The organism is Pseudomonas sp. BF-RE-21 (assembly GCF_019947305.1).
GTDB lineage: Bacteria > Pseudomonadota > Gammaproteobacteria > Pseudomonadales > Pseudomonadaceae > Aquipseudomonas > Aquipseudomonas migulae.
Genome location: NZ_JAGYGF010000004.1, coordinates 1 through 114,991, shown reverse-complemented (window position 1 = coordinate 114,991; position 114,991 = coordinate 1). Strand labels below are relative to the sequence as shown.

Here is a 114,991-nt window from a genome sequence, read left to right as displayed (position 1 = left end):
ATTTGCCGGGGTGAAAGCTACTTCTGCATTGGCATGAGCGAACCCAATTCCGGCTCGGACCTGGCTTCGATCAAAAGCACTGCGGTGCGTGATGGCGATAGCTGGCTAGTCAATGGCCAGAAGGTCTGGACCACCAACGCGCACCATTCGCAGTACATGATTGCTCTGGTGCGTACCGGTGAGAAGCAAGCGGCCCGGCATGAGGGCATGTCGCAATTTATCGTCGACCTGAGCCTGCCCGGCATCACCATCCGCCCGATTCGCGACCTGGCCGGTGGCGAGCACTTCAACGAAGTGTTTTTCGACAATGTGCGGCTGCCCGCCGACGCCTTGATTGGCACTGAGGGCAAGGGTTGGGATCAGGTGACCGCCGAACTGGCCTTCGAGCGCAGCGGCCCTGAACGGTTCCTCAGTTGCATGGCGCTGTTGAAAACACTGATCGACGCGGTGGGCAAGACCCCTGACGCACTACAAGCGCGGGAGATCGGGCGACTGTCAGCCAAGCTGCTGACGCTGCGCAATATGTCGTTGTCGGTCACGGCACAGTTGGCAGCGGGTGAACATCCCGCCTGGGCGGCGTCCTGCGTCAAAGACCTTGGTAATGCCTTCGAGCAGGAAATCCCCGAGGTTGCCCAGCTGTTGCTGGAAACCGAGCCACGGCAGGACGGCGGCAGCGAGCATGCACGCGTGCTGGCTTACCTGACACAGATGGCGCCCTCATTCTCACTGCGCGGGGGCACTCGTGAAATTCTGCGCGGCATCATTGCCCGCGGCCTGGGGTTGCGATAATGCGCGAGATATTCGAAGCGACGATTGAACGCCTGTTTGCCGATCTGGCGACGCCGGCTTACGTGATGGGTTGTGAAGGCGGCGAATGGCCGGCCGAGTTATGGGCCGCGCTGGACGAGTCGGGCTTCACCCAGGCGGGTGTATCCGAAGCGCTGGGCGGCGCTGAAGCCAGTTGGGCCGATATGTATGTGTTGGTCCGTGCCGCTGGGCGCTTTTCAGTTCCGGCACCTTTGGGTGAAGCCCTGCTCGGTAACTGGCTGCTGAGCAAGGCCGGCCTGGAGGGAAGGGCGGGTGCCATCAGCGTGGCCGCCAATTCCGATCTGGTGCTTGATGGCGAGCGCGTTTATGGCACCGCCTGTTCGGTCCCTTGGGGGCGCAACGTTGAAGCGGTCGTCGCCATCGCCAATAGCCCAACCGGCGTTGCGCATGTGGTGCTGCTGCCGCGCAGCGCCGCGAGCGAGCTGACGTTGAGTCTGAATGTGGCGGGCGAACCGCGCGATGATTTGGGTTTCACCAGCGCTCAGGTACTGGCGCAAGCGCCGCTACCCGGCGGGCTGGACGCCAATGTTCTGGAGTTGGGCGGCGCAATGTTGCGCGCGGCACAGTCCGCCGGGGCATTGCACGCGCTATTGGACATGACCGCCAACTACGCCGGTGAACGCAAGCAGTTCGGCAAGCCGATCGGTTCTTTCCAGGCCATTCAACAACAGCTCGCAGTATTCGCTGAGCAGGCTGCCGCCGCCGGCATCGCGGCCGAGGCAGCTTTCACGGAATCCAGTTCGGGGCTCGCAGCGCTGACCATTGCCGCGGCAAAAATCAGCACAGCCGAAGCCGCCAGCATCGGTGCCGGCATCGCCCATTCGGTGCATGGCGCCATCGGCTTTACCGAGGAATATCCGCTGCATCTGCTCACCCGTCGGTTGTGGGCGTGGCGCAGTGAATTCGGCTCGGCCAGCCTTTGGAGTCAGCGCCTGGGTACTCAAATATGCCAAGGCGGCAGCGATGGATACTGGCCGTTGCTCACCAGCCATGGCCAACAACCCTTAACCCGTCTCGCGAGTAATCCGGTATGAGCCCGTTTCTACAGATTGAGCGCGAGGGCGGCATCGTCACCGTGCGCATGAACCATCCCGATACCCGCAATGCTCTGACGACGCGCGAGCAGATTCAGGAGTTTGTCGATCTCTGCGCTGAACTGCGCCGTGACATGTCGGTACGGGTCATGGTGCTCACCGGCAATGGCAGCGCATTTTGTGCTGGTGGTAACGTCAAGGACATGCACGAGCGCGGCGGCATTTTCGCCGGCTCGCCGTATGAACTGCGCAATACCTACCGGGACGGCATTCAACGTATTCCCCTGGCGATTTATGAGCTGGATATCCCGGTGATCGCCGCGGTTAACGGCCCGGCAATCGGTGCGGGTCTCGATCTTGCCTGTATGTGCGATATCCGGCTGGCGGCGCCCAAGGCGATCTTCGCCGAGAGTTTCGTGCGCCTGGGCATCGTTCCGGGTGACGGCGGCGCCTGGCTGTTGCCGCGCATCATTGGTATCCCTAAAGCCAGTCTTATGGCCTTTACCGGTGACGCTATCGATGCAGCCAAGGCGCTGGAATGGGGTCTGGTCGAGCAAGTCTGCACCCACGAAACGCTGCAATCGGAAGCGCAGGCGCTCGCGCGACGAATCGCCAGTAATCCCGGTCATGCGTTACGCCTGTGCAAGCGTCTGCTGCGTGAAGGCCAACATATGCGCCTCGATTCGCTGCTGGAATTGTCGGCGGCGTATCAGGCGTTGGCGCATCACACCGAAGACCATCATGAAGCGGTGGCGGCTTTTGTCGACAAGCGCGATCCCAATTACCAGGACCGCTGATTACTCATCGCCTAATACAAGCATCGATCTGGAGTAAGCAAAATGCGTGGCGTATTTCGAGAAGACCACAACATGTTCCGTGATCAGGCCCGCCGTTTCGTCGACCGCGAAATCGTGCCCTACCTGCATGAGTGGGAAAAGAACGGCATCGTTCCCAAGGAAGTCTGGCTCAAGGCCGGTGAGAACGGCTTGTTATGCTCCACGGTGCCCGAAGAATACGGTGGCCCCGGAGGCGACTTCGGTCACTCGGCAGTGATGATCGAAGAGCTGGCGCGGGCCAACGCCACCGCCGTGGGTTTTACCACGCACTCGGAAATCGTCACCCCTTACATCGTTGCCTATGGCAGTGAAGAGCAGAAGCAGCAATGGCTGCCACGCATGGTCAGCGGTGAATTGATTGGCGTGATTGCCATGAGCGAACCGGGCATTGGCAGCGACCTGCGAGCCATGCGTACTTCGGCGCGGCGTGACGGTGACGACTACATCGTCAACGGTCAGAAGACTTTCATCACTAACGGCGGAAATGCTGGCCTGGTGGTCACCGCCACCAAGATTGATCCAGCGGCCAAAGAACTGACCCTGATCTGTGTTGAGGAAGACCGAGCTGGCTTCGCCAAGGGGCGCCTGCTGGAAAAGATCGGTCTGAAAGGGCAAGACACCGCCGAATTGTTTTTTGATGAAGTCCGAGTACCCGTCGGCAATCGATTGGGTGAGGAGGGCATGGGGTTCAAATACCTGACTCATCAATTGGCTTGGGAACGCCTGATCATCGCGATCCGTGCTGCGCAATCCATCGACACGCTGCTGGAAGAAACCATCGGCTACACCCGAGAGCGCAAGGTCTTCGGAAAACCGGTACTCGACTTCCAGAACACCCGCTTCAAACTCGCAGAAGCCAAGGCCCAAGCCACCATGTTGCGGGTGTTCGTCGACGACTGCCTGGCCAAAGTGATGCGCGGTGAGCTGACGCCGGAAATCGCGGCCATGGCCAAACTGCTGGGATCGGAAATGCAGGGCAAGCTGCTCGACGAGTTCCTGCAATTACACGGCGGCTACGGCTTCATGAGCGAATACAAGATCAGCCGTGCCTGGGTCGACGCCCGGGTCGCGCGTATCTATGGCGGCACCTCGGAAATCATGAAAGAAATCATCGGCCGTACCCTTTGAAGCACAACTGCATGAGGCAAACAGATGAGTAACTCCCTTTACGACATTTCGCTGAAGCAGATCGATGGAAGCATCCGTACCCTTGGCGACTATCGGGGCAAAGTCCTGTTGGTGGTCAACGTCGCTTCAAAATGCGGGCTGACCCCGCAATACGAAGGCCTTGAGAAGCTCTACCAAAGCAAAAAATCTCAGGGCTTGGAGGTGCTGGGTTTTCCAGCCAACGATTTCAGGGAGCAAGAGCCCGGCAGTGACGCGGAAATCGTCGAGTTTTGTTCTGTGAACTACGACGTTCATTTCCCGCTGTTCTCGAAAATTTCGGTTGTCGGTTCCGACCAGCACCCTCTGTATTCGAAGCTCACTGAAGCGCAGCCTGAGACTACGGGTGAGGGCCCTTTCCGGGAGCGTCTGAAGGGGTATGGCATTGAGTCCGCAAACACGACGGACGTGCTGTGGAATTTCGAGAAGTTCCTGATTGATCGTCAGGGCACTGTCGTTGCTCGTTTCGCCTCGGATGTCGCAGCTGATGATCCTCGGCTGCTTGCGGCAATCGAAGCTCAATTATCCCAAGGGGTGTGAACCGGTGCTGACAGTCGAAACAGTCAGCGCGCTTCGTGCCCTCGTGACCCGTGCACGAGGTGAAAACAGGAGAGTCGCCCTGGTGCCTACCATGGGCAACTTGCATGACGGTCATATCGCCTTGATTCATTGCGCGAAGCAGCGTGCTGACTTTGTCGTCGCGAGCATCTTTGTCAATCCACTCCAGTTTGGAGCAAATGAAGATCTGGCCAACTATCCCCGGACGCCCGACGCCGATCGGGAGAAATTGGTCAACGCTGGCTGTGATGTGCTGTTTGCCCCCACTGTCGAACAGATCTATCCGGATGGCATGCTCAGCCAGACCGTCGTCAGTGTGCCGAACATGTCTGAAGGTCTTTGCGGTGCGGCACGCCCTGGTCACTTTGACGGAATGGCGACGGTCGTTGCCAAGCTGCTGAACATCGTTCAGCCAGACGTGGCGGTTTTCGGTGAAAAGGATTATCAGCAACTGGCCGTCATTCGTTCGCTGGTAAAGGACCTCAATATGGTCACTGACATCGTCGGCGCACCAACGATCCGCGCGGCGGATGGCTTGGCATTATCGTCCCGCAACGGCTATCTGAATGCGGACGAACGCTCGTCCGCTCCCCTTCTTTACGCGTGTCTGAAGCAAATGGCTGCGTCAATTCGGAGGGAGAAGCGGGTAGACGAGGGCCAGTTACTGGCCTGTAGCCAACGCATGACAGCTGCCGGCATTGAGTTGGATTATTTTGAAGTCCGAAATGCGCAGAATTTGAATCCGGTGACGAGTCGCGATGTTCATCTAGTCATTCTGGTGGCGGCCCGCGTCGGTAAGACGCGGCTTATCGATAACTTGATGGTGGACCTTCGGTGACGCGAATCAACCTTCACGGGTCATCGCGACATCAGAAAAATCATCAGAGGAATAACAACAATGAGCCTGTATCGAGCTTTCGCCGCGCTTGGCCTGTGTCTTGTCTCCCTTGTCGTCGGCGCTCAACAAGCACCAGTGGATGCCTATGATGCAGACACCCAGCGTGCCAACGCCTTGCTGGTAAAAGCTGTCGCCGAATACAAAGCCAAGGGCGACACCGCTCTTGCCGAGTTCAGCCGGCAGGGAGCCTATGTCGATGGTGAACTGTACATTTACGTGGTCGATACCTCCGGTGTGATGCTTGCCAGCGGAGGGCCTTCGGTTTCACTGGTCGGAAAACCGGTGGTCAGCGTTCTGGACGACGACCTCAAGGTTGCATTCCAGCAAGCCATTTCGCAGCCAGACGACGGCATTGTGCGTAGTGCCGAGTATCGGTGGTGGAACTGGCAACATGGCAAGGTCGAGCGTAAACGTGTGTATTACCAACGTGTGAAAGACCGGGTGATCTCCGTGGGTTATTACATGCCACGGTCAAGCCCTGAACAGGCACAACAGCTGCTGCGCCAGATTTCGTCGCAAGTTGCCAGCGACGCGAAAACCACCGTCGGGCTCATTAATCAGCACGATAAGCAGCTTACCCAGGATGATCTCTACGCCTTTGTGGTGGACCTGAAAACCAAGCGGTTCGTCGCTCACGGCTTTTCGCCCCGGCTGATCGGCACCGACTTCAAGTCATTGCGCTCAACCGACGGCAAGCCGATTGGCGAGGACATTCTCAAGCAAATGAATACGCATGAAGCAGGTGAGATCACCTATCAATGGCGCAACCCTATGACCGGGCAGAACGAATACAAGAGGACTTTTCTGCAGCGTGTGAACGGGTACGTCGTCGCCGTGGGCTGCTATGCAATCAAGTGATCAGAACAGGGACCACCGGCGCCCGCAGCAAGGAGTGTGCGCATGACCGATTTAGTGTTGCTGCATGGCGGCAATCATGGCTCGTGGTGTTGGGGGCCTTTTGTGGAGGCGTTAAACCAGCAACCCGGATGTTTCGAACGAGTAATCACTCTGGATATGCCTGGGTGCGGCAAGAAGCGTGGTAGGGATGTTGCATCCCTGCGGCTGGACAATGTGGTCAACGAACTCAATGAAGACCTGCATGCATTGGGTGTGAACCAGGCCATGTTGCTTGGGCATTCCATCGCTGGGGCCGTGCTGCCGATGATGGTGCTGGCCGCTCCTCAGCTGTATTCGCAGCTGGTGTACCTGGCCTGCGCATTGCCCAGTGAAAGCCAATCCATTCTGGAGTTGCTTGGCACTACGCTGCACGGCGAGAGCCCGGAACATGTCGGTTGGCCGCTGGACCCCGCGCAAACCACTCCTCAAGCGCTGGCTGTGGCCATGTTCGGTCAAGACCTGGATGAGCAAACCCTGGGTTGGCTGTTAGGCGAAGTGAGCCAGGACACAACGCCACTCTGTGTGGCGACAGACTCCATCAGCCGTGAGGGATACTCGGGAATGATTCCGGCGAGTTACATCATCACACTGCGCGACAACATTTTGCCCGTGGACTGGCAGCGCCGTTTTGCGCAACGTGCAGGTGCTGGCGTGGTTATAGAGATAGATACCGCGCACGAGCCGTTCGTATCACACCCGCAGCTGCTGGCGGATGTCGTACGGGGTATAGAGCGGGATGAGTGATGAGCGAGTTCGTTGTTTTAAGTCATGGCAACGGTAAGACAATCCGCAGCAACCGGTTGATCCTTTCCATTATCGTCTTCAACTTTATCTCCTACGTCTGCAGTGGCTTGCCGCTTGCGGTGTTGCCGGGCTACGTCCTCAATGACTTGGGCCTGACCTCAGTTTTCGCTGGTGTAATGATCAGCTCGCAGTACTTGGCAACACTCCTGGCTCGTCCGTTGGCCGGCGGTGTAGCAGATCGACTGGGAGCCAAATACGCGGTGGTGTGTGGGTTCGGTGGCCTGATGGTGAGCGGCAGCCTGACGACACTCGCCATCATGCTTCCCACCCACCTCTGGTTGACCCTGACTCTGTTACTGCTGGGCAGGCTGGTGCTGGGTGCGTCCACGGCCATGATCTCCACGCCTTGCTGCACCTGGGCCATCGGGTTATGTGGTGCCCCTCGGGCAGCACAGGTCATGTCGTGGAATGGGATCGCGGCCTACGGCGGTACGGCGGTCGGCGCGCCATTGGGTGTGTTGCTTCGCCATTCACTGGGCCTCGCCAGTGTTGGGTTGTGCACGGTATTGTTCGGATTGGTGTTCCTGGTTTTGGCACTGGGCAAGCGTCCGGCGCCGTTGGTGGCAGGTGCCCGTCTGGCCTTTCATCGAGTGCTGTTCGCCGTCATGCCCAATGGCCTCGTTCTGGTCTGTAGCTCGGTAGGGTTTGGCGGACTGACCGCTTTCGTCGCACTGTATTTCGACAGCCTGAGCTGGGATCACGCGGCTTACTGCCTGAGTGGTTTCGGGGCGGGTTTTATCGTTGCGCGCTTGTCGTCGCCGGGGATACTGCAGCGATACAGGGGGTACCGCGTGGTGGGGGGGTGCCTACTTGTACAGACTTTGGGCATGCTGCTGATATGGCTCGCGCCGTCTCCTGCTCTGGCCATTGCCGGTGGAGTGCTGACCGGAATAGGGGTGTCATGGATTTATCCGGGGCTAGGCGTGGAGACATTGGCGAGCACTCCTCCCGCGAACCGAAATTCGGCGCTCAGTGCTCTCTCGTTGTTCTTTGATATTGCAGTGGGGATGGCCGGGCCGGTCATGGGGCTTATTGCTTCAGGATTTGGCTATGCCGCGATTTTTCTCTGTGCGGCGCTGATGTCGATAGGCGGGTTTTTGGTGGTGCTCTGCCTATGTTGGCGAAGTGATCATCTGGGTAACTGATAATGACTTGTTAGCCAGATCTGAACGCGACTTGCAGTACCGCTTCAAAGTACGACACGTCGAAAGGTTCCCCATGGGCTAGTCTCGGACTCGCAGCTTGGTTAAGTCCCAGGCACGTAGTTTGCTGTCGATGGTCAAGTTGAAGAGCGCCAAATCACGTGTCTTCTTCGCAAGCTGGAGTCTGACCCGGATTGCCGAGAGTCCGCTACTGGCCGATTTCTGCCCGTTAGCAAGGGTTGTAATCGATCAAGAGCAGCTTCTGCAATGGTAGCTTCAGTCAAAGTAAATGTCGTTGAAGGTAGGGCTCCTGCGGGCCGATTCAGCTTTTAATGACCCTGGTTCAAAATCTAATGAATCTCTACGCCAGAGAGTCCAGTTGCTGACACATCAGCAAGCGATTGGCCGGGTGATCGTCGACCACCAGAACGTTCAACGGTGTTGAGGTGGGCTGAATAGGCGCTTCGGCGGTTTCGGAAGGTGTGTTGACTGGACGCTTACGCAGGATCCACTGTTTTCCAGAACTCACGCCATCGGTTTTTGCCAAATGGGGTAGGGCAATCCGTCCGCCTTTTTGTCTGCTACTACGAAACCAAAGCTGTACCGTGCCCGGGTGATGGCCACATAAAACTTGTTTTGGGTGACCTCTGAATCCTTGCCCCCAAAAGGATTCTCTAGGCCATACACGAAGTTCAGTTGGTTCTCAGAAGGTATGATGAGCACTCTATCAAAACTTAGTCCTTTGCTACCGCCGAAGTTGTGACACCGAGTCTCAGGAGGAAGGTATTTTGCTCCTGACCTCACGTTAGAGCGAAGCACCATTGGGCTGAAGGACGCAATGTAATCCGATACCTCAGATTGCCTAACTACAAAAGCTCCTAGATGGTGACTGTAAACCAAAAGTTTACAGTGACAACTATGGAAACCATAGGGTGGATCGAATGCTTTGCTTCGCCAATAGCGCTTGATGCTTGAGCGATACTAACTGCGGGGAAAGAGTTTTGCCAAGCTGGAGGTGTGCTTCGGAGTGCGGCTGTTCAGCGCCACACCGCGGAAATTCTTCTAGCAATGGTCCGACTTCGCAACATAAAACTTTTCACAAGCGGCACCCATGTTGGCGTTTAAGGTTTTCGCGACACGGCTGGCTATCGTTGGCTGGTTCCATTCTTAATGAAAGGAATTCCAATCGTAGTGAAAACTCATGGGTACCTGTCGGTGCTTGCGAAGAGATGCTGCTCACTTAGATCGATAGGTTGTCAGTTATGGTCATTTAGCGAACCTCGAAGTGCTCATTTTTTGGTCACGCAGACTTAGGGAAGGTCAAGCGTAAGCGGTCATTAGATTTGAGGCCATAGGCGATTTAACTACACGGCCCTAATCGCCTTCATCCATTCAGCTCGGTCGGCTTAGTCTGACCCGATTCTGTCAGTAGTCTCTATTTAGCTCGATCTAGGGTAATAGTAGAACTGGTACTTGCCGGGTCATTTCGCAGTAGAAAGCGTGCGGCGGCGTTGATGAATTTTATCCAGTTAGCCGAGCTCAATGGGCATGTGGCGTATGCCTATTTTAAGGTTGTTCTCGCTCGCTCGCTCGCTCGCTCGCCTGCCTGCCGACGCGGCGGGCGAATTAAATCGAGGAGTTGTAGCTCCATCGTTGACAATCATCTTAGTTGCGCAAATCGGGATGCCCGGACTCTTACGATCGAGACGTCGTTGCGTAGCAGCCGCAAAAGGAGGTGGACCAAGTTAGGTTTTGCAGAGCCGAAATAGGGGACGAGTTATGGGGTATTTGAGTAAGACGTTACGCCCTCAAAAGTTCACGATCCATAGCCGCCATCAGAACCTCTTCGCGCTCTATGTATTGTTCCTTGCTGAGTTTCCCAGTTTTGAGGTCTTGAAGCAGGCGCTTTCTCCGTCGCTCGTATCGTTCATAGCAGTTGACAACATCGACGTTATGGATGACCTGTTCAAATTTGGATTTGATTCGGAAGGCTGCATCTACGTAGTCGAGCAGGCTTTCCAGAGTTGCGTGTCCGGTCCTGGACATAGCATGCTCTGCCAACATCTTGTTGGTCATCAGTGTTTGTCTGAATGAGTCCGGACTGAGAGCTTTCGTCTCAGCGATGAGATCGGCGACGACATTGGTGCAGTAAGCATGTCTGAACAGATGCGCACAGGCTTGCTCTTCGATTCCTGCCGCACGTCGGATCAATGAAAACTCTGTCGTGAAGGTATCGGTCTTGAGCGCTCGTCCGCCTCGCTCGGTGACAAATAGAAAACCATGGTCAGGAAAGCCTTTGAATCGCTTCATGATGTCACGCCTATCACCCCGGATGTGACGTAAAAGGTCATCAATTAAGGGAGGGCTTAGCCTTAGTTCACGCGTCAATCCAATTCCTCCTCGCTTTAGTGTAGTGACGAGGATTTTTGGTTTCTTCAATGTGCTGACAGCTAATATTTGGGCAACAGTGATAGGCTGGATCTCTCCCCGTCGAGCACCCAATTCCTCAAACAAGGAAATCATCAGGTGCCGACGATTACATAAAAACTCTGACCTCGACATCTCATCAATCGCCTCGCGTAACTTTGCGATGGTTGCGTCGGCAATAGGCCTACGAGTTTTTTTTGCGCTAGCCGTCCTGAAGGACCTGTGGTGAACGCTTGAATGTTTGAATGCCTTGCCATTCCGGTAGGTGATAGAATCGACCATTACGATTGAGATTGTTCCGCCGACGCCAACAAAATTATGGATTTGATTCATTTCCCCAACATGTGCCAAGAAGTTCAAACATCGTTTGCCTATGTTGATAATAGTACGTTCATTTCTTTTTAGCTGCTGAGGGTTGTTTGGTTTGGTTTCAACTCGTAGCCCATCAATGAACTCGCAAAAATCGTCGTCCGAAAGTGATATAAAGTTTAGTTTGTTATAGTAGCAGAATCTGATTAGATGGCTTACCTTGCCTGCATAGTCTCCAAAGGTGCCACATTTGCTACCCACTCTTGATGGACCATTCCCGCCGCGTCCGGATTGCATACGCACTTTTATCATGTAGGCATTCGCCTGAAGGCAGGGAGATCCATCAGGCCATGTTATAAATGGCATGTTATTGCCATCAAGCGTCTGGAGCTTACCTTGGCTCAAATAATCATAGAGTTTTAAGCTTGGGATAGGTGTAAAAAGCTGAGGTGATTTTGGATAGTCAACGATTCGCTTTTTCATTCGATACCAGCTCTAAATGTTTTTTCATAGACAGAACGGTTACGTCATCGAACGGGGCAGGGTTTAACCCTAATATTTTGATGATCCGATTGATTGCATCTTTGATTCTCTTTTGCCTCAGTCCTGTACTGGGGGTGTCAGAAATTGTGATAAGGTCTCTGCGACAAATTTCTAGTGCCTGTACCAGTACCATGTTCACTGCGTGTAGGGTTGCAATGGAACACCTAAGCTCCCCAACTTGATCCTCAAGCGCTGATCGGGTTCTCTTTTTTGGGGCGGCGATTTCTTCGGCAAAGCTCTTAATGGCACTTAGGGCATGCATCCGGAGCTTGTCTAAGTGATGAAAGTCTCTATCGAGTCCATTCTCAGCAAGCCTTTGCTTCAAGGTGTTGAGGCTTATAGGGCGTATTGTGAGCTGTTCATAACCTATAGTGAACTCGATATTTAGTGAGCAAAGGCTTCCCTGGTTCTTCAAGGCGTTCAGGATTTCCTCCGCATCGACGTAGTTGCCCGGAGAGCTTCCCACCTCTATAAGTAATCTAAAGATGTTTTCAATGGATTGATCAATCAGTTCCCGCTTGGACAAAGTGCTCATCTTTATTCTCAGCTGACAATGAATAGAACTTTCATGGACTTGCCGTTCTCGTCGTTAAAAAATTTCGGCTCAATCCGGATTTTCCCTTCTTCCAGCATTCCCATGAGGTAGTCCTCGATCCGGTTTTCGTCCACCATTGAAAAACTGGTGGTACCGAACTCGCCAAACAGCAATTCCTGGAAGTTCTGATAGTTCTCAAGACGCTTGTGTATGGCAAGGTCCGTGAGGTAACGGGCGCCTGCCATGCGGATGTCCTTAGGCTCCAGGCACTCTGAGAGGTAACGCCAGACGTGTTCCACGTCACTTTGGCCGAGCATCCAGCGCAGGGTATCCAACTCTCCGAAGCTGTTTGTATAAAAAAACATGATTGCGAAGAAACGCCGGAGTTGGTGCTGGCGCACGTAGTAGCGCTCTCCGGCGGCAGTAACATCGCTCTCGAAATAGTCGCAGACAAAGTTCAGGTGGCGGTTGTATGAATGGAGTGAGCAGTCGAGCAGTCCATTGTGTCCATGGGGCGAAGGTGTCGCGAAAAGGTCGGTTATACCATCGATAACACCCAGACGCTTGAGTAGCTTCTGGAATCGACGCAGCTCTTCGATCATTTCGACGGCAATTGCATCGATTGGTCGTGACTCACGCTGTCTAAGCCCTAAGGCTCTCCGAGTTGATTTGGCGCGGCTGAACACTAGCCATGATTTGGTTTTGTCCAAACACTTTTCAGTTTTCAAAGTAACCAATTCGTCTACGCGTCGGGCCATCAGTATTCCAACGACCAGTTGGACACAGCCCAAGTAAACGTGTACGAGCTCAAGTAACCCATGGTTGGCCCTCAAGCGTTGGTAGTATTCTTTCCGAGTGCCTTTACGAGGAGTTTTAATTTTGTTTTTACTCAGACTCGAAAGCCCTAATTTTTTGACGCCGAATCTGGCAAGCTCTGGGCCAATAATTTTCAAAAAAATCGCATCGGGCAACCGGCACATTTTGATGTCATGGTCATGGCAATGTACTGCTACCTTGATGAAGCCATTTAGAATTTTCCTACCATGCTCAACATGGAAAGCCAGACTGCTTCTGAATAACTTCAAAAGATTATTTGAAGGAACGCTCCTGAATCGAGAGGATTCGGTGACCTCCGGAGTATACTCTTTTATGGTGTCAGTATCTGCGGGGGAGGGAAGACCTAGTGTCGCAAGTGTGCCGCTGTTTACGAGTGTGTATCGGTAGTAATAGTACAAAGTATCCTGGAGTGTCTCCGAATCGCCGGTGGTGACTTTGACTCCCGGAAATTCCCGTTTATAGGGAGCCTCGGATGGATAGAAGCTCAGCGCCTCCAATATGGATTTTGGTGTTTGTCGCCCGCGTAAGGTATCTGGATAGAGATGTTCAGAAAGTCTCTTTGTGTTGACTTTGAATCCTTGATTGCGACTCCCGTAATACATGCCAGCCTTCATGAGTGCGGCGCGGATTTTTGCAATATCTGCAGCCGCGATATCAAGTTTTAGATCCTCATATTGATCGTCACTGATTAACTCTATAGATGGATGCTCGGAAAAAATCCGCTGTACTTCTATTTCTGTAATACAGCTCAACTGGCCACTGCAATATGCCGATACACGCTTGTGCCATGCATAAATGGAATCTTCCGACAACGAAGATGAGGCGAGATTGTTGAGTATTCCTTTCAGATCATCTACATCCATGGCCGCTAGGCCAAATTGAAGGAGCTGAAGACTGGCAGAATTTATCAAAAGGTAGTCAATGAGCCGCAAAGTCGATGCTAGACGCATGTTTTGGGAAACAGGAGCTAAAGTGGTGAATTCTTCGTTAACGCCGTTCGTACCAATGATTAGCAGATGTTTCAATGACCGAAGTAAAATCTCATTTTCACCGTCGGTCAAGAGGCTTCCATTCCAAAGACGTACGCCCCAATCTAGCTCGTTTGCATTTTTTTGATTGGTCTGAGTTTTCCAGACGTTTTCTTGGAAGTCGCTGAGTAGCCAAGGAGCTGACGTATGTGCCGATTCATTGAATGGTCCGAAATCGTCAAGAAACTCATATCCAGTGCGTAGAAACATAGATCAATGGTTCCATTTTTTTAGCGTCCACCAGCTTCACCGCAGCATCCAGGTGTTTTTTCAGTAGCCGGTTATAGCCATTGTTGATTTCGGATATAATTTTGTCTGCAAACGACGACCAGTACTCGGCTTTTCCGCATACACGATCGCGATTAGGTGAAGCCTTCACAGCTGCTTCAAGCGAGAGCAAAGAAGCAAGAAAGGGTACTCCGATAGACAACACGGCCTCACTGCCATTCACTGATTCGCGGCTCTCTGAACGCTCAGGATCAGCTGCTTCGGCCGGGATCTCTTTGATGCGATGATTCTCCAAGAAGATGTCCAATTCTTCCATATTTGTGAATCGGGTTACTCTCAGCAGATGCGGGCTGTCTTTCATTGCTTCACAGACCATCGCCTTTTGGAAGATGCGGATCCAGCGTGCTTTTATGAAAGCCATGATTGAATCTGGGAGATAGTGACTCAGCAAATCAGGATAGTAATGTTCATGGCCAAGAGCTCTGGACATTGCTTCTGAGCTTTTGGTCTGGATGAAAATTTCCACGGCTCTAGAGTCGCGAATACGCGTCAGGCGGATACGTTTGATGAATTCAACCAGCTCACCTTCCGATAGGTCGCTATGGGGGGAGAACTGAGCGATCAGTTCGCCACGCAGGCCTGAATGATTTGTAAACACATCCTCATTCCAAATAGTGACTCTTGCCAGCTTGAAAGGAGCGACTGCTTTATGAGATGTCAAGAAAAGATACCGGTAATTGTCACAGTCTTGGGCGCGTAGTTTGCTCCTGCCAAGACTAGTGATGTCAATGATGTCTTGAACGATTTTAAACGATATATCGTTTAGCTCAATAATCTGCTCTCTGGTATCAGACTGTTTCCGGTCTTTGAAACCAATAAGCAAACGTTTCTCTATATCGAAGCCAGACATATGGTCGTTCTGATTGTAAAGTTCAAACCTTTTAAGAAACCCAGTGGTAATGGCAGGGTGTTCTAGTACTAGCAAGCACTGAAGCGGGAATAGGCTGCCAGCGACAGGGAATCCATAGATTTTCGCAAGTTTGGGGGCTTTGCAAGGTTCACCAGTAAGATGCCTATAGACTTTACAGAGAAAGCCCACAGGCACTTTGGAGTCAGCCGACTCTAGCGTCGCGCAGACGTCGGCCAAGCTGTATCGCTTACAGAAATTTCGGCCTTGATATTCAATTATCGGAGTGCCTTGAGCAGCCAGCGCAACGCGATGGTCGTGACGCTTTTTCAGATCTTCGGCTTGATAGGTGGCCCATTTTCGAACCGTGGATAGGTCATTCTTTATGTGAAAAAAAAGTAGATCAATTGCCTGTGAGTCAGTGACGTGCAAGGGAACGGTAGTCAGCAGTTTTTCCTGAACAAGAATGCCATCGTCGCGCTCATATATCTTGGTTTCCGACCCGTGTTTCGTCGAAGGAGGTGGCCTCTTGATTGGGGACGTCAATTTTGCCCAGATTTCACCGTTGCACAGGCACTCCTCAACCGCGTTCAGAAATCTGTTCCAGTTCTTGATCTGTGATTGAGCGTCGCTCTCCGACTCCTTTGAATAGGTGAAATGAGAGATGGTGAAAGCAAGCATGAATTGTTTCACGCCGACCTCTGTAGAAAATGTGCTCTTCGGCCAAGTGCTGTTGTTTGCTCCCAGGTAGTCAAACATATGGTTCCACTCGGTTCGAAACGCCCCGGCTCTATTGCGGTAATACCTCTCAAGTGAATCGAAGATATTTTCAACAAAGCCCCGTCCGTAAGGTGGCACGAGCTGTGCCAATCGAAGGTAGGTTCCGGGATGGTTTGGACGCAGAATCGACCACCCCTTCCAGTACCAACGCTGAAAGTCGCTAGCTGCCGCCATCCTTGCACATTCGGTTGCATCGGGGGTGAACATGGCGAAGTCCCATGCAATGGTATGGGACCCAGGGAGGTGAGTAAGGGCGACAGCGAATGCCTGAAAGAGGTGTCGGCAGCACATAACGGGATATTTGTCTGACAGCTCCACAAACTCTTGACCGGCCATTGCAGCGGTAAAGCCTCGTAAAATTTCCTCGATGACAGGGGTCGTAAGCGTGGCCATGTTGATCCGCTGACCAGTGATGTCGCAATAGGCTTCAAGAAGTTGCAAAGGAACGTGGATTAAGTAGCTCGAGAGGCTTTGGGCGAACTGATACTCAGCGGCGCCTTGGATGATTAGGGCGCCCACCTCTACATCAATCACTGTGAGGGGGTGGTAGCGGATAGAGTGGGTTATTTTGATAATTGTCATTTTTCCTCACGCTTTTCAGTTCGTCGAAACGCTTGGCATATGGCTAATTCAATGATAATGACAATAGTCGCTAAATAGTAAAACGAAAGAGCTGGGTTTCGAGCTGAACCTGGATTTCAAAGAAGATTTGGCTGATGAAGCCATTGATGCTTTCCTCGACGCGTTCCTGAAAGAAGCCATGGAAGCCAACGGTCTGGGCTATGTTGGCGGCGACGACTTCGGTCTGGTTTGCCTGCAGAAACGTGGCTCGGTGTCCGAAGAGCAGCGTGCAGCTGTTGAAGCCTGGCTCAAAGGCCGCAGCGAACTGACTGAAGTCACCGTCAGCCCGCTGATCGACGTCTGGTACCCGGAAAAGCCGATCAATCCGGTAGCTTGATGTCATAAAAGAAGCGGCGACCCAAGGGTCGCCGTTTTTTTATGCCTGTCAGAAACCACCGCCCGCTCCCCTGTGGGAGCGAGCCTGCTCGCGATGGACTTCAGAGCACTGCGGGGTATCAGATTCCCCGCGTAATCGTTAACGTCCATCGCGAGCAGGCTCGCTCCTACAGGGGACGGTGTGTATCAAGCAGCCTTACGCCAATTCAGAATCACCAGCGTCAACACCCCCGCGACAATCCCCCAGAACGCCGAACCCACGGAAAACAGCGTCAACCCCGACGCCGTGACCATAAAGGTGATCAGCGCCGCTTCGCGTTCCTTCACTTCGGCCATGGCAATGCTCAAGCCATTGATGATCGAGCCGAACAACGCCAGCGCCGCAATCGACAGCACCAGTTCTTTGGGCAGCGCGGCAAACAGCGCCGCCAGCGTCGCGCCGAACACCCCGGCAATCCCGTAGAAAACCCCGCACCACACGGCGGCCGTGTAACGCTTGTTGCTGTCTTCGTGGGCATGCGGCCCGGTGCAGATCGCTGCGCTGATGGCGGCCAGGTTGATCCCGTGGGAACCGAACGGCGCCAGCAGCAGCGAGGCGATGCCCGTCGTAGTAATCAGCGGCGAGGCCGGCACGGTGTAGCCGTCGGCGCGCAGCACCGCAATGCCTGGCATGTTCTGCGAGGTCATCGCCACCACGAACAATGGAATGCCGATGCTGATGGTCGCGGCCAGGGAGAAGTGCGGCGTGGTCCAGACCGGCGTCGCCACTTCCAGGTGAAACGCGCTGAAATCCAGCAGCCCCATGAACCCTGACAGCGCTGTACCGATCAGCAGCGCAGCGAGTACCGCGTAGCGCGGCGACAGGCGCTTGACCACTAGGTAGGTGAAAAACATCCCCAGTACCAGCGCGGTGCGATGTTGGGCCGCGACGAAGATTTCGCTGCCGATCTTGAACAGAATCCCGGCCAGCAACGCGGCGGCCAATGAGGCTGGAATCTTCTTCACCAGGCGTTCGAAGCTGCCGGTCAAGCCACAGATGGTGACCAGCACGGCGCAGGTCATGTAGGCACCAATGGCTTCGCCGTAGCTCACGCCGCCCAGGCTGGTGATCAGTAACGCCGCGCCGGGTGTCGACCACGCGATGGTGATCGGCGTGCGATAACGCAGGGACAGGCCAATCGAACACACCGCCATGCCAATGGAAATCGCCCAGATCCACGACGAAATCTGCCCGCTGCTCAGGCCTGCCGCTTGCCCGGCCTGGAACATCAACACCAGGGAGCTGGTGTAGCCGGTCATCATCGCGATGAACCCGGCGACGATGGCGGAAGGGGACGTGTCCGCCAATGGGCGGAGCTGCGTGTGCGTGGCGTCGTTCATGACAACGGTGTTCCTTAATACGTACGAAAATACCCAAAACCAACTCAAACCCCTTGTAGGAGCGCATTGGGCTGCGGATTCTGCGGATAAGCCTAAACTCAAACGTAAGCAATCGTTGCAATACAGCAAAGGCGACAAACAGCCGTACAGTCGTGTTGCCACCATCCATTGTGTACAATCGCGGTGTTTTTTACGCGATACTTGCCAGCGACCCACTGTGCCGTATTACAGTCACGGTCAATTCGCCGCAGTTCTCCCGACTCGAGTGCCCATGAACGAACAGTTGCAACCCCTCAAGAAACAACCGCGAGCAGGCAAAGCCGGCCGCAGCGGTACCCAGGACGATATTGTCTACGCGCATATCTTCGAGGCCATCCTCGAACAGCGCCTGGCGCCCGGCACCAAGTTGAGCGAAGAAGCGCTGGGGGAAATTTTCGGGGTCAGTCGCACCATCATTCGCCGCGCGCTGTCGCGCCTGGCCCATGAAGGCGTCGTGCTGTTGCGGCCGAATCGCGGCGCCGTGGTTGCCAGCCCGAGTGTCGAGGAAGCGCGCCAGGTGTTCCTCGCCCGCCGTCTGGTCGAGCGTGCGATCACTGAACTGGCCGTGCAGCACGCCACCGCCGAGCAAATCGCCGAGTTGCGGCAGATGGTCAACGACGAGCGCGACAGCTTTTCCCGTGGCGATCGCGGTGCCGGCATTCGTCTGTCGGGCGAATTCCACCTGAAACTGGCCGAAGCAGCGAAGAATGCACCGCTGATCAGCTTCCAGCGCAGCCTGGTGTCCCAGACTTCGTTGATCATCGCGCAATACGAAAGCGGCAACCGTTCGCACTGTTCCTACGACGAACACACCCAACTGATCGACGCGATCGAAGCGCGCAACGGTGAGCTGGCGGTGAACCTGATGATGCATCACATGGACCACATCGACAGCAAGCTCAACCTCGACGAAGAAAGCGCGTCGGATGATTTGCACGCGGTGTTCTCGCATTTGTTGCAGACCAAGAAGCCAGGGCGTTCGCCGGCGAAAATCTGATAGACCGCGTCGCTGCCTTCGCGGGCAAGCCTCGCTCCTACGGGGTTTACGCTGTACCTGTAGGAGCGAGGCTTGCCCGCGAAGGCGACCTCAAAGCCAATAAAAATCCCCCGCAACCATCGATTGCGGGGGATTTTTTTATGCCCGAAAAACCCTAGCGCTGATGCACCTGATTCCCCGCCGCATACGTCTGCAACACCGTCCGGTCATCCCCCAGCGTCATCAACACAAACAACGTCTCGGCAATGTTGTTCGCCTGCTTCAGGCGGTAGCTCAGCAACGGCGTGGCGTTGTAATCCAGCACCAGGAAGTCGGCGTCGGTGCCCGGTTGCAGTGTGCCGATCTTGTCTTCCAACCGCAGTGCTCGTGCGCCGCCCAGCGTCGCCAGGTACAACGATTTGAACGGGCTCAGTCGCGCCCCTTGCAACTGCATGACCTTGTACGCCTCGTTCAACGTTTGCAGCAGCGAGAAACTGGTGCCGCCGCCCACATCGGTGCCGATGCCGACATTGAGTTTGTGCTTCTCGGCCATCGGCAGGTTGAACAGGCCGCTGCCGAGGAAGAAGTTCGAAGTCGGGCAGAACGAGATGGCCGAGCCGGTTTCTGCCAATCGCGCGCATTCGTCATCGCACAGGTGCACACCGTGGGCGAAGACCGAGCGCTCGCCGAGCAACTGGTAGTGATCGTAGACGTCCAGGTAGCCTTTGCGCTCCGGGAACAGTTCCTTGACCCACTCGATTTCCTTGAGGTTTTCGCTGATGTGGGTCTGCATGTACAGGTCCGGATATTCACTCAGCAACTGACCGGCGAGGGTCAGTTGTTCCGGGGTGCTGGTCGGGGCGAAACGCGGCGTGACGGCGTAGTGCAAGCGACCCTTGCCGTGCCAGCGCTCGATCAACGCCTTGCTTTCGACATAGCTGGATTCGGCGGTGTCGGTCAGGTAGTCCGGCGCGTTGCGGTCCATCATCACCTTGCCGGCGATCATCCGCAGGTCCAGCTGTTCAGCCGCTTCGAAGAACGAGTTCACCGATTGCGGGTGCACGCTGCCGAATACCAGCGCAGTAGTGGTGCCGTTGCGCAGCAGTTCCTTGATGAAAATGTCCGCGACTTCGTCGGCGTGAGCCTTGTCGGCGAACTGGCTTTCACACGGGAAGGTGTAAGTGTTGAGCCAGTCCAGCAACTGCTCGCCGTAGGCGCCGACCATGCCGGTTTGCGGCAAATGGATGTGGGTGTCGATGAAACCGGGGGTGATCAGCGCGTCCTGATAATGAGTGATCTCGATATCGGCGGGCAGGGTTGGCAGCAATTCGCTGGCGTGACCGAGGGCGCTGATCTGGCCGTTATCGACCACCAGCAAACCGTCTTCGAAATACTCGTACGAGGCTTCGATACCCACTTCAGCGGGGTCGGCGATGCTGTGCAGGATGGCGGCGCGGTAGGCTTTGCGAGTCAGAGGCATGGGCGTTCTCAATTAGAGGCTTGGCTGCGGCGTGAAGCAGGCAGCAGTTTGGCAATCGACGATCCGGCGCTGGCGGTGTGCTGGCCGAAATTCGCGTTATAGGTGGCGATGATTTCGCCGGCGATGGAGATGGCGATTTCCACAGGCAATTTGCCTTTGACTTCGCCGATGCCCATCGGGCAGCGCATGCGTTGCAGCACGCTGCTGTCAAAACCACGGTCGCGCAGGCGATGTTCGAACTTCACCCGTTTGGTTTTCGAACCGATCAGGCCGAAGTAGGCGAAGTCGTTGCGCTTGAGGATCGCGGCGGTGAGTTCGAGGTCGAGCTGGTGGTTGTGGGTCATGACGATGCAGTAGCTGCCGGCGGGCAGGTCATCGATTTCATCCACCGGCTCTTCGGCGACGATTTTGCGCACGCCGTGGGGGATCTGTTCAGGGAATTCATCTTCCCGCGAATCGATCCAGCGCACCCGGCAGGGCAGGCTGGCGAGCAGCGGCACCAGTGCGCGACCGACATGGCCGGCGCCGAACACGGCGATCTGCGCCTGGACCTGGCCCATCGGTTCGAACAGCAGCACGGTCACGCCGCCGCAGCACTGGCCGAGGCTGGCGCCGAGGCTGAAGCGCTCCAGGTGCGTGTCCTGTTTGCCGCTGGCGAGCATTTCGCGGCCGATCTGCATGGCCTTGTATTCCAGATGCCCGCCACCGATGGTGTCGAAGGTCTGGCTGGCGCTGATGACCATTTTCGAACCGGCATTGCGCGGCGTCGAGCCGAGCTCTTCGATGATGGTCACCAACACGCAGGGTTCACCGCGGTTTTGCAGGTCGGCGAGGGCGTCGATCCAGTTGTACATGTTTCACCTCGACATCTGTGTTGTCTGTTCCGGCCTCTTCGCGGGCAAGCCTCGCTCCTACAGGTTTTGTGTCGTCCGCATAATCGCGATTCAACATCTGACCCGTAGGAGCGAGGCTTGCCCGCGAAGGGCGCGTCTCGGTTTCTAGAGCGAAGCCAACTCGGTTTCGGTTTCAACGGCCTTCGCCGCCTTCAACTGCCGCATCTGCTCACAGCCCCACAACACCCGCTCCGGCGTCGCCGGCGCATCGATTTTCGGTTGATGTTTGTAATCACCCAGACTCGCCACGGCGTCCTTGATCGCACACCACGACGCGATGCCGAGCATGAACGGCGGCTCACCCACAGCCTTGGAATGGAACACCGTGTCTTCCGGGTTCTTGCGGTTTTCCACCAGCTTCACCCGCAGGTCCAGCGGCATGTCGGCCACCGCCGGAATCTTGTAACTCGCCGGGCCGTTGGTCATCAGTTTGCCCTTGGCATTCCAGACCAGCTCTTCCATGGTCAGCCAGCCCATGCCCTGGATGAAACCGCCCTCGACCTGACCGATGTCGATGGCCGGGTTCAGCGAGGCGCCGACGTCGTGGAGGATGTCGGTGCGCAGCATTTTGTACTCGCCGGTCAGCGTATCGACGATCACTTCGCAGCACGCCGCGCCGAACGCGTAGTAGTAGAACGGCCGACCACGTGCCTGGCTGCGGTCGTAGAAGATTTTCGGGGTCTTGTAGAAGCCGGTGCTCGACAGCGAGACTTGAGCGAAATACGCCTGCTGGATCAGTGCTTCGAACGTCAGGATGTGATCGCGAACCCGTACGTGACCGTTGTGGAATTCCACGTCCTCTTCGCTGACCTTGTATTGCCGCGCAGCGAATTCCACCAGGCGTTTCTTGATGATTTCCGCCGCGTTTTGCGCAGCTTTGCCGTTCAAGTCAGCACCGCTGGACGCGGCGGTCGGCGAGGTGTTCGGCACCTTGTCGGTGTTGGTCGCGGTGATCTGCACGCGGTCCATTTCCACCTGGAACACTTCGGCCACGACCTGCGCGACTTTGGTGTTCAAGCCCTGGCCCATTTCCGTGCCACCGTGGTTCAGGTGGATGCTGCCGTCGGTGTAGACGTGCACTAGCGCACCGGCCTGGTTGAGGAAACTGGCGGTGAAGGAAATACCGAATTTTACCGGGGTCAGCGCCAGGCCTTTTTTCAGGATCGGGCTGTTGGCGTTGTAGCGGCGAATCGCTTCGCGGCGCTCGGCGTACTGGCTGCTTTCTTCCAGTTCGGCGGTCATTTCCTCGAGCATGTTGTGCTCGACGGTCTGGTAGTAATGGGTGACGTTGCGCTCGGTCTTGCCGTAGTAGTTGGCCTTGCGCACCGCCAGCGGGTCGAGGGCCAGATGCCGGGCAATCGCGTCCATAACTTCTTCGATGGCGACCATGCCTTGCGGGCCGCCGAAGCCACGGTAAGCGGTGTTCGACGCGGTGTTGGTCTTGCAGCGGTGACCGTTGATGGTTGCATCGCCGAGGTAGTACGAGTTGTCGGCGTGGAACATCGCACGGTCGACAATCGAGTTCGACAGGTCCGGCGAGCAGCCGCAGTTACCCGCCAGTTCCAGCTGGATGCCGTGCAGGCGCCCGCTGTCGTCAAAGCCCACGTCGTACTCGACATAGAACGGGTGACGCTTGCCGGTCATCAGCATGTCTTCGACACGCGGCAAGCGCATTTTGGTCGGTTGGCCGGTCAGGTGCGCAATCACCGCGCACAGGCAGGCCGGGCTCGCTGCCTGGGTTTCCTTACCACCAAAACCACCGCCCATGCGGCGCATGTCGACGACGATTTTGTTCATCGACACGTCCAGCACTTCCGCCACCAGTTTCTGTACTTCGGTGGGGTTTTGCGTGGAGCAGTAGACAATCATCCCGCCGTCTTCAGTGGGCATCACCGACGAGATCTGTGTTTCGAGGTAGAAGTGCTCCTGGCCGCCAATGTGCAGCGTGCCCTGGATACGATTTTTCGCTGTCGTCAACGCGCCCGCTGAATCACCGCGTTCATGGGTGTGACTGTCCAGCACGAAATGCTTTTTGCGAAAGGCCTCGACCACGTCCAGCACCGGTTCCAGGTCTTCGTATTCGATCACTGCGGCCATGGCGGCTTTGCGTGCGGTCTCCAAGTCACGAGCGGCAACGGCCAGTACCACCTGACCGACGAACTGCACGGTGTCGATGGCCAGCAACGGATCACCGGGCATCAGCGGGCCGATGTCTTTCAGCCCCGGCACGTCTTCGTGGGTGATGGCGATGCGCACGCCTTCGAAGGCGTAGCAAGGCTTGGTGTCGATGCTGATGATTTTCGCGTGGGCGCGGTCCGACAGCCGTGCGTAAACGTGCAGCTGGTTCGGAAATTCCAGGCGGTCGTCGATGTACTGCGCCTCACCGGACACATGCTTGGCAGCGCTGTCGTGCTTGACGCTGCGGCCGACGCCGGTGGTCAGGTCCTTGGCGAACAGTTCAGCCAGTTCGGCTTGGGTCTTCTCTACAGCGTGATGATTAGACATAAGCGGTCACCCGAGTCTCGATGTGCGGCGTTTGCAGTTCAATGAAGTATTTGCGCAGCAGGTTTTGCGCGCTGAGAAGGCGATATTCCTTGCTGGCGCGGAAGTCCGAGAGCGGCGTGAAATCTTCGGCCAGTGCGGCGCAGGCGCGTTCGACGGTGGCGTTGTTGAACGGTGAACCGAGTAACACGGCTTCGCAGTTGGCGGCGCGTTTGGGGATGGCAGCCATGCCACCGAAGGCAACGCGTGCGTCGGCGATCACACCGTTTTCCAAACGGATGTTGAAGGCGGCGCAAACGGCGGAAATGTCATCGTCCAGACGCTTGGAAACCTTGTACGCACGGAACAGTTGTTCGGCGCTGGCACGCGGCACGATGATCTTCTCGATGAACTCGCTTTCCTGACGCGCCGTGACGCGGTAATCGATGAAGTAATCTTCCAGAGCCAGGGTGCGGCGGGTTTCGCCCTTGCACAGCACAATCTGCGCGCCCAAGGCGATCAGCAGCGGTGGAGAGTCACCGATCGGCGAGGCGTTGCCAATGTTGCCGCCGAGGGTGCCCTGGTTGCGGATCTGCAATGAAGCGAAGCGATGCAGCAATTCGCCGAAGTCCGGGTACTCGGCGTTCAAGGCTTCATAGCAATCGGAGAGGGCGGTGGCGGCGCCGATTTCCAGGCGATCGTCAAAGCGTTCGATGCGCTTCATTTCGGCGACGTTGCCGACGTAAATCATCACCGGCAGCGTGCGGTGGAACTGCGTGACTTCCAGCGCCAGGTCCGTACCGCCGGCCAGCAGCCGGGCCTGTGGATAAGCGTCGTAGAGGTCGGCCAGGTCGGCGACGGTCAGCGGCACCAGGCAGCGCTTGTCGCCGCTGTTGAGTTCGCCGATATCGGTCGGCGCGATGGCCTTCAGACGAGCAATGGTCTCGGCTTCGCGAGCGTCGAATTGATCGGGTTGCTTGCCGCAGCAGGATTGCTCGGCGGCTTGCAGAATCGGCCGATAGCCGGTGCAACGGCAGAGGTTGCCGGCCAGTGCTTCGTGCGCTTTATGCGAGTCCGGTTGTTCGCTGTTCTTTTGCAGTGCGAACAGCGACATCACGAAACCGGGGGTGCAGAAGCCGCATTGCGAGCCGTGGCATTCGACCATGGCTTTCTGCACGCTGTGCAGTTCGCCTTGGTGCTTGAGGTCTTCGACGCTGATCAGTTGCTTGCCATGTAGCGACGAAACGAACGTCAGGCACGAGTTGAGGCTGCGATAGCGAATGTGTTCGCGGCCATCGTCATCCGATTGCAACTCGCCGACCACCACGGTGCAGGCGCCGCAGTCACCGCTGGCGCAGCCTTCTTTGGTGCCGGGTTTGCCCACATGGTCGCGCAGATAATTGAGCACGGTCAGGTTTGGGTCCAGGGCGTGCTCGCTACGGAGTTCCTGGTTAAGTAAAAACTGGATCACGGAAGGCCTCGCAGACTCATTATTGTTGTTAACCGACTTGGACCGAATTTATCAGGTCTGACTTTGCGGTCAATGATTTTCTGACTTAAAGGTCAGGAAATAGCATTTTGTCGATCAACGACTCGTTCCTTCATTATTGACCCTTGCGGGTTAGCCTGCTTTTTGCGGGATTCGTGCCAAAAACCGCCGAGTGGGCACTCCGCCATGACCCCTCATGTGCGCTACACTGCGCCGCTTGTACAGATCGAAGAATTTGAAGGACACCCATGACGTTCAAGGCGCCGGACAGCCTCGCCGAGCAAATTGCTCACCACCTCGCCGAACGCATCATTCGTGGCGAAATGAAGCCCGGGGAGCGCATCCAGGAACAGAAGGTCACGCTGGCCCTCAATGTCAGCCGCGGCTCGGTCCGCGAAGCCTTGCTGATCCTTGAGCGTCGCCACCTGATCGCGATCCTGCCGCGACGCGGCGCCCATGTGACCGAACTCACCGTGCACAAGGTGCAGAGCCTGTGCACGCTGATGGGCGAGATGTACATCCTGCTCGCCAATGCCGTGGCCACTGGCTGGCAAGTCCAGGCCGACCTGGCGCCGTTCGTGCAGATCCAGCAGCGCCTGACCGCGAGCTACGAGCGCCAGGACATCCATGCCTTCGTCGACGACAGTTTCAATGTGATGCGCGCCACGTACGGGTTTGCCAACAACCCGTACTTGCAGGAAACCGTCGAGAATCTGCAACCGGCCATGAGCCGTGCGTATTTCCTCGCCCTGGAGCAGCGCAAGGCCTCGATGAGCGAGTACCTGGAACTGTTCGAACGCTTGCTCGCGGCCGTGATCGCCCGTGACCATGCACTGATTCGCACCGTGCTGACCGCGTATTGCCAGCGCAGTTGCGATCTGGTGATTTCTGCCCTGACGGACGCTTAAGCGTGCGGCTCAAGTGCATCAAGCTGGCGGGGTTCAAATCCTTCGTCGATCCGACCACGGTGAACTTCCCCAGTAACATGGCGGCGGTGGTCGGGCCCAATGGCTGCGGCAAATCGAACATCATCGACGCCGTGCGCTGGGTGATGGGCGAGAGCTCGGCCAAGAACTTGCGCGGCGAGTCGATGACCGACGTCATCTTCAACGGTTCGACCAGCCGTAAACCGGTGAGCCAGGCCAGCATCGAGCTGGTGTTCGACAACACCGACGGCACCCTGCTTGGCGAATACGCCGCCTATGCGGAAATTTCCATTCGCCGCAAAGTCACCCGCGACAGCCAGACCACCTATTACCTCAACGGCACCAAATGCCGTCGCCGCGATATCACCGACATCTTCCTCGGTACCGGCCTGGGCCCGCGCAGCTACTCGATCATCGAGCAGGGAATGATCTCCAAGCTGATCGAGTCCAAGCCCGAAGACTTGCGCAACTTCATTGAAGAAGCGGCGGGCATCTCCAAGTACAAGGAGCGCCGGCGCGAGACCGAAAACCGTATTCGTCGCACCCACGAAAATCTGGAGCGCCTGACGGACCTGCGCGAAGAGCTGACGCGTCAGCTTGAACGCCTGCACCGCCAAGCGGAAGCGGCCAAGAAGTATCAGGAATACAAGGGCGAGGAGCGTCAACTCAAGGCGCAACTGTCAGCCCTGCGCTGGCAGGCCTTGAACGAACAGGTCGGCCAGCGCGAAGCGATCATTGGTACCCAGGAAGTCACGTTCGAAGCGTTGGTGGCCGAGCAGCGCAACGCCGACGCGAGCATCGAACGCTTTCGCGACGGGCACCATGACCTGTCGGAGCGCTTCAATCTGGTGCAGGGGCGTTTCTATTCGGTCGGTGGCGACATCGCCCGGGTCGAGCAGAGCATCCAGCACGGTCAGCAGCGCTTGCGTCAGCTGCAGGATGATCTGAAAGAAGCCGAGCGCGCGCGTCTGGAAACCGAATCTCACCTGGGTCACGACCGCACGTTGCTGCTGACCCTCGGCGAAGAGCTGGACATGCTCACGCCGGAGCAGGAAGTCACCAGCGCCGCCGCTGAAGAAGCCGCCGCCGCACTGGAAGAATCCGAAACCACCATGCACGGCTGGCAGGAGCAATGGGACACGTTCAACCTGACCGCCGCCGAGCCGCGTCGCCAGTCCGAAGTCCAGCAGTCGCGCATCCAGCAGCTGGAAACCAGCATGGAGCGTTTGGCTGATCGTCAGAAGCGCCTCGGCGAAGAACGCGCCTTGCTTTCGGCGGACCCGGAAGACGCGGCGATCATGGAACTCAGCGAGCAGTTGGCCGCTTCCGAGGCCACGCTCGAAGACTTGCAGGCCAGCGAAGAAGCGCAGGTCGAACGACTCGAGCAACTGCGTCAGGAATTGCAGCAAGCGTTGTCGGCGCAGCAACAGGCGCAGGGTGATTTGCAGCGTCTCAACGGGCGTCTCGCCTCGCTTGAAGCCTTGCAGCAAGCCGCGCTCGATCCGGGCACCGGTACCGCTGAATGGTTGCGCGAACAACACCTGGCGGACCGTCCGCGTCTGGCCGAAGGCCTCAAGGTTGAAGCCGGTTGGGAGCTGGCGGTGGAAACCGTGCTCGGTGCCGATCTGCAAGCGGTGCTGGTGGACGATTTCGGCGGTTTCGACCTGGCCGGTTTTGCCCAGGGTGATTTGCGATTGCTCAGCCCCGCCAGCGATGGCGTGCGCGTGCCCGGCAGCTTGCTCGACAAGGTCGAGGCGCAGATCGATCTGTCGCCGTGGCTGGGGCAAGTCAAGCCGGTTGAAAACCTCGAACAGGCCTTGGCATTGCGCAGTCAGCTGAGCGCCGGTCAGAGCCTGATCAGCCGTGATGGTTATTGGGTCGGTCGGCACTTTTTACGGGTGCGCCGCGCCAGCGAAGCGGAAAGTGGCGTGCTGGCTCGCGGTCAGGAAATCCAGCGCTTGAGCGTTGAGCGCGAAGAGCGCGAGGCCACGGTCGAAACCCTCGAAACCCAACTTCAGAACCTGCGGGCGCAGCAGCGTCAACAGGAAAACGGTCGCGAACATTTGCGCCGTTTGCTGCAGGACGAAGCGCGTCAGCAAGGCGAATTGAAAGCTCAGTTGTCCGCCGGCAAAGCCAAGGTCGAGCAACTGACCTTGCGCCGCACGCGGCTCGATGAAGAACTCACCGAGCTGGCCGAGCAGCGCGCGTTGGAACACGAAAACATCGGCGAAGCACGCCTGCAATTGCAGGAAGCTCTCGACGCCATGGCACTGGACACCGAGCAGCGTGAGCTGCTGCTGGCCCAGCGCGACAGCTTGCGCGAGCGCCTTGATCGCGTGCGTCAGGAAGCCCGGCAGCACAAGGATCACGCGCATCAATTGGCGGTGCGCCTGGGTTCGCTCAAGGCGCAACACGACTCGACGCGTCAGGCGCTGGAACGGCTGGAAATGCAGTCCGAGCGCCTCACCGAAAAACGCGAACAGCTCAGTCTCAATCTGGAGGAGGGCGAGGCGCCGCTGGAAGAGCTGCGCCTGAAGCTCGAAGAGTTGCTCGACAAGCGCATGACTGTCGACGAAGAACTCAAGACCGCACAGATTGCCCTCGAAGACGCCGACCGCGAATTGCGTGACGCCGAAAAACGCCGCCATCAGGCCGAGCAGCAATCGCAGTTGATTCGTGGCCAGATGGAAACCCAGCGCATGGAATGGCAAGCCCTGACCGTGCGCCGCAAGACCCTGGAAGATCAGTTGCTGGAAGACGGTTACGACCTGCACGGCGTACTCGCCACGCTGACGACCGAAGCCAGCGAAAAGGACGCTGAAGAGGAACTCGAACGCATTGCCGCACGCATTCAGCGCCTCGGTGCGATCAACCTCGCGGCCATCGACGAATATCAGCAACAATCCGAGCGTAAACGTTATCTGGATGCGCAGAACGACGATCTGGTCGAAGCGCTGGACACCCTCGAGAACGTGATTCGCAAGATCGACAAGGAAACCCGCAACCGCTTCAAGGATACCTTTGATCAGATCAATGGCGGTTTACAGGCGCTTTTCCCAAAAGTTTTCGGTGGAGGGCGCGCGTATTTGGAACTGACGGGCGAAGATCTACTCGATACAGGGGTGACGATCATGGCGCAGCCGCCCGGAAAGAAGAACAGCACCATCCATTTGCTCTCCGGTGGCGAAAAAGCCCTGACCGCATTGGCTCTGGTTTTTGCGATCTTCAAGTTGAATCCGGCGCCGTTCTGCATGCTCGATGAAGTTGACGCGCCGCTGGATGACGCTAACGTTGGACGCTACGCCCGGCTGGTGAAAGAGATGTCGCAGACGGTGCAGTTCATCTATATCACCCACAACAAGATCGCCATGGAAATGGCCGATCAATTGATGGGGGTGACGATGCACGAACCGGGTTGCTCGCGTCTGGTGGCAGTGGATGTCGAGGAGGCGATGGCGATGGTGGATGCCTGAGTCGGCGTCTGTAGGTTGAGTATTTTTTGTCCGTAGGACTTATTTACCTTCCTTGACTTGCTGGCCAATCGACATATTCGCGCAAGCCATTGTGACAGACGGTGTAAAGTTGCCTTTGGTCGTGCTAGTTTAATGTCAATTTTTCGTATACGTGGGCAAAACGCCTGTCAGAACATAGAGTTGGCGCCACGTTTTAAAGCGGTTTACGAGTTGTAAACCCCTTATTTTTCAGCATTTTTTATAGAGGCACGGGATTACATGGAAATCGGTCTGCGCGAGTGGCTGATCGTCATCGGCATTATTGTCATTGCCGGTATTCTTTTCGATGGCTGGCGCCGTATGCGCGGCGGCAAGGGAAAACTGAAGTTCCGTCTTGATCGAAGTCTGTCCAATTTGCCGGACGAGGACACCAGCGCCGAGCTGTTGGGCCCGCCGCGCGTTCTGGATACCCACAAAGAACCGCAGCTGGACGAGCACGATCTGCCGTCGGTGAGCATGCCTGCCCGTGAGCCCCGTGAGTCGGGTTCCAAGCGCGGCAAGCGTGGCCATGGCGAGCCGTCGCAAGGCGACATGAACCTCAGCCTGGACCTGGACGGCGGCCCGAGCTTCAGCAGCCGTGACGACGATTTCCCGGTTGACGCCAAGTCTTCGCCTTCGGTCAGCGACAAGGAACAACCGCAAGCCGAAGAAGTGCTGGTGATCAGCGTGATCTGCCGCGACGCTGCTGGCTTCAAAGGCCCGGCGCTGTTGCAGAACATCCTCGAAAGCGGTCTGCGCTTCGGCGAGATGGACATTTTCCACCGCCACGAAAGCATGGCTGGCAACGGCGAAGTCCTGTTCTCCATGGCCAATGCGGTCAAGCCGGGCGTCTTCGATCTGGACGACATCGACCACTTCAGCACACCGGCCGTGAGCTTCTTCCTCGGCCTGCCAGGCCCGCGTCATCCGAAGCAGGCCTTCGACGTGATGGTGGCTGCGGCGCGCAAACTGTCCCAGGAGCTGAACGGCGAACTGAAAGACGACCAGCGCAGCGTACTGACCGCGCAGACGATCGAGCATTACCGTCAGCGCATCGTCGAATTCGAACGCCGCGCCCTGACCCAGAAGCGCTGATATTGGCAATGTGCGGGCGTTCATGACGCGACTCCCGCACCTTGTAGGAGCCAGGCTTGCCGGCGAAGGCGATTTCAAATACGCCTTCGCCGGCAAGCCTGGCTCCTACAACTAAATCACCGCCGTATTTACAGATTGAGCAGCCTCGGCTGCTCTTTTGCTTTATGAGAGAACACCCATGACCGCCGCCAAAACCCGCATTCTAGAGCTGCGCGCTGAGCTGGATCAGCACAACTATCGCTACCACGTGATGGACGAGCCGAGCATTCCGGACGCCGAGTACGACCGGTTGTTCCATGAGCTCAAGGCCCTCGAAACAGCCAACCCTGACCTCATCACCAGCGACTCGCCAACCCAGCGCGTCGGCAGCGCGGCGCTGTCGGCGTTCACCCAGGTGCGTCACGAAGTGCCGATGCTCAGCCTCGGCAACGCCTTCGAAGAAACCGACATGCGCGAGTTCGATCGTCGGGTGACTGAAGGCCTCGACCTGCCAGCCGGCGACTTGTTTGGCGGCGGGGCGGCGGTGGAGTACAGCTGCGAACCGAAGCTCGATGGCCTGGCGGTCAGCCTGCTTTATCAGGACGGTGTGTTGGTGCGCGGCGCAACGCGTGGTGACGGCACCACCGGTGAAGACATCAGTGTCAACGTACGCACCGTGCGTAATATTCCGCTCAAGCTGCAAGGCACCGGCTGGCCGGCGACCCTGGAAGTGCGCGGCGAAGTGTTCATGTCCAAGGCCGGTTTCGAGCGGCTCAACGCCACGCAACTGGAAGTCGGCGGCAAGACCTTCGCCAACCCGCGCAACGCGGCGGCTGGCAGCTTGCGGCAGCTGGATTCGAAGATCACTGCCAACCGTCCGCTGGAATTCTGCTGCTACGGCATCGGCCAGGTTTCGGCGGAGATTGCCGACACTCACATCGGCAATCTGAAGCAGCTTCAGGCATGGGGCATGCCGATCAGTCGCGAGCTGAAACTGGCACACGGCATCGATGAATGCCTGGATTACTACCGCGACATCGGTGAGCGTCGCAACAGTCTGGCCTATGAAATCGACGGCGTGGTGTTCAAGGTCAACAGCATCGCTTCCCAGCGTGAATTGGGCTTCCGCGCCCGCGAACCGCGCTGGGCGATTGCCCATAAATTCCCGGCGATGGAAGAACTCACCGAATTGCTCGACGTGGAATTCCAGGTCGGGCGAACCGGTGCCGTAACGCCGGTGGCGCGCTTGAAACCGGTCAAGGTGGCGGGCGTCACCGTGGCCAACGCGACGCTGCACAACATGGACGAAGTGGCGCGTCTGGGGCTGATGATCGGCGACACCGTGATCATCCGCCGCGCGGGCGACGTGATTCCGCAGGTGGTGCAAGTGGTCATGGAGCGCCGCCCGGAAAACGCACGGCCAGTGCAGATTCCTGAACAGTGCCCGGTGTGCGGTTCGCATGTCGAACGCACACAATTGGTCAAGCGCAGCAAGGGGCGCGAGATCATCAGCGAGGGCGCGGTGTATCGCTGTGTCGGTCGCCTGGCCTGCGGTGCGCAACTCAAGCAGGCGATCATTCACTTCGTTTCCCGTCGAGCGATGGACATCGAAGGTTTGGGCGAGAAGAGCGTCGAGCAGTTGGTGGACGAAGGTCTGGTGAGTTCGCCGGCCGATCTGTACGCCCTGACGTTCGAGCAAATCGTCGATCTCGAAGGCTTTGCCGAGCTGTCGAGCAAGAACCTGCTCAGCGCCATCGAAGACAGCAAAAAACCGGGCCTGGCGCGCTTCATCTACGCCCTCGGCATTCCCGATGTCGGCGAAGAGACCGCCAAGGTGCTGGCACGCTCCCTCGGCTCGCTGGAGCGGGTTCAGCAGGCGTTGCCGCAAGTGCTCACGTACTTGCCGGATGTCGGCCTGGAAGTGGCTCACGAGATTCACAGCTTCTTCGAAGATGCGCATAACCAGCAGGTGATCGCCGATCTGCTCAAGCATGGCCTGCAGATTCAGGATCAGGGCGAGTTGGGCGCCGAGTTTGCGGCGAGCACCACGCTGGGCGGTTTCCTCGACAAGCTGCACATTCCTTCGGTCGGGCCGGGCGGGGCGCAGAAGCTGGCGGAAAAATTCGGTTCGCTGGAGGGTGTGTTTTCTGCTGACTGGCTGGACATGCGCCAGGCCTTGCCAGAGAAACAGGCCAATTCGGTTCGCGAGTTCTTTGCCGTCGCCGAAAATCGTCAGATCGCTGAAGCCGCTGAAAAGCAGCTACGCGATTTCGGCATGCATTGGCAAAGCGAGAAGAAGGTCGTCGAAGGCTTGCCGCTGGCAGGGCAGACCTGGGTGCTGACCGGCTCGCTGGAATTGATGAGCCGCGATGTTGCCAAGGACAAACTGGAAAGCCTCGGCGCCAAAGTGGCCGGTTCGGTGTCGGCCAAGACCCATTGCGTGGTGGCCGGGCCGGGTGCCGGTTCGAAGTTGGCCAAGGCCAATGAGCTGGGGTTGAAGGTGCTGGATGAAGAGGCGTTTGTCGCGTTTCTGAGCAAGCACGGTATTTCTGTGTGATGCCAATCGCCGGCAAGCCGGCTCCTACACAATCCTGTAGGAGCCGGCTTGCCGGCGATAGCGATATCAGTCACACCGCATAAAACCGGAACGATCGGTAACCAATCATGATCTAGTCTTGGCAAGCCCAGGGAGAGATCGCCATGCACCGCTTCTTCGAACAGCTCAGTTCACGCATCGCCGCGCCTTTCATTGGCGAAAGCTCGCGCAACAGCAAAGTCTGGCATTGTCGCTGCGGGCAGTCGCTGTTCTTTCGCAACAGCCAGTGCCTGGCCTGTTCAGCGGCCTTGGGCTATCAGCCTGAGCAGAGTCGCTTATCGTCGTTACAGCCCGCTTCGCAGGTCGACACCTGGATTCTCGATGCCGACCCCGGCGCGGGTATCTTCCGGCGCTGCGCCAATCTCGACACCCCGGCCGCGTGCAACTGGCTATTGCCGGCCAATGATCACGAAACCTTGTGCATCGCCTGTAGCCTGAATCACACCATTCCTGATTTATCGCTTCCCGAGAATCATGAACGCTGGCGCAAGGTCGAAATCGCCAAGCGTCGGTTGGTTGCGCAACTGGTCAGCCTGGGTTTGCAGGTCATCCCCAAAACCGTGGACGAAGAGAGCGGGCTGGCCTTCGATTTCATCGGCGTCGACCTCGAAGGCAAGCCACCGACCACGGGCCATGCCAACGGCCTGATCACCCTCGATATCAAAGAAGCCGACGACGCGCACCGCGAGCAGGTGCGGGTGCAGATGCACGAACCGTATCGCACGTTGCTCGGCCACTTCCGTCATGAGGTCGGGCATTATTATTGGGACCGGCTGATCGCCAACAGCCAGTGGCTGGAACCGTTTCGCGACGTGTTCGGCGACGAGCGCGCGAGTTACGCCGAGGCGCTCGACCGGCATTACCAGCAAGGCGCGCCGCTCGACTGGCAGCAACATTTCGTCAGCGCCTACGCCACGATGCATCCCTGGGAAGACTGGGCCGAAACCTGGGCGCATTACCTGCACATGATGGACGCGGTGGACACCGCCCTCGGCTTCGGCATGAGTGCGCGGGAAATGGATTTCGACTACCAGCCATTCCCGTCCAGCACCCTCTATGATCCGCAGCATCCCGGCGGCGCGGCGTTCCTGTCATTCGTCAATGCGTGGATCGAACTCGCCGGCATGCTCAACGAACTGTCGCGCAGCATGGGCCAGCCGGATTTCTACCCGTTCGTATTGCCGCCGGCGGTGATTGCCAAGTTGCACTTCATTCATCTGGTGATCCAGCAGGAGGGCGGCAGGGCGGATGAAGTGGTGCAGGACCTGTAGGCGCCTGCGCTCTTTTCAGGACTGCGCATGTCCTTGAAGCCGCTCATATTTTTTAATCCGCCCGAACGGTTGTAACTTCGCCTCAGATAGGTACAATGGCGCGGCTCGCCGTCAGGTGAGCGTCGTTATGGTGACCCCATCGGTCCCCCCGCAACGATTACCCGTGAACCTGGTCAGATCCGGAAGGAAGCAGCCACAGCGGGAACATTGTGTGCCGGGGTGTGGCTGGTGGGGTTGCCTCCATAACGCACCGCGAGCCTTCTCTCGCGTTTTTCATCAAAAAATACCGTCTTGTTGCTCTGCCATGGATTTCGTCCAGGGCGGATTTTTCGTCGTTTCCGTTTTGAAAACAGGCGCAAAAAAGGAGGCCGACCTGTCGAATCACGACAAGTCGGCCTCCTTTTTTCATTTCTGCCACTAAGGCTTGGACATGGCCTGGTCAACCGCTGCAATCAGCTTTCCCAGATCCTTCGGGGTGGCTTTGTGGATGACTCCGAACAGGTACGCCCGCTGTTCATCCTCATCGCCCAAATCTGCGAAGAAGGCTTTCAGTTTCACCCCCAGCACGCCGGCAAGCAGGAACAGAGCTTCCACGCTGGGGGTGTAGGTGCCGGTTTCAAAACGGCTGATGGTTTTCGGGTCAAAACCGGTTTTTTCGCCGAGTTCAGCCTGAGTAAGCCCCGCGACCTTGCGGTAACGCCGAATGGCTGAACCCAAACTTGAAATTTGCATCGCTCAATTCCCATTTAGAATCAAGAACTTAACGATAGATTTTTGCATTAGACAACTGCATGATCCATCACCTTGCTTTGCAAAATGTGATGCATTTCGTAGAATTGCCTCCTCCAAAGGGTATTTTGTGACCTGTTTGCGTAAGTTTGGCTGATGCGAAAGAGCCAGTACGGTGCTCCCTTGAACAATATGTGGGGTGCTGAAGCCGCCCTGAAGCCTTGCAAAATGTTATCGAAATCGTTGTTGCTGCCCTTTGTCCGGGTCTTTGAGCCTAGTTGATCTTCGGCGGCCAAAGGGCCATCAAACGCTGTTCCTGGAGTGATCACGTGGCTCTGCGCAGTACGAATCAAAACATCTCTTCCGGGCATTTTGCGCTGGTCGAGCGGTACCACCGCTAGCGACAGTGAGCCTGACTCATGGATGAGAAATACCGCAGGGCCGTGGACGCCGCCGCGATCTTTTCCGAGACCGATCTGACCGGCCGGATTACCTACGTCAACGATCAGTTCTGCGCCGTCTCCGGTTACAGTCGCGACGAACTGCTCGGGCAGAACCATCGCCTGCTCAATTCCGGCCTGCACTCCGCTGATTTCTTCGCCGGCATGTGGCGCACCATTGCGCTGGGCAATGTCTGGAAGGGCGAGATCTGCAATCGCGCCAAGAATGGCAGCCTGTATTGGGTCGAAAGTACGTTGGTGCCGCTGCTGGATGACACCACCGGGCGGATTCACCGTTACCTGGCGATCCGTTTCGACATCAGCGAAAAGCGCCAACTGCTGCATTCCCTGCAATGGCGGGTCGGCCATGACGTGCTGACCGGGCTGCCCAATCGCGCGTTTCTCTCGGACCTGCTGGATCAGGCGCTGGCGTTCTCGCGTGAGGAAAACATCCCGCTGGCGGTGTGCATGCTCGACCTCGACGGCTTCAAGGCGGTCAACGACGGCTACGGGCATGCCAGTGGCGATCTGTTGCTGGTGGAGGTGGCCAAGCGTTTGCGCGACATTGTTCGCGGCGAGGATGTGGTGGCGCGGCTGGCCGGTGACGAGTTCGTGCTGGTGTTGCGTTATGTGCGTGATGTGCCGGAGTTGCGTGCAGCGCTGAACCGTGTGCTGGGTGCGATTTCGGCGCCGTACCAGTTGCGGGGCAAGACCCTGAATGTATTTGCCAGCATCGGCGTCACCCTGTTCCCCGATGACAATCAAGATGCCGAAACCTTGTTGCGTCACGCGGATCAGGCGATGTACGTGGCCAAGCAGAGCGGACGCAATCGCTTTCATTTATTCGACGTGTTCCGGGATCGAGAGGTCAAGGCCACTCACCAGACCGTCGAACGGGTTCGGCAGGCATTGGCCGCCGGCGAGCTGCGTGTGCATTTCCAGCCGAAAGTGAACATGCGTCGTGGTGTCGTCGTCGGCTTCGAGGCGCTCTTGCGCTGGGAGCATCCGCAAAATGGCATGGTGCCGGCCCGAGAGTTTTTGCCGATGGTGGAGGAGACGGACCTGATCATCGATATCGGTGAATGGGTGATGGATCAGGTGTTGATGCAGTTGGACCGTTGGCAGCAAGCGGGGCAGGGCTGGCCGATCAGTGTCAACATCGCCGCCCGGCATTTCCAGCGAGCGGATTTCGTCGACCGGCTCAGGCAGGTGCTCGCCCGGCATGCCCGGGTCGCGCCGCAGATGCTTGATCTGGAAATCGTCGAGTCGGTGGCGATAGAAAACATCCAGCATGTCAGCGCCTGCCTGCAGGCCTGTCAGGCGCTCGGCGTGCAGTTTTCACTGGGCGACTTCGGCACCGGTTATTCGTCCTTGAACTACCTCAAGCGCTTGCGCACCCAGACCATCAAGATCGACAGGTCGTTTATCCGCGACATTCTGCATGACCGCGACGACTTGGCCCTCACCACCGCAGTGATTGGCCTGGCCCGCGCGTTTGGCCGACAAGTGATCGCCGAAGGGCTGGAAAGTATCGAGCATGGCGAGCTGTTGATGCAGTTGGGGTGCGACGTTGCCCAAGGTTATTTCATTGCCCGGCCGATGCCGGCGGTTGATGTGCCGGGCTGGGTCGAAGGTTTTGTCGCGCCGGCGCAATGGCGAGCGCTCGATCAAACAGCCTGAGGCTGTCAGACCTATGAAGATCAAATGTGGGAGCGAGCCTGCTCGCGATGACGGTGTGTCTATCACGCAAGTGCTGGCTGAAAGTACGCAATCGCGAGCAGGCTCACTCCCACAGGTTCAGGGTTTGCCGACATAGAGGCGGATGATGTCATCGATCTCCCCGGACATTTTCATTCTCAGCAGCGTGCGCAGGATGCGTTGCACGGGCACTTTCGGGTCGTTGCGCACGTAACAACCGACACTCTGCACTTGCAGCACCGCAACGCCTTGCAGTTGCTGCTCAGGCAGCAGGCGCTGATTGAACCAGTCCAGCGTCCATTGGTTGCTCACGGCATAGCGGTAGCGTCCGGCCATGAGTTTTTCCAGGACCTGTTCCTGATTGCGCGCGTCCTCGCGAAGCAGGCGCCCGGCGTCGAACAGGGGTTGCAGGGTGGGGTAACTGTAGCCGAGCACTGTGCCGATGGATTGTTGCGGCAAATTCGCCGGATCGATTGAGGCCTGCAACTCGTGCCGGCTGATCAGCACGTCCGGCTGGGTCCAGAGCGGAATGCTCCAGATGTAGTCCCCGGACTGGTTTGGCGACCACGTTTGCGCGGCGTAGCAGCGGACATCGATCTCGCCGTGCTCCATGGCATTTTGCACCCGGGCCCGCGGCAGTACGTGAAACTCCGCCGGAACGCCAACCTGGGTCGCGAGGCTGACCATCACGTCATGCAGGATGCCCTGGGTCGGCTGGCCTTGATAAAGCTGCACCATCGGCATCGCCCAACTGTCGGGCACCACGAAGCGCAGCGGCGCGTTGGCAGCCATGACGTTCAGACTCATCAACAGCAGTGCCCCCAAGGCCAGCCGCATAAACGCTCCGCTATCGATGAAAACCGAGCCGATAAAAATCACCGCAAGTGCAGCTTAGCCAGATTAGACGAGCGCGCCGGATGCAATTTTGGCCTTGCTCCGCTAGCATTAGCCGCTTCTGCTTCCCAGTGGCGATGGTTTTCGATGAGTTATCAGGTTCTTGCACGTAAATGGCGTCCGCGCTCGTTCCGCGAAATGGTCGGCCAGACCCATGTGCTCAAGGCTCTGATCAATGCCTTGGACAGCCAGCGGCTGCACCACGCTTACCTCTTTACGGGCACGCGCGGGGTCGGCAAGACCACCATCGCGCGGATCATCGCCAAATGCCTGAACTGTGAAACGGGTATCACTTCGACGCCGTGCGGCGAGTGTTCGGTGTGCCGCGAGATCGATGAAGGCCGTTTCGTCGACCTGATCGAGATCGACGCCGCGAGCCGGACCAAGGTCGAGGACACCCGCGAGCTGCTCGACAACGTGCAGTACGCCCCTAGCCGCGGGCGCTTCAAGGTCTACCTGATCGACGAAGTGCACATGCTCTCCAGCCATTCCTTTAATGCGCTGTTGAAAACCCTCGAAGAGCCGCCGCCCTACGTCAAGTTCATCCTGGCGACCACCGACCCGCAGAAACTTCCTGCAACGATTCTGTCGCGGTGCCTGCAGTTCTCGCTGAAGAACATGACCCCTGAACGGGTGGTCGAGCATTTGACCCACGTGCTGGGCGTCGAAAACGTACCGTTCGAAGACGACGCGCTGTGGCTGCTGGGCCGTGCCGCCGACGGTTCGATGCGCGATGCCATGAGCCTGACCGATCAGGCGATTGCCTTCGGTGAAGGTCGGGTCATGGCCGCCGATGTGCGGGCGATGCTCGGCACGCTCGATCACGGTCAGGTCTATGACGTTCTGCACTCGCTGATCGAAGGCGACGCCAAGGCGTTGCTCGAGGCTGTCCGCCATCTGGCGGAGCAAGGTCCGGACTGGAACGGCGTGCTCTCGGAAATTCTCAACGTACTGCACCGTGTCGCCATCGCCCAGGCCTTGCCTGAAGGCGTCGACAACGGTCACGGCGACCGTGATCGGGTGCTGGCGCTGGCCCAGGCCTTGCCGGCCGAAGACGTGCAGTTTTATTACCAGATGGGCCTGATCGGCCGCCGCGATTTACCGCTGGCGCCGGACCCGCGCGGCGGCTTCGAAATGGTCTTGCTGCGGATGCTCGCGTTCCGCCCGGCGGACACCGCGGATGCGCCGAGGCAACCGCTAAAGCCAGTGGGGATCAGCCAGGCCACAGTTGATTCCGCAAACTCAGTGGCTGCCGCGCCGGTTGTTGCGCCGGTAGTCGCTGCGGCAGTTGCACCGGTTGTTGCCGCGCCGGTCGCTCCGGTGGTTGCTCCCGAGCCTGAGCCGGTTGCGGCCGTTGTCGTGCCGGAACCGATCATCGTGCCGGAGCCCGTTGTTGCGCCGGTAGCGGTCGAAGCCGTCGTCGACCTGCCGTGGAATGATCCGGTCGAACCCGAAGTCGTCCAGCAGCCAGCCGTCGAGCCGGTGCTGGAAACCGCCGCTGAACAACCCGAATTACCCCCGATGCCGTTGCCGACGCCTGACAGCGTTGTGCCGGACGCGCCGGAATGGGCCGCTGCGCCGATCCCGGAACCTTCCGTGGCCGACGTCGACGCCGGGACACGGGGCATCGACCCCGACGACGAGCCGCCGCTGGACGAGGACTACATCGAACCGGACATGGATTCGGCGTACAGCTACCTCGACGAACTGGCGAGTGAACATGCCGCCGAGCCCGCGCCGGAACCTGAACCTGAGCCGGCCGCGATGCCTGCCACCGGTCTGGCCCTGCAATGGCTGGAACTGTTCCCGAAACTGCCGATTTCCGGCATGACCGGGAGCATCGCCGCCAACTGCACGCTGATCTCCGTGGAAGGTGACCACTGGCTGATGCACCTGGACCCGGCCCATAGCGCCTTGTTCAACGCGACCCAGCAACGTCGTCTCAACGATGCGCTGAACCAGTTTCACGGGCGCACGCTGACCCTGAGCATGGAGCTGATCAAGCCCGAGCAGGAGACCCCGGCCCAGGCTGCATCCCGGCGCCGTGCCAACCGTCAGCGCGAGGCGGAAGAGTCGATCCACGGTGATCCGTTCATCCAGCAAATGATGCAGCAGTTCGGTGCGGTGGTCCGTAACGATACTATTGAACCTGTCGAAGCCCTGGTCAGTCAGGGCTAATAACTGAAGGCGTTTGGCCGAAAGGGCCGGGCGCTGTTTTTATCCAAGTACTTTGAGGTGATTCCCATGATGAAAGGTGGCATGGCCGGCCTGATGAAGCAGGCGCAGCAGATGCAGGAAAAAATGGCCAAGATGCAGGAAGAGCTGGCCAACGCCGAAGTCACCGGCAAGGCGGGTGGCGATATGGTCACCGTGGTGATGACCGGTCGTCACGACGTCAAGCGCGTGACCATCGATCCGAGCCTGGTCGAAGGCCTGAGTGAAGACGACAAAGAGATGCTGGAGGCCGTATTCGCCGCCGCCGTCAACGACGCCGTGCGCAAGATCGAAGCCAACAGCCAGGACAAAATGTCCGGCATGACCGCTGGCATGCAACTGCCACCGGGGATGAAGCTGCCGTTCTGATTCGCCAAAGCGCGTCGGATGAGCTACAAAAAAATGCCAGGCATTGCGCCTGGCATTTTTGTTTCTGTCTGTTGGAGATGTAGTGTCTGTGGTGACGCCTTCGCGGGCAAGCCTTGCTCCTACAGGTATTGCATAGCACTTGTAGGAGCGAGGCTTGCCCGCGAAGAAGTCGACTCGGTCCCGAACAGAAACATCGAACACCCGACCGCCACAAAGGTCTGCTTCCCTATACCGCCAAATTCATCGATCAAAGGAGACGCTCACATGCCACAAGCATTGACCCTCAACCAACGTATCGTCCTGGCGTCCCGCCCGGTGGGCGCACCGACGCCGGAGAATTTTCGCCTGGAGCGGGAAGCACTGCCGGACCTGGCGGATGGCCAGATATTGCTCAAAACCCTGTACCTGTCGCTGGATCCCTACATGCGCGGCCGCATGAGTGACGCACCGTCCTACGCGGTGCCGGTGGCAATCGACGAAGTGATGACCGGTGGCGCCGTCAGCCGTGTCGAGCGCTCGCTGAATCCGAAGTTTCAGCAAGGTGACCTGGTCGTCGGCGCTACCGGCTGGCAGAGCCACAGCATCAGCGACGGTCGCAATATCATTCCGGTGCCGTCCGGGCTGCCGAGCCCGTCGATGGCGCTGGGTGTGCTCGGCATGCCGGGCATGACCGCCTACATGGGCTTGATGGACATCGGCCAGCCAGCCTCTGGAGAAACCCTTGTGGTCGCGGCGGCGTCCGGCGCGGTGGGCTCAGTGGTCGGGCAAGTGGCGAAGATCAAAGGCCTGCGTGTGGTCGGTGTGGCCGGTGGCGCGGACAAGTGCCGCTATGTGGTGGACGAGTTGGGTTTCGATGCCTGCATCGACCACAAGAGTCCCGACTTCACCGCTAAGCTGGCTCAGGCGTGTCCCCAGGGCATCGACATTTATTACGAGAACGTCGGTGGCAAGGTATTCGACGCGGTGGTGCCGTTGCTCAACCCCAAGGCGCGGATTCCGCTGTGCGGCCTGATCGCTTCCTACAACGCCAGCGAGGCGCCGACCGGTCCGGATCGCCTGCCGCAATTGCAGCGCACCTTGCTGACCAAGCGTGTGCGGATTCAGGGCTTCATCGTGTTCGACGACTACGGTGATCGTCAGCCGGAATTCGTCAGCGCCATGGCGCCGTGGGTGCGCGACGGCAAGGTGAAATTCCGCGAAGATGTGGTCGAGGGTCTTGAGAATGCACCCGAGGCGTTCATCGGCCTGCTGGAGGGACGCAACTTCGGCAAGCTGGTGGTGCGCGTCGCGCAGGACTGAGTATTTGACGCTAAAGAGAGGCGCGGGTATAAACCGCGTCTCGTTGTTTTGTCGGACGTTTCCCCATGAGCTTCAGCCCTTTGATTCGCCAACTGATCGATGCCCTGCGAATTTTGCCAGGTGTGGGTCAGAAAACTGCCCAACGCATGGCGTTGCAGCTGCTCGAGCGTGATCGCAGCGGTGGCTCGCGACTGGCCCTGGCACTCAGCCAGGCGATGGAAGGGGTGGGGCATTGCCGGTTGTGCCGCACGCTGACCGAAGACGACCTGTGCCCGCAATGCGCCGATAACCGCCGCGACGACACCTTGCTGTGCGTGGTGGAAGGGCCGATGGACGTCTACGCGGTGGAGCAGACCGGTTTCCGCGGTCGATACTTCGTGCTCAAGGGCCACCTGTCGCCGCTCGACGGGCTGGGGCCGGAAGCCATCGGGATTCCGCAATTGCTGGCGCGGATCGAGGAGGCAGGCACTTTTACCGAAGTCATTCTTGCGACCAACCCGACGGTCGAGGGTGAAGCCACGGCGCACTACATCGCCCAGTTGCTCAGCAACAAAGGCCTGATCGCCTCGCGCATTGCCCACGGCGTGCCGTTGGGTGGCGAGCTGGAACTGGTGGATGGCGGGACGTTGGCGCATTCGTTTGCGGGGCGTAAGCCGATTGCTTTGTAATTTTCGGTGTTTGGGCTGATGCCTTCGCGGGCAAGCCTCGCTCCTACAGGGGATCACATTTCCCTGTAGGAGCGAGGCTTGCCCGCGAAGGGAGCTCCTCGGTCCATCTGATTCACACAATCCTGTTGAAAACCAAGCAAGCGCTCGGTTAACGTCGCTGAACCCTTCCATGGAGTTCGCCGATGCCTGCCTTCCAGGAATACTTCGACCCCAGCCACCAATTGGTCCGCGACAGCGTCAGACGTTTCGTCGAGCGCGAGATTCTTCCGGACATCGACCAGTGGGAAGAAGCCGAAAGCTTTCCCCGCGAACTCTACCTCAAGGCCGGTGCAGCGGGGATCCTGGGCATCGGTTACCCCGAAACCCTGGGCGGCAGCCATGAAGGTGATCTGTTCGCCAAGATCGCCGCCAGCGAAGAGTTGATGCGCTGCGGCTCTGGCGGTCTGGTCGCCGGGTTGGGTTCGCTGGACATCGGTCTGCCGCCCATTCTCAAATGGGCCAGGCCGGACGTTCGCGATCGCATCGTGCCGGCCGTGCTGGCTGGCGAGAAGATCAGTGCCCTGGCGGTCACCGAGCCCAGCGGTGGCTCTGACGTGGCCAGCCTGCAAACCCGCGCCGTGCGTGACGGCGACGTCTACCGGGTCAGCGGCAGCAAAACCTTTATCACCAGTGGCGTGCGTGCGGATTACTACACCGTTGCGGTGCGCACCGGTGCGCCCGGTTTCGGTGGCATCAGCCTGCTGCTGATCGAGAAGGGCACGCCAGGGTTCACCGTAGGCCGTCAGTTGAAGAAAATGGGCTGGTGGGCGTCGGACACCGCTGAATTGTTCTTCGATGATTGCCGAGTACCTGTAGGCCATCTGATCGGCGCGGAGAACATGGGCTTCGCTTGCATCATGGGCAACTTCCAGAGCGAACGCCTGGCGCTGGCACTGATGGCCAACATGACCGCGCAACTGGCGCTGGAGGAAAGCCTGAAATGGGCCCGTCAGCGCGAAGCGTTCGGCAAGCCCATCGGCAAGTTTCAGGTGCTCAAACATCGCCTCGCCGAAATGGCCACGGCGCTGGAAGTGTCACGGGAGTTCACTTACCGCCAGGCGGCGAAAATGGCGGCGGGGCAGAGTGTGATCAAGGAGATTTCCATGGCGAAGAATTTCGCGACGGACACGGCGGATCGGATTACCACGGATGCGGTGCAGATTCTGGGGGGCTTGGGTTATATGCGTGAAAGCCTGGTGGAGCGGCTGTACCGGGACAATCGCATCTTGTCGATTGGTGGCGGGACACGGGAAGTGATGAACGAGATCATCAGTAAGCAGATGGGGCTTTGAATCCTGCGGTGTTGCGGCTGACGCCTTCGCGGGCAAGCCTCGCTCCTACAGGATTATGCGTTCCCTTGTAGGAGCGAGGCTTGCCCGCGAAGAGGCCTTTGTAGACGCCGCTTATTTATCGCTCAGGGCAAACTGCGTCAGGCAAAACGTCGGAATCCCCATGTCTTCCAGGCGTTGCGACCCACCCAGCTCCGGCAGATCAATAATCGCCGCCGCTTCATGCACCCGCGCGCCCATGCGTCGAATCAGGTTCGCCGCCGCAATCAGCGTGCCGCCGGTGGCGATCAAATCATCGAACATCACCACCGAGTCGCCTTCACACAAGCTGTCGGCGTGGACTTCGAGGAAGGCTTCGCCGTACTCGGTCGCATAACCTTCGGCCAGCACATCCGCCGGCAGTTTGCCTTGCTTGCGGAACAGCACCAGCGGCTTGTTCAACTGATAGGCCAACACCGAACCGATCAGGAAACCACGGGCATCCATGGCACCGATGTGGGTGAAATCGGCCTCGACGTAACGGTGGGCAAAGCTGTCCATCACCAGGCGCAGGGCGGTAGGCGACTGGAACAGCGGGGTGATGTCGCGAAAAATGACGCCCGGTTTCGGGAAGTCGATCACCGGGCGGATCAGGGATTTGATGTCGAAGGAGTCGAAGACCATTGTCTAGGTGTCCTGGCAGGCTGCAAACGTCGCAGTATAACGGCGGCTGAACCGTTTCGCTCAGCCGCCGTGGTCGTAATCAGCCTTCGATCGAACCGCCGGCGAGGGCGCAGAGCTGGATCGGGTCGAGGATGTGGATTTCCTTGCCTTCGGCGGCGATCAGCTCGTTCTGCTGGAAGCGCGTGAACACCCGCGACACGGTTTCCACCGCCAGGCCCAGGTAGTTGCCGATTTCATTGCGCGACATGCTCAGGCGAAACTGATTGGCCGAGAAGCCGCGAGCGCGGAAGCGCGCCGACAGGTTGACCAGGAAGGTGGCTATGCGCTCGTCGGCGGTTTTTTTCGACAGCAGCAACATCATCTGTTGGTCGTCGCGGATTTCACGGCTCATCACGCGCATCAACTGACGGCGCAGTTGTGGCAGTTGCAGCGCCAGTTCGTCGAGGCGTTCGAACGGAATTTCGCAGACCGAGGTGGTTTCCAGCGCCTGCGCCGAGACCGGATGCTTTTCGGTGTCCATGCCCGACAGGCCAACCAGCTCGCTCGGCAGATGGAAACCGGTGAGTTGTTCTTCACCGCCATCGCTGAGACTGAAGGTTTTCAGGGCGCCAGAACGTACTGCATAAACGGAGTCGAAAACGTCGCCCTGACGGAACAGGAACTCGCCCTTTTTCAGTGGGCGGCCACGTTTAACGATTTCGTCCAGCGCATCCATGTCTTCCAGATTCAGAGAAAGTGGCAAGCAGAGGGGAGCCAGGCTGCAGTCCTTGCAATGGGCCTGGTTATGAGCGCGCAGTTTTACTGGCTCGGACATTTCTTAAATCCTTGTGGGAAAGCACACATAAGACGTAAGGGTACCTCACCGGAAGACGTTCAGGCCAGCGCTGTGCCGATTTGTCACGCCATGGTAAAGCGCCGCTGTCGGTGGCCGATAAACTGGCATCAACCTATGCGCAGGTACTCGTTTCATGGCCACCATCGGCGTGCTCAACCCCGGCAACAGTGGTGTGCAAACACTGCATGAGCCCGCAAACGGCCTGGCCGGCGAAGACTCGGCAATCGCCATTGGCCCGGCCACTTCGCCCGTGGCTGAAGGCATCAAAGTCTCGTTGTCTGGTGCCGGTTTGACCAAGGCTGCCAGTTCCCACGATGACAACAAGGACATTGAAGAAAGCGGGTTGCCGGAAAACATTCAACAGATCCTGAAAATGATTCGCCGAATACAGAAGCAGATCGCCGAGAAAGTCGCGAGCATGCAAGCGGTAATGGCAGACAAGCGACTTTCAGCTGAAGAACGCAGGGCCAAGCTCGGCGCGCTGCAAGCGACCATCACCACCCTCAATGGCGGGCTGATCACGGCCAATATGGTGCTGTCCAAAGCCATCTCGCAGGCGAGCCTGACCCCTGAGCAAGTGCTGAAGACGACTTCCCTGCTGTTGGAACGTTAGATGACCCGCGAAAACCGCTGGCGATTCTGTTGCTCCAGGTACGCGTCGAACACCATGCACACCGAACGCACCAGCAACCGTCCGGCCGGCAGCACGGTGATCCGTTCATTGTTCAGTTCGATCAGTCCGTCTTCGGCCATGCGTTGCAGTTGCGGCCACAATTCGCCGAAGTAACCGCGAAAATCGATGTTGAAAGCCTTCTCGATATCAGCGAACTCCAGGTTGAAACTGCAAATCAATTGTTGAATCACCGCTCGCCGCAGGCGGTCATCGGCATTGCACAGCAGGCCGCGATTGGTGGCCAGTTGTGCTGAGGCCAAGGCGTTCTGGTACTGATTCAGGTCGCTGCTGTTCTGGCAGTACAAGTCGCCAATCTGGCTGATGGCCGAGACGCCGAGGCCGATCAGGTCGCAATGGCCGTGAGTGGTGTAGCCCTGGAAGTTGCGTTGCAGGGTTGATTCTTCCTGAGCAATTGCCAGCTCATCGTCGGGCAGGGCGAAGTGATCCATGCCGATGTAACGGTAGCCGGCGGCGGTCAGTTGTTCGATGGTGCGCTGGAGCATTTCCAGCTTCTGTGCCGGTGTCGGCAATTCGTCGCTGTTGATTCGCCGTTGCGGCATGAAGCGTTCCGGCAAGTGCGCGTAGTTGAACACCGACAGGCGGTCCGGTTGCAGGTTGATCACTTCGTCGACCGTGCGGGCGAAGTTCTCCGGCGTCTGCCTGGGCAAACCGTAGATCAGGTCAATGTTGATCGAGCGAAATTGCAGCGTCCGTGCGGCGTCGATCACCGCCCGGGTTTCTTCCAGGCTTTGCAGGCGATTCACCGCGCGTTGCACGGCCGGGTCGAGGTCTTGCAGGCCGATGCTGACCCGGTTGAAACCCAGCTCGCGCAGCAGGCCCATGGTCGACCAATCGGCTTCGCGAGGGTCGATCTCGATGCCGTAGTCGCCGGAATCGTCCTCCAGCAAATTGAAGCTTTTACGCAACTGGGCCATCAGCTGACGCAGTTCGTCATGGCTGAGAAAGGTCGGTGTGCCGCCACCGAAATGCAATTGCTCGACCTTCTGCGCCGGGTCGAGATGGCAGGCGATCAGCTGGATTTCCTGCTCCAGGCGCTGCAAGTAGGGCAGGGCGCGGCCGCGATCCTTGGTGATGACTTTGTTGCAGGCGCAGTAGTAGCAAATGTTCGCGCAGAACGGCACGTGCACATACAGCGACAAAGGACGCAGGGCCTTGCGGCTTTCGCGCAGCGCATGGAACAGGTCGAAGGTGCCGACATGACCATCGAACTGCACGGCGGTCGGGTAGGAGGTGTAACGCGGTCCCGCCAGGTCATAACGGCGGATCAGATCGGTATCCCAACGAATGGCGTCGAGCATCATGCGGGCATTCCCCCGGATAGGCTGGCAGTGTCGGCAAGTCTATGGGGTGCGGCGTTGGGGCATCTTGATTTGCATCAACGGTCAGGATTTGTGTTTTCGGTGCGGGCCTCTTCGCGGGCAAGCCTCGCTCCTACGTTGAATTACATTCCCCTGTAGGAGCGAGCGGTGCGACGATTCGACTTGCCCGCGAAGGCCGCGCCGCCGATCAATGCCCCATAAGCCAATGCTGATGCGGCCCCGGCAAGGTCCAGATGCCAAACAGCATCACCAGCAAGCCGCCCGTCATCCGTACGTACCGTTTGCGCAACAGCGCCGTGACCCGCTCGGCCGCCAGCCCCGTGGCAAGCAACACCGGCCAGGTGCCCAGCCCGAACGCGAGCATCAGCAATGCACTGTCCAGCGCATTGCCCTGGCTCGCCGACCACAGCAACGTGCTGTAAACCAGCCCGCACGGCAGCCAGCCCCAGAGCGCGCCGAGCAACAAGGCTCGCGGCAGGCTCGACACTGGCAACAGCTTGTTCGCGACGGGCTGAATATGCCGCCACAGACCGCGACCGAGGCTTTCGATGCGGGTCAGGCCGCTCCACCAGCCGGCGAGATAAAGCCCCATGGCGATCAGCAGCAATCCGGCGAGGATACGCATGAACATCGCCGCCGGACTGTTCGCCACCGCCCAACCCGCCAGGCCGATCAGCAAGCCGGCCGCTGCGTAACTGAGAATTCGCCCGAGGTTGTAGGCCAGCAGCAATCGAAACCGGCGGCTGCGCTGTTCCTTGGGAATCGCCAGGGTCAACGCGCCCATCAAGCCGCCGCACATGCCCAGGCAATGCCCGCCGCCGAGCAGGCCCAGAATGACCGCCGACACCAGCAGGGGCGCCAGCTCAAACATGCGGGGGCGCCTTGTCGTCCGGTTTGGCCGGATGGCCGCTGGCCTCGTCGACCGCTGCGGTGTGGTTCGGGTCCTGGTCGTCGAACAGGATGCTGTGGGCCGGGCCGTCGAGGTCGTCGTACTGACCGCTGTCGACCGCCCAGAAGAAGATGTAGACCGCGATGGCGACGATCAGCAGTGCGGCCGGGATCATCACGTAGAGAGCTGGCATGGTGAGGCTCCATGCCCGCGCGGCTCAGGCCGGCAGCGGGCGGGTTTCTGGCGTGGCGCTGGCGGCCGGCGTGCTCGGCAGGCGAGTCAGGCGCAGGGCGTTCAGCACCACGGTCAACGAACTGATGGACATGCCGACCGCCGCCCACACCGGCGTGATCCAGCCGAGGGCGGCGAACGGCAACATGAGGCCATTGTACAGCCCGGCCCACAACAGGTTCTCGATGATGACCCGACGGGTGCGCCGAGCGAGGCTGAAGGCTCGCACCAACGCGTCCAGGCGGTTGGACAGCAGCACGGCGTCGGCGCTGGTTTTCGCCAGATCGGTGGCCGAACCCATGGCGACGCTGATGTCGGCGGCGGCCAGCACCGGCACGTCATTCACGCCGTCACCGAGCATCAACACCTTGCGCCCTTCCTTGTGCAACTGTTGCAGGACCTGCAATTTGTCGTCCGGACGCAAACCGCCACGGGCCTCGTCGATGCCCAGCTCGGCGGCGACGCTGGCGACCATCGGCGAGCTGTCACCCGACAGCAGCAATGTGCGCCAGCCGCGTGCTCGGCAGGCTTCCAGTAACGCGGGCGCATCGCTGCGCAAACGGTCGTCGAGGACGAACCATGCCAGCGGTCCGGCATTGTCGCCGAGCAGCAGCCATTGGCCGGCTTCACCCGGCATCAACGGGATGGCAGCGCCACTGAGTTCGCAGACAAAACCCGGTTGGCCGATGCGCAGGCGTTGCTTACCGACCACGCCTTCCAGGCCCAGCCCCGGCGTGCTGTGGACTTCTTCGGCGGCCAGTGGCGCGCGACCAAACGCACGGGCGATCGGGTGTTCGGAACGGTTTTCGAGGGCGGCGGCGAGGCCCAGGCATTGATCGCTGTCGAGCGCGCCGAGGGGGCGGATCGAGCGCAGCGCCAGGCGTCCTTCAGTGAGGGTGCCGGTCTTGTCGAAAATAACCGTGTCGATCTGGTTCAGGCCTTCCAGCACATGGCCGCGGGTCAACAACAAACCCAACTTGTGCAGCGTACCGGTGGCGGCAGTGAGGGCGGTCGGTGTGGCGAGGGACAAGGCGCACGGGCAGGTCGCGACGAGCATCGCCAGGACAATCCAGAAGGCGCGCGATGAGTCCAGCTCCCACCACAGCAGACCAATGCAAGCGGATGCGATCAGCGTCAGCAGCAGGAACCATTGCGCGGCGCGGTCGGCGATCTCCGCCAGTCGTGGCTTCTCGGCCTGGGCGCGGTCCAGCAGGCGGACGATGGCAGACAGCCGGGTGTCCTGGCCGAGGGCGAGGACTTCCACGGTCAGCGCGCCTTCGACGTTCAGGGTGCCGGCGGTGACGGCGTCACCAAGCGTGCGCGGCTGTGGCAGGTATTCGCCAGTCAGCAGGGATTCGTCGATGCTCGACTGGCCGTCGAGGATCTTGCCGTCGGCCGGCAGGATCGCACCGGGATGCACCAGAACCTGATCGCCGACGCGCAGTTCGCTGAGCAGGATCCGCTCGCTCTGGCCGTCGGCGCTCAAGCGCAAACACGAGGCGGGCAGCAGATTGACCAGCTGTGCGGTGGCGGCGGCGGTGCGTTCGCGGGCGCGACGCTCCAGATAACGCCCGGCCAGCAGGAACAGCGCAAACATGCCGACGGCATCGAAATACAATTCGCCGACCCCGGTGATCGAAGTCCAGATCCCGGCGATGTAGGCACTGCCAATCGCCAGCGACACCGAAACGTCCATGGTCAGGTGGCGGGTACGCAAATCGCGCATCGCCCCTTTGAAGAACGGCGCACAGCTGTAGAACACGATCGGCGTGGTGAGGAACAGCGCGACCCAGCGCAGGATGGTGTGCAGCTCGGGGCTGAGGTCGATATTGAATTCCGGCCAGGTGGCCATGGTCGCCATCATCGCCTGGAACCACAGCAGCCCGGCAACCCCGAGTTGGCGCAGGGCCAGGCGGTTTTCGCTGGCCAGTTGTTCGCTGGCGCGGTCGGCTTGATAGGGATGGGCGGCGTAACCGATGTGGCGTAACTCGCTGAGCACCTGGCTCAGCGGCAATTGCGCATCGGCCCAGCGTACTTGCAGGCGATGGTTGGACAGGTTGAGGCGCGCTTCGGCCACCGCCGGCAAACCGCGCAGGTGTTTTTCGATCAGCCAGCCACAGGCCGCGCAACTGATGCCTTCCATCAGCAGCGTGGTCTCGGCGAGTTCGCCATCGTGGCGCACGAAGGGTTTTTGCACGTCGGCGCGATCGTACAGCGCCAGTTCATCCACTAACTGCACCGGCAACGCTTCGGGGTTGGCCGAGGCTTCGCTGCGGTGCTGGTAATAGCTTTCCAGCCCACCGGCGACAATCGCTTCGGCCACCGCCTGACAACCCGGGCAGCAGAACTCGCGGGTTTCACCGAGGACGGCCGCGGTGAAGCGGCTGCCGGCCGGGACGGGCAGGGCGCAGTGGTAGCAGGGGGTTGGGGTGGTCATGATGTTGGATCTATGTCGTCTGGAAGGGCCTCATCGCTGGCAAGCCAGCTCCTACAGGGGTTCGCACGATCCTGTAGGAGCCGGCTTGCCGGCGATGCGCGAAGCGCGACTTTACTTTTTCAGGTCTTCGGCGCCCTGCAGCGGTTCGTCACCCAGCAGCAGATCCTTGTCATGGCTGACCAGCTCTTCTTCGAACATACGCCAGATGTGGTCGTCCTGAGTACCCAGCAGTTCGACAAAACGACGACCTTCAACCTTGTCGCTCAACTGGCCGATGTAGCGGCCCTGTTCGGTTTCGCTTTGGGCGAGGGTGATCTTGCGATCCTTCTCCGGCTGGGTCGGCGAGATCAGGTTCAGTTCGAGGGTTTTCGGTTGGCTGTTGCCGCTCAGGCGCAGGTCGACTTCGCCGGTCACGTCATCCAGGTGCACACTGGCGCGCAGGAGCAGGGTTTGCGCCAGCAGTTCACGGTCGAGGGAGCGGTTGATGCCTTTGCCGGCCTCGTAGTAGTTGTCGTTGACCAGGTTGTCCGGGTTGTTCACCGCGATGGTCACCATGGACAAGGTCAAAGTCACCGAACAGGCGAGGATGGCAATGATGATCCACGGCCAAAGATGCTTGTACCAGGGACTTGCGGCGTTTGCTGCGGGCATGATCACTTCTCTTAACGAATTTGTGGGCCGATGAACCGGCTCTTGGCTTCAACGTGGATGCTCTCGTCATCGGCATCCTTGAGGATGAATTTCACCTCGTTGGTGCTCGATGGCAGTTTTTCCGGCGCGATGGACAGTTCCACCGGCTGGCTGAAAATTTCGCCGGCGGCGACCTTGATCTCGCGTTTGCCTTGCAGCTTGAGATCCGGCAGGCCGGCGGCTTCCAGCACGTAGGTGTGGTCGCGCTGATCCTTGTTCATGATCTTCAGGCTGTAGACGTTTTCAATCCGGCCTTCGGCGTTCTCGCGGTACAGCACGCGGTCTTTACTGACGTCGAAACCGACCAGCGAACGCATGAAGAACGCGGTCGCCAGCAACGCCATCATCGCCAGCAATACAGCGGCGTAGCCGATCAGGCGTGGGCGCAGTTTATGGGTTTTTTGCCCGGACAGGTTGTGCTCGGTGGTGTAGCTGATCAGGCCGCGCGGGTAATCCATCTTGTCCATGATGCTGTCGCAGGCATCGATGCACGCAGCGCAACCGATGCATTCGATTTGCAGGCCGTCGCGGATGTCGATGCCGGTCGGGCAGACCTGGACGCACATGGTGCAGTCGATGCAATCGCCCAGGCCCTGAGCCTTGTAGTCGATGCCTTTCTTGCGCGGGCCGCGGCTTTCACCGCGACGTGGATCGTAGGAAACGATCAGCGTGTCCTTGTCGAACATCACGCTCTGGAAGCGTGCATACGGACACATGTAAATGCACACCTGCTCGCGCAACCAGCCGGCGTTGCCGTAAGTGGCGAGGGTGAAGAACCCGACCCAGAAATACGACCAGCCATCCGCTTCGCCAGTGAAGAATTCGATGGTCAGTTCGCGGATCGGCGAGAAGTAACCGACGAAGGTCATGCCGGTTGCGAAGCCGATCAGCAGCCACATCGAGTGCTTGCTGAATTTACGCAGGAACTTGTTGGCGCTCATCGGCGCCTTGTCGAGCTTGATGCGCTGATTGCGATCGCCTTCGGTGACCTTCTCGCACCACATGAAAATCCACGTCCAGACGCTCTGCGGGCAGGTATAACCGCACCAGACACGACCGGCGTACACGGTAATGAAGAACAGGCCGAACGCGCTGACAATCAGAATTCCCGAGAGCAGGATGAAATCCTGCGGCCAGAACGTTGCGCCAAAAATAAAGAACTTACGCTCCGGCAGGTTCCACCAGACGGCTTGATGGCCGGCCCAGTTCAGCCAGACCGTGCCGAAATACAACAGAAACAAAAACGCGCCGCCCATCATCCGCAGGTTACGGAACAGGCCGGTGAAGGCGCGGGTGTAGATCTTTTCTCGAGAGGCGTAGAGGTCGACGCTGTTGTTCGCGTTCTTGGCAGGCGGGGTAACGTCGTGTACCGGAATCTGGTTGCTCATCAGTTGCATCCCACGGCAGTGGAAAAATGCCTCGGTCAGTACATGCCGACCGCGGTCAAAAAGGGGTGTTGCAGTGGCGCAATGATACGCCTGTAGCTCTAGATCAAGGGTGCGACCTTTGGTCACGTTGGTGGAAACCAACTGACGGTGTAATGACTTGAATCAATTGACTGGTGAAATTATGGACGGTTTTGCGGGTGCCGACGTTCAATCGGCCCATGGATTGATCAGTGCAACGCCGCTGGATTGAAAGTCGCCGATATTGCGAGTGACCACCGTCAGACCATGCACCAGGGCAGTCGCTGCAATCAGCGCGTCGCTTTCGTTAGTGCTGTCTGGAACATGCAAGCCGGCACAGCGTAGGGCCACGGCGGCGTCGACGGGCAAGATTCTGGCATCAAAGGCTGGCATGACATGTCGCTTAAGCCAGGTACGCAATACCTTCCCCTGCGCGGGGTCACGACGCTCCATTCGCAGAACCCCGGTCTCCAGCTCCTTTAGGGTAATGGCCGAAATAAACATTCGTGGGGCGATGACGCTTTTGGCCCAGGCGACGACGTTTGCATCCGCCCGGGGTTTGCGCAATTCAGAAATTACATTGGTGTCGAGCAGAAACATCAGGACAGGTCCACGGGTCGATGAATGATCACGGCGCGCTCGGTTTCGAACTCGATGTCTGCCGCTTCCGGCATCACCAATAGATCGACAATGCTGGCGTTGCTGCCGGTGAGATTTTGGTAGTCCTCAATGCTTAGCAGTACATGGGCCGGCTTGCCACGGTCGGTGATGATAACCGGTCCCTGGCGCGTGGCTTTTTTGGCACTACTTGTGTCCTGATTGAATTCGCGGCTCGAGATAGTGGTGATGGCCATCATGGTTGGCCTCCTGAAAGCGGTAATGTAGAAACGTTACTACTTGATCCTCTGCTTCGGCAACCTGAATCCATGGAGAAGGTCGTACCGTTCGTCGTTTCAGTGACGAAGGTTGGCTGCCAGTGCCGAGGTCACTCACTTTGTTCTCAATGTGGCTGGTAATGCGTAGATATTGATAGATATCAGTTTTTATTGAAGTGGCGATTGCATTGAAAGTTTGGCGGAGTATGTGGGTAAGTTGGTCGAGTTGGTTTTATAGTTGGTGTTCACAATTATATATATGTTGTTTATTGTTGTTCTGGTGAGTGTTGTTGTAGTTTGCTCTTCGCAGATGTGTTTTAAATGGATTTTGTGTGAGTGCGCTCACTATTAAATATTAGGGAAAAGGACAAGATGGAATTAAGCAAAGGATGGCCGTTGTTGGTGTTGCTGGTAGGTGTGTGGGTAGTTCCTGTTGTGTCGTCGGCGCAAACGCCACGGCATATCGTGTTCGCTTCGGACCCGCAGTTTCCCTGGACCGATAACACTGACGCCCGGTTGCCGGAGTCCGATTCGCAGAAGCGGGAGCGCTCCCGTTGGCTGATCGAAACGCAGTACGACAGTATTGCCGACTTCAGGCGGCAACAGGGTGGGAGCGCGGCGGTTCCCGTGATGATCAATGGCGATATGACTGCCTTCGGTCATGCGGATGAGCGTTCCTATGTCCAGCAGACGCTGGATGCGAAACTTCAAGGGGATTATGACTACGGGTTGGGTAATCATGACTATCAAAATAACGTGGATGATTGTTTTCTGAATAGTTGCGCCGCTGGAAGCATTGAAAATCTGAAGGAGCGCTATTGGGGAAAAGTCGGCAGTATGGATCTGGCAGCGCGGGCTTCATGGCCGAGCACCACTTATTACGGAAGTCTCGCGTACTCCAGGGATTATGGCGATGTGCACTTGGTGCAGTTACATAACGAGCCAACTTACTCGGTGACCTTTTCTTCGGGGACTTTTTTCAGTCCGACGGTTTTTGAAATTACCCCGGCACTCGATTGGCTTGAACGTGACCTTCAGCAGGCACGCGCGCAGGGGAAAATCATTCTACTGAACATGCATAAACCCAATGATTTTATGGGTGACTGGAGTCAGGAAAAACGGTTCAGGGATATGATCGAAAAGTATGAAGTGACTGCAATATTCGCCGGTCATCTTCATGGGCATGGCGGCACCATCTGGTACACGAACGGTGTGCCCGGTTTCATCAGCGGCAGTGCATCCCAGCAGACCTATCTGATCGCCAGTTTTTCCGAGGATCGCAAAAACCTGCACGTCTATGCGGTCGATAACAACCAGTGGCAAAAACGTGAGCTGATAGCGACAGTGCCGGTGTCATGAATTCTGGCCAATAGCCCATAAAAAAGGCCCCGCCAGATCACTGGCGGGGCCGTTTTTTTTGCATCAAGCGTTTGCCTTACTGGGCATCCGCCGCCGGAGCTTTCTCACCGTGAGACAAGCTGTAGACGTAAGCGGCCAGCAGGTGAACCTTGTCGTTGCCTTGCAGCTGTTCTTGCGCAGGCATCTGGCCCTGACGGCCGTAACGGATGGTCTGCTGCAGTTGAGCGAAGCTCGAACCGTAGATGAACGCGCCCGGGTGGGTCAGGTCAGGTGCGCCCATCGCTGGCGTCCCTTTACCGGCCGGACCGTGGCACGCCACGCAGTTGGCGGCGAACAGTTTCTGCCCGGCAGCCGGGTCAGCCTTGGTGCCTTCCGGCAGCTTGCGGCCATCGAGGCTGGTCAGGACGAACGCAGCAACGTCCGCAACACCTTGCTCGCCGATCACTTCAGCCCACGCCGGCATGACCGCGTGGCGGCCGCCCATGATGGTGGCCTTGATGGTTTCTGCTTCGCCACCCCAGCGCCAGTCGGCGTCGGTCAGGTTCGGGAAGCCATAAGCGCCTTTGGCGTCGGAGCCGTGGCAAACCGAGCAGTTGGAGGCGAACAAACGGCCACCCATCTTCAGGGCTTGCGGGTCCTTGGCGACTTCTTCGATCGGCATGGAAGCGAATTTGGCGAAGATCGGGCCGAACTTGGCGTCCGACTTGGCCATTTCCTTTTCCCACTCGTGAACGCCGGTCCAGCCGCTCTGGCCGTTGGCGAACGCGGTCTGCTTTTCGTTATCCAGGTAGTTGTAACCCGGCAGCAGGCCTTTCCAGTTGCCCAGGCCCGGGTACAGCACCAGGTAACCCAGGGCGAAAATGATGGTGCCCACGAACAGCATGAACCACCATTTCGGCAGCGGGTTGTCGTACTCCTCGATCCCGTCGAAGGAGTGGCCAACCGTTTCTTCGGTGGCTTCGCTGCGCTGGCCCTTGCGGGTGGACAGCAACAGCCAGGTCAGGGCGAAGATGGTGCCGAGACTGAGGACTGTGACGTACAGACTCCAGAACGTAGTCATTCTTTGTTACTCCTAGAAGCTTGCTCGACGTGCTTGATGGCTTCGGGATCATCCGCGAAAGGCAGCAAGGTCGCGTCTTCAAACTCCGACTTGCGCTTGGGGCTGAACACCCACAACGCCAGACCGATGAAGGCCACCATCACAACAACGGTGCCCAGGCCACGAATCATCCCGATATCCATCTAAATCACCGTTTGCTTTTGATGATGGTGCCCAGGCCTTGCAGATAGGCCACCAGCGCGTCCATTTCGGTTTTGCCCTTCACAGCATCCTTGGCACCGGCGATGTCTTCGTCGGTGTAAGGGACGCCGAGCGTGCGCAAGACTTCCATTTTCTTGGCGGTGTCTTTGCCGTCGAGCTTGTTTTCCACGAGGAACGGGTAGGCCGGCATTTTCGACTCGGGCACTACGTTGCGCGGGTTGTACAAATGCGCACGCTGCCAGTCATCGGAGTAACGACCGCCGACACGGGCCAGGTCCGGACCGGTACGCTTGGAACCCCACAGGAACGGGTGGTCCCAGACGCTTTCACCGGCAACCGAGTAGTGGCCGTAGCGTTCGGTTTCAGCACGGAACGGGCGGATCATCTGCGAGTGGCAGCTGACACAACCGTTGGCGATGTAGATGTCGCGGCCTTCCAGTTCAAGGGCGGTACGAGGCTTCATGCCTTCGACCGGCTTGTTGGTGACGTCCTGGAAAAACAGCGGAACGATCTGGGTCAGGCCGCCGATGCTGACGGCGATGACCATGAAGAAGGCCAGCAGGCCAATATTCTTCTCGACTGCTTCATGCTTCATCAGTGAGCTCCAACTACAGCAATCTGTTCGGCGGCTTCAGCTTCGGCCGGGTTCGAGGCACGTACGGTACGCCATACGTTGTAGGCCATGAGCAGCATGCCGGTGGCGAAGAATGCGCCGCCCAATGCGCGAACGATGAAGCCCGGGTGGCTGGCTTGCAGCGCTTCGACGAACGAGTAGGTGAGGGTGCCGTCGTCGTTGATTGCACGCCACATCAGACCCTGGGTGATGCCGTTGACCCACATCGAAGCGATGTACAGCACGGTACCGATGGTCGCGAGCCAGAAGTGTGCGTTGATCAGGCCGATGCTGTGCATCTGCGCGCGACCGAACAGTTTCGGGATCATGTGGTAGATCGCGCCGATCGAGATCATCGCTACCCAGCCAAGAGCGCCGGCGTGTACGTGGCCGATGGTCCAGTCGGTGTAGTGCGACAGCGAGTTGACGGTCTTGATCGCCATCATCGGACCTTCGAAGGTCGACATGCCGTAGAACGCCAGCGATACCACGAGGAAGCGCAGGATCGGGTCGGTGCGCAGCTTATGCCAGGCGCCCGACAGGGTCATCATGCCGTTGATCATGCCGCCCCAGCTTGGTGCCAGCAGGATGATCGACATGGCCATGCCCAGCGACTGCGCCCAGTCCGGCAGCGCGGTGTAGTGCAGGTGGTGCGGACCGGCCCAGATGTACAGGGTGATCAGCGCCCAGAAGTGCACGATGGACAGGCGATAGGAGTAGATCGGACGCTCGGCCTGCTTCGGAACGAAGTAGTACATCATCCCGAGGAAGCCGGTGGTCAGGAAGAAACCTACGGCGTTGTGGCCGTACCACCACTGGATCATCGCATCCGTCGCACCGGCGTAGGCCGAGTAGGACTTGAAGAAACTGACCGGCAGCGAGGCGTGGTTGACGATGTGCAGCATCGCCGTCACGACGATGAAGGCACCGTAGAACCAGTTGCCCACATAGATGTGCTTGGTCTTGCGCTTGGTGATGGTGCCGAAGAACACCAGACCGTAGGTGACCCAGACGATGGCCAGCAGAATAGCCAGGGGCCATTCCAGCTCAGCGTATTCCTTGGTGGTGGTGTAACCCAACGGCAAGGTAACGATGGCGCCGACGATCACCGCTTGCCAACCCCAGAAGGTGAAGGCCGCGAGGCTGTCGGAAATCAGTCGCGTTTGGCAGGTTCGCTGCACGACGTAATAAGAAGTGGCAAACAGTGCACAGCCACCAAAGGCGAAAATCACCAGGTTAGTGTGCAACGGGCGCAGGCGTCCAAAGCTCGTCCACGGCAGACCGAAGTTCAACTCCGGCCAGACCAGTTGCGAGGCGATGAAGACACCGAGCCCCATGCCAAGGATCCCCCAGACCACCGTCATGATGGCGAACTGGCGGACTACCTTATAGTTATAAGCAGTCGGACTGATTGCTGTGCTCATTCTAAGGTTCCACGGTTTGGGTGTTTTATTAGGAGTAAAAATCGGCCGCAAGTATGGAGAAAGCAGGGGGTCATTGCAACGCGCCATGACCTGGGTCAATGCTTTCAAAAGCTGATTCTGCGGCCTTTCCATGCGCCGCGTAAGGACAAAATCGCCCTCGGACAAAATGTCGCAGCGAACGAAAATGATGAGAGGGTCAGGTCAGTTGTAACGGGGTGTGTTCAAACGCAACGATCGGGTGACCGATGGCAATTGGCACGACAGCCGGTATCTACCAGCCTTTGCGGCTTGTCATCGAGCTGATTCGTCGAACACATCGGGTCGGGTCGACCTGGAACCGGCTCAAGCCAGTCCGCATCGGGGCAAGCTTAGACCCGAATCTGGTGAACCGAAAGGCGGACTAACGGAGGGGTGCGACAATGGGTCGCAAAGGGGCAGGGAACTGCCGCATCCGAGAAGAATGCGGCAGCAGAGCGGTCAAGAATTATTCGCTTTTGCCTTCGGCCTGCAAACGCTCTGTATTCAGAGCGTGGGACAGGCTGTACACATAAGCGGCCAGCAGTTGCACTTTGTCGCTGCCGAGCAGTTCGTTCTGCGCCGGCATATGGCCCTGGCGGCCATGGCGGATCGTTTGTTGCAGTTGCGCCAGGCTTGTACCGTAGATAAAACCGGCCGGTTGCGTCAGGTTCGGCGCACCCATGGCTTCAGTGCCCTGGCCGTTTGCCCCATGACAGGCTACGCAGGTGGTGCTGAATGCTTGCTGTCCGGCTTGCAGGTCGGCGGTGTCGCCAGCCGGCAATGGCAGGCCGGCCAGTTCATGACGCACATACGCGGCAACGTTTTTCACGCCGGCTTCACCGAGGATTTCACCCCAGGCCGGCATCGCCGCCATGCGTCCACCCATGATCGTGGTCTTGATCATCTCGGCGTCGCCGCCCCAGCGCCAGTTGCTGTCGGCCAGGTTCGGGAAACCGAAAGCGCCCTTGGCATCCGAGCCGTGGCACACCGAGCAGTTCGAGGCGAACAGGCGACCGCCCATTTTCAGCGCTTGCGGGTCCTTGGCCACTTCTTCCACCGGCATGGCGGCGAATTTGGCGAAGATCGGTCCGAACTTCGCGTCGGCCTTGTTCATCTCCTTTTCCCATTCGTGAACGCCGGTCCAGCCGTTCTCGTAACCCGGCAGGATGCCTTTCCAGTTGCCCAGGCCCGGGTAAAGAATCAGGTAGCCCACGGCGAACACCAGCGTGCCGGCGAACAGCATGAACCACCACTGCGGCAGCGGGTTGTCGTACTCCTCGATGCCGTCGAAGCTGTGGCCCATGGTCTGGTCGACGCTGCCCTTGGTTTCGCCCTTGCGGGTGCCGATCAGCAGCCAGGTCAGGCCGATCAGGCTGCCGATGGTCAGTACGCAGATCCACGTACTCCAGAAAGTGGTCATGACCGGGTACTCCTTGCTTCAGGTTCTTGGGTGCTATCGGCTTGTGGCTCATCGGCGAACGGCAGCAAACGTGCTTCGGCGAACTCCGGATTGCGCTTGCTGTTGAACACCCACAACGTCAGGCCGACAAAGGCCACAAACACCACGACCGTGCCCAGGCCGCGAATCAATCCACTGCTCATTACGCTCATTATTTCAAAGGGCATGGCTCACCTCTTGCTCTTGATGGCAGTGCCGAGCACTTGCAGGTAGGCGACCAGCGCGTCCATTTCGGTCTTGCCCTTGAGCGATTCGACCGAGCCTGCGATGTCGGCATCGGTGTACGGCACGCCGAGGGTGCGCATCGCCTTGATCTTGGTTTCGGTGTGGCTGCTGTCGAGCTGATTGGCCACCAGCCATGGATAGGCCGGCATCTTCGATTCCGGCACCACGTTGCGCGGGTTGTACAAGTGCGCGCGGTGCCAGTCTTCGGAGTAGCGGCCGCCGACACGGGCCAGGTCCGGACCGGTACGCTTGGAACCCCACAGGAACGGGTGATCCCAGACGCTTTCCCCGGCCACCGAGTAGTGACCGTAACGCTCGGTCTCGGCGCGGAACGGCCGGATCATCTGCGAGTGGCAACCGACGCAGCCTTCGCGGATGTAAATGTCGCGACCTTCCAGTTGCAACGCGGTGTAGGGCTTCATGCCTTCCACCGGTTTATTGGTCACGTCCTGGAAGAACAGCGGGACGATCTGCGTCAGACCGCCGATGCTCACGGCCAGGACCATCAGCAGCATCAGCAGGCCGACGTTTTTTTCGATTGTTTCGTGTTTCATCTCGGACTCCTCAGGCCATCTGCGCGGCAGCGGCGACTTCGGCAGGCTGCGAGGCCCGCACGGTGCGCCAGGTGTTGTAAGCCATCAGGAACATGCCGCTGAGGAAGATCGCACCGCCCACCAGTCGCACGATGAAGCCTGGGTGGCTGGCCACCAGGGTTTCGACGAAGGAGTAGGTCAGCGTGCCGTCTTCGTTGACTGCGCGCCACATCAGGCCCTGGGCGATGCCGTTGACCCACATCGAGGCGATGTACAGCACGGTGCCGATAGTGGCCAGCCAGAAGTGCGCGTTGATCAGGCCGATGCTGTGCATCTGCGGGCGACCGAAGATTTTCGGGATCATGTGGTACAGCGCGCCGATGGAAATCATCGCCACCCAGCCGAGTGCGCCGGCGTGTACGTGGCCGATGGTCCAGTCGGTGTAGTGGGAGAGGGCGTTCACGGTCTTGATCGCCATCATCGGCCCTTCGAAGGTCGACATGCCGTAGAACGCGAGCGAGACCACGAGGAAGCGCAGGATCGGGTCACTGCGCAACTTATGCCAGGCACCGGAGAGCGTCATCATGCCGTTGATCATGCCGCCCCAGCTTGGCGCCAGCAGGATCAGCGACATCACCATGCCCAGCGACTGCGCCCAGTCCGGCAGCGCGGTGTAGTGCAAGTGGTGCGGACCGGCCCAGATATACAGGGTGATCAGCGCCCAGAAGTGCACGATCGACAGGCGATAGGAATACACCGGACGCTCGGCCTGTTTCGGCACGAAGTAATACATCATCCCGAGGAAACCGGCGGTGAGGAAAAAGCCTACGGCGTTGTGGCCGTACCACCACTGCACCATGGCATCGGTCGCACCGGCGTACAGCGAGTAGGACTTGGTGAAACTCACCGGCAGCTCAAGGTTGTTGACGATGTGCAAAATCGCCACGGTGATGATGAAACCACCGAAGAACCAGTTGCCCACATAGATGTGCTTGGTCTTGCGCTTGGCCAGCGTGCCGAAAAACACGATGGCGTAGGCGACCCAGACGATGGTGATCAGGATGTCGATCGGCCATTCCAGCTCGGCGTATTCCTTGGAACTGGTGTAACCCAGCGGCAGGCTGATCGCCGCCAGCAGAATCACCAGTTGCCAGCCCCAGAAGCAGAACGCGGCGATTTTCGGTGCAAACAGTTGCGTCTGGCAGGTGCGTTGCACCGAATAGAACGAACTGGCGAACAGGGCGCAACCGCCGAACGCGAAGATCACCGCGTTGGTGTGCAGCGGGCGCAAGCGGCCGAAACTGGTCCACGGCAAATTGAAGTTGAGTTCGGGCCAGACCAATTGAGCCGCGAGAAAAACCCCGAGCCCCATGCCGACGATGCCCCACACCACCGTCATAATGGCGAATTGGCGGACCACCTTGTAGTTGTAGGCGGTACTGATAGAAGTGTTCATGGTTCCCCATCCACGGTTCAGCCGAAAGGGCGTTCGCGCAAGGCAGACGCTCCCTTCGCCTGGAGTTATAGGCAGACTAAAAGCGAGGCAAGCATGGACAAAGAGCACAAGGCCAGTATTGACGGGGATCAATGGGCGCAGTGTGTGCGGGAGCATGGATGGCTGTGGAATGAAGCCGCTTCAACGGTTTCGGGTGAACCTGTGACGCTGATTCTTGCGCATGGCGCCGGGGCGCCGATGGACAGCGCCTGGATGAACGACATGGCCGCGCGCCTTGCTGCGCAGGGCGTCAACGTGTTGCGCTTCGAGTTCCCCTACATGGCACAACGACGTGTCGATGGCGGCAAGCGTCCCCCGAACCCTGCGCCGAAACTGCTGGAATGCTGGCGTGAGGTGTACGCCGTGGTGCGACGCCATGTCACTGGCCGTCTGGCCATTGGCGGCAAGTCCATGGGCGGGCGGATGGCCAGTCTATTGGCCGATGAGCTCGAAGCCGATGCGTTGGTGTGCCTCGGCTATCCGTTCTATGCCGTAGGCAAACCGGAGAAGCCACGGGTCGAGCATCTGGCTGCGCTGAAGACCCGGACGCTGATTGTCCAGGGCGAGCGCGATGCGTTGGGGAATCGTGAGGCGGTCGAGGCTTATGCGTTGTCGCCGAGTATCGAAGTGTTCTGGCTGGTGGCGGGGGATCATGATTTGAAGCCGTTGAAGGTTTCGGGGTTTACGCATGAGCAGCATTTGGCGGCTGCGGCGCAAAAGGCATCCGAGCTTATCCGTTGAAGTTTTGGTTTCAGTAGGTCGGGACGTATTGCACAAAGCCCATGATGTATTCAACTGGGCTCTGTGCCGTACTGATCTTGATAGAGGGCTAAATCCGTTAATCGTGAAACAGATCATTCTTTCACAGGACGCCATTCAGTCATTTCGAAACTGCCTTTTGGTTCCAGGTCATAGTTGGTCTTGAATTTAGCGCTAAAACATCCTACGACGTGTCCTTTTTCCACATCGATTTCGATTTCCAAAGTGCCTTCGTCTGCGTGTACAGATTTGTATTTAATGTGGTCTGGAGTCCCAGGTAATGAATGTGTGTGTCTGATAATTAACCCATCGTTCAAATTATAAGTGCGCTTCAGTGGTTCCTTGTCGAAATGAGGAATCCACATGTCGTAATCAAAGTAGTCCTCGTTGTCGGGACTTCCTGTAGCCCCCTTGAAAACCCAGACAAGGCCACTATTGAGCTCGGTTTGATAAAATTTTGTTGCTTGGGCTTTTGTTTCTATGTTCCGATCTTTCCATTTGAATTCGTCATCTGGCATGGAATTATGATCGTTACTCAGCATGAGTATGTCAGGATTGTTCATGAGTAGCCTCTTTAGTGATTAAGATTTTTGTTCATGGTGCCAATCGTGATAACGCGATCCAGAGTTTAATGAATAGTATTTTTTTAGCTACTGTCATAGTTGTCAGCTATGCGGTGGCTTTTATTTGTGCTAGTAGTTTTTAGCCGTTTGGCACATTCGATCAGGACAGGTATTCCGTATTCATGAGCTTGGCAAGCCATTGCTTCCACACCAACGTCTAGCTCCTCGCTGTACTCCGCGTCCAGAGCATTTTGAGTTCGACTATTCTTCAAATAGACCGACATTAGTGCTTGGTTGAAACCTTCGGCGAAGGTTCGCATGGTGTCTTGGTCGAGCGCGGTGGTCAGGTCGAATTCAATAACTCTCATGTTCAAACCTGCGGCGCCAGTGCGGAGGGTGCGCAACTTAGTGGTCGGAGCCTGGCACTCGTCGGCGGTTCGTTACAGGCGCAGGATGCTGCGGCTTTGAGTATCCACAGACAATCGGCTTAATGTAGGCAGTATCGCAGCGCCAGCCATCAAGCTGGAGTCGGGTGCCGCCGCAACTATCGTCGTCGCTGATCGTGCAGGGCGAGCGAGATACGCTGGGCAATCGGGAAGCTATCGAGGGATATGTGTTATCGCCGGCTATCGAGGTGATGTGGCTGCCGGCGGGGGATCATGATTTGAAGCCGTTGAAGGTTTCGGGGTTTACGCATGAGCAGCATTTGGCGGCTGCGGTGGGGAGGGTGGCTGAGTTTCTTCAGCGAGGTCATTCCTTACAGAAATGACCTCATCGCGAGCAGGTGCTCTGAAGTTTTGCCACGCACACACACATGTGCGCTCAACAAAAACGTGCGAGGAGCCTGATCACGAAGAGGTCATGAGAGCCATCGTTCTTGGATCGGCACTTTTGCCTTCCTGCTTCATGTGTTATTGGTCGGCTCTTTTCAAATCGAATGTGCCTATCGGATTCATTCGATAGCCCCCGCTATAAAAAATTGCATTGAAATCGCCATGCACTGTCCCCTTGGCTGGATCGAGCCTGATAGTAAGTTCCGCCTTGTCTGCCAGGGTGGATGTGAAGTTAGGTGCGGGGGGAACTGAATGGATATGGAATACGTAAAACCACTGCCCATCCCCAATCTTGTAGGTTTTCTCTAGCAGGTCTTCACCCTCATAAGGCACTGAGAATTGAAGCGCGAAGAACGTACCGTCTTCAGTCTTGCCGGTAGAACCTTGGAAAACCCAATTGTCGATACCAGGTCCGCCACGAAACGCCGTAAATAAAGTAGATTCAGCGTAGATCGGTTCCCCTGTGAATCTCCAGTGAAAATCGTTACCAGCTGCCTGACTTTTATGGTCGTCCGGGAAAAAAATAGGAAAAGCACTCATCGAAAAAATCCTTTTCTGTTTAAAGTCGAAGGAAGTAAATGCCGGGTGTAACGGCATTTAAATGCTACCCCACCGTACTGGCGTGTCTACTGTCATAACTGACAGTTGGGTGCGTACTTTCAGCTGAGTTTCGCGCAGTGGCGGCCAAATGCGCGCTGTCGATTTTTGACTTTCATCAGGCAATAAAAAACCCGGAGGCTTTCACCGTCCGGGTTTTGTTTTTCCAGCATCAATCAGCGGTTAAACCGCTCCACCAACGAATACTGGGTATTCGCGGTCTTGGTCAGCTCTTCACTCAACAACGCCGAGTGCTGCGCCTGTTCCGACGTCTGGTCGGCCAGTTGCGAGATGTTGCTGATGTTGCGGCTGATTTCTTCGGCCACCGAGCTTTGCTCTTCGGTCGCGGCCGCGATCTGGGTGGTCATGTCGGTGATGTGTGCCACCGCTTCGCTGATCCCGACCAGTGCCTGATCCGCTTCGAGTACCCGCGCCACACCTTCTTCCGCCTGGCGATGCCCGGATTCCATGGTTTGCACGGCGGTGCTGGCGGTTTGCTGGAGCTTGGCGATCAGGGCGTGAATCTGCCCGGTGGATTCGCTGGTGCGTTGCGCCAATTGGCGAACTTCGTCGGCAACCACCGCAAAGCCGCGACCCATCTCGCCGGCACGCGCCGCTTCGATGGCGGCGTTCAACGCCAGCAGGTTGGTCTGGTCGGCGATGCCTTTGATTACGTCGACCACGCCGCCGATTTCATCGCTGTCCTTGGCCAGTTGCGTCACGGTCAGGCCGGTTTCGCCGACCACCTCCGACAGGCGCTGAATGGCTTCGCGGGTTTCCCCGGCGATGTCACGGCCGCGCCCGGTCAGGCGATTGGCTTCTTGAGTCGCGTCCGCCGTGCGTTGCACGTGGCTGGCGACTTCCTGGGTGGTGGCGGCCATCTGATTGACGGCGGTGGCCACCTGCTCGGTTTCGACGCGCTGACGTTCCAGGCCGGTGGAGCTGCTGTGAGCCAGTGTGTCGGACTGTTTCGCCTGGTCGCTCAGGTGCTCGGCGGTGTCCTGCAGACGGGTCAGGCAGGTTTTCAGGCGGGCTTCCTGGCTGAGGATCGACATCTCCAGACGCGCCTGGGCACCACGGCTGTCGGTGTACATCTGCGCGATCAGCGGGTCGGAGGTGGTCTGCTCGGCCAGGCGCAGCAAGCGCTTGAGGCCGCGCTGTTGCCAGCTCAACCCCAGCAGGCCCAATGGCACCGAAAGACCGGCGGCCAGGGCAAAACCCCATTGGGAGTTGAGCGTGGCACCGATCATGAAGCTCAGCTGGCTGACCAGAATGAACGGCAACCAGTCCTGCAGGACCGGCAGCCATTTATCGGTGGAAGGAATCGCTGACTTGCCCTGGTTGATGCGTTGGTAGAGCGCTTCGGCACGCTGGATCTGCTCGGCGGTGGGTTTGACCCGCACCGACTCGTAACCGATCACCTGGTTGCCATCGAACACCGGTGTGACGTAGGCGTTAACCCAGTAGTGGTCACCGGTCTTGCAGCGATTCTTGACAATGCCCATCCATGGCAAGCCTTGTTTCAATGTGCCCCACATGTGCGCGAACACCGCGGCCGGTACGTCGGGGTGACGAACCAGGTTATGCGGTGCACGGATCAGTTCCTCGCGGGAATACCCACTGATTTCGACGAAAGCGTCGTTGCAGTAGGTGATCACGCCCTTGGCATCGGTGGTGGAGATCAACCGTTGCTGAGCCGGGAAGGTCCGTTCGCGTTGTGTAATGGGCTGGTTGTTACGCATGGCTTTTTTCAATCCGCAAGGCTTTGAGAGGTTGTCGGCACCGTCAGGGATTTATTGAAGAATATTTTTCAATAATCAGCGGCGCGTCGCAAAACGACCGTTGCGTCAGCCCGCCAGCATCGGATAGGTGAACAGGCTGAAATGCAGCAGGTTCAAACCGAAATGCGTGGCAATGGCCGCACCTAACCCGCCGAAACGGTAGGCCAGACCATAGCCGACACCTGCCAGACTCGCCAGCAACACCCATTGCCAGCCAGCGCCCGCATGCACCAGGCCAAACAACAGCGAGGCGAGCAGCAGCGCCAGGTTTTCACCATAAGGCAGGTGTTTAAAGTACCGGCTGAGGCCGCCCTGAAGGTAGCCGCGAAACAGCGCTTCTTCCACCAGCGTCACCAGCAACAGGTTGTTGAACAGCCACAGCCAGGCCTGATCAGGCCATTTGGGGGCCCAACTGATCACACCCAACAACAGCGCGCCTCCCAATGCCAGCACGCTGCTCAGTGTCAGCCCCAGCAGCGCGGCGGGAATGGAAAGCCGCAGCGAATGCCGGCCGACAATCCACGGGCAGACCAGCAACAGCCAGAAACCAATCAGCGGTTTGTCCAGATTCAGGTATAGCGCAAACGGTACGGCATCGTCGGTAATACGATGCGGATTGATACCTCGACCGTTGTAGAAGCCGGGGAGCCAGTGCATCGCCAATGCCAGCGCCATGAAAATGAACAGGCCGTGACCGAGGTAATGGCCGATCCGGAGCTGTTGCTGACGCACGGCGAAACCGGCGATCAACAGTAATGCGACCGAGATAAGCGCCAGCCAGCCGAGATTGCCATAGGAAAGTGCCATGGCATAACCGAGGGAGAGCAGGGCCAGGAAGGTCCATGGCAAAGCAAACATCTGAAGTCCTTGTGTTCGAAATTCTGCGGGGCGCCTCGGTCCACTGCAGGAGCAAGCTTGCTCGCGATGGCGGAGTGTCAGGCGGCACTGATATTGGATGTTACGGCCCCATCGCGAGCAGGCTCGCTCCCACAGTGGTCTTGTGTGGGGCTATAAAAGCGCGGCGATTATAGAGGCGTGTCCGCAAACAAAAACACCGCCCGAAGGCGGTGTCTTTTTCTGCAAACACTTACGACGCAATCAACTGCCGCAACACGTAATGCAAAATCCCCCCTGACTTGAAGTACTCGACTTCATTCAGCGTATCGATCCGGCACAACACCTCGATCTTCTCGCGGCTGCCGTTTTCACGGGTGATGATCAGCGTCAGGTTCATTCGCGGCGTCAGCTCGACGCCGCTCAGGCCCTGAATGTCCAGGGTCTCCTTGCCGGTCAGATTGAGGCTCTTGCGGTTCTGATCCAGCTTGAACTGCAAGGGCAGCACGCCCATGCCGACCAGATTGGAGCGGTGAATCCGCTCGAAGCTTTCGGCGATGACCGCTTTCACGCCCAACAGATTGGTGCCCTTGGCCGCCCAGTCGCGGCTCGAACCGGTGCCGTATTCTTGCCCGGCAATCACCACCAGCGGCGTGCCCGAGGCTTGGTAACGCATGGCTGCATCGTAGATCGCCAGTTTTTCCCCGGTAGGAATGTAAAGGGTATTGCCGCCTTCCTCGCCGCCGAGCATCTCGTTGCGAATGCGGATGTTGGCAAAGGTGCCGCGCATCATCACTTCATGGTTGCCGCGACGGGAGCCGTAGGAGTTGAAATCCCGAGGCTCCACACCTTTATCGCGCAGGTAATGGCCGGCGGGGCTCTCGGTCTTGATGTTGCCGGCGGGGGAGATGTGGTCGGTGGTCACCGAGTCGCCGAGCAGCGCAAGGACCCGTGCGCCCGCGACGTCCTTGACCACGGGCGGCGGTCCGCCGATGTCGTCGAAAAACGGTGGGTGCTGGATGTAAGTCGAATCGTCCTGCCAGACATAGGTCGCCGCTTGCGGCACTTCAATCGCCTGCCATTGCTCGTCGCCGGCAAACACTTCGGCGTATTCCTTGTGGAACATCGCGGTGTTGACCTGATTCACCGCGTCGGCGATTTCTTGGGTGCTTGGCCAGATGTCCCGCAAGTAAACCGGGTTGCCATCCTTGTCATCGCCCAGTGGTTCGCTGCTGATATCTATGCGCACCGTGCCGGCCAGCGCAAACGCGACGACCAGCGGCGGTGAGGCCAGCCAGTTGGTTTTCACCAGCGGATGCACGCGGCCTTCGAAGTTGCGGTTGCCCGACAGCACCGAAGCGACGGTCAGGTCGGCTTTCTGGATGGCTTTTTCGATCGGCTCCGGCAACGGCCCGGAGTTGCCGATGCAGGTGGTGCAGCCATAACCGACCAGATCAAAACCGAGTTGATCCAGGTATTGCGTCAGCCCGGCCGCCTTGTAGTAGTCGGTCACCACTTTGGAACCGGGAGCGAGCGAGCTTTTCACCCACGGTTTGCGTTTGAGGCCTTTTTCCACGGCTTTCTTCGCCACCAGGCCGGCGGCCATCATCACGCTCGGATTGGAGGTGTTGGTGCAGGAGGTGATTGCGGCGATGACCACCGCGCCGTTTTTCAAGCGATAGGTTTGACCTTCAAAATCGTAGTCGGCTTCACCGGCCAAGTCGGCATTGCCCACCGCAACGCCACCGCCGCCTTCACTTTCGAGGCGACCTTCTTCCTTGCTGGCAGGTTTGAATTGCAGGTCGGTGAAGTCACTGAATGCTTGCGCGACATTCGGCAACGACACCCTGTCCTGTGGGCGTTTCGGCCCGGCGAGGCTGGCTTCGACGCTGCGCATGTCCAGCGCCAGGCTGTCGGTGAACACCGGCTCCTTGCCTGGCTGGCGCCACAGGCCTTGCGCCTTGCTGTAGGCCTCGACCAGTTTCACCGTTTCAAGTGGACGACCGGACAGGCGCAGATAATCCAGAGTGATGTCATCCACCGGGAAAAAGCCGCAGGTGGCGCCATATTCCGGGGCCATGTTGGCGATGGTCGCGCGGTCGGCCAGCGGCAGGTCGGCGAGACCGTCGCCGTAGAACTCGACGAATTTGCCGACCACACCTTTCTTGCGCAGCATCTGGGTCACGGTCAGCACCAGGTCGGTGGCGGTGATGCCTTCCTTCAATTTGCCGGTGAGTTTGAAGCCGATCACTTCTGGAATGAGCATCGACACCGGTTGGCCGAGCATCGCCGCTTCCGCTTCGATCCCGCCGACACCCCAGCCGAGCACGCCGAGGCCGTTGATCATGGTGGTGTGGGAATCGGTGCCGACCAGCGTGTCGGGGAACGCGTAGGTGCGGCCGTCTTCATCCTTGGTCCAGACCGTGCGGCCGAGGTATTCGAGGTTCACCTGATGGCAAATCCCGGTGCCCGGCGGCACCACGCTGAAGTTGTCGAAGGCACTCTGACCCCAGCGCAGAAAGGCGTAACGCTCGCCGTTGCGCTGCATTTCAATGTCGACGTTCTGTTCGAAGGCGCTGGCGCTGCCGAACTTGTCGACCATCACCGAGTGGTCGATCACCAAGTCCACCGGCGACAGTGGATTGATCCGCTGCGGGTCGCCGCCGGCCTTGGCCATGGCGGCGCGCATGGCGGCCAGGTCGACCACGGCGGGAACGCCGGTAAAGTCTTGCATCAAGACGCGGGCGGGGCGGTACTGGATCTCGCGGTCGGAGCGACGCTCCTTGAGCCAGGCGGCAATCGCTCGCAGGTCGGCGCCGGTGACGGTTTTTTCGTCTTCCCAGCGCAGCAGGTTTTCCAGCAGCACTTTCAACGACATCGGTAGCTTGTCGAGATCACCGAGGCTCTTCGCGGCATCGGGCAGACTGAAGTAATGGTAGGTCTTGTCGTCGACTTGCAGGGTTTTAAGGGTTTTCAGGCTATCGAGGGACGGCATTACGATCACTCCTTAAAGTCCGCACGGCTACGGACTGAGGGGACGGACAGAGCTTTCAACCTAGCCCCGTTTGAACGTTAAAGCTAATAACCGGACTCTATGGGCAAGTCCGAGGTTCCGAACTCGGCTATCATGCGCCGGTTTTCGTGACAGGCTTTGCTTCAACGCAAGTCTGGGCATCGCGCAGTGGCTGAATTCTTCGCCAACTGCCCAGGAGTAAGAATGAACACCCTCTTTATGCATTGCCGGCCGGGCTTCGAAGGCGAAGTCTGTTCCGAGATTTCCGAACACGCCGCACGGCTGAACGTGGCCGGTTATGCCAAGGCAAAAACCGCCAGCGCCTGCGCCGAATTCATCTGCACCGAAGAAGACGGCGCCGAGCGCCTGATGCGCGGTCAGCGTTTCGCCGATCTGATCTTCCCGCGCCAATGGGCGCGGGGGATTTTCATCGACCTGCCGGAAACCGACCGTATCAGCGTGATCCTCGCGCACATGGCCGACTTCCCGCTGTGCGGCAGCCTGTGGCTGGAAATGGTCGACACCAACGACGGCAAAGAGCTGTCGAACTTCTGCAAGAAGTTCGAAGTGCACCTGCGCAAGGCGCTGATGGCGGCCGGCAAACTGGTGGAAGACGCGAACAAGCCGCGATTGCTGCTGACGTTCAAGAGTGGCCGCGAAGTGTTCATGGGGCTGGCCGAGTCGAACAACTCGGCCATGTGGCCGATGGGCATTCCACGCCTGAAGTTTCCGCGCGAGGCGCCGAGCCGTTCGACGTTGAAGCTGGAAGAGGCGTGGCACCATTTCATCCCGCGCGATCAGTGGGACGAGCGTCTGCACAGCGACATGACCGGCGTCGACCTCGGCGCGGCGCCGGGCGGCTGGACCTGGCAACTGGTCAATCGTGGCATGCTGGTGACCGCCATCGACAATGGCCCGATGGCTGAAAGCCTGATGGACACTGGTCTGGTGCAGCATTTGATGGCCGACGGTTTCACCTTCAAGCCACGGCAGCCGGTGGACTGGATGGTCTGCGATATCGTGGAGAAACCGGCACGCAACGCGGCGATGCTGGAAGAGTGGATTGGCGAAGGGCATTGCCGCGAAGCGGTGGTCAACCTCAAGCTGCCGATGAAGCAGCGTTACGCCGAAGTGAAACGCTTGCTGGAGCGCATTGCCGACGGTTTCAAGGAGCGCGGGATTCGCGTCGAGATCGGCTGCAAGCAGCTGTATCACGATCGCGAAGAAGTGACGTGCCACCTGCGCCGCCTGGACGTGAAGAAACCAAAGTCCCGCTGATGTACACAACCCGTGTAGGAGCCGGCTTGCTGGCGATAGCGCGTTACGCGGTGTATCTGAATCACCGCGGTGTCTGGATCGCCAGCAAGCCGGCTCCTACAGGGATGGCGTCATGCCACAGATGACCGAACACCCGGCAATGCGCGACAATGCCGGCCAGTTTCAGGAGTGAATCATGAGTGAAATGCTTGATACGCCGGTAGACGGCACCCTCGACGCCACCGGCCTCAACTGCCCGGAACCGGTGATGATGCTGCACCAGCACATCCGTGACCTGGCGCCCGGCGGCCTGCTCAAGGTGATCGCCACCGACCCGTCGACCCGTCGCGACATTCCCAAGTTCTGCGTGTTCCTCGACCACGAGCTGATCGCGCAGCATGAAGAGGCCGGCACTTACCTGTACTGGATTCGCAAGAAATCGGATTAATCGATTCGAAAAAAAGGCCTGCATTTGCAGGCCTTTTTTGTGCGGTCAACCCATCGAATGGCTCATGCGGATCCGCTTGCGTGCACTGCGCGTCAGGCGAATCGACAGCATCAGCGCCGCGCAGCTCAGGCCGACGATCAAACCCTGCCACAGCCCGCTCGGGCCTCGGGGTTCGCCGAACCAGTCGGTCAGGCCGAGGGCGTAACCCACCGGCAAGCCGATGCCCCAGTAGGCGAACAGGGTAAGGATCATCGTCACCCGAGTGTCCTGAAAACCGCGCAGGGCGCCGGCCGCAGTCACCTGGATGGCGTCGGAAAACTGGAACAGCGCCGAGTACACAATCAGCATCGCCGCGATATGGATCACCGTCGGGTCTGCGGTGTAGATCGCTGCGATGTGCTCGCGCATCAGCAACATCATGCTCGCCGACAGGCAGGCGTAGGCCAGCGCGGTGCCCATGCCGACACCCGCGGCAAAACGCGCCTCGCGCGGCTCTTCACGTCCCAGTGCCTGACCGACGCGCACGGTCACAGCCATGCCCAGGGAGTAAGGGATCATGAACACCAGCGAGCTGACATTCAGGGCAATCTGGTGCCCGGCCACCACCGTGGCGCCGAGGCTGCCGATCAGCAGGGCAATCACCGCGAAGATGCTCGATTCGGCAAACACCGCGATGCCGATCGGCAAGCCGATGCTCAGCAGGCGTTTGATCACCGCCCATTGTGGCCAGTCGAAACGGCTGAACAACTGGCTCGACTGATACGCCGGCGCCCAGCGTTCCCAGCCGGCCATGCCCAGCGCCATCACCCACATCACAATCGCCGTGGCCCAGCCACAACCGACGCCACCCATGGCCGGCACACCGAAGTGGCCATAAATGAAGACATAGTTCAGCGGAATGTTCAGCGCGAGCCCGCACAACCCCAGGACCATCGCCGGGCGCGTGCGTCCCAGGCCGTCACTGAAACAGCGCAACACATGGTAGAGCGCGACGGCGGGCAGTCCGCTGGCGATGCCGTGCAGGTATTGCATGCACGGGCCGATCAGCTCGGGATCGACCTTCATCAGGTGCAAAATCGGTTCGGCGCTGAACAGCATGCCGGTTGCCATCACGCCCACCACCAGCGCCAGCCACAACGCCTGACGCACGATCGGGCCGATCTCGCTGTGGGTGCCGGCACCAAAGCGCTGGGCGACTTTCGGTGTGGTGGCCAGCAGCGTGCCGGTCATCAACAGAAACACCGGGACCCAGATCGAGTTGCCCAACGCCACCGCCGCCAGATCCCGTGGCCCGACGCGACCGGCCATCACCGCATCGACGAAGCCCATCGCCGTGGTGGCCAGTTGCGCGATCATGATCGGCAATGCCAGGCCGAGCAGGTTCTTCAGCTCGAGGCGAACCCGGGCGGGGCGGTTGAGGGAAATGGCGGCGGGGCGGTCAGTCACGGAATTCAAAGGCAAAACGTCCAAAAGGTTTTGATGCGCGAGGCGGCGCATTCTACGCGTTGACGCAACGGTCAGGAAAAGTCCTGTGTTACCCATTTGTAATCACACAAAAACCTGTAGGAGCGAGCCTGCTCGCGATGGACGTCAACGATGACGAGGGCTGCCTGAATCACCGCAGTGCTCGTGCGTTTTTCGCGAGCAGGCTCGCTCCTACAAATTGTGTGTGCTAGGCGTGAAGTGTCATCTGCGCCTACACTGCCGATCCGCCAAAGGAGCCTGCCATGCTGATTGTTGCCGACGAAAATATTCCGCTGCTCGATGCCTTCTTCGAAGGTTTCGGCGAAATCCGCCGGGTGCCGGGACGTTCAATCGACCGCGCCACCGTCGAGCAGGCCGATGTGCTACTGGTGCGCTCGGTGACCAACGTCAATCGCGGGTTGCTCGAAGGCAGCAAGGTGCGCTTCGTCGGCACCTGCACCATCGGCACCGATCACCTCGACCTCGATTACTTTCAGCAAGCCGGCATCACCTGGTCCAGCGCCCCCGGCTGCAATGCTCGTGGCGTGGTCGACTACGTGCTGGGCAGTTTGCTGACCCTCGCCGAAATCGAAGGCGCCGATCTCACCCGGCGCACGTACGGTGTGGTCGGTGCCGGCGAAGTGGGCGGGCGGTTGGTCAAGGTGCTGCAAGGGCTGGGCTGGAACGTGCTGGTCTGCGATCCGCCACGGCAAGCTGCTGAAGGGGGCGATTTCGTCAGCCTTGAGCAGATCATCGAACAGTGCGATGTCATCAGCCTGCACACACCGTTGAAGAAACACGGGGCCGGATCAACCTGGCATTTGTTCGACCAAAACCGTTTGAACCAGCTCAAGCCCGGTGCCTGGCTGATCAATGCCAGCCGTGGCCCGGTGGTGGACAACGCCGCCCTGTGCGAGGTGCTGCTGCAACGCGAAGACCTGCAAGCGGTGCTGGATGTCTGGGAGGGCGAGCCTGAGGTCGATGTGGCACTGGCCGAGCTCTGCGTGCTGGCCACGCCGCACATTGCCGGTTACAGCCTCGACGGCAAGCAACGCGGGACGGCGCAGATCTACCAGGCCTACTGCGATTTTCTCGGGCAACCGGCGCAGGTCCGCTTGAGCGATTTGCTGCCTGCACCGTGGTTGTCGCAGGTGACCTTGAACGCTGAGAGCGATCCTGCCTGGGCGCTGGCGATGATGTGCCGTGGCGTGTACGACCCGCGCCGCGACGACGCGGATTTCCGCCGTAGTCTTGTGGGCAGTGTGAGTGAGCAGCGCGCGGCGTTTGATGCGCTGCGCAAGAATTATCCATCGCGGCGCGAGATTGACGGGTTGCAGGTGCGGATTGAGGGGGATTCGCCTGAGTTGCTGAAGATTGTGGCGGCTTTGGGCGCATCGGCTGTCTGAAAACCGAGTTGGTCCATTCGCGGGCAAGCCTCGCTCCTACAGGTTAGGCGTAATGTTGAAAATGGCGCCGATCGCTGTAGGAGCGAGTGGTGCGGCATCCCGACTTGCCCGCGAATGGTCACACCACAATTCCGGATCAACACCCACAAAAAACCCGGCCATCAGGGCCGGGTCAAGAAGACGGGGCTATATCAATCTTGTTTGGCAGGCTTGACCAATCGCTTTTCCAGTTCGCGGCAAGCGTCCTGGATCATGCCCTCAGTGATCGGTACTTCGCGGCCTTTTTCGTCAATGATTGAGCAACCCAGAGACTGATCTGGCTGTGTGCGGATCACTTGAATCTTGTCATCGCTGCTATTTTGCAAGGACATGGCCTGTCTCCTCTTCAGGTGTGTGCTTACTGTAGAACCGTCAGGTGACCGGGCTATGACAACTCCCTGCGATCTTTCCAGAGCGGCAACACCAGTCCACCAGAAATACCCAGACGTTGCCACCCGGACTTTAGACCAATAGCGTCTAGGACCTAGTCATCGCGGTCATAATTAACCTGACTCATTGTGATTTACAGCGTTCAACCCCATTGAACCGTCAGGCTGGCCCTATCAATTGCGTAACTGGATGAACCCGATGCTCTCTGCCCGTCACCGCCGCGCGATTCGCCTGACCAGTCTTTTTCTCGCGCCCTATCGTTGGCAGGCCTTCGGCGCCTTGCTCGCGCTGGTCGTCACGGCCGGCATTACCTTGTCCATGGGGCAGGGGATTCGCCTGCTGGTGGACCAGGGGTTCATGACCCAGTCCCCGCACCTGCTCAACCAGACGATTGGTTTGTTCATGTTGCTGGTGATTGGCCTGGCGGTTGGCACCTTCGCGCGTTTCTACCTGGTGTCGTGGATCGGTGAGCGCGTGGTCGCCGACATCCGCCGTCAGGTGTTCAACCATCTGGTTTATCTGCATCCCGGGTTTTACGAAGACAACCGCAGCTCCGAAATCCAGTCGCGGTTGACCGCCGATACCACGCTGCTGCAATCAGTGATCGGCTCATCGCTGTCCCTGTTCCTGCGTAATCTGCTGATGGTGATCGGCGGGATTGTGTTGCTGTTTATCACCAACCCCAAACTCACCAGCATCGTCGTTGTGGCTTTGCCGCTGGTGATTGCGCCGATCCTGATTTTCGGTCGCCGGGTACGCAGCCTGTCGCGCCTGAGTCAGGACCGGATTGCCGATATCGGCAGTTATGTTTCCGAAACCCTGGGCCAGATCAAAACCGTGCAGGCCTACAACCACCAGACCCAGGACGAACAGCGTTTTGCCGTGACCGTGGAAGAGGCGTTCAACACGGCATGCAAACGGATTTTCCAGCGGGCCTGGCTGATCACCCTGGTGATCGTGCTGGTGCTGGGGGCAGTCGGCGTGATGCTCTGGGTGGGCGGCATGGACGTGATGGCTGGGCGAATTTCGGCGGGGGAGCTGGCGGCGTTCGTCTTTTACAGCCTGATTGTCGGCAGCGCATTCGGCACGTTGAGTGAAGTCATTGGTGAGTTGCAGCGCGCCGCCGGCGCTGCCGAGCGGATTGCCGAACTGCTGCGCTCGGAAAACATCATCCAGCCACCGGCGACTGGCCTGGTGACGTTGCCCGAGCGGGTGACGGGCAATCTCGTTCTGCAGGACGTGCGTTTTTCCTACCCGTCGCGCCCGGAAAGCTACGCCGTCGATGGCTTGAATCTGACCATCAAGGCGGGCGAAACCCTCGCGCTGGTCGGGCCGTCCGGTGCTGGAAAATCGACGGTGTACGACCTGCTGTTGCGTTTTTACGATCCTGCCGAAGGGCGCATCCTGCTCGACGGCGTGCCGCTGACTCAACTCGATCCATTGGACTTGCGCCGTTGTTTCGCGCTGGTTTCCCAATCCCCGGCGCTGTTCTTCGGCAGCATCGAAGAGAACATCCGCTACGGTAACCCGACAGCGACGCTGGAACAGGTTCAGGAAGCGGCGAAAATCGCCTACGCCCATGACTTTATCGAGGCGATGCCCCACGGTTATCAGACTCATTTGGGCGACGCAGGCCTCGGTTTGTCCGGCGGCCAGCGCCAACGCCTGGCCATCGCCCGAGCGCTGCTGGTGGATGCGCCCATCCTGCTGCTCGACGAAGCCACCAGCGCCCTCGACGCCCAAAGCGAACACCTGATCCAGCAAGCCCTGCCCAGCCTGATGAAAAACCGCACCACCCTGGTCATCGCTCATCGACTGGCCACGGTTAAAAACGCCGACCGGATTGCAGTGATGGACCAGGGGAAACTGGTGGCGGTGGGCACGCACCAAGAGCTGATTGCGAGCAATGCGCTGTATGCGCGGTTGGCGGCGTTGCAGTTCAACGACGGGCATGAAGCGGCATGAATGAACGCTGCTGAATACTGCCGGGTTCGGGCATTATGTCGAGCTCAGTGGGAGCATGGATGAGGATATGAGCCGTTATCAACCACCGTTGACCCTGACCACTAAGATGCTCACGTTGATTGCCGAAATCAGTGAGCGGATCGGTCAACTTTCGGCTGTGGATGATCGACGGCAGACGCCTCAACTGCGGCGGGGTAATCGGATTCGCACGATTCAGGCTTCATTGGCGATCGAGAACAATACCCTGAGCATCGAGCAAGTGACTGCTGTTTTGGCAGGGCAGCGAGTGCTGGGATTGCCTCGGGAAATCCAGGAGGTGCGTAATGCCTTCACGGCTTACGAAGCCATGCCGGATTGGCAGCCGAGTAGTCGTGTTGATCTGCTTCGGGCGCATGAGTTACTGATGGGCGGCTTGATTGACGACTGTGGGCAGTTTCGCCGAGCCGGTGTGGGCATTTACCGTGGCGAGAAATTGGTTCATATGGCACCGCCACCGAGCCGCATTACGCATTTGATGGATGATTTGCTGGCGTGGCTCGGCGATTCTGATTGGCATCCGTTGATTATCAGTTGTGTCTTCCACTATGAATTCGAGTTCATCCATCCCTTCGCCGACGGCAATGGACGTATGGGGCGTCTTTGGCAGACATTGATTCTCAGTCGGTGGCGCCCGGTGTTGGCTTATCTGCCGGTCGAAGCCGTGATTCGAGAGCAGCAGGATGCTTATTACGCGGCGTTATCGGCAGCCGACCAAATGGCCGAGTCGACGCCTTTTGTCGAGTTCATGCTGCAAGCGTTGAGCCTTGCGCTTGATGAGGCGGTTAGAACCGAGCCGGTAACCGACCAAGTAACCGACCAAGTAACCGACCAAGTAGCGAAACTGCTTCGTGCTCTTTGCGGAAGCGCTCCTGTGAAGGTTAACGATCTGATGGCCGAGCTCGGATTGGCTCACAAGGCGACATTTCGGGCCAACTACCTCAAACCTGCATTGGTAGAAGGCTTGATTGAGATGACTGATCCCGATTCTCCCCGTAGCCCGGTGCAACGCTACCGCTTGACCGCGCAGGGCGAGCTTGTTGCAGCACGGTGCAGATCCAGGTAGATGCGCCATAAAAAATGCCCGCATTTCTCAATGCGGGCATTTTCGTTTTCGCCTCAGACAGGCTTATTGATCATCAAAATACCGCTCATGCCAATCCACCAACGGCTGTGGCGAGTTGAGCTTCTGGCCGTAGATCACCGAGTACGACAGCACGTTTTGCACGTACTGGCGGGTTTCGTCGAACGGAATGCTTTCCACCCAGACGTCGAAGCTCAGGTGATCCGCACCGCGCAGCCACTGACGCACGCGCCCCGGGCCGGCGTTGTAGGCGGCGGAGGCGAGGACGCGGTTGCCGTTGAATTGGCTGTGCACCTGGCTGAGGTACGCGGCGCCGAGCTGGATGTTCTTGTCCGGATCGAACACCTGCTGTGGCGAGGCCAATGGGATGCTGAACTTGCGTGCGGTTTCCTTGGCGGTGCCCGGCATCAGTTGCATCAGGCCGCTGGCGCCTACGCCTGAGCGGGCGTCGGCCATGAACGCGCTTTCCTGGCGGGTAATGGCGAATACCCAGCTCGAATGCAGGCCGCGAACCTTGGCTTCACGCACGAGGGTTTCGCGGTGGGCCATCGGGAAGCGGATGTCCAGATCGTCCCAATACTGCGCCTGGCTGATGGTGCGAATCGCCGGGAAATACCATTTCAGGTCGTAGGCCAGTTTGGCCTGGGCGACCATTTCGTCACGGTTGAAGTGACGGCTGACGTGATACCACTCGCGACGCCCATCGACGATCTGCCCGCGCGCATGGAATTCCAGGGCGCGACGAACGCCCGGCGTGTTGCGAACCTTGTTGATCAGCGCCTGGCTCAATACCAGCGGCTTGTTGTTCAGCGAGTAAGGCAGTTGCGAACGGTCGGCAGCGAGGAAACCGTAGAAGTCACGTTCACGAGCGAGGCCTTTATAAAGCGTCTGCGCCTCCGGGTTCTGCGGTTGCGCCAGTTCCAGGCTGCGGGCCTGCCAGTAACGCCAGCGATTGGTGGTCGCCAGGTCCTGGGGCAAACGGCGGGTCAACTGATAGGCATCGTCCCAGCGGGCCAGGCGCAGCAGCAGGCGCAAGCGCCACTCGGACACGGTGTTGTCACGCAATTCCGGGTCGTACTTGGTCATCACGTCCAGCGCGCGACTGTCGAAACGGCGAGCGAGGGTCAGGCCGATTTCCCGGGCGATCGCGACTTTTTCGTCACGGGAGAAATGCATGCTGCTGGCGTAACCGTCGAGCAACGCCATGGCCTTGTCCGGGTCTTGCTTGGCCAGGCGGCGCAGGCCGAGGCTGACAATGTCGGACATCGGTTCGTCGGCCGGTGTGAAACGCGACGGCTGGTTGAGCAGTTCGGGTTTCTGCGCCACGTCCACCAGTAAACGGCCGCGAGGGGCGAGGGTGGTCAGGCCGTTGACCAGGCTGTTGGCCAGCGGATAGTTGCGCGCCTGGGCGGCAAGCTTGGTGCGTTCCCAACGTTTCTGTTCGGTCAGTTGGCCTTCGGCAGCCCAGACCCCGAACAAACCGTCGCACGCCGCAGGCAGGGATTTGCCAGTCAGCCAGAGCTTGTTGGCGTTGGCGTAGCCTTCGGATTTCAGGTTGTGCCCGATCTGGTACTGCGCGTTCAGGCAGTCCAGTTCGGTGAAATTCAGCTTGGGATCGTAGTACTTGACGAAAGTCGCCCATTCGCCGCGATCGGCCAGCCAGCGCAACCAGCGCAATTTCATCCAGTTGGCTTGCGGCAAGTCACCGTGTTCGGCGAGGAATTTTTCGATCTCGGCGTTGCTCGCCGTTTTCAGGCGTGCGGTCAGTTCGTCATAGGCCAGGTACGGCTCCAGCGGGTAGTCGCTGAGCGCCTTGCTGTAACGGAAGTACGGGCCGGTATCACCCTTGGCCAGGGCGCGCTTGGCTTCATCGTAATACTGGCGTTGGGTGGACAGGTCCACCGCCTGGGCAGTTTGAACGGCAGCGGCAGAGAGAAGAAAGCAGGATAAAAGACTGAAAAGGCGACTGCGCATGAGACGTCCGGGCAGAGAAATCATGACAAGTGCGAGGCATGCCCGCACTGAATAATCTGTAGCTTAGCCTTTTGCCAGCAACCGGCGAAAGCTTTGCGGGCCTGTCAGCATCAGTTCGCAACATTTGTCATGCAGAGTGCCCCGAAGGTGAAATTGCCGGCCTTCTGAAGCCTCAAGTCAGGTAGAATGCGCGCCCGGTTTTTGGAGAAGCTCATGACCCTGCTCAAATTCAGCGATGTGTCCCTTGCTTTCGGCGCTATGCCGTTGTTGGACAAGGTGTCCTGGCAGATCGCCCGTGGTGAGCGGGTGTGCATCATCGGCCGCAACGGCACTGGCAAGTCCAGCATGATGAAGCTCGTCAAGGGCGACCAGAAGCCTGACGACGGCTCCGTGTGGCGCGCACCCGGCCTCAAGATTGGCGAATTGCCGCAAGAATTGCCGGTAGCCGACGAGCGGACTGTGTTCGACGTAGTGGCTGAAGGCCTGGACGGTGTCGGTGCACTGCTTGCCGAGTATCACCACCTGAGCCAGAACATCGTCACCGACGCCGACCTGGACAAGCTGATGCACGTCCAGCACGACCTCGAAGCCCGCGACGGCTGGCGTTTGCAAACCCTGGTCGACAGCACCCTCAGCCGCCTGCAACTGCCGGCCGACAAGACCCTCGCCGAATTGTCCGGCGGCTGGCGTCGTCGCGTCCTGCTGGCGCAGGCGCTGGTGTCCGAGCCCGATCTGCTGCTGCTCGACGAACCAACCAACCACCTGGATATCGGTGCGATTGCCTGGCTCGAAGAAGCGCTGAAGGATTTCCAGGGCGCCGTGCTGTTCATCACGCACGACCGTTCCTTCCTGCAAAACCTCGCGACCCGCATTCTTGAACTGGATCGCGGTGGCCTGATCGACTGGAATGGCGACTACGCCAGTTTCCTGGTGCACAAAGAAGCCGAACTGGCCGCCGAGGCCACCGCCAACGCGTTGTTCGACAAGAAACTGGCCCAGGAAGAAGTCTGGATCCGCCAGGGCATCAAGGCCCGTCGCACCCGTAACGAAGGCCGCGTCCGCGCCCTGAAAGCATTGCGCGTTGAACGTAGCGAGCGTCGTGAACGCACCGGCAAGGCCAACATTCAGCTGGACACCGCTGACAAGTCCGGCAAGCAGGTGATGGTCCTCGAGAACGTGAGTTTCGCTCACCCGGGCGGTCCGTTCCTGATCAAGGATTTCTCGATGGTCCTGACGCGCGGCGACCGTATCGGCCTGCTCGGCGCCAACGGTACCGGCAAGACCACGCTGCTGAAGCTGATGCTCAGCGGTCTGCAACCGACCAGCGGCAAAGTGGAAGAGGGCACGCGCATCGACGTGGCGTACTTCGACCAGTTGCGCCATCAGCTGGACCTGGAAAAGACCGTGATCGACAACGTGGCCGAAGGTCGCGACTTCATCGACATCGATGGTCAGAGCCGTCACGTGCTGAGTTACCTCGGCGACTTCCTGTTCAGCCCGCAGCGTGCCCGCACGCCGGTCAAGGCGCTGTCAGGTGGTGAGCGTGCGCGTCTGTTGCTGGCGAAACTGTTCAGCAAGCCGGCCAACCTGCTGGTCCTCGACGAACCGACCAACGACCTCGACGTGGAAACACTCGAACTGCTGGAAGAGGTCCTGCTGACCTTCAACGGCACCGTGCTGATGGTCAGCCACGACCGGGCATTCCTCGACAACGTGGTCACCAGCACACTGGTCTTCGAAGGTGAAGGCAAGGTTCGCGAATACGTCGGTGGTTATCAGGACTGGCTGCGTCAGGGCGGTTCGCCGCGCCTGCTGGGCGTGACCGAGAGCAAGTCCGGCAAGGCCGACCTGACGTCGGCGGTCGTGACGGCTGAGCCTGCACCGGTGGCGGCAGCGGTCGAAGCGCCGGTGGCGAAGAAGAAACTCAGCTACAAGTTGCAGCGTGAGCTGGAAATGTTGCCGAGCCAGATCGAAGCCATGGAACAGCAGATCGCCGTCGTTGAGGCCCAAATGGCCGATGCTGGCTTCTATCAGCGTCTTGCTGCCGAGACGGCCGCGGTGATCGCTCAGTTGGAGCAGTTGCAGGCTGAGCTCGACGTGATGGTCGAGCGTTGGGCCGAGCTGGATGCCTGATTGATCCTGCAATAAAAAAGCCCGGCGCTCAGTGATGAACGCCGGGCTTTTCGTATGCAACACAATCTGGAGTTATCGCAAGGCCCCTGTGGGAGCGAGCCTGCTCGCGATTGCAGTTGGACATTCAACGAATCGTCGACTGTTGCACCGTAATCGCGAGCAGGCTCACTCCCACATTGGGAAGGTGTTATCAGCTTTTGTTTTGCAGGCGCACGGCAAGTACGTCGCAAGGTGCGCCGTGCAGTACGTCATTGGCGGTGGAGCCCAGCAGCAATGCCAAGCCATGCCGGCCATGGCTGCCCACCACGATCAGGTCGCAGGTCTGCTCTTTGGCCAGGTGATGAATCTCCTGGCGTGGCTGGCCGTAGGTCAGGTGGCTGTACTCTTTGGAGAGTTCCGGGTACTTCACGATCAGCCGGTCAAGACGTTCCTTGGCCTGATCGAACTGTTGCTGCTGCAACTGGGAAAGGTCCATCGGCACGTCGCCGCCAAAGGCCATGGCCATCGGTTCGACAATGTGCACCAGGGACAGTTTCGCGCCGTTGCTCACCGACAGTTCGCGAGCTCGGTGGATGACAGGGTCGCACTCTTCGGTCAGGTCTACAGCGACCAGAATGTGGTTGTAGGGCATGAGGTGCTCCTCCTGAGGATTGCAATATTGGTAAGTATGGCTGGTTTCAAGCGCAGTGTTTTCAAAGTGACTCAAAGCGCTCATCAAGAATCGGGAGTACAGATATGACGGTCTGGATAGTGGTGTCAATCCTGTTGGTGGTTCTCAGTCCGCTGGCGTGGTTGCGTCCGTCCCGTGGGCAGAGCGGCCGCATGGCCCTGCGCATGGAGGCGCGGCGTATCGGGCTGGCCATGCAGCTGGCGCCTCAGGAGTGGCCGCACTGGCTGAGCCAGGAACCGCCGAGCCCTTGCGCGCAGTACCATCGACCGCGTCGCGGCAATCAGCCTGCTTGCTGGAGTTACTGGCAAAAGTCGCCGGGCGTATGGGTGAATCAATGGCAGGAGGTCTGCGAGGATCCGGCATTGCTGATTCATTTCGAAAAGTTGCCGGCCAACGTCTACAAGGTCGAAGCGGACAAGCAGATGATCACGTTGTACTGGGGCGAAAAGGGCGAAGCGACAGTTTTGCAACAAATCGATGCAACCCTCAAAGCCCTCGCCTGACCCGGACCCCTAGTAGGAGCGAGGCTTGCCCGCGAAGGCGTCCAACCTGACACACCGCTTTCGCGGGCAAGCCTCGCTCCTACGATTGTCCAAGCAATAAAAAGCCCGACATTCAACATCGGGCTGGAGTTGGCCAGGCAGGCCGGTAATTCGCTGTGCGCTGATCTTACGCCGGGCATTCGCCGACGCGTTCATATTTTTTCCTCAACCTCCCGCCCAGCGTAGCCCGTTAAACAAAGGCTGCCGTGAATTAGGGCGACTTTTCTAACTATTGATTCTATGAATGGCCTCACATGCAGCCGGGTGTTGCAGGTCTTCGTGTTACGGAAATGACCGGAAAGTCGCGTTTCAACCCGTGTTTTGGGCGATTGACAATTGTCGGAAATTCCGTGAAGGTGACGTACCCAAATCAAACGGGCGTATGAATTGAGCGTTTGTATTTCAGATCGCTCCTACAGAATCCCGACTATCGCGTTGGCGGGTGTGCCGGGTGGATTGGCGTAGCATCGACGATAAACGTCACTGCCAAGCCATTCGCCTGCTTCCGACGTGTACTGTTCAGCTTCCATATCGTGGAGATCAGTTGATGATTTACGAAGGTAAAGCCATCACGGTTAAGGCTCTTGAAAGTGGCATCGTCGAATTGAAATTCGACCTCAAGGGTGAGTCCGTCAACAAGTTCAACCGTCTAACCCTGAACGAACTGCGTCAGGCCGTAGACACCATCAAGGCAGATGCTTCGATCAAGGGTGTGATCGTCAGCAGCGGCAAGGACGTGTTCATCGTCGGCGCCGACATCACCGAATTTGTCGAGAACTTCAAGCTGCCGGATGCAGAGCTTGTCGCTGGCAACCTCGAAGCCAACAAGATTTTCAGCGATTTCGAAGACCTCAACGTCCCGACTGTCGCCGCGATCAACGGCATCGCCCTGGGTGGCGGTCTGGAAATGTGCCTGGCGGCGGACTACCGCGTCATGTCCGTCACGGCCAAGATCGGTCTGCCGGAAGTCAAACTGGGCATCTACCCAGGTTTTGGCGGCACTGTGCGCCTGCCGCGCCTGATCGGTGCCGACAACGCCATCGAGTGGATTGCCGCCGGTAAGGAAAACCGTGCTGAAGACGCGCTGAAAGTCGGCGCAGTCGATGCAGTGGTTGAGCCTGGGAAACTGCAGGAAGCCGCTCTGGAACTGATCAAACGCGCCATCTCCGGCGAGTTCGACTACAAGGCCAAGCGTCAACCGAAGCTTGAGAAACTCAAGCTGAACGCCATCGAACAAATGATGGCTTTCGAAACCGCCAAAGGTTTCGTGGCAGGCCAGGCTGGCCCGAACTACCCGGCACCGGTCGAAGCGATCAAGACCATCCAGAAAGCTGCGAACTTCGGTCGCGACAAAGCGCTGGAAGTCGAAGCCGCCGGTTTCGTCAAACTGGCCAAGACCTCTGCCGCGCAGAGCTTGATCGGTCTGTTCCTGAACGACCAGGAACTGAAGAAAAAGGCCAAGGCCTACGACGAAATCGCCAAAGACGTGAAGCAGGCTGCCGTATTGGGCGCTGGCATCATGGGTGGCGGTATCGCTTATCAGTCGGCCTCCAAAGGCACGCCGATCCTGATGAAAGACATCAACGAGCACGGCATCGAGCAAGGCCTGGCTGAAGCCGCCAAGCTGCTGGTCGGTCGCGTTGATAAAGGTCGCATGACCGCGGCGAAAATGGCCGAAGTGCTCAACGGCATTCGTCCGACCCTGTCCTACGGCGACTTCGGTCACGTTGACCTGGTGGTTGAAGCGGTCGTCGAGAACCCTAAGGTCAAGCAGGCTGTGCTGGCTGAAGTGGAAGACAAGGTCAAAGAGGACACCATCCTCGCGTCCAACACCTCGACCATTTCCATCACCTTGCTGGCCAAAGCCCTCAAGCGTCCGGAAAACTTCGTCGGCATGCACTTCTTCAACCCGGTGCACATGATGCCGCTGGTTGAAGTGATTCGTGGCGAGAAGTCCAGCGAGCTGGCCGTTGCCACTACCGTTGCCTACGCCAAGAAAATGGGCAAGAACCCGATCGTCGTCAACGACTGCCCGGGCTTCCTGGTCAACCGCGTCCTGTTCCCGTACTTCGGCGGCTTCGCCAAGCTGGTCAGCGCCGGTGTGGACTTCGTCCGTATCGACAAGGTCATGGAAAAATTCGGCTGGCCGATGGGCCCGGCGTACCTGATGGACGTGGTCGGCATCGACACCGGCCACCACGGTCGCGACGTAATGGCTGAAGGCTTCCCGGACCGCATGAAAGACGACCGCCGTTCGGCTGTCGACGTGCTCTACGAAGCCAAGCGCCTGGGCCAGAAGAATGGCAAGGGCTTCTATGCCTACGAGACCGACAAGAAGGGCAAGCAGAAGAAAGTCGCCGACCCGTCGGTACTGGAAGTGCTCAAGCCAATCGTCTTTGAACAGCGCGAAGTGACTGACGAAGACATCATCAACTGGATGATGATCCCGCTGTGCCTGGAAACCGTGCGTTGCCTGGAAGACGGCATCGTCGAAACCGCTGCCGAAGCCGACATGGGTCTGGTCTACGGTATTGGTTTCCCTCCATTCCGTGGCGGTGCGCTGCGCTACATCGATTCGATCGGTGTTGCCGAGTTCGTTGCCCTGGCTGACCAGTACGCTGATTTGGGCGCGCTGTACCACCCGACCGCAAAACTGCGTGAAATGGCCAAAACCGGCCAACGGTTCTTCGGTTAAGCGTCCCAACTTTTGAGCGAGAGTGAAATTTTATGAGCTTGAATCCAAGAGACGTCGTGATTGTCGACTTCGGTCGTACTCCGATGGGCCGCTCCAAGGGCGGCATGCACCGCAACACCCGTGCTGAAGATATGTCGGCACACCTGATCAGCAAATTGCTGGAACGCAACGTCAAGGTCGACCCGAACGAAGTCGAAGACGTGATCTGGGGCTGTGTGAACCAGACCCTGGAGCAGGGCTGGAACATCGCTCGCATGGCGTCGCTGATGACTCAGATCCCGCACACCGCTGCCGGCCAGACCGTCAGCCGTCTGTGCGGCTCGTCGATGAGCGCTCTGCACACTGCTGCGCAAGCGATCATGACCGGCAACGGTGACGTATTCGTCGTCGGCGGCGTCGAGCATATGGGCCACGTGAGCATGATGCACGGTGTCGATCCGAACCCGCACATGTCTCTGCACGCGGCGAAAGCCTCGGGCATGATGGGCCTGACCGCTGAAATGCTGGGCAAAATGCACGGCATCACTCGCGAACAGCAGGACGCTTTCGGCGTGCGCTCCCACCAGCTCGCCCACAAGGCGACTGTGGAAGGCAAGTTCAAAGACGAAATCATCCCGATGCAGGGCTACGACGAGAACGGTTTCCTGAAACTGTTCGACTACGACGAAACCATTCGTCCGGAAACTACCCTGGAAAGCCTGGCGGCGTTGAAGCCAGCGTTTAACCCGAAGGGTGGCACCGTGACAGCCGGTACTTCGTCGCAAATCACCGATGGTGCTTCGTGCATGATCGTGATGTCGGCGCAGCGTGCACAGGATCTGGGTATCCAGCCTCTGGCGGTGATTCGTTCGATGGCAGTGGCAGGTGTGGATCCGGCAATCATGGGCTATGGTCCAGTACCGGCAACACAGAAAGCACTGAAGCGCGCGGGCCTTGGCATCAACGATATCGACTTCTTCGAGCTCAACGAAGCTTTCGCTGCACAGGCCCTGCCAGTGCTGAAAGATCTGAAAGTGCTCGACAAGATGAACGAGAAGGTTAACCTGCACGGCGGCGCGATCGCCCTGGGTCACCCGTTCGGTTGCTCCGGTGCGCGTATCTCCGGCACTTTGCTGAACGTGATGAAGCAAAATGGCGGCACCTTCGGGGTAGCCACCATGTGCATTGGTCTCGGCCAAGGCATCTCCACCGTCTTCGAACGCGTTTAAGCGTTCCGTTGACGGAAGCCGGGGCCAAGTGCCCCGGTTTTTGTTTTTCCGGATTTATTTTGTTTTTATTTTGAAAAAATTTGAGTGAGGGCCAAACCATGCCGATACAACCTGGGCTCTACCAACATTACAAAGGTCCGCAGTACCGCGTATTCAGTATTGCGCGGCATTCGGAAACGGAAGAAGAAGTGGTCTTCTACCAAGCCCTGTATGGCGATTACGGCTTTTGGGTGCGCCCCTTGAGCATGTTCCTGGAGTCGGTCGAGGTTGACGGTGAACAGGTGCCACGCTTTGCTTTGGTGCAAGCCGAACCGAGCCTTTTTACCACGCCATAAGCTGAGAGCGCGCAGAACCCTGCGCTTGACCTCACCTTGTAGCCACTATATATAGCGGTGCCGCGTCAGGCGCCAACCGCCTTTCACTTCTAGAATTCAGGAATTTTCTGATCCATGGGCAAATCGCTGGTCATTGTGGAATCCCCGGCTAAGGCCAAGACCATCAACAAGTATCTGGGTAACCAATACGTGGTGAAGTCGAGTATCGGCCATATCCGAGACCTGCCCACCAGCGGTTCGGCTAGCGCCAGCAAAGAGCCAGCCGCCAAGCGCGGCAAAGCCGCTGCGGGTGAAGGTCCGGTGCTCTCGCCTAAAGAGAAAGCGCGCAAGCAGCTGGTCTCGCGCATGGGTGTCGATCCCGATCATGGCTGGAAAGCCAAGTACGAGATCCTCCCGGGCAAGGAAAAGGTTATCGAAGAGCTGCGCCGGCTCGCCAAGGATGCTGACACCATCTATCTCGCAACCGACTTGGATCGCGAGGGGGAAGCCATTGCCTGGCACCTGCGCGAAGCCATCGGTGGTGACGACAGCCGCTACAAGCGCGTGGTGTTCAACGAAATCACCAAGAAAGCGATTCAGGAAGCCTTCTCCAAACCAGGCGAGCTGGACATCGACCGTGTCAACGCCCAGCAGGCGCGTCGTTTCCTCGACCGCGTGGTGGGTTACATGGTTTCGCCGCTGCTGTGGGCCAAGATCGCCCGTGGCCTGTCCGCCGGTCGCGTGCAATCGGTTGCCGTGAAGCTGGTGGTGGAGCGTGAGCGTGAAATCCGCGCGTTCATCCCGGAAGAGTACTGGGAAGTCCACGCTGACCTCGGCACCGCCAAGGGCGCTACCGTGCGTTTCGACGTCGCTCGCGAGAAGGGCGAAGCGTTCAAGCCGCTGAACGAAGCCCAGGCCATGGCCGCGCTGGAAAAGCTCAAGGCTTCCAGCTACAGCATCGTCAAGCGCGAAGACAAACCGACCAGCAGCAAGCCGTCGGCACCGTTCATCACGTCCACCCTGCAGCAGGCTGCGAGCAACCGCCTGGGCTTCGGCGTGAAGAAAACCATGATGATGGCCCAGCGCTTGTACGAAGCCGGCTACATCACTTATATGCGTACCGACTCCACCAACCTCTCGGCCGATGCCGTGACGATGGCGCGTACGTATATTGAAGGCGAATTCGGCAAGAAGTACCTGCCGGAAACCCCGAACGTCTACAGCAGCAAGGAAGGCGCACAAGAGGCTCACGAAGCGATTCGTCCGTCTGACGCCAACACCGAGCCAAGCAAGCTGTCGGGCATGGAGCGTGATGCAGAGCGGCTTTACGAGCTGATCTGGCGCCAGTTCCTCGCCTGCCAGATGCTGCCGGCGCAATACCTGTCGACCACGGTCACTGTCGGTGCCGGCGATTTCGAGCTGCGCGCCAAGGGCCGTATCCTCAAGTTCGACGGTTACACCCGCGTCATGCCGCAAATCGCCAAGCCTGGCGATGACGACGTGCTGCCGGACATGGCCCAGGGCGACGCGATGAAGCTGATCAAGCTTGATCCGACCCAGCACTTCACCAAGCCGCCGGCGCGTTACTCGGAAGCGAGCCTGGTGAAAGAAATGGAAAAACGCGGTATCGGTCGTCCTTCGACCTACGCGGCGATCATTTCGACCATCCAGGACCGTGGTTATGTAGCGCTGCACAACCGTCGTTTCTACTCGGAAAAGATGGGTGACATCGTCACCGAGCGCCTGTCCGAGAGCTTCTCCAATCTTATGGACTACGGCTTCACCGCCGGCATGGAAGAGAATCTCGATGACGTGGCCCAGGGCGAGCGCGACTGGAAAAACGTGCTGGACGAGTTCTACGGCGACTTCAAGAAGAAGCTCGAAGTGGCCGAAAGCCCGGAAAGCGGCATGCGTGCCAACCAGCCGGTAATGACCGACATTCCGTGCCTGACCTGTGGCCGTCCGATGCAGATCCGTACCGCATCGACCGGCGTTTTCCTCGGTTGCTCGGGTTACAGCCTGCCGCCGAAAGAGCGCTGCAAGGCCACCGTCAACCTGGTGCCGGGTGATGAAATCGCCGCGGACGACGAGGGTGAATCGGAATCGCTGGTGCTGCGTGGCAAGCATCGTTGCCCGATCTGCAGCACGGCGATGGACGCTTACCTGCTCGACGAGAAGCGCAAGCTGCACATCTGCGGCAACAACCCGGATTGCGACGGCTACGAAATCGAAGAGGGCACCTATCGCATCAAGGGCTACGAAGGTCCGAGCCTGGAATGCGACAAGTGTGGCAGCGAGATGCAGCTCAAGACGGGCCGTTTCGGCAAGTTCTTCGGTTGCACCAACGCAACGTGCAAGAACACCCGCAAACTGCTGAAAAGCGGCGATGCTGCACCGCCGAAGATGGATCCGGTGAAGATGCCTGAGCTGAAATGCGAAAAGGTCAACGACACTTATATCCTGCGCGACGGGGCTTCCGGTCTGTTCCTGGCCGCCAGCCAGTTCCCGAAAAACCGCGAGACCCGTGCGCCGCTGGTCATGGAAATCATCCCGCACAAGGATGAGATCGATCCGAAGTACCACTTCCTCTGTGAAGCGCCGAAAAAGGACCCGGACGGTCTCCCTGCCGTGATCCGTTACAGCCGCAAGACCAAAGAGCAGTACGTGCAGACGGAAGTCGACGGTAAGCCGACTGGCTGGAAAGCGTATTACGACGGCGGCAAGTGGACGGTTGAAGACAAGCGCCCAGCAGCCAAAGCTTAAACGGCGCTGTACTTGAAAGGCCGCATGACAACCCTCGGGTTTTCATGCGGCCTTTTTGTTTGGGGCTTGCGGTGTGCTTGGGTGATCCACGACACTGTCTGACCTGCGTGAAGCAATTATTTCGTTGTGGAGGCTGCCGTCATGGCCCACGAACTCTATACCCGTACCAATCAGAAGATTTATTTCGCCGGCCTGTCGCTGGAAGCGCTTGCCAAGGCAGAAGAGGGGCGGGCGATGAACTCCCTGGCGCTGATTCAGGCCGGGCGCGAATCGGCGTTGTTTCACTTGTACGGTGCGTTGCTGGGGCTGTGCCATGAAATTGCCGGTTTCTATCGCTTGCCTCAGGCCAATGCGCCTCGGGCGGAGATGTTGCTGACCCGGGAAGTGCTGGAAGCCATTGCCATTCCCGAAATGGCCGAGATGGTCGAGTTGGCGCAAAACCCGGAAACCTGGCTGGCCAAGCTGCTGTCGGCTCATGCTGCGTTGTTCCAGCCGCCGCGTGCACCGCACAAACCCAAGGGCGACGTGACGCAGCCGCTGATCCTGGCCGTTAATCTGGATGAAGAGGATTCGCCGGAAGAGCTGAGCCGGGAGGAGTTGGAGAGCTGGCGTCAGAACCTGAAAGGCCTGGCGATTCGTTTTCGCGAAGGGTTGAACGAGTGCTGAAGGATTGAGTGTTTAACGGAGGGTCCGACGGGCTGTCCGTTTCAGGGATGAGTGCTGTGAGAAATGTCTCTTCGTAATGGCATCTGGTCAAGATCCTGAGCGAAGCCTGTCCGATGCCTATATAATCGCCGCCTTTCGTGGAGAACAGACCTTTATGCCAACGTCCTTTCTAGAAATTGTCGAGTTACCAGACGGCCGAATCGAGCTGCGCAGGGCCGAGGACGAGGGTTCTCTGGTTACTTTGGATTTCTCTGAGGATGCCAAAGCGTTCCTGCAAGGCCAACACGTGGAAGTCGCCAAGGCGATGTTGAGCGTCGGCGTTCAGATGGCTGGCCGCTTGGTTGAAGGTGATTTCAATACGGATGAGAGCTCACGGGTCCTTCATTGATCCCGTTCGTCGCTTTTTCCTGATACTGCTACAGACCGGCTTCTCTATCCTTGGAGAAGCCCCGCGCAGTTCGGTGCGTGCTTCGTTTAACCCAATCGAATGTTCAGACTTTGTGCGTCCCCGGTCCGGGCGGCGCTGATCAACTGTTGCCGTGAAGTGGTGCTCAGTGGATTGAGCCAGCTGACGACCGTGTGGCTGCGACCCAGACGCAACGCTTCGCAGGTCAGCTGTTGTGCGCTCTGGGTGCCGCGCGGTTGCAGCAATAGAATGCGTTCACGATTCAGGCCGGCGTCTCGAAGCCAGGTTTGTGTCAGGCTGGCCGGCGGGGCGATCAATGTCAGCCAGCGCGCGTCCTGATCCTCGCTCAGTTCCCTGAGGATCGGTGCTAGAAGGCTCAGGCAGTTCCCGGCCGCACCACGCAATGACAGCTCACTGAAAACTTCAGGTTCGGCGCTCCAGGGCGACTCGACCACATCCTTCAGAATCGGTGCCATCGGCTGCACCATGAACGCCTCGAACAACGGCAGTTGGGCTTGCTGTGATGTGTGTGGGAACTGCATAAAGCCTCCTTTAGCGGCGAATGACGCCGACACTCAAGCCTTCGATCACCAGTTCCTGATCTTTCAGGTTCACTTCGATAGGGGCGAATTCAGGGTTTTCTGCAATCAGCCAGACTTTGCTGCCGTCACGCTTGAAGCGTTTAACCGTAACTTCGTCGCCGATCCGCGCCACCACGATCTGGCCGTTGCGGGCCTCACGGGTGGTATGGACAGCCAGAAGGTCGCCGTCGAAAATGCCCACGTCCTTCATGCTCATGCCGTGAACGCGCAGTAAATAGTCAGCGCGAGGATGGAAAAAGGCAGGGTTGATGTTGCAGGATTCTTCGATGTGCTGCTGGGCAAGGATCGGTGCACCGGCAGCCACTCGGCCAATGATGGGCAGGGTGGATTCGTCGGCCTTGGCTTCGAAACCAGGGATGCGAATGCCGCGGGATGCGCCCGGCGTCATCTCGATCGCACCCTTGCGAGCCAGCGCCTTGAGGTGTTCTTCCGCTGCGTTGGGCGACTTGAAACCCAGTTCCTGAGCGATTTCCGCGCGGGTCGGCGGGTAGCCGTTGTCTTCCAGGCAGCGTTTGATGAAGGCCAGAATCTCGGCTTGGCGTGGCGTCAGCTTTAGCATATTGATCGCTCTGTCTTTTTATACAGTGACTGGGATTATATACAGTGAAAGCGACTTGGCAATGCCCCTTTTTTTACCGGCCGCCAGACGGTCGATCAGCCGGCTGATTAAAGCGTCGTCGTTGTATGGTTAAATAGCTGACCGGCCATTCCCAAAACGAACCGCCAGACTTGACAAGGCCTGGACTGAAACGTATGTTTCAAACAAGTGTTTGTCAGGCGGAGTAGCCATGGCCCAGTCGGAAACCGTTGAACGCATTCTTGATGCTGCCGAGCAGTTGTTCGCGGAAAAAGGTTTCGCAGAAACCTCGTTGCGTCTGATCACCAGCAAGGCCGGTGTCAATCTGGCGGCGGTGAACTATCACTTCGGGTCGAAGAAGGCGCTGATTCAAGCCGTCTTCTCGCGCTTTCTCGGGCCGTTCTGTTTAAGCCTTGATAAAGAGCTGGAGCGGCGTCAGGCCAAGCCCGAGAACAAACCGACACTTGAAGAACTGCTCGAAATCCTCGTCGAGCAAGCCCTGGTGGTACAGCCACGCAGCGGCAACGATCTCTCGATTTTCATGCGTTTGCTGGGGCTGGCGTTCAGTCAGAGCCAGGGTCACCTGCGTCGTTATCTGGAAGACATGTACGGCAAGGTATTCCGTCGCTACATGATGCTGGTCAACGAAGCCGCGCCACGCATTCCACCGATCGAGCTGTTCTGGCGCGTGCACTTCATGCTGGGTGCTGCGGCGTTCAGCATGTCCGGTATCAAGGCCTTGCGCGCGATTGCCGAGACCGATTTCGGCGTCAACACCTCCATTGAGCAAGTGATGCGCCTGATGGTGCCGTTCCTGGCTGCAGGCATGCGCGCCGAAACCGGCGTGACCGACTCGGCCATGGCCACTGCGCAATTGCGTCCGCGCAGCAAATCGACACAGGTTGCCGCCAAGGTTTAACCGCGCACGGGTGGGCGCGGCAGCTGACATCCGCTAAGCTAGCCGCCCATGCCGACTCTCGTTCTGAACCCGCTCCCCATTGATGTCGCCGACCTGCCGGGCAAAGCCCACGGCGGCGAACGCGTGCGAGCCGGGTTTATCGTTATCAAGGAATCTCTATGACTGCTGGCCTGCAAGGCTCGTTGATGGTGGACGTCGCCGGTACCTGGCTGACGGCTGAAGATCGCCAATTGTTACGCCAACCGGAAGTGGGCGGCCTGATCATTTTTGCCCGCAACATCGAACACCCGCGCCAGGTGCGTGAACTGAGCGCCGCCATCCGCGCCGTTCGACCTGATCTGCTGCTGGCAGTGGATCAGGAGGGCGGGCGGGTGCAGCGCCTGCGCCAGGGCTTCGTGCGACTGCCGGCCATGCGCGCCATTGCCGACAACCCGAACGCCGAATACCTGGCCGAGCAGTGCGGCTGGATCATGGCGACCGAAGTGTTGGCCGTCGGCCTCGACCTGAGCTTTGCCCCGGTGCTGGACCTGGATTACCAGCGCAGCGCCGTGGTCGGTACCCGTTCGTTCGAAGGTGACCCGGAACGCGCCGCGCTGCTGGCAGGTGCATTTATCCGTGGCATGAACAGCGCCGGCATGGCCGCCACCGGTAAACACTTCCCCGGCCACGGCTGGGCGGAGGCCGATTCCCACGTCGCGATCCCGAATGACGAGCGCAGCCTCGACGAGATCCGCGCCAACGACCTGGTGCCGTTTGCCAAATTGAGCAAGCAACTGGCCGCCGTCATGCCGGCCCATGTCATTTATCCACAAGTCGATTCCCAGCCGGCCGGCTTCTCCCGCCGCTGGTTGCAGGACATCCTGCGCGGCGAGTTGCAGTTCGACGGCGTGATCTTCAGCGACGACCTGTCGATGGCCGGCGCTCACGTGGTCGGCGATGCTGCCAGCCGTATCGAAGCCGCGCTGAGCGCTGGTTGCGACATGGGCCTGGTGTGCAACGACCGCGCCGCTGCGGAGCTCGCGCTGAGTGCCGCCCAGCGTCTGAAGGTCAAGCCGTCCGAGCGCATTGCGCGGATGCGCGGCCAGTCGTATGCCAGCACTGAATACCGTCAAGACCCGCGCTGGCTGACGGCCATTGGTGCGCTCAAAGACGCTCAACTGATTGAATAAGGACTTTACGTTATGACGGTTTACGCGATTATCGGTGGCACCGGCCTGACTCAACTGGAAGGCCTGAGCATTCGTCAGTCACTGGCGGTGGACACCCCTTACGGCACGCCTTCGGCCGAGGTGCAGATCGGTGAGTACGCCGGCAAGGAAGTGCTGTTCCTCGCGCGTCATGGTCACCCGCACCGTTTTCCGCCGCATCAGGTGAACTACCGCGCCAACCTCTGGGCGCTAAAGCAGGCTGGCGCCGAAGCGATTCTTGCGGTCAACGCTGTCGGCGGAATTCATGCTGCGATGGGCACCGGGCATTTCTGCGTGCCGCATCAACTGATCGATTACACCAGCGGTCGCGAACACACCTATTTTGCCGATGACCTGGAACAGGTCACCCACATCGACTTCAGCTATCCCTACAGCGAACCGCTGCGCGAGCAATTGATCGCGGCATTGGCGGCTGAAGGCGTTGGTTACAGCAGTCATGGCGTGTATGCCTGCACGCAGGGACCGCGTCTGGAAACGGTGGCGGAAATTGCGCGACTGGAGCGTGACGGTTGCGACATCGTCGGCATGACCGGCATGCCGGAAGCGGCATTGGCGCGTGAGCTGGAGCTGGATTACGCGTGCCTGGCGCTGGTGGTGAACCCGGCGGCGGGCAAGTCGACGGCTGTGATTACCATGGCCGAGATCGAGCAGGCGTTGCATGACGGAATGGGCAAGGTGAAGTCGACGTTGGCGCGGGTGTTGAAGGGCTGAGATAGCCTTTAGGTCGAGTCGCTCCCTTCGCGGGCAAGTCGGGTCGCCGCACCGCTCGCTCCTACAGGTATCGAGTTATCCCTTGTAGGAGCTGGCTTGCCAGCGATAGCGATTTAACTGCCACCACTACTTATCGATTTTCTCCGGCAGCGGCGCAAACAACGCCTCAATATCATCACTCTGCAACTTCCAGTCCCCAGCCTTGCGCCCATCCAGCACGCCTGCTGCCAAGTCGGATTTTTCCTTCTGCAGGTGCTGAATTTTCTCTTCCACCGTGCCCCGGGCAATCATCTTGTAAACGAACACCGGTTTCTCCTGGCCGATGCGATACGCGCGGTCAGTTGCCTGGTTTTCCGTCGCCGGGTTCCACCACGGGTCGTAGTGAATCACCGTGTCCGCTTCCGTCAGGTTCAAGCCAACACCGCCTGCCTTCAAGCTGATCAGAAAGATCTGACGCTTGCCGCTCTGGAAGTCTTTCACCGGGGAGCGTCGGTCGCGAGTCTGGCCGGTCAGCAACGCATACTCCACGCCGCGCTTCTTCAGTTCGACCTCGATTAACGCCAGCATCGAAGTGAACTGCGAAAACAGCAAAATCCGTCGGCCTTCCTCGAACAACTCCTCAAGCATTTCCATCAGGCTGTCGAGCTTGCCCGAGGTGCTTCCGCGCGTCGGCAGGGCCGCGTCGTTGACCAGGCGCAAGTCGCAGCAGACCTGACGCAGCTTCAGCAACGCCTCAAGGATGATGATCTGGCTGCGTGCCACGCCTTTGCGGGTGATTTCGTCGCGGACTTTCTTGTCCATCGCCAAGCGCATGGTTTCGTACACATCGCGCTGGGCTTCGTTGAGTTCGACCCAATGGATGATCTCAGTTTTCGGCGGCAATTCCGTCGCTACCTGCTCTTTTGTCCTGCGCAGCAGGAACGGTTTGATCCTGCCGTTGAGGTGTTGAAGTCGTACTTCGCTGGCGCGCTTTTCAATCGGCACGCGGTAATCACGGTTGAAACTTTTCACGTCGCCGAGCCAGCCGGGCAGCAGGAAGTGAAACAGCGACCACAGCTCACCCAGGTGGTTTTCCAGTGGCGTACCGCTCAGGCACAAACGCTGGCGTGCATTCAGCTCGCGTGCGGCGTGGGCGGCTTTGCTGTTGGGGTTCTTGATGTATTGCGCTTCGTCCAGCACCAACACGTGCAGCGGTTGTGCGGCCAGGCGTTCGACGTCCTTGGGCAGCAGTGCGTAGGTGGTCAGGATCAGGTCGTAATCGGCCAGACTGTCGAAATGCTTTTTACGACTGGCGCCGTACAGTGCCAGCACCTTCAGTTGCGGCGTGAAGTGCGCCGCTTCGTCGAGCCAGTTGGGAATCAGGCTGGTGGGCATCACCACCATGCACGGCCGATCGAGGCGCCCGGCGTTTTTCTCACTGAGAACATGCGCCAGGGTTTGTAGGGTTTTGCCCAGGCCCATGTCATCCGCGAGAATCCCGCCAACCTCCAGTTGCCGCAGCGACTGCATCCAGCTCAAGCCTTCCAGCTGATAGGGACGCAAGGTCGCGTTCAAGCCTTCCGGTGCTGTCGCGGTGTAGTCCTTGATGTCCCGCAGACGCTGGGCAAAGCTGCGCATCTGTTCGCCACCTTCCCAGAGCAGCGGCAGGTCTTCCAGCGGATTCAGGCGCGTCGCGTCGGCCTTGCTCAGGCGCAGCGTGGTTTCGCCGGGCTCTTGCAGATAGAATTCGCCGAGGGTCGCCAGCACCGGTTTCAATCGGCCAAAGGGCAGGGCGACTTGCAACGGCCCATGCTCGGAGTTCGGGCGATGGGGGATGTTCACCAAAATCAATTCATCGTCGCGACGCCGTGCGAGGCGTTCCGGGTTGAGGATCTCGGTGTGGGAGCGCATCAGGTTCAACAGGATGGGCAGCAGACTCAGCCGCTCACCATTGACGATGATCCCCAGTTCGAGATCAAACCAGTCGCGCTCCGGCGCCTGTTCGACGGTGGCGTACCAGTCGTCCACGGCGGTCAGGTCGAAACCGAAATCCTCGTCGATCTGCAACTCCCAGCCTTGGGTGCGCAGCTTCGGCAACTCATTGAGCGTGAAGGTCAGCCAGGCACTGTCATTGACCATTTCATAGAGTTCGCCGGCACTTTCCGGCAGCGCTTTACTTTGCCGGGTGGCGATCTTGAAGCCGAGGATTCGTAACTGTTCCCTGTAGGCCTGTTCGACTTCCGGGTGGCGTTTTATCCGTAATGTCTGCGCCTCCTGACGTATCAGGATGTCGGCGTTTTTCTGCCCGCAAACGTATTCATCCAGATAGCTGAAGGACAACGCAGCACGATGCTGGATGTAACGCTGCATCTTGCCGTTGCGCGGCTCGAAGGCGCTGAACTCAATGCTTGCCAGCCACAGGCGCGGCACCGGTTGCACGTTGTCCACCAGCACTTGCGGCGGTGCTTTCGGGCTGCGGTTTTCCAGTACGGCCTGAAGTTTTTCCAGCAATTCGGCGTCTTGTGCGGCGGCGGGGTAGGCGAGGGTTTCCTGCACCTTCAACAGCACGGCTGCGCAATGTTTGCAGTTGCTGCGGACCGGGCATGTACACGTGGCATCGACCATCAGCAGCGTGCTTTTGGCTGACTCGCGCAGGCGAATGGTCTGACGGTAAACGTTACCGCCAGAACCTTCGCACGCGGCAGTAATGGTTGCGTCGCCGACTTCCACGATCCTGACGCGGTTCTCCAGCGCATAGCGGCGGCCGCGCTCCAGGCTTTGTTCCTTGAATCGACTGACCCATGAAGGTGCCAGGGGTTTGCTCAGGGTCGCGGGCATAGGGACTTCAATCAGTCCGGAATTTGTTCGGGGACTGGCCGAGGCGCAGGGGCGGTGAGCGAGGTGATCTTGATCAGCAGGCCGAGGTGACCGTTGTCGAGGAAGTTCAACTGGCCGTTCTTGGTGTGGCTTTCTTGTTTGAGGCGTTCGCTGGCGGTCACCATGCCGTTGGCGTCGATCTGGTTGACCCAGAAGTCGGCGTCCACGTCGGTGAAACGCCCCAGTTTCAGGTTCAGCGTGCCCTCGATCGGGAATTGGCCGAACTGTTCCTTGCCGTCGCTGACCGCAACTTTGCTGGCTTCTTCGCCGAGATTTTGCTGCCAGGCCTTGTGCAGCAACACCGTGTATTCATTGCTGGCGGTGAGTTTTTCCACTTCGCCATTCAGGCTCGGCGTACGCAGGCTCTCGGGGCGGATTTGCTGGGCGCCGGCGGCCCAGTCTTCCGGCGCGGCGCGGCTGACGATGGCGGGCACGGCGTTTTGCCGGACCAGAATCATTTCGATCTGATACAGGTCATCGGCAAACGCCGTTGGGGCGACCAGGGTGGTCAGCAAAGTCAGTAAACGAAACAGGCGCATGCGGCGTCCTTCAAGCAGTTTTCGGAATGAGGCATTCAAGCAATGCCTCTACAGTATTAAAGCGCTCTTCCGGGCGCTCCATCGGGACCATGAATTTAAACATCGTGGCCCCTTCGAATTTGTAGCGTTTAGGCTGGCCCTGAATCAGTTTGATCAGGGTCAGCGGATCGACAGGTGTCTGCGCCGCGAACTCGATCCGGCCGCCTTGCGGGCCGCCGTCGACTTTCTTGATGCCCAGCACTTCGGCTTGCAACTTCAGCCCTGTGATGCGCATCAGGTTCTTGGTTGGCTCCGGCAGCAGGCCGAAACGGTCGATCATCTCCACTTGCAGGTCCTTGAGACCATCCTCATCGGTGGCCGAGGCAATGCGTTTGTAGAGAATCAGCCGTGCGTGGACATCCGGCAGATAGTCTTCGGGAATCAGCGCCGGAACACGCAAATTGACTTCCGGGCCACCGCCCAACGGCTGATCGAGATTCGGTTGTTCGCCCTTGCGGATCGACTTCACCGCACGCTCGAGCATCTCCATGTACAGGGTGAAGCCGACCGCCTGAATCTGTCCGCTCTGGCCGTCGCCCAACAGTTCACCGGCGCCACGGATTTCCAGGTCGTTGGTGGCGAGCACGAAGCCCGCACCGAGGTCCTGGGTATTGGCGATCGCTTCCAGGCGCTTTTCTGCATCCGGGGTGATTTGCTGGCGCGGCGGTGTCAGCAGATAAGCATAGGCCTGGTGGTGACTGCGACCGACGCGGCCACGCAACTGGTGCAACTGCGCCAGGCCGAATTTGTCGGCGCGCTCGATGATGATGGTGTTGGCGCTCGGCACGTCGATGCCGGTCTCGATGATGGTCGAGGCGATCAGCACGTTGAAGCGCTTGTGGTAGAAGTCGCTCATCACCTGCTCGAGTTCGCGTTCGCGCATCTGCCCGTGGCCGATGCCGATCCGCGCTTCCGGCACCAGTTCGGCGAGGTCGGCGGCGCATTTCTCGATGGTCTTCACATCGTTGTGCAGGTAGTAGACCTGTCCGCCACGCAGCAGCTCCCGCAGCAGCGCCTCTTTGACCGTGCTCTTGTTCTGCTCCATGACGAACGTCCGCACCGACAGGCGACGGGCCGGCGGTGTCGCGATGATCGACAGGTCACGCATGCCGGACACTGCCATGTTCAGCGTGCGCGGAATCGGCGTGGCGGTCAGCGTGAGGATGTCGACTTCACTGCGCAGGGCCTTGAGCTGTTCTTTCTGACGGACACCGAAACGGTGTTCTTCGTCGATGATCACCAGCCCGAGGTTTTTGATTTTCACGTCGTCTTGCAGCAGCTTGTGGGTGCCAATGACGATGTCGATCTTGCCTTCGGCAAGGTCGGCGACAGCGGCATTCACTTCCTTGGCCGACTTGAAGCGGCTCATCACTTCCACCGTCACCGGCCAGTCGGCGAAGCGGTCGCGGAAACTGTTGTAGTGCTGTTGGGCGAGCAGGGTGGTCGGCACCAGGATCGCCACCTGACGACCGCCGTGCACCGCAATGAACGCTGCGCGCATCGCCACTTCGGTCTTGCCGAAGCCGACATCGCCGCAGACCAGCCGGTCCATCGGCTTCGGTGCGAGCATGTCGGCGCGCACGGCTTCGATGGTGGTTTGCTGGTCCGGGGTTTCTTCGAACGGGAACCCGGCGCTGAAAGTGGCGTAATCGGCTTTCGGATCTTCGAAGGCATAACCTTCGCGAGCAGCGCGGCGGGCATAGATGTCGAGCAATTCCGCCGCCACATCGCGCACCTGTTCGGCGGCTTTGCGTTTGGCTTTCTGCCAGGTTTCCGAGCCGAGACGGTGCAATGGGGCCAGGGCATCGTCGCTGCCGGTGTAGCGGGCGATCAGGTGCAGGTTGGCCACCGGCACGTACAGTTTGGCGCCTTCTGCGTATTGCAGGGTCAGGAACTCGGCGGCTTGATCGTCGATTTCCAGCGTCGCCAGGCCCAGATAGCGGCCAACGCCGTGATCGATGTGCACCACCGGGGCGCCTTCGCGCAGTTCGGTGAGGTTTTTGATCACGGCGTCGTTGTTGGCGTCGGCGCGTTTTTCACGGCGACGACGCTGCATCACGCGCTGACCGAACAACGGACTTTCGGCGACCAGCGCCAGGGCCGGATCGTCGAGCACCAGGCCTTCATCGAGCGGTGCGATGGTGATCGCCAGGCGCTCCTTGCTCGCGACAAAGTCGGGCCAGCTGTCGACGGTTTTCGGTCGCAGCTTCAGGCGTTCCAGCAGTTCCAGCAGCACTTCACGACGGCCCGCAGATTCGGCGGTGAACAGCACGCGACCCGGGAACTCGTCGAGGAAACCGGCCAGTGCGGCCAGCGGTTGAGTGGCTTTGGCTTCGATGGCCAGGTTCGGCAGTTCTCGCGCCGGGAAGCGCTCGCGGCCGACACCGGTTTCAACGTCCTGTTGACTGGCGACGACGCGCGGCCAGTTCTTCAGGCGTGCGAAGCAGTCCTCCACCGGCAGGAACAATTCGGCTGGCGGTAATAAAGGACGGGACGGATCGACGCGGCGCTCTTCATAACGATTGCGCACGTCGTTCCAGAAATTTTCCGCCGCCTGCTCGATGCCCGGCAGGGAAAACACCTGGGTGTCCTGGGGCAGGTAATCGAACAGGGTCGAGGTTTCGTCGAAGAACAGCGGCAGGTAGTACTCGATACCCGCCGGTGTAATCCCGCTGCTCAGGTCCTGAAAGATCGGACAGCGACGGAAATCGACATCGAAGCGCTCACGGAAGCGTGCCTTGAAACGGGTGACCGCATCTTTCTGCAGCGGGAATTCCCGTGCAGGCAGCAAGCGGACGGTGTCGACTTTATCGATGGAGCGCTGGTTTTCCGGATCGAAGGTACGCAGCGTCTCGATTTCGTCATCGAACAGGTCAATCCGGAAGGGCAGTTTGCTGCCCATCGGGAACAGATCGATCAGCGAGCCGCGGACGGTGAATTCGCCGTGCTCGTACACCGTGTCGACGTAGCGATAACCGCTGGCCTCAAGCCGGGTGCGCATTTGCTCGACGTCGAGCTTCTGGCCAACGTCCAGCACCAGGCTGCTGCCGAGCAGGAATTTGGTCGGCGCCAAGCGGTGCAGGGCCGTGGTGATCGGCACCACCAGCACGCCATGGCTCAACTCCGGCAATCTATATAGAGCAGCGATGCGCTGGGAAATGATGTCCTGGTGTGGCGAAAACAGATCGTAGGGCAGGGTTTCCCAGTCCGGGAAATGCAGCACCGGCAAATCCGGGGCGAAGAAACCCAGCTCCTGCTCCAGCCGCTCGGCACTTTGGCTGTCGGCGGTCAGTAGCAGGGTAAAGCGCTTGGCAGCGCTGGCAGCCTCGGCAATGGCCAGGCTCAGGGCGGCACCGGGCAGGTTGCCCCAGTGCTGTTTACCTGCCGCGGCAGGGAGAAGCGGTAGACGCAGAACGGGCACGGAAGGTTGAGCTCCAAGCGTTGCGACAAAGTCGGTAATTGTAGCGGCCCCGGGTGCCGCCTGTCAGTTGCTGACTGTGTCTATTACGCAGGTTTGGCGAAATGTAGTGGTAAAGACAAAAAACGCCGGTTTTTTGCTGAAAATTACTGATTATGTAGTGGCTAAATGACCGAGTGTTACGGAGGGTTACGGATAAGATAGCGATGTCTCCAAAAAATTGACTTCGCTGAAAGCCGCGGTTTTACTGGGCTTCGGCGGTGCGTAATTTTTTTGAAGAAGAAATTGTTACGGATCGCACGACAGGCGCGCATTGCTACGAGAGACACTCGGCGGCATAATGTAGCCCCTTTTTTCTGCCCCTACATGTGGAAGGTTCCCGTGACTCAGAAGCCCGACCAGTGTCTTGGTGAATGGATCGACCGTGAAGCACTCGCAGAAGCGATGATTCCGCTTATCGGTCAGCTCTACCGCAATAACAACGTGGTGAGCTCGATCTATGGCCGCAGCCTGATCAACCAGTCTGTCATCGCGATTCTCAAAGCTCACCGCTTTGCTCGCCATCGTTCTTCCGACGATAGCGAACTCTCCGTCCACGAAACATTCCCTCTGCTGAAAGCCATGAGCGAGCTCAAGCTCGGCGCTGCTTCGGTAGATTTGGGCAAGTTGGCGTACAAATTCCGCGTCGAAGGCAATGGCCGTACTGCCGAGCAGTTCGTCCGTGAAGAAATGGCTGAAGTGGTTGGCCAGCAAAACGCCTCCGCTCGCAAAGGCACCGACGTTGTACTGTACGGCTTCGGTCGTATCGGCCGTCTGCTGGCGCGCATCCTGATCGAAAAAACCGGTGGCGGCGACGGCCTGCGTCTGCGTGCCATCGTGGTGCGCAAGGGCGCCGAGAACGACCTGACCAAACGCGCCAGCCTGCTGCGCCGCGATTCGGTACATGGTTCGTTCAACGGCACCATCACCATCGATGAAGAAAACAACACCATCACCGCCAACGGCAACCTGATCCAGGTTATCTACGCGAAGAACCCGACTGAAGTGGATTACACCCAGTACGGCATCAAAGACGCGCTGCTGGTGGACAACACCGGTGTATGGCGTGACGCCGATGGCCTGGGTCAGCACTTGGCCTGCCCGGGTATCGACCGCGTTGTTCTGACCGCGCCTGGCAAAGGCAAGCTGAAGAACATCGTTCACGGCATCAACCACGGCGAAATCACCGCTGACGACAAGATCGTTTCGGCTGCTTCCTGCACCACCAACGCCATCGTGCCGGTGCTGAAGGCTGTCAACGACAAGTTCGGCATCGTCAATGGTCACGTTGAAACGGTTCACTCGTACACCAACGACCAGAACCTGATCGACAACTTCCACAAGGGCGATCGCCGTGGCCGTAGCGCCGCGTTGAACATGGTGATCACCGAGACCGGTGCAGCCACCGCTGCTGCCAAGGCTTTGCCTGAGCTGGCCGGCAAGCTGACCGGTAACGCGATCCGTGTTCCGACGCCAAACGTGTCGATGGCCATTCTCAACCTGAACCTTGAGAAAGCCGCCACCCGTGAAGAGATGAACGAGTACCTGCGCTACATGGCGCTGCACTCCGATCTGCACAAGCAAATCGACTTCGTCAATTCGCAGGAAGTGGTCTCCACCGACTTCGTTGGCTCGCGCCACGCAGGCGTTGTGGACGCTGAAGCAACCATCACCCAAGACAACCGCGTTGTTCTGTACGTTTGGTACGACAACGAATTCGGTTACAGCTGCCAGGTGGTTCGCGTGATGGAAGACATGGCCGGTGTAAACCCGCCAGCATTCCCGCGCTAAGCCTTAGCTGCACATGAAAACGCCCCGACTTTGGTCGGGGCGTTTTTGTTTGTGGGGGCTTTTGAGCCGTGTCGCCAGGTCGGGCCTCATCGCTAGCAGGCTAGCTCCCACAGGGGACTTGTGAACGACACAGATCCAATGTAGGAGCGAGGCTTGCCCGCGAAAGCGGTCTGTCAGGCGCCGCCAACCACCGCCGCCTGCGCCGTCCGCAACTCATGCCGGTTACCACGGAACAACACCAGCGTCGCAATCAACCCCAGCACTGCCGCGCCGCTGAGCCAGATCCCCGGCGCAGCCTTGTTATCCAGCACATGAATCAGGTACGTACAGGCTGCCGGCGTAAACCCGCCGAAGGTTGCCGTCGCCAGGCTGTAGGCCAGAGAGAAACCGGTCGTACGAACTTCCACTGGCATGATCTCGGTCAGCGCCACGACCATGGCGCCGTTGTACGAGCCATACAGGAATGACAACCACAACTCGACGATCAGCAAATGGCTGAAGCTCGGGTTCGCCACCAGCCACGACAGGGCAGGGTAGGCGGTGAGAATCGCCAGAATGGTCGCCGCGAGAAGCAGGGGTTTTCGCCCGATCCTGTCGGACACAGCACCCATCACCGGCAGCCAGAAAAAGTTCGACAGGCCGATACAGACCGTCACCAGCAACGCATCCAGATCCGACAGGTGCAGTTCGGCTTTGCCGAAGGTCGGGGTGTAGGCGGTGATCAGGTAGAACGACACCGTGGTCATCACCACCAACGCCATGCCGGCGATGACAATGCCAAAGTTCTGACCGATCGAGTGGACGATTTCCCGCAGGGTAGGGCGGTGTTTTCGTGCCTGGAACTCAGGCGTTTCTTCCAGCGAACGGCGAATCACGAAGATCACCGGCACGATCATGCAGCCGATCAGGAACGGCACGCGCCACCCCCATTCACCCATTTCTTCCGGGCTGAGCCAGTGGTTCAAACCCACCCCCAGCAGGCCGGCAAACACCACCGCCGCTTGCTGACTGGCAGACTGCCAACTGACGAAGAACCCTTTGCGCCCCGGTGTGGAAATCTCCGCGAGATAGACCGACACACCGCCCAGTTCCACGCCGGCAGAGAAGCCTTGCAGCAGTCGGCCGAACAGCACGATCAGCGGCGCGGCCACGCCCAGCGTGGCGTAACCCGGCACGCAGGCAATCAGCACCGTGCCGGCCGCCATCATCGCGAGGGTGATGATCAAGCCTTTGCGGCGGCCATGACGGTCGATGTAGGCACCGAGGAAAATCGCCCCCAACGGGCGCATCAGGAAGCCGGCACCGAAGGTGGCCAGCGACAGCATCAGGGAAGCGAAAGCGCTGTCGGCGGGGAAGAAGGTTTTGGCGATGGCTGTGGCGTAAAAGCCGTAGACCATGAAATCGAACATCTCGAGAAAGTTGCCGCTGACAACGCGAAAAATCGCTTTGCCTTTGCCGGTCGTGGAGGACATGTCTGGATACTCACTTTTTAAATCTTGTAAGAAAGCGTTTCGCGTGTGTCCCATAATGGCTGGCGTGCTTTTACTGGGAGATGAAGATTTGTTAACTGGACGTTGGAAGGTGGTTGTGATGCTGGCTGGTGTTTTGGCTGGCTGCGGCAATGGCGATTCCATGGAAAGCATCGGCGGCCCGACTATGGGCAGCACTTATTCAATCAAATACGTGCGCCATGCCAATCTGCCCGCGCCCGCACAGGTGCGCAGCGAGGTGGAGAAGATCCTCGCCGAGGTCGACAAGCAAATGTCTACCTATCGCAGCGATTCGGACATCGAGCGCTTCAACGATCTGCCCGCCAATCGCTGTCAGAAAATGCCCGCGTCCATCCTCAAATTGATCCGCGTTGGTGAACAACTGTCAGAGCAAAGCGAAGGATCCTACGACCTGACCGTGGAGCCACTGCTCAATCTCTGGGGATTCGGCCCCCAGGCGCGTGAAGAAAAAGTGCCCAATGCCCAAGCGCTTGCCGAGGTGCGGCAGCGAGTCGGTTATCAGCATCTGCGCATCGAAGGCGATCAGTTGTGCAAGGACGCCGCCGTCGAAGTCGACTTCAATAGCATCGCCGCCGGCTACGCCGTCGATACGATTGCCGAAAAACTCGACGCGATGGGCATCCACAACTACCTCGCCGAAGCCACCGGCGAACTCAAGGCTGCCGGCAAGAAGCTTGATGGCTCGCCGTGGCGCATCGCGCTTGAACAACCCCGAGACGATCAGCAAGTTGCAGAACGCGTCATCGCGGTCGACGGCTACGGCGTGTCCACTTCCGGCGACTATCGAAACTATTTTCTGCAGGACGGGCGGCGTTATTCCCACACCTTCGATGCTCACACCGGTACGCCGGTCTCACACACCCTGGCGTCAGTCACGGTCATTCATCCTTCAGCGTTGATGGCCGATGGACTATCGACGCTGTTGCTGATTCTCGGTCCTGAACGGGGTTGGGACTATGCCGAAACCCACAACATAGGTGCATTCTTTGTGATTCGTGCCGATACAGGTTTCGTCATACGTACCAATCAGGCTTTTGAACGCCTCAGTGGCGGCAAAACCGAATGATTACGGTGATTCGCGCATTGAAAACTGGCGTTGTAGTGCAGGCAAAAGTAGCCTACGACGCGACCAAGGGTTAATGTGCGCGGCGTTGACGCTTCTATAGACTGTGTCCGGGTTCTGCACTGGCCCCAAATTGTTCCTTCACGCCGCAGATCGGCGTGATTTAGCCGCAGGTGCCGAGAGCGCCGCGGCCTGTTCTGAGGAGTATGCATGGCTGTCTACAACTACGACGTGGTGGTGCTGGGTTCCGGCCCGGCGGGAGAAGGCGCGGCAATGAACGCCGCCAAAGCAGGGCGCAAGGTGGCGATGGTCGATAGTCGTCGCCAGGTTGGCGGCAACTGCACCCACCTGGGCACCATCCCGTCCAAGGCACTGCGTCACTCCGTCCGGCAGATCATGCAGTTCAACACCAACCCGATGTTCCGGGCCATTGGTGAGCCGCGCTGGTTCTCGTTCCCGGACGTGCTGAAAAGCGCCGAGAAAGTCATTTCCAAACAAGTCGCTTCGCGCACCGGCTACTACGCCCGTAACCGCGTCGACGTGTTCTTCGGCACCGGCAGCTTCGCCGACGAGCAAACCATCGAAGTGGTCTGCGCCAACGGTGTAGTCGAAAAACTGGTGGCCAAGCACATCATCATCGCTACCGGCTCGCGTCCTTATCGCCCGGCGGACATCGATTTCCACCACCCGCGTATCTACGATAGCGACACCATCCTCAGCCTCGGCCACACCCCGCGCAAACTCATCGTTTACGGCGCCGGCGTGATCGGTTGCGAATACGCGTCGATCTTCAGTGGTCTGGGCGTACTGGTTGAGCTGGTAGACAACCGCGGTCAGTTGTTGAGCTTCCTCGACTCGGAAATCTCCCAGGCGTTGAGCTACCACTTCAGCAACAACAACATCACGGTTCGCCACAACGAAGACTACGACCGCGTCGAAGGCGTGGACAACGGCGTGATCCTGCACCTCAAGTCCGGCAAGAAGATCAAGGCCGACGCCTTGCTCTGGTGCAACGGTCGTACCGGCAACACCGATCAGTTGGGTCTGGAAAACATCGGCGTCAAGGTCAACAGCCGTGGCCAGATCGAAGTCGACGAAGCCTACCGCACCTGCGTGCCGAACATTTACGGCGCCGGTGACGTGATCGGCTGGCCGAGCCTGGCCAGTGCCGCGCACGACCAAGGCCGTTCGGCCGCTGGCAGCATCGTCGACAACGGCAGCTGGCGCTTCGTCAACGACGTACCGACCGGCATCTACACCATTCCGGAGATCAGCTCGATCGGCAAGAACGAGCAGGAGCTGACTCAGGCCAAAGTGCCGTACGAAGTGGGCAAGGCGTTCTTCAAGGGCATGGCGCGTGCGCAGATCGCCGGCGAGCCTCAGGGCATGCTGAAGATCCTGTTCCACCGCGAAACGCTGGAAGTGCTGGGCGTTCACTGCTTCGGTTATCAGGCGTCGGAGATCGTGCACATCGGTCAGGCGATCATGAACCAGCCGGGCGAACTGAACACGCTGAAGTACTTCGTCAACACCACGTTCAACTACCCGACCATGGCCGAAGCCTATCGGGTAGCGGCGTACGATGGCCTCAACCGGCTTTTTTGAGCGGCTCCGGCCGGTGGCCTGAGCCGGCCGGGGAGACCGATTTCAGCAATTCTCGAGCGTGGCGGTGGCCAAACCGGGAAAGTCTGTAATCAGGCTGTCAACGCCGAAGTCGGCGAGTCTGCGCATCAGCGCGGGCTCGTTGACTGTCCACACCGACACATGCAACCCCTGTCGCTGTGCCTTCTCCAGGCGCTCCGGCGTGCACAGGGTCCAGTTCAACGCCAGAATCTCACAGCCATAGCTTGCCGCGACCTTCAACGGGTCGAGCCAGGCATACTCGGCTACCAATCCGCGAGACACGTCCGGCACCAGGTCCAGCGCGGCTTTGAGTACTTCGCGCGAGCTTGAAGTGATGGTCACCTTGTCGAGCAGGCCATGACGTACAGCCATTTCACGAATCGCCAGGACGGTGGTCGCGGCGCGGGTGCGTGAAGCGCTTTTGACTTCCAGCTGCCAGTGTTCGAAATCGCATTTCTCGAACAGCTCTTCCAGCGTAGGAATAGGGCACGGCTTGATCCAGCCCGGTCCGCCCTTGCGCGCGTCGTAGGTCACCAGCTCGGCGGCTGTGTGCTCGACCACCTTGCCGCGTCGGTCGGTAGTGCGCTTGAGCGTCGGGTCGTGGATGACCATCAGCTCGCCGTCCATGGACAGGTGCAGGTCCAGTTCGCAACGGCGCACGCCGTGCTTGAGGCATTGCTGAAAGCTGTTCAGCGTGTTTTCCGGTGCTTCGCCCTTGGCGCCGCGATGGCCGTAGATGAGGGTCACGGTTCTTCCTTAAATTAATTGCCTGATTCGTTTTCGCGGGCCAGGCGTCGTTCCTGGGCCTGCTTTTGCAGAATGTAGCGGGCCAGCAGTTGGCGCTGGGCATCGGTCGGGCGTTCGAACTCGGTGCCGATGTCGAAGCCGCCGCCCTTGCGGTCGCAATGGGTGACGCGCGCCCGAAGCAACAGGCCGAGGGCTTGTGGCATCAACACCAGTTTCACCGACAAGTGAGTGCCTTCAGCGATAGCGGTCGGATTCTGGAAGTCGATGCCGCCTTCCGAGATGATCACTGGCTGCGGTTCGCCGATCTGCCCAAGCACGGTGATGGCGATCACCTGGCTGAGCAGATCGATGCGTTTGTTCTGGGATTTCAGGAACGCCGCGAGGGTGCGGTCGCGTTCACTGATCTGGCGCAGCAGGTGTTGCGACTCGAATTCGCTCAGGTGCAATTCGCTGAGCAGGTTGAAGAGTGGGGAAGCATCCTGCAACACTTCCTGGCCTGCGGCTTCGGGAGCGGACAGGGGCCGAATTTCCAGTGCGATCGTGTCCTCGATACGGTAGTATTCGCGGCGATCTTCTTCATCTAATGTCGACATGGCGAACCCATGGTAGCGGCGGTGGTCTGAGTGTAAAGCTGGTTATCGACCCCCGCCACAAGGACGTTCCTTTTCCCTCCGAACAAGCCCCGACATGTTCAGACCTCTCTTCGTATTTATTGGCACGCGTTATACCCGTGCAAAGCGTCGCAATCATTTTGTGTCGTTCATTTCCCTGACTTCGATCATCGGTCTTGCCCTCGGCGTGATCGTGATGATCGTCGTACTGTCGGTCATGAACGGCTTCGATCATGAGATGCGCACGCGCGTGTTGGGCATGGTGCCCCACGCGACCATCGAGTCCGGTGAGCCGATCAGCGACTGGCAAGGCCTCGCCGCCAAGGTCAAACAGAACCCGCAAGTGACGGCCGTGGCGCCGTTTACCCAGATGCAGGGATTGCTGACCAACAACGGCAAGGTCTCCAAGGTGCTGCTCAATGCCATCGACCCGGCGCTGGAACGCCAGGTGTCGATCATTGACAAGTTCATGCTGCAGGGCAAACTCGACGACCTCGCGCCCGGCAGTTTCGGCATCGTCATCGGCGACAAGGCGGCCGCCAAGCTCGGCGCGGCCATCGGCGACAAGCTGACCTTTGTGGCGCCGGAAGTCACCGTGACCCCGGCCGGCATGTTCCCGCGCATGAAACGCTTTACCGTGGTCGGCATCTTCCATGTCGGCGCCGGTGAAATCGACGGTTACCTGGGCGTCACCAATCTGCAGGATCTGGCGAAGCTGCACCGCTGGAAACCGGATCAGGTGCAGGGCATCCGCCTGAAGTTCGACGACCTGTTCCAGGCGCCACGCACCGCGTGGAACATCGCCCAGCAGCTCGGTGAAGACCATTTCTACGCCCGCGACTGGACCCGCACCCACGGCAATCTGTATCAGGCGATCCGCATGGAAAAAGCCATGATCGGTCTGCTGTTGCTGCTGATCGTTGCCGTGGCCGCGTTCAACATCATTTCCACGCTGGTGATGGTGGTGAACGACAAGAAGGGCGACATCGCCATTCTGCGTACCCTCGGCGCCACGCCGGGTTCGATCATGGCGATCTTCATGGTGCAGGGCACGGTCATCGGCGTGGTCGGTACGCTGATCGGCGCCGTGGTCGGGATCTTCGCCGCGCTGAACGTCAGCGCCGCGATCTCGCTGCTCGAAGGCCTGATCGGACACAAGTTCCTCAACGCCGACGTGTACTTCATCGATTACCTGCCGTCGCAAGTGCAGAGCCAGGATGTGTTGATGGTCTGCGCCGCCGCGTTGGTCCTGAGTTTCCTCGCCACCCTGTATCCAGCCTGGCGTGCCGCGCGCACCCAGCCTGCGGAGGCGCTACGTTATGAGTGAGTCGGGCATGAGTGATAAAGCAATCTTGAGCTGCCGCAACCTGGGCAAATCCTACGAGGAAGGCCCGGAATCGGTAGAAGTGTTGGCCGGTCTGCAACTGGAGCTGCATCCGGGTGAGCGCGTGGCGATTGTCGGTACCTCGGGTTCGGGCAAAAGTACTTTGCTCAACCTGCTGGGCGGTCTCGATACGCCGACCAAGGGCAGCGTCTGGCTCGACGGCGAAGAGCTGTCGGCACTCAGCGAGAAGAATCGCGGCCTGTTGCGCAATCGGTCGCTGGGTTTCGTTTACCAGTTCCACCATTTGCTGCCGGAATTCACCGCGCTGGAAAACGTCTGCATGCCGCTGCTGATCGGCAAGACCGCGATCCCGGAAGCGCGTCAGCGTGCGACGGCGTTGCTGGAGCGGGTAGGGCTGGGCCATCGCCTGGAGCACAAACCGGCGGAATTGTCCGGTGGCGAACGTCAACGCGTGGCCATCGCCCGCGCGCTGGTGAACAAACCAGGGCTGGTGATGCTCGACGAGCCGACCGGCAACCTCGACTCCCACACTGCCCAGGGTATTCAGGATTTGATGCTGGAGCTCAGCACCTCGATGCGCACGGCGTTCCTGGTGGTGACTCACGACATGAACCTGGCTCGCCAGATGGATCGCGTCCTGCATTTGCAGGAAGGTTGCCTGACGCCTATCTGATTGGCCGAAACCCGATGTCTGAAAAGACGTCGGGTCTTTTTGTTTTTATACGGTGCCCCAGCGAATGTTCAGACCGTTATCGATCTTTATCGGCACGCGCTATACCCGCGCCAAGCGCCGCAATCGCTTTGTTTCGTTCATCTCGATGACCTCGATGATCGGCCTCGCCCTCGGTGTGCTGGCGATGATCGTGGTGTTGTCGGTCATGAACGGCTTCCAGCGCGAAATGAGCTCGCGCATCCTCGGCATGGTGCCTCACGCGACCATCGTCGGCGTGAACCCGATCGACGATTGGCAGCCGGTGGCCGACGCCGCGATGAAAAACCCGGAAGTGACCGCCGCCGTGCCGTTCACCGAAATGGAAGGCATGCTCTCCTACAAAGGCACGATGCAGCCGATCCAGGTCAGTGGCGTCGATCCTGCGCTGGAAGGCAAGGTCTCGATCGTTGCCCAGCACATCGTCCAGGGGCGTCTCGATGCCTTGAAACCGGGCGAGTTCGGTGTGGTGATCGGTGAGATCACCGCACGACGTTTCCGCTTGAATGTCGGGGACAAGATCACCCTGATCGTGCCGGAAGTCAGCACCGCACCGGGCGGGATCACCCCGCGGATGCAGCGGCTTAACGTGGTGGGCGTGTTCAAGGTCGGCGCAGAGCTGGACGGCTCCATGGCGCTGATCCACGTTGCAGATGCCGCGCAGATGCAGCATTGGGAACCGAATCAGGTGCAGAGCGTGCGTCTGGCGGTGAAGGATTTGTACGCGGCGCCGAAGGTCTCCAGCGATATCGCTGGCGGCTTGGGCACGGCGTACAAGGCTGACGACTGGACTCACACCCAGGGCAGTCTGTTCAGCGCGATGAAGATGGAAAAAACCATGATCGGCCTGCTGTTGCTGATGATCGTTGCGGTGGCAGCGTTCAACATCATCGCGACCTTGATCATGGTGGTGAACGACAAGGGCGCGGACATCGCGATCCTGCGTACCATCGGTGCCACGCCACGGCAGATCATGGCGATCTTCATGGTCCAGGGCACGGTGATTGGCGTGGTCGGCACCTTGATCGGTGGCGTGCTCGGCGTGATTGCCGCGCTGAACGTCAGTGAGCTGGTGGGTTGGGTGGAGCGGGTCAGTGGGCAGCACATCTTCAGTTCTGACGTGTATTTTGTCAGCAACCTGCCTTCGGAATTGCAGGGCGGGGATGTGCTGTTGATTTGCTCGGCCGGGTTTGTGTTGAGCTTCCTTGCGACGGTTTACCCGGCGTGGCGGGCGGCGAAGATCGAGCCGGCTCACGCGCTGAGATATTCGTAAGCCCTGACACCGCTATCGCGAGCAGGCTCGCTCCCACAATTGACCGAGGCGACTCAGGACTAATGTGGGAGCGAGCCTGCTCGCGATGAGGCCGGACCTGCTGGTCTCAATCTTCCTTGGGCAACTCAATCACAAACCGCGTCCACCCATTCTCCGATTCGCAACGAATCTGCCCGCCATGGGCCCGAATGATCGACTGGGTAATCGCCAACCCCAACCCAGCATGTTCACTGCTGCCTTCCTGTCGCGCCGGATCTGCGCGGTAGAAGCGATCAAACAAACGCGGCAGTAATGCCCCGTCAATGCCGTCGCCGCTGTTCTCGACCGTCAGACTCAAACCTTCAGGCCGCTCGATAATCCGCACCCGAACCTCGCCATCGGCCGGCGTGAATCGCAGCGCGTTATCCAGCAAATTCGAAAGTGCCCGACGCAACATGCTCCGGTCGCCCTCCAGGCGCGCGTTGCCTTCACGGCTCAACGTCACCTGGGCGTCTTCGGCCAATGGCGCAAAAAACTCCAGCAACACATCCGCTTCTTCCGCCAATTCCAGGGGTTCACGTTTGGGCATCAGCAACCCGTGATCAGCCTTGGCCAGGTACAACATGTCGTTGACCAGTTGCGCCATCCATTGCAGTTCTTCGAGGTTGCTGTGCAGTGCTTCGCGGTAATCCTCAAGGGGGCGTGGGCGGGTGAGGGT

The 114,991-nt window shown here is 58.9% G+C and carries 96 protein-coding genes, 1 other RNA gene and 1 pseudogene (1 of these 98 cut by a window edge); 49 read left to right on the top strand and 49 right to left on the bottom strand.

What is annotated here, in order from left to right; genetic code table 11:
* The 9 genes in view from KGB25_RS04910 to KGB25_RS04870 are tightly spaced (at most 60 nt apart) and all read left to right on the top strand, a layout consistent with a single transcriptional unit that may run on beyond the window.
* On the top strand, window positions 1–789 hold the 3' portion of the coding sequence (locus tag KGB25_RS04910) for an acyl-CoA dehydrogenase family protein (protein WP_083376145.1). Its footprint begins 360 nt before the window's first position; only the last 789 of its 1,149 coding nucleotides appear in the window; its start codon lies off the left edge, out of view; the stop codon is at window positions 787–789.
* The gene (locus KGB25_RS04905; RefSeq protein ID WP_223434391.1) at window positions 789–1,862 is read left to right on the top strand and encodes an acyl-CoA dehydrogenase family protein; all 1,074 of its coding nucleotides are present in this window, start codon (window positions 789–791) and stop codon (window positions 1,860–1,862) included. The genes KGB25_RS04910 and KGB25_RS04905 overlap by 1 nt, the downstream gene beginning before the upstream one ends.
* On the top strand, window positions 1,859–2,659 hold the full coding sequence (locus KGB25_RS04900; RefSeq protein WP_057005059.1) for a crotonase/enoyl-CoA hydratase family protein: 801 nt from the start codon (window positions 1,859–1,861) through the stop codon (window positions 2,657–2,659). The genes KGB25_RS04905 and KGB25_RS04900 overlap by 4 nt, the downstream gene beginning before the upstream one ends.
* A gap of 42 nt (window positions 2,660–2,701) precedes the next feature.
* The gene (locus KGB25_RS04895) at window positions 2,702–3,826 is read left to right on the top strand and encodes an acyl-CoA dehydrogenase family protein (RefSeq protein ID WP_057005060.1); all 1,125 of its coding nucleotides are present in this window, start codon (window positions 2,702–2,704) and stop codon (window positions 3,824–3,826) included.
* Between the two features lie 24 nt (window positions 3,827–3,850).
* Window positions 3,851–4,402, top strand: a complete 552-nt coding sequence (locus tag KGB25_RS04890) for a glutathione peroxidase (protein WP_223434390.1) — start codon at window positions 3,851–3,853, stop codon at window positions 4,400–4,402.
* 4 nt (window positions 4,403–4,406) lie between these two features.
* On the top strand, window positions 4,407–5,258 hold the full coding sequence (gene panC, locus KGB25_RS04885; RefSeq protein WP_223434531.1) for a pantoate--beta-alanine ligase: 852 nt from the start codon (window positions 4,407–4,409) through the stop codon (window positions 5,256–5,258).
* A 60-nt stretch (window positions 5,259–5,318) separates the two neighbouring features.
* On the top strand, window positions 5,319–6,176 hold the full coding sequence (locus tag KGB25_RS04880) for a cache domain-containing protein (protein ID WP_223434389.1): 858 nt from the start codon (window positions 5,319–5,321) through the stop codon (window positions 6,174–6,176).
* Window positions 6,177–6,218: 42 nt separating this feature from the next.
* Window positions 6,219–6,959 carry an alpha/beta fold hydrolase gene (locus KGB25_RS04875; RefSeq protein WP_223434388.1) on the top strand — a complete coding sequence of 247 codons (741 nt, stop codon included), beginning with the start codon at window positions 6,219–6,221 and terminating at the stop codon, window positions 6,957–6,959.
* Entirely contained in the window at window positions 6,959–8,164 is a 1,206-nt protein-coding gene (locus tag KGB25_RS04870) for an MFS transporter (RefSeq protein WP_223434387.1), read from the top strand. Before KGB25_RS04875 ends, KGB25_RS04870 begins: the two co-directional genes overlap by 1 nt.
* A gap of 358 nt (window positions 8,165–8,522) precedes the next feature.
* Here the strand turns inward: KGB25_RS04870 and KGB25_RS04865 are convergent, their stop codons facing one another.
* From KGB25_RS04865 to KGB25_RS04845, 5 genes are all read right to left on the bottom strand, one after another.
* Window positions 8,523–8,690 carry a hypothetical protein gene (locus KGB25_RS04865; protein WP_223434386.1) on the bottom strand — a complete coding sequence of 56 codons (168 nt, stop codon included), beginning with the start codon at window positions 8,688–8,690 and terminating at the stop codon, window positions 8,523–8,525.
* Between the two features lie 1,271 nt (window positions 8,691–9,961).
* Window positions 9,962–11,380, bottom strand: coding sequence for a site-specific integrase (locus tag KGB25_RS04860; RefSeq protein WP_223434385.1), 1,419 nt, complete (start codon window positions 11,378–11,380; stop codon window positions 9,962–9,964).
* Entirely contained in the window at window positions 11,361–11,975 is a 615-nt protein-coding gene (locus KGB25_RS04855) for a hypothetical protein (protein ID WP_223434384.1), read from the bottom strand. The genes KGB25_RS04860 and KGB25_RS04855 overlap by 20 nt, the downstream gene beginning before the upstream one ends.
* A gap of 8 nt (window positions 11,976–11,983) precedes the next feature.
* On the bottom strand, window positions 11,984–14,050 hold the full coding sequence (locus KGB25_RS04850; protein ID WP_223434383.1) for an integrase: 2,067 nt from the start codon (window positions 14,048–14,050) through the stop codon (window positions 11,984–11,986).
* On the bottom strand, window positions 14,028–16,337 hold the full coding sequence (locus tag KGB25_RS04845; protein WP_223434382.1) for a hypothetical protein: 2,310 nt from the start codon (window positions 16,335–16,337) through the stop codon (window positions 14,028–14,030). The genes KGB25_RS04850 and KGB25_RS04845 overlap by 23 nt, the downstream gene beginning before the upstream one ends.
* A 91-nt stretch (window positions 16,338–16,428) precedes the next feature.
* On the opposite strand from KGB25_RS04845, the gene KGB25_RS04840 reads away from it, so the two are divergent.
* Entirely contained in the window at window positions 16,429–16,713 is a 285-nt protein-coding gene (locus tag KGB25_RS04840) for a 50S ribosome-binding protein YggL (RefSeq protein ID WP_223434529.1), read from the top strand.
* Between the two features lie 185 nt (window positions 16,714–16,898).
* Here KGB25_RS04840 and KGB25_RS04835 read toward each other — a convergent pair whose 3' ends face one another.
* A complete protein-coding gene (locus tag KGB25_RS04835; RefSeq protein ID WP_223434381.1) occupies window positions 16,899–18,092 on the bottom strand; it encodes a benzoate/H(+) symporter BenE family transporter in 1,194 nt (397 codons plus the stop codon).
* 271 nt (window positions 18,093–18,363) lie between these two features.
* On the opposite strand from KGB25_RS04835, the gene KGB25_RS04830 reads away from it, so the two are divergent.
* On the top strand, window positions 18,364–19,128 hold the full coding sequence (locus KGB25_RS04830) for a GntR family transcriptional regulator (protein ID WP_008027375.1): 765 nt from the start codon (window positions 18,364–18,366) through the stop codon (window positions 19,126–19,128).
* Window positions 19,129–19,282: 154 nt separating this feature from the next.
* On the opposite strand, the gene guaD is transcribed toward KGB25_RS04830, so the two are convergent.
* From guaD to xdhA, 4 genes are all read right to left on the bottom strand, one after another.
* The gene (gene guaD, locus KGB25_RS04825; RefSeq protein WP_192226240.1) at window positions 19,283–20,587 is read right to left on the bottom strand and encodes a guanine deaminase; all 1,305 of its coding nucleotides are present in this window, start codon (window positions 20,585–20,587) and stop codon (window positions 19,283–19,285) included.
* 8 nt (window positions 20,588–20,595) lie between these two features.
* A complete protein-coding gene (gene xdhC, locus KGB25_RS04820; protein WP_008027370.1) occupies window positions 20,596–21,441 on the bottom strand; it encodes a xanthine dehydrogenase accessory protein XdhC in 846 nt (281 codons plus the stop codon).
* 144 nt (window positions 21,442–21,585) lie between these two features.
* The gene (gene xdhB / locus KGB25_RS04815) at window positions 21,586–23,985 is read right to left on the bottom strand and encodes a xanthine dehydrogenase molybdopterin binding subunit (RefSeq protein WP_192416913.1); all 2,400 of its coding nucleotides are present in this window, start codon (window positions 23,983–23,985) and stop codon (window positions 21,586–21,588) included.
* The gene (gene xdhA, locus KGB25_RS04810) at window positions 23,978–25,432 is read right to left on the bottom strand and encodes a xanthine dehydrogenase small subunit (protein WP_008027365.1); all 1,455 of its coding nucleotides are present in this window, start codon (window positions 25,430–25,432) and stop codon (window positions 23,978–23,980) included. The genes xdhB and xdhA overlap by 8 nt, the downstream gene beginning before the upstream one ends.
* Before the next feature lie 266 nt (window positions 25,433–25,698).
* Here xdhA and KGB25_RS04805 point away from each other — a divergent pair, with 266 nt between their 5' ends.
* The 6 genes from KGB25_RS04805 to ffs all read left to right on the top strand — a co-directional run bounded on the left by KGB25_RS04805 (window position 25,699) and on the right by ffs (window position 35,042).
* A complete protein-coding gene (locus KGB25_RS04805) occupies window positions 25,699–26,358 on the top strand; it encodes a GntR family transcriptional regulator (protein WP_192226244.1) in 660 nt (219 codons plus the stop codon).
* A 2-nt stretch (window positions 26,359–26,360) separates the two neighbouring features.
* Complete coding sequence (gene smc, locus KGB25_RS04800; RefSeq protein ID WP_008037755.1) at window positions 26,361–29,849, top strand: chromosome segregation protein SMC; 3,489 nt, start codon at window positions 26,361–26,363, stop codon at window positions 29,847–29,849.
* Window positions 29,850–30,107: 258 nt separating this feature from the next.
* Window positions 30,108–30,962, top strand: a complete 855-nt coding sequence (gene zipA / locus KGB25_RS04795; protein WP_008027358.1) for a cell division protein ZipA — start codon at window positions 30,108–30,110, stop codon at window positions 30,960–30,962.
* A 178-nt stretch (window positions 30,963–31,140) separates the two neighbouring features.
* Window positions 31,141–33,498: an NAD-dependent DNA ligase LigA gene (gene ligA, locus KGB25_RS04790; RefSeq protein ID WP_223434380.1), complete on the top strand. Its 2,358-nt coding sequence runs from the start codon at window positions 31,141–31,143 to the stop codon at window positions 33,496–33,498.
* Window positions 33,499–33,641: 143 nt separating this feature from the next.
* The gene (locus KGB25_RS04785; protein WP_223434379.1) at window positions 33,642–34,808 is read left to right on the top strand and encodes a putative zinc-binding metallopeptidase; all 1,167 of its coding nucleotides are present in this window, start codon (window positions 33,642–33,644) and stop codon (window positions 34,806–34,808) included.
* 137 nt (window positions 34,809–34,945) lie between these two features.
* Window positions 34,946–35,042: signal recognition particle sRNA small type (gene ffs / locus KGB25_RS04780), an RNA gene on the top strand.
* 183 nt (window positions 35,043–35,225) lie between these two features.
* On the opposite strand, the gene KGB25_RS04775 is transcribed toward ffs, so the two are convergent.
* On the bottom strand, window positions 35,226–35,540 hold the full coding sequence (locus tag KGB25_RS04775) for a helix-turn-helix domain-containing protein (RefSeq protein WP_008028568.1): 315 nt from the start codon (window positions 35,538–35,540) through the stop codon (window positions 35,226–35,228).
* Window positions 35,541–35,956: 416 nt separating this feature from the next.
* On the opposite strand from KGB25_RS04775, the gene KGB25_RS04770 reads away from it, so the two are divergent.
* Window positions 35,957–37,657 carry a putative bifunctional diguanylate cyclase/phosphodiesterase gene (locus tag KGB25_RS04770; RefSeq protein ID WP_223434378.1) on the top strand — a complete coding sequence of 567 codons (1,701 nt, stop codon included), beginning with the start codon at window positions 35,957–35,959 and terminating at the stop codon, window positions 37,655–37,657.
* 117 nt (window positions 37,658–37,774) lie between these two features.
* On the opposite strand, the gene KGB25_RS04765 is transcribed toward KGB25_RS04770, so the two are convergent.
* Window positions 37,775–38,512 carry a substrate-binding periplasmic protein gene (locus tag KGB25_RS04765; RefSeq protein ID WP_223434377.1) on the bottom strand — a complete coding sequence of 246 codons (738 nt, stop codon included), beginning with the start codon at window positions 38,510–38,512 and terminating at the stop codon, window positions 37,775–37,777.
* Between the two features lie 144 nt (window positions 38,513–38,656).
* Between KGB25_RS04765 and dnaX the strand changes: the two genes are divergently transcribed.
* From dnaX to KGB25_RS04740, 5 genes are all read left to right on the top strand, one after another.
* Window positions 38,657–40,747, top strand: coding sequence for a DNA polymerase III subunit gamma/tau (gene dnaX, locus KGB25_RS04760; protein WP_223434376.1), 2,091 nt, complete (start codon window positions 38,657–38,659; stop codon window positions 40,745–40,747).
* Window positions 40,748–40,813: 66 nt separating this feature from the next.
* Window positions 40,814–41,152, top strand: a complete 339-nt coding sequence (locus tag KGB25_RS04755; RefSeq protein ID WP_008028561.1) for a YbaB/EbfC family nucleoid-associated protein — start codon at window positions 40,814–40,816, stop codon at window positions 41,150–41,152.
* A gap of 264 nt (window positions 41,153–41,416) precedes the next feature.
* Complete coding sequence (locus KGB25_RS04750) at window positions 41,417–42,451, top strand: NADP-dependent oxidoreductase (protein ID WP_223434375.1); 1,035 nt, start codon at window positions 41,417–41,419, stop codon at window positions 42,449–42,451.
* 65 nt (window positions 42,452–42,516) lie between these two features.
* The gene (gene recR / locus KGB25_RS04745) at window positions 42,517–43,119 is read left to right on the top strand and encodes a recombination mediator RecR (RefSeq protein ID WP_223434374.1); all 603 of its coding nucleotides are present in this window, start codon (window positions 42,517–42,519) and stop codon (window positions 43,117–43,119) included.
* A 182-nt stretch (window positions 43,120–43,301) separates the two neighbouring features.
* Window positions 43,302–44,450 carry an acyl-CoA dehydrogenase family protein gene (locus tag KGB25_RS04740; protein WP_223434373.1) on the top strand — a complete coding sequence of 383 codons (1,149 nt, stop codon included), beginning with the start codon at window positions 43,302–43,304 and terminating at the stop codon, window positions 44,448–44,450.
* Between the two features lie 111 nt (window positions 44,451–44,561).
* Here the strand turns inward: KGB25_RS04740 and KGB25_RS04735 are convergent, their stop codons facing one another.
* Together KGB25_RS04735 and fnr are read right to left on the bottom strand one after the other, a co-directional pair.
* Window positions 44,562–45,110: an adenine phosphoribosyltransferase gene (locus tag KGB25_RS04735; RefSeq protein WP_008057870.1), complete on the bottom strand. Its 549-nt coding sequence runs from the start codon at window positions 45,108–45,110 to the stop codon at window positions 44,562–44,564.
* 79 nt (window positions 45,111–45,189) lie between these two features.
* Window positions 45,190–45,924: a fumarate/nitrate reduction transcriptional regulator Fnr gene (fnr, locus tag KGB25_RS04730; RefSeq protein WP_008028550.1), complete on the bottom strand. Its 735-nt coding sequence runs from the start codon at window positions 45,922–45,924 to the stop codon at window positions 45,190–45,192.
* A gap of 154 nt (window positions 45,925–46,078) precedes the next feature.
* Here fnr and KGB25_RS04725 point away from each other — a divergent pair, with 154 nt between their 5' ends.
* The gene (locus tag KGB25_RS04725; RefSeq protein ID WP_223434372.1) at window positions 46,079–46,558 is read left to right on the top strand and encodes a hypothetical protein; all 480 of its coding nucleotides are present in this window, start codon (window positions 46,079–46,081) and stop codon (window positions 46,556–46,558) included.
* On the opposite strand, the gene hemN is transcribed toward KGB25_RS04725, so the two are convergent.
* From hemN to KGB25_RS04685, 8 genes are all read right to left on the bottom strand, one after another.
* A complete protein-coding gene (hemN, locus tag KGB25_RS04720; protein ID WP_223434527.1) occupies window positions 46,555–47,937 on the bottom strand; it encodes an oxygen-independent coproporphyrinogen III oxidase in 1,383 nt (460 codons plus the stop codon). The two genes, KGB25_RS04725 and hemN, sit on opposite strands and share 4 nt — an antisense overlap.
* A 208-nt stretch (window positions 47,938–48,145) precedes the next feature.
* Window positions 48,146–48,829: a sulfite exporter TauE/SafE family protein gene (locus KGB25_RS04715; RefSeq protein ID WP_008028545.1), complete on the bottom strand. Its 684-nt coding sequence runs from the start codon at window positions 48,827–48,829 to the stop codon at window positions 48,146–48,148.
* Window positions 48,822–49,040, bottom strand: a complete 219-nt coding sequence (ccoS, locus tag KGB25_RS04710) for a cbb3-type cytochrome oxidase assembly protein CcoS (protein ID WP_008028543.1) — start codon at window positions 49,038–49,040, stop codon at window positions 48,822–48,824. Before ccoS ends, KGB25_RS04715 begins: the two co-directional genes overlap by 8 nt.
* A 24-nt stretch (window positions 49,041–49,064) precedes the next feature.
* On the bottom strand, window positions 49,065–51,515 hold the full coding sequence (locus KGB25_RS04705) for a heavy metal translocating P-type ATPase (protein ID WP_223434371.1): 2,451 nt from the start codon (window positions 51,513–51,515) through the stop codon (window positions 49,065–49,067).
* A 111-nt stretch (window positions 51,516–51,626) separates the two neighbouring features.
* Entirely contained in the window at window positions 51,627–52,166 is a 540-nt protein-coding gene (locus KGB25_RS04700) for a FixH family protein (protein ID WP_008028539.1), read from the bottom strand.
* A gap of 11 nt (window positions 52,167–52,177) precedes the next feature.
* Window positions 52,178–53,593 carry a cytochrome c oxidase accessory protein CcoG gene (gene ccoG / locus KGB25_RS04695; protein WP_008028537.1) on the bottom strand — a complete coding sequence of 472 codons (1,416 nt, stop codon included), beginning with the start codon at window positions 53,591–53,593 and terminating at the stop codon, window positions 52,178–52,180.
* Window positions 53,594–53,800: 207 nt separating this feature from the next.
* Window positions 53,801–54,211, bottom strand: a complete 411-nt coding sequence (locus tag KGB25_RS04690; protein ID WP_192226265.1) for a type II toxin-antitoxin system VapC family toxin — start codon at window positions 54,209–54,211, stop codon at window positions 53,801–53,803.
* Window positions 54,211–54,465 carry a type II toxin-antitoxin system Phd/YefM family antitoxin gene (locus tag KGB25_RS04685; protein ID WP_192226576.1) on the bottom strand — a complete coding sequence of 85 codons (255 nt, stop codon included), beginning with the start codon at window positions 54,463–54,465 and terminating at the stop codon, window positions 54,211–54,213. Before KGB25_RS04685 ends, KGB25_RS04690 begins: the two co-directional genes overlap by 1 nt.
* A 393-nt stretch (window positions 54,466–54,858) precedes the next feature.
* Here KGB25_RS04685 and KGB25_RS04680 point away from each other — a divergent pair, with 393 nt between their 5' ends.
* Window positions 54,859–55,845, top strand: coding sequence for a metallophosphoesterase family protein (locus KGB25_RS04680; RefSeq protein WP_223434370.1), 987 nt, complete (start codon window positions 54,859–54,861; stop codon window positions 55,843–55,845).
* A gap of 76 nt (window positions 55,846–55,921) precedes the next feature.
* Here KGB25_RS04680 and ccoP (KGB25_RS04675) read toward each other — a convergent pair whose 3' ends face one another.
* From ccoP (KGB25_RS04675) to ccoN (KGB25_RS04640), 8 genes are all read right to left on the bottom strand, one after another.
* Window positions 55,922–56,905: a cytochrome-c oxidase, cbb3-type subunit III gene (gene ccoP, locus KGB25_RS04675; RefSeq protein WP_008028532.1), complete on the bottom strand. Its 984-nt coding sequence runs from the start codon at window positions 56,903–56,905 to the stop codon at window positions 55,922–55,924.
* On the bottom strand, window positions 56,902–57,087 hold the full coding sequence (locus tag KGB25_RS04670) for a CcoQ/FixQ family Cbb3-type cytochrome c oxidase assembly chaperone (protein ID WP_003175465.1): 186 nt from the start codon (window positions 57,085–57,087) through the stop codon (window positions 56,902–56,904). Before KGB25_RS04670 ends, ccoP (KGB25_RS04675) begins: the two co-directional genes overlap by 4 nt.
* Before the next feature lie 5 nt (window positions 57,088–57,092).
* A complete protein-coding gene (gene ccoO, locus KGB25_RS04665; RefSeq protein WP_008028530.1) occupies window positions 57,093–57,701 on the bottom strand; it encodes a cytochrome-c oxidase, cbb3-type subunit II in 609 nt (202 codons plus the stop codon).
* On the bottom strand, window positions 57,701–59,143 hold the full coding sequence (ccoN, locus tag KGB25_RS04660; RefSeq protein WP_008028528.1) for a cytochrome-c oxidase, cbb3-type subunit I: 1,443 nt from the start codon (window positions 59,141–59,143) through the stop codon (window positions 57,701–57,703). The genes ccoO (KGB25_RS04665) and ccoN (KGB25_RS04660) overlap by 1 nt, the downstream gene beginning before the upstream one ends.
* Window positions 59,144–59,627: 484 nt before the next feature.
* The gene (gene ccoP, locus KGB25_RS04655; protein ID WP_223434369.1) at window positions 59,628–60,581 is read right to left on the bottom strand and encodes a cytochrome-c oxidase, cbb3-type subunit III; all 954 of its coding nucleotides are present in this window, start codon (window positions 60,579–60,581) and stop codon (window positions 59,628–59,630) included.
* Window positions 60,578–60,787, bottom strand: coding sequence for a cbb3-type cytochrome oxidase subunit 3 (locus KGB25_RS04650; RefSeq protein WP_008028524.1), 210 nt, complete (start codon window positions 60,785–60,787; stop codon window positions 60,578–60,580). The genes ccoP (KGB25_RS04655) and KGB25_RS04650 overlap by 4 nt, the downstream gene beginning before the upstream one ends.
* 3 nt (window positions 60,788–60,790) lie before the next feature.
* Window positions 60,791–61,399 carry a cytochrome-c oxidase, cbb3-type subunit II gene (gene ccoO, locus KGB25_RS04645; protein ID WP_008028522.1) on the bottom strand — a complete coding sequence of 203 codons (609 nt, stop codon included), beginning with the start codon at window positions 61,397–61,399 and terminating at the stop codon, window positions 60,791–60,793.
* Between the two features lie 10 nt (window positions 61,400–61,409).
* Complete coding sequence (gene ccoN, locus KGB25_RS04640; RefSeq protein WP_008028521.1) at window positions 61,410–62,834, bottom strand: cytochrome-c oxidase, cbb3-type subunit I; 1,425 nt, start codon at window positions 62,832–62,834, stop codon at window positions 61,410–61,412.
* A gap of 93 nt (window positions 62,835–62,927) precedes the next feature.
* On the opposite strand from ccoN (KGB25_RS04640), the gene KGB25_RS04635 reads away from it, so the two are divergent.
* The gene (locus tag KGB25_RS04635; protein WP_223434368.1) at window positions 62,928–63,614 is read left to right on the top strand and encodes an alpha/beta family hydrolase; all 687 of its coding nucleotides are present in this window, start codon (window positions 62,928–62,930) and stop codon (window positions 63,612–63,614) included.
* Window positions 63,615–63,727: 113 nt separating this feature from the next.
* Here the strand turns inward: KGB25_RS04635 and KGB25_RS04630 are convergent, their stop codons facing one another.
* The gene (locus KGB25_RS04630) at window positions 63,728–64,195 is read right to left on the bottom strand and encodes a hypothetical protein (protein ID WP_223434367.1); all 468 of its coding nucleotides are present in this window, start codon (window positions 64,193–64,195) and stop codon (window positions 63,728–63,730) included.
* Between the two features lie 83 nt (window positions 64,196–64,278).
* On the bottom strand, window positions 64,279–64,563 hold the full coding sequence (locus KGB25_RS04625; protein WP_207285070.1) for a hypothetical protein: 285 nt from the start codon (window positions 64,561–64,563) through the stop codon (window positions 64,279–64,281).
* Between the two features lie 185 nt (window positions 64,564–64,748).
* Between KGB25_RS04625 and KGB25_RS04620 the strand changes: the two are divergent.
* A pseudogene (locus tag KGB25_RS04620) lies at window positions 64,749–64,964 on the top strand (alpha/beta family hydrolase); the annotation flags it as partial.
* A 142-nt stretch (window positions 64,965–65,106) separates the two neighbouring features.
* Here KGB25_RS04620 and KGB25_RS04615 read toward each other — a convergent pair.
* From KGB25_RS04615 to acnA, 4 genes are all read right to left on the bottom strand, one after another.
* Window positions 65,107–65,568, bottom strand: a complete 462-nt coding sequence (locus tag KGB25_RS04615; protein ID WP_207285072.1) for a hypothetical protein — start codon at window positions 65,566–65,568, stop codon at window positions 65,107–65,109.
* 233 nt (window positions 65,569–65,801) lie between these two features.
* Window positions 65,802–67,367, bottom strand: a complete 1,566-nt coding sequence (locus KGB25_RS04610; RefSeq protein WP_008028517.1) for a methyl-accepting chemotaxis protein — start codon at window positions 67,365–67,367, stop codon at window positions 65,802–65,804.
* Between the two features lie 105 nt (window positions 67,368–67,472).
* A complete protein-coding gene (locus KGB25_RS04605; protein WP_223434366.1) occupies window positions 67,473–68,264 on the bottom strand; it encodes a CPBP family intramembrane glutamic endopeptidase in 792 nt (263 codons plus the stop codon).
* Between the two features lie 229 nt (window positions 68,265–68,493).
* On the bottom strand, window positions 68,494–71,235 hold the full coding sequence (acnA, locus tag KGB25_RS04600) for an aconitate hydratase AcnA (protein ID WP_223434365.1): 2,742 nt from the start codon (window positions 71,233–71,235) through the stop codon (window positions 68,494–68,496).
* Between the two features lie 222 nt (window positions 71,236–71,457).
* On the opposite strand from acnA, the gene rlmM reads away from it, so the two are divergent.
* The gene (gene rlmM, locus KGB25_RS04595; RefSeq protein WP_008028511.1) at window positions 71,458–72,531 is read left to right on the top strand and encodes a 23S rRNA (cytidine(2498)-2'-O)-methyltransferase RlmM; all 1,074 of its coding nucleotides are present in this window, start codon (window positions 71,458–71,460) and stop codon (window positions 72,529–72,531) included.
* A 175-nt stretch (window positions 72,532–72,706) separates the two neighbouring features.
* Window positions 72,707–72,958: a sulfurtransferase TusA gene (tusA, locus tag KGB25_RS04590; RefSeq protein ID WP_008037724.1), complete on the top strand. Its 252-nt coding sequence runs from the start codon at window positions 72,707–72,709 to the stop codon at window positions 72,956–72,958.
* A gap of 45 nt (window positions 72,959–73,003) precedes the next feature.
* Here the strand turns inward: tusA and KGB25_RS04585 are convergent, their stop codons facing one another.
* Window positions 73,004–74,413 (bottom strand): MATE family efflux transporter, encoded by a 1,410-nt coding sequence (locus tag KGB25_RS04585; protein WP_008037723.1) that lies wholly within the window; start codon window positions 74,411–74,413, stop codon window positions 73,004–73,006.
* A 272-nt stretch (window positions 74,414–74,685) separates the two neighbouring features.
* Between KGB25_RS04585 and pdxB the strand changes: the two genes are divergently transcribed.
* Window positions 74,686–75,828 (top strand): 4-phosphoerythronate dehydrogenase PdxB, encoded by a 1,143-nt coding sequence (gene pdxB, locus KGB25_RS04580; protein WP_223434364.1) that lies wholly within the window; start codon window positions 74,686–74,688, stop codon window positions 75,826–75,828.
* Between the two features lie 191 nt (window positions 75,829–76,019).
* Here the strand turns inward: pdxB and KGB25_RS04575 are convergent, their stop codons facing one another.
* Window positions 76,020–76,199: a PA1571 family protein gene (locus KGB25_RS04575; RefSeq protein WP_008037721.1), complete on the bottom strand. Its 180-nt coding sequence runs from the start codon at window positions 76,197–76,199 to the stop codon at window positions 76,020–76,022.
* A gap of 247 nt (window positions 76,200–76,446) precedes the next feature.
* On the opposite strand from KGB25_RS04575, the gene KGB25_RS04570 reads away from it, so the two are divergent.
* Together KGB25_RS04570 and KGB25_RS04565 are read left to right on the top strand one after the other, a co-directional pair.
* The gene (locus KGB25_RS04570) at window positions 76,447–78,222 is read left to right on the top strand and encodes an ABC transporter transmembrane domain-containing protein (protein WP_411740531.1); all 1,776 of its coding nucleotides are present in this window, start codon (window positions 76,447–76,449) and stop codon (window positions 78,220–78,222) included.
* 67 nt (window positions 78,223–78,289) lie between these two features.
* Window positions 78,290–79,324: a Fic family protein gene (locus tag KGB25_RS04565; RefSeq protein ID WP_223434362.1), complete on the top strand. Its 1,035-nt coding sequence runs from the start codon at window positions 78,290–78,292 to the stop codon at window positions 79,322–79,324.
* Window positions 79,325–79,387: 63 nt separating this feature from the next.
* Here the strand turns inward: KGB25_RS04565 and KGB25_RS04560 are convergent, their stop codons facing one another.
* Complete coding sequence (locus tag KGB25_RS04560; RefSeq protein ID WP_008037718.1) at window positions 79,388–81,316, bottom strand: transglycosylase SLT domain-containing protein; 1,929 nt, start codon at window positions 81,314–81,316, stop codon at window positions 79,388–79,390.
* Between the two features lie 213 nt (window positions 81,317–81,529).
* Here KGB25_RS04560 and KGB25_RS04555 point away from each other — a divergent pair, with 213 nt between their 5' ends.
* Window positions 81,530–83,449 carry an ATP-binding cassette domain-containing protein gene (locus KGB25_RS04555; protein WP_223434361.1) on the top strand — a complete coding sequence of 640 codons (1,920 nt, stop codon included), beginning with the start codon at window positions 81,530–81,532 and terminating at the stop codon, window positions 83,447–83,449.
* Between the two features lie 190 nt (window positions 83,450–83,639).
* Here KGB25_RS04555 and KGB25_RS04550 read toward each other — a convergent pair whose 3' ends face one another.
* Window positions 83,640–84,080 (bottom strand): universal stress protein, encoded by a 441-nt coding sequence (locus KGB25_RS04550; RefSeq protein WP_008028495.1) that lies wholly within the window; start codon window positions 84,078–84,080, stop codon window positions 83,640–83,642.
* 104 nt (window positions 84,081–84,184) lie between these two features.
* Between KGB25_RS04550 and KGB25_RS04545 the strand changes: the two genes are divergently transcribed.
* The 7 genes from KGB25_RS04545 to KGB25_RS04515 all read left to right on the top strand — a co-directional run bounded on the left by KGB25_RS04545 (window position 84,185) and on the right by KGB25_RS04515 (window position 92,695).
* A complete protein-coding gene (locus tag KGB25_RS04545) occupies window positions 84,185–84,622 on the top strand; it encodes a hypothetical protein (RefSeq protein ID WP_008028493.1) in 438 nt (145 codons plus the stop codon).
* A 586-nt stretch (window positions 84,623–85,208) separates the two neighbouring features.
* On the top strand, window positions 85,209–87,356 hold the full coding sequence (gene fadB / locus KGB25_RS04540) for a fatty acid oxidation complex subunit alpha FadB (protein ID WP_008037714.1): 2,148 nt from the start codon (window positions 85,209–85,211) through the stop codon (window positions 87,354–87,356).
* A 32-nt stretch (window positions 87,357–87,388) separates the two neighbouring features.
* Window positions 87,389–88,564, top strand: a complete 1,176-nt coding sequence (gene fadA / locus KGB25_RS04535) for an acetyl-CoA C-acyltransferase FadA (RefSeq protein WP_008037712.1) — start codon at window positions 87,389–87,391, stop codon at window positions 88,562–88,564.
* A 98-nt stretch (window positions 88,565–88,662) separates the two neighbouring features.
* Window positions 88,663–88,899, top strand: a complete 237-nt coding sequence (locus KGB25_RS04530; RefSeq protein ID WP_223434360.1) for a DUF1653 domain-containing protein — start codon at window positions 88,663–88,665, stop codon at window positions 88,897–88,899.
* A gap of 114 nt (window positions 88,900–89,013) precedes the next feature.
* Window positions 89,014–91,641 (top strand): type I DNA topoisomerase, encoded by a 2,628-nt coding sequence (gene topA / locus KGB25_RS04525; RefSeq protein WP_008037710.1) that lies wholly within the window; start codon window positions 89,014–89,016, stop codon window positions 91,639–91,641.
* Between the two features lie 141 nt (window positions 91,642–91,782).
* Window positions 91,783–92,307, top strand: coding sequence for a DUF6586 family protein (locus KGB25_RS04520; protein WP_008028481.1), 525 nt, complete (start codon window positions 91,783–91,785; stop codon window positions 92,305–92,307).
* Window positions 92,308–92,461: 154 nt separating this feature from the next.
* Entirely contained in the window at window positions 92,462–92,695 is a 234-nt protein-coding gene (locus KGB25_RS04515) for a hypothetical protein (protein WP_008028479.1), read from the top strand.
* An 86-nt stretch (window positions 92,696–92,781) separates the two neighbouring features.
* Here the strand turns inward: KGB25_RS04515 and sulA are convergent, their stop codons facing one another.
* Together sulA and lexA are read right to left on the bottom strand one after the other, a co-directional pair.
* Complete coding sequence (gene sulA / locus KGB25_RS04510) at window positions 92,782–93,255, bottom strand: SOS-induced cell division inhibitor SulA (RefSeq protein ID WP_008028477.1); 474 nt, start codon at window positions 93,253–93,255, stop codon at window positions 92,782–92,784.
* 10 nt (window positions 93,256–93,265) lie between these two features.
* Window positions 93,266–93,874: a transcriptional repressor LexA gene (lexA, locus tag KGB25_RS04505; protein ID WP_007944149.1), complete on the bottom strand. Its 609-nt coding sequence runs from the start codon at window positions 93,872–93,874 to the stop codon at window positions 93,266–93,268.
* A gap of 229 nt (window positions 93,875–94,103) precedes the next feature.
* Here lexA and KGB25_RS04500 point away from each other — a divergent pair, with 229 nt between their 5' ends.
* From KGB25_RS04500 to KGB25_RS04490, 3 genes are all read left to right on the top strand, one after another.
* On the top strand, window positions 94,104–94,811 hold the full coding sequence (locus KGB25_RS04500; RefSeq protein WP_008037709.1) for a TetR/AcrR family transcriptional regulator: 708 nt from the start codon (window positions 94,104–94,106) through the stop codon (window positions 94,809–94,811).
* Between the two features lie 158 nt (window positions 94,812–94,969).
* On the top strand, window positions 94,970–95,980 hold the full coding sequence (nagZ, locus tag KGB25_RS04495; protein WP_008028471.1) for a beta-N-acetylhexosaminidase: 1,011 nt from the start codon (window positions 94,970–94,972) through the stop codon (window positions 95,978–95,980).
* Window positions 95,981–95,992: 12 nt separating this feature from the next.
* Entirely contained in the window at window positions 95,993–96,730 is a 738-nt protein-coding gene (locus KGB25_RS04490; RefSeq protein WP_008028469.1) for an S-methyl-5'-thioinosine phosphorylase, read from the top strand.
* 126 nt (window positions 96,731–96,856) lie between these two features.
* Here KGB25_RS04490 and KGB25_RS04485 read toward each other — a convergent pair whose 3' ends face one another.
* From KGB25_RS04485 to mfd, 3 genes are read right to left on the bottom strand one after another with little or no spacing between them, the layout of a single operon-like run.
* A complete protein-coding gene (locus KGB25_RS04485; protein ID WP_192226293.1) occupies window positions 96,857–99,547 on the bottom strand; it encodes a DEAD/DEAH box helicase in 2,691 nt (896 codons plus the stop codon).
* An 11-nt stretch (window positions 99,548–99,558) separates the two neighbouring features.
* On the bottom strand, window positions 99,559–100,125 hold the full coding sequence (locus tag KGB25_RS04480; RefSeq protein WP_008028464.1) for a CsiV family protein: 567 nt from the start codon (window positions 100,123–100,125) through the stop codon (window positions 99,559–99,561).
* A gap of 10 nt (window positions 100,126–100,135) precedes the next feature.
* Entirely contained in the window at window positions 100,136–103,585 is a 3,450-nt protein-coding gene (gene mfd, locus KGB25_RS04475; protein WP_008028463.1) for a transcription-repair coupling factor, read from the bottom strand.
* A gap of 363 nt (window positions 103,586–103,948) precedes the next feature.
* On the opposite strand from mfd, the gene KGB25_RS04470 reads away from it, so the two are divergent.
* Window positions 103,949–105,412: a glyceraldehyde-3-phosphate dehydrogenase gene (locus KGB25_RS04470; RefSeq protein ID WP_008028461.1), complete on the top strand. Its 1,464-nt coding sequence runs from the start codon at window positions 103,949–103,951 to the stop codon at window positions 105,410–105,412.
* Between the two features lie 173 nt (window positions 105,413–105,585).
* On the opposite strand, the gene KGB25_RS04465 is transcribed toward KGB25_RS04470, so the two are convergent.
* On the bottom strand, window positions 105,586–106,884 hold the full coding sequence (locus tag KGB25_RS04465) for an MFS transporter (protein ID WP_008028459.1): 1,299 nt from the start codon (window positions 106,882–106,884) through the stop codon (window positions 105,586–105,588).
* Window positions 106,885–107,002: 118 nt separating this feature from the next.
* Here KGB25_RS04465 and KGB25_RS04460 point away from each other — a divergent pair, with 118 nt between their 5' ends.
* Together KGB25_RS04460 and sthA are read left to right on the top strand one after the other, a co-directional pair.
* Window positions 107,003–107,989: an FAD:protein FMN transferase gene (locus KGB25_RS04460; protein WP_223434525.1), complete on the top strand. Its 987-nt coding sequence runs from the start codon at window positions 107,003–107,005 to the stop codon at window positions 107,987–107,989.
* Between the two features lie 207 nt (window positions 107,990–108,196).
* Complete coding sequence (gene sthA, locus KGB25_RS04455) at window positions 108,197–109,591, top strand: Si-specific NAD(P)(+) transhydrogenase (protein WP_008028455.1); 1,395 nt, start codon at window positions 108,197–108,199, stop codon at window positions 109,589–109,591.
* A gap of 42 nt (window positions 109,592–109,633) precedes the next feature.
* Here the strand turns inward: sthA and KGB25_RS04450 are convergent, their stop codons facing one another.
* Entirely contained in the window at window positions 109,634–110,356 is a 723-nt protein-coding gene (locus KGB25_RS04450; protein WP_008028453.1) for a glycerophosphodiester phosphodiesterase, read from the bottom strand.
* A gap of 14 nt (window positions 110,357–110,370) precedes the next feature.
* Window positions 110,371–110,949: a PilZ domain-containing protein gene (locus tag KGB25_RS04445; protein ID WP_008037701.1), complete on the bottom strand. Its 579-nt coding sequence runs from the start codon at window positions 110,947–110,949 to the stop codon at window positions 110,371–110,373.
* A 94-nt stretch (window positions 110,950–111,043) separates the two neighbouring features.
* On the opposite strand from KGB25_RS04445, the gene KGB25_RS04440 reads away from it, so the two are divergent.
* The 3 genes from KGB25_RS04440 (at window position 111,044) to KGB25_RS04430 (ending at window position 114,294) form a co-directional block, all read left to right on the top strand.
* Window positions 111,044–112,294: a lipoprotein-releasing ABC transporter permease subunit gene (locus KGB25_RS04440; protein ID WP_223434359.1), complete on the top strand. Its 1,251-nt coding sequence runs from the start codon at window positions 111,044–111,046 to the stop codon at window positions 112,292–112,294.
* A 7-nt stretch (window positions 112,295–112,301) separates the two neighbouring features.
* Window positions 112,302–112,985, top strand: a complete 684-nt coding sequence (lolD, locus tag KGB25_RS04435) for a lipoprotein-releasing ABC transporter ATP-binding protein LolD (protein WP_167362922.1) — start codon at window positions 112,302–112,304, stop codon at window positions 112,983–112,985.
* A gap of 64 nt (window positions 112,986–113,049) precedes the next feature.
* Window positions 113,050–114,294 carry a lipoprotein-releasing ABC transporter permease subunit gene (locus KGB25_RS04430; protein WP_008037700.1) on the top strand — a complete coding sequence of 415 codons (1,245 nt, stop codon included), beginning with the start codon at window positions 113,050–113,052 and terminating at the stop codon, window positions 114,292–114,294.
* A 106-nt stretch (window positions 114,295–114,400) separates the two neighbouring features.
* On the opposite strand, the gene KGB25_RS04425 is transcribed toward KGB25_RS04430, so the two are convergent.
* The coding region (locus tag KGB25_RS04425) for an ATP-binding protein (protein ID WP_223434358.1) at window positions 114,401–114,991 on the bottom strand (591 nt) is incomplete at its 5' end.

Excerpts from the sequence above, each read along its gene's own strand:
- KGB25_RS04905 (WP_223434391.1), top strand. The coding sequence starts at position 789 with ATGCGCGAGATATTCGAAGCGACGATTGAACGCCTGTTTGCCGATCTG.
- KGB25_RS04900 (WP_057005059.1), top strand. The coding sequence starts at position 1,859 with ATGAGCCCGTTTCTACAGATTGAGCGCGAGGGCGGCATCGTCACCGTG.
- KGB25_RS04895 (WP_057005060.1), top strand. The coding sequence starts at position 2,702 with ATGCGTGGCGTATTTCGAGAAGACCACAACATGTTCCGTGATCAGGCC.
- KGB25_RS04890 (WP_223434390.1), top strand. The coding sequence starts at position 3,851 with ATGAGTAACTCCCTTTACGACATTTCGCTGAAGCAGATCGATGGAAGC.
- KGB25_RS04880 (WP_223434389.1), top strand. The coding sequence starts at position 5,319 with ATGAGCCTGTATCGAGCTTTCGCCGCGCTTGGCCTGTGTCTTGTCTCC.
- KGB25_RS04875 (WP_223434388.1), top strand. The coding sequence starts at position 6,219 with ATGACCGATTTAGTGTTGCTGCATGGCGGCAATCATGGCTCGTGGTGT.
- KGB25_RS04870 (WP_223434387.1), top strand. The coding sequence starts at position 6,959 with ATGAGCGAGTTCGTTGTTTTAAGTCATGGCAACGGTAAGACAATCCGC.
- KGB25_RS04860 (WP_223434385.1), bottom strand. The coding sequence starts at position 11,380 with ATGAAAAAGCGAATCGTTGACTATCCAAAATCACCTCAGCTTTTTACA.
- KGB25_RS04855 (WP_223434384.1), bottom strand. The coding sequence starts at position 11,975 with ATGAGCACTTTGTCCAAGCGGGAACTGATTGATCAATCCATTGAAAAC.
- KGB25_RS04850 (WP_223434383.1), bottom strand. The coding sequence starts at position 14,050 with ATGTTTCTACGCACTGGATATGAGTTTCTTGACGATTTCGGACCATTC.
- KGB25_RS04845 (WP_223434382.1), bottom strand. The coding sequence starts at position 16,337 with ATGACAATTATCAAAATAACCCACTCTATCCGCTACCACCCCCTCACA.
- KGB25_RS04835 (WP_223434381.1), bottom strand. The coding sequence starts at position 18,092 with ATGAACGACGCCACGCACACGCAGCTCCGCCCATTGGCGGACACGTCC.
- KGB25_RS04830 (WP_008027375.1), top strand. The coding sequence starts at position 18,364 with ATGAACGAACAGTTGCAACCCCTCAAGAAACAACCGCGAGCAGGCAAA.
- guaD (WP_192226240.1), bottom strand. The coding sequence starts at position 20,587 with ATGCCTCTGACTCGCAAAGCCTACCGCGCCGCCATCCTGCACAGCATC.
- xdhC (WP_008027370.1), bottom strand. The coding sequence starts at position 21,441 with ATGTACAACTGGATCGACGCCCTCGCCGACCTGCAAAACCGCGGTGAA.
- xdhB (WP_192416913.1), bottom strand. The coding sequence starts at position 23,985 with ATGTCTAATCATCACGCTGTAGAGAAGACCCAAGCCGAACTGGCTGAA.
- KGB25_RS04805 (WP_192226244.1), top strand. The coding sequence starts at position 25,699 with ATGACGTTCAAGGCGCCGGACAGCCTCGCCGAGCAAATTGCTCACCAC.
- zipA (WP_008027358.1), top strand. The coding sequence starts at position 30,108 with ATGGAAATCGGTCTGCGCGAGTGGCTGATCGTCATCGGCATTATTGTC.
- ligA (WP_223434380.1), top strand. The coding sequence starts at position 31,141 with ATGACCGCCGCCAAAACCCGCATTCTAGAGCTGCGCGCTGAGCTGGAT.
- KGB25_RS04785 (WP_223434379.1), top strand. The coding sequence starts at position 33,642 with ATGCACCGCTTCTTCGAACAGCTCAGTTCACGCATCGCCGCGCCTTTC.
- KGB25_RS04775 (WP_008028568.1), bottom strand. The coding sequence starts at position 35,540 with ATGCAAATTTCAAGTTTGGGTTCAGCCATTCGGCGTTACCGCAAGGTC.
- KGB25_RS04770 (WP_223434378.1), top strand. The coding sequence starts at position 35,957 with ATGGATGAGAAATACCGCAGGGCCGTGGACGCCGCCGCGATCTTTTCC.
- KGB25_RS04765 (WP_223434377.1), bottom strand. The coding sequence starts at position 38,512 with ATGCGGCTGGCCTTGGGGGCACTGCTGTTGATGAGTCTGAACGTCATG.
- dnaX (WP_223434376.1), top strand. The coding sequence starts at position 38,657 with ATGAGTTATCAGGTTCTTGCACGTAAATGGCGTCCGCGCTCGTTCCGC.
- KGB25_RS04755 (WP_008028561.1), top strand. The coding sequence starts at position 40,814 with ATGATGAAAGGTGGCATGGCCGGCCTGATGAAGCAGGCGCAGCAGATG.
- KGB25_RS04750 (WP_223434375.1), top strand. The coding sequence starts at position 41,417 with ATGCCACAAGCATTGACCCTCAACCAACGTATCGTCCTGGCGTCCCGC.
- recR (WP_223434374.1), top strand. The coding sequence starts at position 42,517 with ATGAGCTTCAGCCCTTTGATTCGCCAACTGATCGATGCCCTGCGAATT.
- KGB25_RS04740 (WP_223434373.1), top strand. The coding sequence starts at position 43,302 with ATGCCTGCCTTCCAGGAATACTTCGACCCCAGCCACCAATTGGTCCGC.
- KGB25_RS04735 (WP_008057870.1), bottom strand. The coding sequence starts at position 45,110 with ATGGTCTTCGACTCCTTCGACATCAAATCCCTGATCCGCCCGGTGATC.
- fnr (WP_008028550.1), bottom strand. The coding sequence starts at position 45,924 with ATGTCCGAGCCAGTAAAACTGCGCGCTCATAACCAGGCCCATTGCAAG.
- KGB25_RS04725 (WP_223434372.1), top strand. The coding sequence starts at position 46,079 with ATGGCCACCATCGGCGTGCTCAACCCCGGCAACAGTGGTGTGCAAACA.
- hemN (WP_223434527.1), bottom strand. The coding sequence starts at position 47,937 with ATGCTCGACGCCATTCGTTGGGATACCGATCTGATCCGCCGTTATGAC.
- KGB25_RS04715 (WP_008028545.1), bottom strand. The coding sequence starts at position 48,829 with ATGTTTGAGCTGGCGCCCCTGCTGGTGTCGGCGGTCATTCTGGGCCTG.
- ccoS (WP_008028543.1), bottom strand. The coding sequence starts at position 49,040 with ATGCCAGCTCTCTACGTGATGATCCCGGCCGCACTGCTGATCGTCGCC.
- KGB25_RS04705 (WP_223434371.1), bottom strand. The coding sequence starts at position 51,515 with ATGACCACCCCAACCCCCTGCTACCACTGCGCCCTGCCCGTCCCGGCC.
- KGB25_RS04700 (WP_008028539.1), bottom strand. The coding sequence starts at position 52,166 with ATGCCCGCAGCAAACGCCGCAAGTCCCTGGTACAAGCATCTTTGGCCG.
- ccoG (WP_008028537.1), bottom strand. The coding sequence starts at position 53,593 with ATGAGCAACCAGATTCCGGTACACGACGTTACCCCGCCTGCCAAGAAC.
- KGB25_RS04690 (WP_192226265.1), bottom strand. The coding sequence starts at position 54,211 with ATGTTTCTGCTCGACACCAATGTAATTTCTGAATTGCGCAAACCCCGG.
- KGB25_RS04685 (WP_192226576.1), bottom strand. The coding sequence starts at position 54,465 with ATGGCCATCACCACTATCTCGAGCCGCGAATTCAATCAGGACACAAGT.
- KGB25_RS04680 (WP_223434370.1), top strand. The coding sequence starts at position 54,859 with ATGGAATTAAGCAAAGGATGGCCGTTGTTGGTGTTGCTGGTAGGTGTG.
- ccoP (WP_008028532.1), bottom strand. The coding sequence starts at position 56,905 with ATGACTACGTTCTGGAGTCTGTACGTCACAGTCCTCAGTCTCGGCACC.
- KGB25_RS04670 (WP_003175465.1), bottom strand. The coding sequence starts at position 57,087 with ATGGATATCGGGATGATTCGTGGCCTGGGCACCGTTGTTGTGATGGTG.
- ccoO (WP_008028530.1), bottom strand. The coding sequence starts at position 57,701 with ATGAAGCATGAAGCAGTCGAGAAGAATATTGGCCTGCTGGCCTTCTTC.
- ccoN (WP_008028528.1), bottom strand. The coding sequence starts at position 59,143 with ATGAGCACAGCAATCAGTCCGACTGCTTATAACTATAAGGTAGTCCGC.
- ccoP (WP_223434369.1), bottom strand. The coding sequence starts at position 60,581 with ATGACCACTTTCTGGAGTACGTGGATCTGCGTACTGACCATCGGCAGC.
- KGB25_RS04650 (WP_008028524.1), bottom strand. The coding sequence starts at position 60,787 with ATGCCCTTTGAAATAATGAGCGTAATGAGCAGTGGATTGATTCGCGGC.
- ccoO (WP_008028522.1), bottom strand. The coding sequence starts at position 61,399 with ATGAAACACGAAACAATCGAAAAAAACGTCGGCCTGCTGATGCTGCTG.
- ccoN (WP_008028521.1), bottom strand. The coding sequence starts at position 62,834 with ATGAACACTTCTATCAGTACCGCCTACAACTACAAGGTGGTCCGCCAA.
- KGB25_RS04635 (WP_223434368.1), top strand. The coding sequence starts at position 62,928 with ATGGACAAAGAGCACAAGGCCAGTATTGACGGGGATCAATGGGCGCAG.
- KGB25_RS04630 (WP_223434367.1), bottom strand. The coding sequence starts at position 64,195 with ATGAACAATCCTGACATACTCATGCTGAGTAACGATCATAATTCCATG.
- KGB25_RS04625 (WP_207285070.1), bottom strand. The coding sequence starts at position 64,563 with ATGAGAGTTATTGAATTCGACCTGACCACCGCGCTCGACCAAGACACC.
- KGB25_RS04615 (WP_207285072.1), bottom strand. The coding sequence starts at position 65,568 with ATGAGTGCTTTTCCTATTTTTTTCCCGGACGACCATAAAAGTCAGGCA.
- KGB25_RS04610 (WP_008028517.1), bottom strand. The coding sequence starts at position 67,367 with ATGCGTAACAACCAGCCCATTACACAACGCGAACGGACCTTCCCGGCT.
- KGB25_RS04605 (WP_223434366.1), bottom strand. The coding sequence starts at position 68,264 with ATGTTTGCTTTGCCATGGACCTTCCTGGCCCTGCTCTCCCTCGGTTAT.
- acnA (WP_223434365.1), bottom strand. The coding sequence starts at position 71,235 with ATGCCGTCCCTCGATAGCCTGAAAACCCTTAAAACCCTGCAAGTCGAC.
- rlmM (WP_008028511.1), top strand. The coding sequence starts at position 71,458 with ATGAACACCCTCTTTATGCATTGCCGGCCGGGCTTCGAAGGCGAAGTC.
- tusA (WP_008037724.1), top strand. The coding sequence starts at position 72,707 with ATGAGTGAAATGCTTGATACGCCGGTAGACGGCACCCTCGACGCCACC.
- pdxB (WP_223434364.1), top strand. The coding sequence starts at position 74,686 with ATGCTGATTGTTGCCGACGAAAATATTCCGCTGCTCGATGCCTTCTTC.
- KGB25_RS04575 (WP_008037721.1), bottom strand. The coding sequence starts at position 76,199 with ATGTCCTTGCAAAATAGCAGCGATGACAAGATTCAAGTGATCCGCACA.
- KGB25_RS04570 (WP_411740531.1), top strand. The coding sequence starts at position 76,447 with ATGAACCCGATGCTCTCTGCCCGTCACCGCCGCGCGATTCGCCTGACC.
- KGB25_RS04565 (WP_223434362.1), top strand. The coding sequence starts at position 78,290 with ATGAGCCGTTATCAACCACCGTTGACCCTGACCACTAAGATGCTCACG.
- KGB25_RS04560 (WP_008037718.1), bottom strand. The coding sequence starts at position 81,316 with ATGCGCAGTCGCCTTTTCAGTCTTTTATCCTGCTTTCTTCTCTCTGCC.
- KGB25_RS04555 (WP_223434361.1), top strand. The coding sequence starts at position 81,530 with ATGACCCTGCTCAAATTCAGCGATGTGTCCCTTGCTTTCGGCGCTATG.
- KGB25_RS04550 (WP_008028495.1), bottom strand. The coding sequence starts at position 84,080 with ATGCCCTACAACCACATTCTGGTCGCTGTAGACCTGACCGAAGAGTGC.
- KGB25_RS04545 (WP_008028493.1), top strand. The coding sequence starts at position 84,185 with ATGACGGTCTGGATAGTGGTGTCAATCCTGTTGGTGGTTCTCAGTCCG.
- fadB (WP_008037714.1), top strand. The coding sequence starts at position 85,209 with ATGATTTACGAAGGTAAAGCCATCACGGTTAAGGCTCTTGAAAGTGGC.
- fadA (WP_008037712.1), top strand. The coding sequence starts at position 87,389 with ATGAGCTTGAATCCAAGAGACGTCGTGATTGTCGACTTCGGTCGTACT.
- KGB25_RS04530 (WP_223434360.1), top strand. The coding sequence starts at position 88,663 with ATGCCGATACAACCTGGGCTCTACCAACATTACAAAGGTCCGCAGTAC.
- topA (WP_008037710.1), top strand. The coding sequence starts at position 89,014 with ATGGGCAAATCGCTGGTCATTGTGGAATCCCCGGCTAAGGCCAAGACC.
- KGB25_RS04520 (WP_008028481.1), top strand. The coding sequence starts at position 91,783 with ATGGCCCACGAACTCTATACCCGTACCAATCAGAAGATTTATTTCGCC.
- KGB25_RS04515 (WP_008028479.1), top strand. The coding sequence starts at position 92,462 with ATGCCAACGTCCTTTCTAGAAATTGTCGAGTTACCAGACGGCCGAATC.
- sulA (WP_008028477.1), bottom strand. The coding sequence starts at position 93,255 with ATGCAGTTCCCACACACATCACAGCAAGCCCAACTGCCGTTGTTCGAG.
- lexA (WP_007944149.1), bottom strand. The coding sequence starts at position 93,874 with ATGCTAAAGCTGACGCCACGCCAAGCCGAGATTCTGGCCTTCATCAAA.
- KGB25_RS04500 (WP_008037709.1), top strand. The coding sequence starts at position 94,104 with ATGGCCCAGTCGGAAACCGTTGAACGCATTCTTGATGCTGCCGAGCAG.
- nagZ (WP_008028471.1), top strand. The coding sequence starts at position 94,970 with ATGACTGCTGGCCTGCAAGGCTCGTTGATGGTGGACGTCGCCGGTACC.
- KGB25_RS04490 (WP_008028469.1), top strand. The coding sequence starts at position 95,993 with ATGACGGTTTACGCGATTATCGGTGGCACCGGCCTGACTCAACTGGAA.
- KGB25_RS04485 (WP_192226293.1), bottom strand. The coding sequence starts at position 99,547 with ATGCCCGCGACCCTGAGCAAACCCCTGGCACCTTCATGGGTCAGTCGA.
- KGB25_RS04480 (WP_008028464.1), bottom strand. The coding sequence starts at position 100,125 with ATGCGCCTGTTTCGTTTACTGACTTTGCTGACCACCCTGGTCGCCCCA.
- KGB25_RS04470 (WP_008028461.1), top strand. The coding sequence starts at position 103,949 with ATGTGGAAGGTTCCCGTGACTCAGAAGCCCGACCAGTGTCTTGGTGAA.
- KGB25_RS04465 (WP_008028459.1), bottom strand. The coding sequence starts at position 106,884 with ATGTCCTCCACGACCGGCAAAGGCAAAGCGATTTTTCGCGTTGTCAGC.
- KGB25_RS04460 (WP_223434525.1), top strand. The coding sequence starts at position 107,003 with ATGCTGGCTGGTGTTTTGGCTGGCTGCGGCAATGGCGATTCCATGGAA.
- sthA (WP_008028455.1), top strand. The coding sequence starts at position 108,197 with ATGGCTGTCTACAACTACGACGTGGTGGTGCTGGGTTCCGGCCCGGCG.
- KGB25_RS04445 (WP_008037701.1), bottom strand. The coding sequence starts at position 110,949 with ATGTCGACATTAGATGAAGAAGATCGCCGCGAATACTACCGTATCGAG.
- KGB25_RS04440 (WP_223434359.1), top strand. The coding sequence starts at position 111,044 with ATGTTCAGACCTCTCTTCGTATTTATTGGCACGCGTTATACCCGTGCA.
- lolD (WP_167362922.1), top strand. The coding sequence starts at position 112,302 with ATGAGTGATAAAGCAATCTTGAGCTGCCGCAACCTGGGCAAATCCTAC.
- KGB25_RS04430 (WP_008037700.1), top strand. The coding sequence starts at position 113,050 with ATGTTCAGACCGTTATCGATCTTTATCGGCACGCGCTATACCCGCGCC.